Origin of the sequence: Xenorhabdus aichiensis, assembly GCF_028598775.1 — a bacterium.
In the GTDB taxonomy this organism is placed as follows: domain Bacteria; phylum Pseudomonadota; class Gammaproteobacteria; order Enterobacterales; family Enterobacteriaceae; genus Xenorhabdus; species Xenorhabdus bovienii.
Window position 1 is genome coordinate 1 of sequence record NZ_JAQRFO010000006.1, and the last position, 115343, is coordinate 115343.

88 protein-coding genes, 5 tRNA genes and 1 pseudogene (1 of these 94 running past the window's edge) are annotated in these 115343 nt (G+C 45.9%); 30 read left to right on the forward strand and 64 right to left on the reverse strand.

Annotated elements, in window-relative coordinates:
* Positions 1 to 951 precede the first annotated feature (951 nt).
* The 4 genes from PSI22_RS04355 (at position 952) to PSI22_RS04370 (ending at position 6995) form a co-directional block, all read left to right on the forward strand.
* Complete coding sequence (locus tag PSI22_RS04355; RefSeq protein WP_273578744.1) at positions 952 to 3939, forward strand: inverse autotransporter beta domain-containing protein; 2988 nt, start codon at positions 952 to 954, stop codon at positions 3937 to 3939.
* A gap of 175 nt (positions 3940 to 4114) precedes the next feature.
* Positions 4115 to 5812 carry a sensor histidine kinase gene (locus PSI22_RS04360; RefSeq protein WP_273578745.1) on the forward strand — a complete coding sequence of 566 codons (1698 nt, stop codon included), beginning with the start codon at positions 4115 to 4117 and terminating at the stop codon, positions 5810 to 5812.
* A 2-nt stretch (positions 5813 to 5814) separates the two neighbouring features.
* Positions 5815 to 6534 carry a two-component system response regulator BtsR gene (btsR, locus tag PSI22_RS04365; protein ID WP_273578746.1) on the forward strand — a complete coding sequence of 240 codons (720 nt, stop codon included), beginning with the start codon at positions 5815 to 5817 and terminating at the stop codon, positions 6532 to 6534.
* Positions 6535 to 6614: 80 nt separating this feature from the next.
* Positions 6615 to 6995 carry a hypothetical protein gene (locus PSI22_RS04370; protein WP_273578747.1) on the forward strand — a complete coding sequence of 127 codons (381 nt, stop codon included), beginning with the start codon at positions 6615 to 6617 and terminating at the stop codon, positions 6993 to 6995.
* 116 nt (positions 6996 to 7111) lie between these two features.
* On the opposite strand, the gene PSI22_RS04375 is transcribed toward PSI22_RS04370, so the two are convergent.
* The 17 genes from PSI22_RS04375 to rlmE all read right to left on the reverse strand — a co-directional run bounded on the left by PSI22_RS04375 (position 7112) and on the right by rlmE (position 25381).
* Entirely contained in the window at positions 7112 to 9112 is a 2001-nt protein-coding gene (locus PSI22_RS04375; RefSeq protein WP_273578748.1) for a DEAD/DEAH family ATP-dependent RNA helicase, read from the reverse strand.
* Entirely contained in the window at positions 9102 to 9182 is an 81-nt protein-coding gene (locus PSI22_RS21680) for a hypothetical protein (protein WP_489981664.1), read from the reverse strand. Before PSI22_RS21680 ends, PSI22_RS04375 begins: the two co-directional genes overlap by 11 nt.
* A 100-nt stretch (positions 9183 to 9282) precedes the next feature.
* Positions 9283 to 10167 carry a lipoprotein NlpI gene (gene nlpI / locus PSI22_RS04380; RefSeq protein ID WP_273578749.1) on the reverse strand — a complete coding sequence of 295 codons (885 nt, stop codon included), beginning with the start codon at positions 10165 to 10167 and terminating at the stop codon, positions 9283 to 9285.
* Positions 10168 to 10296: 129 nt separating this feature from the next.
* On the reverse strand, positions 10297 to 12441 hold the full coding sequence (gene pnp, locus PSI22_RS04385) for a polyribonucleotide nucleotidyltransferase (RefSeq protein WP_273578750.1): 2145 nt from the start codon (positions 12439 to 12441) through the stop codon (positions 10297 to 10299).
* A 249-nt stretch (positions 12442 to 12690) separates the two neighbouring features.
* Positions 12691 to 12960, reverse strand: coding sequence for a 30S ribosomal protein S15 (rpsO, locus tag PSI22_RS04390; RefSeq protein WP_012986980.1), 270 nt, complete (start codon positions 12958 to 12960; stop codon positions 12691 to 12693).
* A 206-nt stretch (positions 12961 to 13166) separates the two neighbouring features.
* Positions 13167 to 14114: a tRNA pseudouridine(55) synthase TruB gene (gene truB, locus PSI22_RS04395; RefSeq protein WP_273578751.1), complete on the reverse strand. Its 948-nt coding sequence runs from the start codon at positions 14112 to 14114 to the stop codon at positions 13167 to 13169.
* The gene (rbfA, locus tag PSI22_RS04400; protein WP_273578752.1) at positions 14114 to 14524 is read right to left on the reverse strand and encodes a 30S ribosome-binding factor RbfA; all 411 of its coding nucleotides are present in this window, start codon (positions 14522 to 14524) and stop codon (positions 14114 to 14116) included. The genes truB and rbfA overlap by 1 nt, the downstream gene beginning before the upstream one ends.
* A gap of 66 nt (positions 14525 to 14590) precedes the next feature.
* Positions 14591 to 17365, reverse strand: coding sequence for a translation initiation factor IF-2 (infB, locus tag PSI22_RS04405; protein ID WP_273578753.1), 2775 nt, complete (start codon positions 17363 to 17365; stop codon positions 14591 to 14593).
* 25 nt (positions 17366 to 17390) lie between these two features.
* Positions 17391 to 18899 (reverse strand): transcription termination factor NusA, encoded by a 1509-nt coding sequence (gene nusA / locus PSI22_RS04410; protein WP_273578754.1) that lies wholly within the window; start codon positions 18897 to 18899, stop codon positions 17391 to 17393.
* A gap of 21 nt (positions 18900 to 18920) precedes the next feature.
* On the reverse strand, positions 18921 to 19373 hold the full coding sequence (rimP, locus tag PSI22_RS04415) for a ribosome maturation factor RimP (RefSeq protein WP_273578755.1): 453 nt from the start codon (positions 19371 to 19373) through the stop codon (positions 18921 to 18923).
* Positions 19374 to 19596: 223 nt separating this feature from the next.
* Positions 19597 to 19673, reverse strand: a tRNA-Met gene (locus PSI22_RS04420).
* A 57-nt stretch (positions 19674 to 19730) separates the two neighbouring features.
* A tRNA-Leu gene (locus tag PSI22_RS04425) sits at positions 19731 to 19820 on the reverse strand.
* A gap of 100 nt (positions 19821 to 19920) precedes the next feature.
* A complete protein-coding gene (gene secG / locus PSI22_RS04430) occupies positions 19921 to 20259 on the reverse strand; it encodes a preprotein translocase subunit SecG (RefSeq protein WP_273578756.1) in 339 nt (112 codons plus the stop codon).
* A gap of 183 nt (positions 20260 to 20442) precedes the next feature.
* On the reverse strand, positions 20443 to 21774 hold the full coding sequence (gene glmM / locus PSI22_RS04435) for a phosphoglucosamine mutase (RefSeq protein ID WP_273578757.1): 1332 nt from the start codon (positions 21772 to 21774) through the stop codon (positions 20443 to 20445).
* 35 nt (positions 21775 to 21809) lie between these two features.
* Positions 21810 to 22667 (reverse strand): dihydropteroate synthase, encoded by an 858-nt coding sequence (gene folP, locus PSI22_RS04440; protein ID WP_273578758.1) that lies wholly within the window; start codon positions 22665 to 22667, stop codon positions 21810 to 21812.
* 119 nt (positions 22668 to 22786) lie between these two features.
* Positions 22787 to 24703 carry an ATP-dependent zinc metalloprotease FtsH gene (gene ftsH, locus PSI22_RS04445; protein WP_038191666.1) on the reverse strand — a complete coding sequence of 639 codons (1917 nt, stop codon included), beginning with the start codon at positions 24701 to 24703 and terminating at the stop codon, positions 22787 to 22789.
* 48 nt (positions 24704 to 24751) lie between these two features.
* A complete protein-coding gene (gene rlmE / locus PSI22_RS04450) occupies positions 24752 to 25381 on the reverse strand; it encodes a 23S rRNA (uridine(2552)-2'-O)-methyltransferase RlmE (RefSeq protein ID WP_038184648.1) in 630 nt (209 codons plus the stop codon).
* Positions 25382 to 25515: 134 nt separating this feature from the next.
* On the opposite strand from rlmE, the gene yhbY reads away from it, so the two are divergent.
* Positions 25516 to 25809, forward strand: a complete 294-nt coding sequence (gene yhbY / locus PSI22_RS04455) for a ribosome assembly RNA-binding protein YhbY (protein ID WP_012986969.1) — start codon at positions 25516 to 25518, stop codon at positions 25807 to 25809.
* Positions 25810 to 25963: 154 nt separating this feature from the next.
* Here yhbY and greA read toward each other — a convergent pair whose 3' ends face one another.
* Positions 25964 to 26440 (reverse strand): transcription elongation factor GreA, encoded by a 477-nt coding sequence (gene greA, locus PSI22_RS04460; protein WP_038191663.1) that lies wholly within the window; start codon positions 26438 to 26440, stop codon positions 25964 to 25966.
* 274 nt (positions 26441 to 26714) lie between these two features.
* On the opposite strand from greA, the gene dacB reads away from it, so the two are divergent.
* Positions 26715 to 28163: a serine-type D-Ala-D-Ala carboxypeptidase gene (gene dacB / locus PSI22_RS04465; protein ID WP_273578759.1), complete on the forward strand. Its 1449-nt coding sequence runs from the start codon at positions 26715 to 26717 to the stop codon at positions 28161 to 28163.
* 59 nt (positions 28164 to 28222) lie between these two features.
* On the opposite strand, the gene cgtA is transcribed toward dacB, so the two are convergent.
* The 3 genes from cgtA to rplU form a co-directional block, all read right to left on the reverse strand.
* On the reverse strand, positions 28223 to 29401 hold the full coding sequence (gene cgtA, locus PSI22_RS04470) for an Obg family GTPase CgtA (RefSeq protein ID WP_273578760.1): 1179 nt from the start codon (positions 29399 to 29401) through the stop codon (positions 28223 to 28225).
* Between the two features lie 129 nt (positions 29402 to 29530).
* Positions 29531 to 29788 carry a 50S ribosomal protein L27 gene (gene rpmA / locus PSI22_RS04475; RefSeq protein WP_012986965.1) on the reverse strand — a complete coding sequence of 86 codons (258 nt, stop codon included), beginning with the start codon at positions 29786 to 29788 and terminating at the stop codon, positions 29531 to 29533.
* Positions 29789 to 29808: 20 nt separating this feature from the next.
* Positions 29809 to 30117 carry a 50S ribosomal protein L21 gene (gene rplU / locus PSI22_RS04480; RefSeq protein WP_012986964.1) on the reverse strand — a complete coding sequence of 103 codons (309 nt, stop codon included), beginning with the start codon at positions 30115 to 30117 and terminating at the stop codon, positions 29809 to 29811.
* A 252-nt stretch (positions 30118 to 30369) separates the two neighbouring features.
* Between rplU and ispB the strand changes: the two genes are divergently transcribed.
* A complete protein-coding gene (gene ispB / locus PSI22_RS04485) occupies positions 30370 to 31341 on the forward strand; it encodes an octaprenyl diphosphate synthase (protein WP_273578761.1) in 972 nt (323 codons plus the stop codon).
* Between the two features lie 27 nt (positions 31342 to 31368).
* Here the strand turns inward: ispB and PSI22_RS04490 are convergent, their stop codons facing one another.
* On the reverse strand, positions 31369 to 31749 hold the full coding sequence (locus tag PSI22_RS04490; RefSeq protein ID WP_038244647.1) for a DNA-binding protein: 381 nt from the start codon (positions 31747 to 31749) through the stop codon (positions 31369 to 31371).
* Positions 31750 to 31824: 75 nt separating this feature from the next.
* Complete coding sequence (locus PSI22_RS04495; protein WP_038191654.1) at positions 31825 to 32172, reverse strand: DNA-binding protein; 348 nt, start codon at positions 32170 to 32172, stop codon at positions 31825 to 31827.
* 187 nt (positions 32173 to 32359) lie between these two features.
* On the opposite strand from PSI22_RS04495, the gene PSI22_RS04500 reads away from it, so the two are divergent.
* On the forward strand, positions 32360 to 32626 hold the full coding sequence (locus tag PSI22_RS04500) for a helix-turn-helix domain-containing protein (RefSeq protein ID WP_038184631.1): 267 nt from the start codon (positions 32360 to 32362) through the stop codon (positions 32624 to 32626).
* A gap of 112 nt (positions 32627 to 32738) precedes the next feature.
* On the opposite strand, the gene mdh is transcribed toward PSI22_RS04500, so the two are convergent.
* Positions 32739 to 33677, reverse strand: a complete 939-nt coding sequence (gene mdh / locus PSI22_RS04505; protein ID WP_038184628.1) for a malate dehydrogenase — start codon at positions 33675 to 33677, stop codon at positions 32739 to 32741.
* 527 nt (positions 33678 to 34204) lie between these two features.
* On the opposite strand from mdh, the gene argR reads away from it, so the two are divergent.
* Positions 34205 to 34675 (forward strand): transcriptional regulator ArgR, encoded by a 471-nt coding sequence (gene argR / locus PSI22_RS04510; RefSeq protein WP_038191648.1) that lies wholly within the window; start codon positions 34205 to 34207, stop codon positions 34673 to 34675.
* 137 nt (positions 34676 to 34812) lie between these two features.
* On the opposite strand, the gene mpl is transcribed toward argR, so the two are convergent.
* Entirely contained in the window at positions 34813 to 36183 is a 1371-nt protein-coding gene (gene mpl / locus PSI22_RS04515; RefSeq protein WP_273578762.1) for a UDP-N-acetylmuramate:L-alanyl-gamma-D-glutamyl-meso-diaminopimelate ligase, read from the reverse strand.
* A 171-nt stretch (positions 36184 to 36354) separates the two neighbouring features.
* Here mpl and fbp point away from each other — a divergent pair, with 171 nt between their 5' ends.
* On the forward strand, positions 36355 to 37359 hold the full coding sequence (gene fbp, locus PSI22_RS04520) for a class 1 fructose-bisphosphatase (protein WP_273578807.1): 1005 nt from the start codon (positions 36355 to 36357) through the stop codon (positions 37357 to 37359).
* Positions 37360 to 37774: 415 nt separating this feature from the next.
* Entirely contained in the window at positions 37775 to 38305 is a 531-nt protein-coding gene (ppa, locus tag PSI22_RS04525) for an inorganic diphosphatase (RefSeq protein WP_012986954.1), read from the forward strand.
* Positions 38306 to 38374: 69 nt separating this feature from the next.
* Here ppa and PSI22_RS04530 read toward each other — a convergent pair whose 3' ends face one another.
* The 3 genes from PSI22_RS04530 to tamA are packed head-to-tail and all read right to left on the reverse strand — an operon-like array spanning position 38375 to position 44243.
* Positions 38375 to 38722: a gamma-glutamylcyclotransferase family protein gene (locus PSI22_RS04530; RefSeq protein ID WP_038191640.1), complete on the reverse strand. Its 348-nt coding sequence runs from the start codon at positions 38720 to 38722 to the stop codon at positions 38375 to 38377.
* 2 nt (positions 38723 to 38724) lie between these two features.
* Positions 38725 to 42504, reverse strand: a complete 3780-nt coding sequence (tamB, locus tag PSI22_RS04535; protein WP_273578763.1) for an autotransporter assembly complex protein TamB — start codon at positions 42502 to 42504, stop codon at positions 38725 to 38727.
* The gene (gene tamA / locus PSI22_RS04540) at positions 42501 to 44243 is read right to left on the reverse strand and encodes an autotransporter assembly complex protein TamA (RefSeq protein ID WP_273578764.1); all 1743 of its coding nucleotides are present in this window, start codon (positions 44241 to 44243) and stop codon (positions 42501 to 42503) included. The genes tamB and tamA overlap by 4 nt, the downstream gene beginning before the upstream one ends.
* Positions 44244 to 44379: 136 nt before the next feature.
* Between tamA and msrA the strand changes: the two genes are divergently transcribed.
* Together msrA and paeA are read left to right on the forward strand one after the other, a co-directional pair.
* The gene (msrA, locus tag PSI22_RS04545) at positions 44380 to 45027 is read left to right on the forward strand and encodes a peptide-methionine (S)-S-oxide reductase MsrA (protein WP_038205945.1); all 648 of its coding nucleotides are present in this window, start codon (positions 44380 to 44382) and stop codon (positions 45025 to 45027) included.
* Positions 45028 to 45182: 155 nt separating this feature from the next.
* A complete protein-coding gene (gene paeA / locus PSI22_RS04550) occupies positions 45183 to 46514 on the forward strand; it encodes a polyamine export protein PaeA (protein ID WP_273578765.1) in 1332 nt (443 codons plus the stop codon).
* 106 nt (positions 46515 to 46620) lie between these two features.
* Here paeA and PSI22_RS04555 read toward each other — a convergent pair whose 3' ends face one another.
* The gene (locus PSI22_RS04555) at positions 46621 to 46827 is read right to left on the reverse strand and encodes a DUF1107 domain-containing protein (protein ID WP_038191631.1); all 207 of its coding nucleotides are present in this window, start codon (positions 46825 to 46827) and stop codon (positions 46621 to 46623) included.
* A gap of 326 nt (positions 46828 to 47153) precedes the next feature.
* On the opposite strand from PSI22_RS04555, the gene PSI22_RS04560 reads away from it, so the two are divergent.
* The gene (locus PSI22_RS04560; RefSeq protein WP_273578766.1) at positions 47154 to 47711 is read left to right on the forward strand and encodes a YtfJ family protein; all 558 of its coding nucleotides are present in this window, start codon (positions 47154 to 47156) and stop codon (positions 47709 to 47711) included.
* 94 nt (positions 47712 to 47805) lie between these two features.
* Here PSI22_RS04560 and cysQ read toward each other — a convergent pair whose 3' ends face one another.
* The 12 genes from cysQ to hflK form a co-directional block, all read right to left on the reverse strand.
* A complete protein-coding gene (cysQ, locus tag PSI22_RS04565) occupies positions 47806 to 48546 on the reverse strand; it encodes a 3'(2'),5'-bisphosphate nucleotidase CysQ (protein WP_038218754.1) in 741 nt (246 codons plus the stop codon).
* Positions 48547 to 48689: 143 nt separating this feature from the next.
* The gene (gene bamJ / locus PSI22_RS04570; protein ID WP_273578767.1) at positions 48690 to 49310 is read right to left on the reverse strand and encodes a BamJ family beta-barrel-assembly machinery protein; all 621 of its coding nucleotides are present in this window, start codon (positions 49308 to 49310) and stop codon (positions 48690 to 48692) included.
* Between the two features lie 165 nt (positions 49311 to 49475).
* Positions 49476 to 49928, reverse strand: coding sequence for a 50S ribosomal protein L9 (gene rplI / locus PSI22_RS04575; RefSeq protein ID WP_012986942.1), 453 nt, complete (start codon positions 49926 to 49928; stop codon positions 49476 to 49478).
* Positions 49929 to 49966: 38 nt separating this feature from the next.
* Positions 49967 to 50194 (reverse strand): 30S ribosomal protein S18, encoded by a 228-nt coding sequence (rpsR, locus tag PSI22_RS04580; protein WP_012986941.1) that lies wholly within the window; start codon positions 50192 to 50194, stop codon positions 49967 to 49969.
* A 4-nt stretch (positions 50195 to 50198) separates the two neighbouring features.
* Positions 50199 to 50516: a primosomal replication protein N gene (priB, locus tag PSI22_RS04585; protein WP_071824359.1), complete on the reverse strand. Its 318-nt coding sequence runs from the start codon at positions 50514 to 50516 to the stop codon at positions 50199 to 50201.
* A 5-nt stretch (positions 50517 to 50521) separates the two neighbouring features.
* Complete coding sequence (rpsF, locus tag PSI22_RS04590) at positions 50522 to 50920, reverse strand: 30S ribosomal protein S6 (protein ID WP_012986939.1); 399 nt, start codon at positions 50918 to 50920, stop codon at positions 50522 to 50524.
* A 205-nt stretch (positions 50921 to 51125) separates the two neighbouring features.
* The gene (gene rlmB, locus PSI22_RS04595; RefSeq protein WP_038191623.1) at positions 51126 to 51863 is read right to left on the reverse strand and encodes a 23S rRNA (guanosine(2251)-2'-O)-methyltransferase RlmB; all 738 of its coding nucleotides are present in this window, start codon (positions 51861 to 51863) and stop codon (positions 51126 to 51128) included.
* Positions 51864 to 51949: 86 nt separating this feature from the next.
* Positions 51950 to 54388, reverse strand: a complete 2439-nt coding sequence (rnr, locus tag PSI22_RS04600) for a ribonuclease R (RefSeq protein ID WP_273578808.1) — start codon at positions 54386 to 54388, stop codon at positions 51950 to 51952.
* A 55-nt stretch (positions 54389 to 54443) separates the two neighbouring features.
* Entirely contained in the window at positions 54444 to 54863 is a 420-nt protein-coding gene (nsrR, locus tag PSI22_RS04605) for a nitric oxide-sensing transcriptional repressor NsrR (RefSeq protein WP_038184587.1), read from the reverse strand.
* A gap of 219 nt (positions 54864 to 55082) precedes the next feature.
* Positions 55083 to 56381 carry an adenylosuccinate synthase gene (locus PSI22_RS04610; protein WP_273578768.1) on the reverse strand — a complete coding sequence of 433 codons (1299 nt, stop codon included), beginning with the start codon at positions 56379 to 56381 and terminating at the stop codon, positions 55083 to 55085.
* Positions 56382 to 56625: 244 nt separating this feature from the next.
* Positions 56626 to 57636, reverse strand: coding sequence for a protease modulator HflC (gene hflC, locus PSI22_RS04615; protein WP_273578769.1), 1011 nt, complete (start codon positions 57634 to 57636; stop codon positions 56626 to 56628).
* Between the two features lie 2 nt (positions 57637 to 57638).
* Positions 57639 to 58883 carry an FtsH protease activity modulator HflK gene (gene hflK, locus PSI22_RS04620; RefSeq protein WP_273578770.1) on the reverse strand — a complete coding sequence of 415 codons (1245 nt, stop codon included), beginning with the start codon at positions 58881 to 58883 and terminating at the stop codon, positions 57639 to 57641.
* 184 nt (positions 58884 to 59067) lie between these two features.
* Between hflK and PSI22_RS04625 the strand changes: the two genes are divergently transcribed.
* Complete coding sequence (locus PSI22_RS04625; protein WP_256548259.1) at positions 59068 to 59196, forward strand: hypothetical protein; 129 nt, start codon at positions 59068 to 59070, stop codon at positions 59194 to 59196.
* Between the two features lie 9 nt (positions 59197 to 59205).
* Here PSI22_RS04625 and hflX read toward each other — a convergent pair whose 3' ends face one another.
* From hflX to tsaE, 6 genes are all read right to left on the reverse strand, one after another.
* Positions 59206 to 60486: a ribosome rescue GTPase HflX gene (hflX, locus tag PSI22_RS04630; RefSeq protein ID WP_273578771.1), complete on the reverse strand. Its 1281-nt coding sequence runs from the start codon at positions 60484 to 60486 to the stop codon at positions 59206 to 59208.
* A gap of 97 nt (positions 60487 to 60583) precedes the next feature.
* The gene (hfq, locus tag PSI22_RS04635; RefSeq protein WP_038184575.1) at positions 60584 to 60886 is read right to left on the reverse strand and encodes an RNA chaperone Hfq; all 303 of its coding nucleotides are present in this window, start codon (positions 60884 to 60886) and stop codon (positions 60584 to 60586) included.
* A 108-nt stretch (positions 60887 to 60994) separates the two neighbouring features.
* On the reverse strand, positions 60995 to 61936 hold the full coding sequence (miaA, locus tag PSI22_RS04640; protein WP_273578772.1) for a tRNA (adenosine(37)-N6)-dimethylallyltransferase MiaA: 942 nt from the start codon (positions 61934 to 61936) through the stop codon (positions 60995 to 60997).
* On the reverse strand, positions 61929 to 63872 hold the full coding sequence (mutL, locus tag PSI22_RS04645) for a DNA mismatch repair endonuclease MutL (protein ID WP_273578773.1): 1944 nt from the start codon (positions 63870 to 63872) through the stop codon (positions 61929 to 61931). The genes miaA and mutL overlap by 8 nt, the downstream gene beginning before the upstream one ends.
* A 25-nt stretch (positions 63873 to 63897) precedes the next feature.
* Positions 63898 to 65223 (reverse strand): N-acetylmuramoyl-L-alanine amidase AmiB, encoded by a 1326-nt coding sequence (gene amiB / locus PSI22_RS04650; RefSeq protein WP_370689000.1) that lies wholly within the window; start codon positions 65221 to 65223, stop codon positions 63898 to 63900.
* Between the two features lie 14 nt (positions 65224 to 65237).
* Complete coding sequence (gene tsaE, locus PSI22_RS04655; protein ID WP_273578775.1) at positions 65238 to 65702, reverse strand: tRNA (adenosine(37)-N6)-threonylcarbamoyltransferase complex ATPase subunit type 1 TsaE; 465 nt, start codon at positions 65700 to 65702, stop codon at positions 65238 to 65240.
* 205 nt (positions 65703 to 65907) lie between these two features.
* On the opposite strand from tsaE, the gene queG reads away from it, so the two are divergent.
* The gene (gene queG, locus PSI22_RS04660; RefSeq protein WP_273578776.1) at positions 65908 to 67065 is read left to right on the forward strand and encodes a tRNA epoxyqueuosine(34) reductase QueG; all 1158 of its coding nucleotides are present in this window, start codon (positions 65908 to 65910) and stop codon (positions 67063 to 67065) included.
* Between the two features lie 581 nt (positions 67066 to 67646).
* On the opposite strand, the gene PSI22_RS04665 is transcribed toward queG, so the two are convergent.
* The 4 genes from PSI22_RS04665 to PSI22_RS04680 all read right to left on the reverse strand — a co-directional run bounded on the left by PSI22_RS04665 (position 67647) and on the right by PSI22_RS04680 (position 72071).
* On the reverse strand, positions 67647 to 69080 hold the full coding sequence (locus PSI22_RS04665) for a 4-hydroxyphenylacetate 3-hydroxylase family protein (protein ID WP_273578777.1): 1434 nt from the start codon (positions 69078 to 69080) through the stop codon (positions 67647 to 67649).
* Between the two features lie 670 nt (positions 69081 to 69750).
* Positions 69751 to 71172 (reverse strand): amidase family protein, encoded by a 1422-nt coding sequence (locus PSI22_RS04670; protein WP_273578778.1) that lies wholly within the window; start codon positions 71170 to 71172, stop codon positions 69751 to 69753.
* A 62-nt stretch (positions 71173 to 71234) separates the two neighbouring features.
* Entirely contained in the window at positions 71235 to 71744 is a 510-nt protein-coding gene (locus tag PSI22_RS04675; RefSeq protein WP_442316494.1) for an outer membrane protein assembly factor BamB family protein, read from the reverse strand.
* Between the two features lie 251 nt (positions 71745 to 71995).
* A tRNA-Gly gene (locus PSI22_RS04680) sits at positions 71996 to 72071 on the reverse strand.
* Positions 72072 to 72407: 336 nt separating this feature from the next.
* Here PSI22_RS04680 and PSI22_RS04685 point away from each other — a divergent pair.
* On the forward strand, positions 72408 to 75776 hold the full coding sequence (locus PSI22_RS04685) for an indolepyruvate ferredoxin oxidoreductase family protein (protein ID WP_273578780.1): 3369 nt from the start codon (positions 72408 to 72410) through the stop codon (positions 75774 to 75776).
* Positions 75777 to 75990: 214 nt separating this feature from the next.
* Here PSI22_RS04685 and PSI22_RS04690 read toward each other — a convergent pair whose 3' ends face one another.
* Both PSI22_RS04690 and PSI22_RS04695 read right to left on the reverse strand, forming a co-directional pair.
* Positions 75991 to 77166 (reverse strand): FAD-dependent monooxygenase, encoded by a 1176-nt coding sequence (locus tag PSI22_RS04690; protein ID WP_273578781.1) that lies wholly within the window; start codon positions 77164 to 77166, stop codon positions 75991 to 75993.
* Positions 77159 to 84313, reverse strand: a complete 7155-nt coding sequence (locus PSI22_RS04695) for a non-ribosomal peptide synthetase (protein ID WP_273578782.1) — start codon at positions 84311 to 84313, stop codon at positions 77159 to 77161. Before PSI22_RS04695 ends, PSI22_RS04690 begins: the two co-directional genes overlap by 8 nt.
* Before the next feature lie 309 nt (positions 84314 to 84622).
* Here PSI22_RS04695 and PSI22_RS04700 point away from each other — a divergent pair, with 309 nt between their 5' ends.
* Entirely contained in the window at positions 84623 to 85267 is a 645-nt protein-coding gene (locus PSI22_RS04700; RefSeq protein WP_038205898.1) for a TetR family transcriptional regulator, read from the forward strand.
* A gap of 178 nt (positions 85268 to 85445) precedes the next feature.
* Here the strand turns inward: PSI22_RS04700 and PSI22_RS04705 are convergent.
* A tRNA-Gly gene (locus PSI22_RS04705) sits at positions 85446 to 85521 on the reverse strand.
* 376 nt (positions 85522 to 85897) lie between these two features.
* On the opposite strand from PSI22_RS04705, the gene PSI22_RS04710 reads away from it, so the two are divergent.
* Both PSI22_RS04710 and PSI22_RS04715 read left to right on the forward strand, forming a co-directional pair.
* Positions 85898 to 87322, forward strand: coding sequence for an MFS transporter (locus PSI22_RS04710; protein ID WP_273578783.1), 1425 nt, complete (start codon positions 85898 to 85900; stop codon positions 87320 to 87322).
* A complete protein-coding gene (locus PSI22_RS04715) occupies positions 87207 to 88547 on the forward strand; it encodes an MFS transporter (protein WP_273578784.1) in 1341 nt (446 codons plus the stop codon). Before PSI22_RS04710 ends, PSI22_RS04715 begins: the two co-directional genes overlap by 116 nt.
* A gap of 122 nt (positions 88548 to 88669) precedes the next feature.
* On the opposite strand, the gene PSI22_RS04720 is transcribed toward PSI22_RS04715, so the two are convergent.
* Positions 88670 to 89737, reverse strand: coding sequence for a DUF4942 domain-containing protein (locus PSI22_RS04720; protein ID WP_273578785.1), 1068 nt, complete (start codon positions 89735 to 89737; stop codon positions 88670 to 88672).
* A 407-nt stretch (positions 89738 to 90144) separates the two neighbouring features.
* Between PSI22_RS04720 and PSI22_RS04725 the strand changes: the two genes are divergently transcribed.
* Positions 90145 to 91578 (forward strand): NAD(P)/FAD-dependent oxidoreductase, encoded by a 1434-nt coding sequence (locus PSI22_RS04725; RefSeq protein WP_273578786.1) that lies wholly within the window; start codon positions 90145 to 90147, stop codon positions 91576 to 91578.
* Positions 91579 to 91742: 164 nt separating this feature from the next.
* Here PSI22_RS04725 and PSI22_RS04730 read toward each other — a convergent pair.
* Together PSI22_RS04730 and orn are read right to left on the reverse strand one after the other, a co-directional pair.
* Positions 91743 to 91818: transfer RNA gene (locus PSI22_RS04730), tRNA-Gly, on the reverse strand.
* Positions 91819 to 92048: 230 nt separating this feature from the next.
* Complete coding sequence (gene orn, locus PSI22_RS04735) at positions 92049 to 92594, reverse strand: oligoribonuclease (RefSeq protein WP_273578787.1); 546 nt, start codon at positions 92592 to 92594, stop codon at positions 92049 to 92051.
* 110 nt (positions 92595 to 92704) lie between these two features.
* Between orn and rsgA the strand changes: the two genes are divergently transcribed.
* The 5 genes from rsgA to pdxR all read left to right on the forward strand — a co-directional run bounded on the left by rsgA (position 92705) and on the right by pdxR (position 100838).
* Entirely contained in the window at positions 92705 to 93772 is a 1068-nt protein-coding gene (gene rsgA / locus PSI22_RS04740) for a small ribosomal subunit biogenesis GTPase RsgA (RefSeq protein WP_273578788.1), read from the forward strand.
* A gap of 102 nt (positions 93773 to 93874) precedes the next feature.
* Positions 93875 to 94798, forward strand: coding sequence for an archaetidylserine decarboxylase (asd, locus tag PSI22_RS04745; protein WP_273578809.1), 924 nt, complete (start codon positions 93875 to 93877; stop codon positions 94796 to 94798).
* Between the two features lie 26 nt (positions 94799 to 94824).
* A complete protein-coding gene (gene mscM / locus PSI22_RS04750; protein ID WP_273578789.1) occupies positions 94825 to 98169 on the forward strand; it encodes a miniconductance mechanosensitive channel MscM in 3345 nt (1114 codons plus the stop codon).
* A gap of 15 nt (positions 98170 to 98184) precedes the next feature.
* On the forward strand, positions 98185 to 99387 hold the full coding sequence (locus PSI22_RS04755; protein ID WP_273578810.1) for an MFS transporter: 1203 nt from the start codon (positions 98185 to 98187) through the stop codon (positions 99385 to 99387).
* On the forward strand, positions 99384 to 100838 hold the full coding sequence (gene pdxR, locus PSI22_RS04760) for a MocR-like pyridoxine biosynthesis transcription factor PdxR (RefSeq protein ID WP_273578790.1): 1455 nt from the start codon (positions 99384 to 99386) through the stop codon (positions 100836 to 100838). Before PSI22_RS04755 ends, pdxR begins: the two co-directional genes overlap by 4 nt.
* Before the next feature lie 4 nt (positions 100839 to 100842).
* On the opposite strand, the gene PSI22_RS04765 is transcribed toward pdxR, so the two are convergent.
* From PSI22_RS04765 to recQ, 7 genes and pseudogenes are all read right to left on the reverse strand, one after another.
* Positions 100843 to 101274, reverse strand: a complete 432-nt coding sequence (locus tag PSI22_RS04765) for a carboxymuconolactone decarboxylase family protein (protein ID WP_238125856.1) — start codon at positions 101272 to 101274, stop codon at positions 100843 to 100845.
* Positions 101275 to 101550: 276 nt separating this feature from the next.
* Positions 101551 to 101904 (reverse strand): DUF805 domain-containing protein, encoded by a 354-nt coding sequence (locus tag PSI22_RS04770; RefSeq protein WP_273578791.1) that lies wholly within the window; start codon positions 101902 to 101904, stop codon positions 101551 to 101553.
* Positions 101905 to 102433: 529 nt separating this feature from the next.
* On the reverse strand, positions 102434 to 103447 hold the full coding sequence (locus tag PSI22_RS04775; RefSeq protein WP_273578792.1) for a LacI family DNA-binding transcriptional regulator: 1014 nt from the start codon (positions 103445 to 103447) through the stop codon (positions 102434 to 102436).
* A 131-nt stretch (positions 103448 to 103578) separates the two neighbouring features.
* Positions 103579 to 104966: pseudogene (locus PSI22_RS04780) on the reverse strand (MFS transporter).
* Between the two features lie 583 nt (positions 104967 to 105549).
* Entirely contained in the window at positions 105550 to 106350 is an 801-nt protein-coding gene (gene yigL / locus PSI22_RS04785) for a sugar/pyridoxal phosphate phosphatase YigL (protein ID WP_273578793.1), read from the reverse strand.
* Positions 106351 to 106371: 21 nt separating this feature from the next.
* Positions 106372 to 107382, reverse strand: coding sequence for a lysophospholipase L2 (gene pldB, locus PSI22_RS04790; protein ID WP_273578794.1), 1011 nt, complete (start codon positions 107380 to 107382; stop codon positions 106372 to 106374).
* A 27-nt stretch (positions 107383 to 107409) separates the two neighbouring features.
* Positions 107410 to 109236 (reverse strand): ATP-dependent DNA helicase RecQ, encoded by a 1827-nt coding sequence (gene recQ, locus PSI22_RS04795; RefSeq protein ID WP_273578795.1) that lies wholly within the window; start codon positions 109234 to 109236, stop codon positions 107410 to 107412.
* Positions 109237 to 109569: 333 nt separating this feature from the next.
* On the opposite strand from recQ, the gene PSI22_RS04800 reads away from it, so the two are divergent.
* From PSI22_RS04800 to PSI22_RS04815, 4 genes are all read left to right on the forward strand, one after another.
* Positions 109570 to 110055, forward strand: a complete 486-nt coding sequence (locus PSI22_RS04800) for a thioesterase family protein (RefSeq protein WP_273578796.1) — start codon at positions 109570 to 109572, stop codon at positions 110053 to 110055.
* Between the two features lie 357 nt (positions 110056 to 110412).
* Positions 110413 to 112305, forward strand: a complete 1893-nt coding sequence (locus PSI22_RS04805) for a type VI secretion system Vgr family protein (RefSeq protein ID WP_273578797.1) — start codon at positions 110413 to 110415, stop codon at positions 112303 to 112305.
* An 85-nt stretch (positions 112306 to 112390) separates the two neighbouring features.
* Complete coding sequence (locus PSI22_RS04810; protein ID WP_273578798.1) at positions 112391 to 112810, forward strand: DUF1795 domain-containing protein; 420 nt, start codon at positions 112391 to 112393, stop codon at positions 112808 to 112810.
* A gap of 13 nt (positions 112811 to 112823) precedes the next feature.
* Positions 112824 to 115343 carry the 5' portion of an HNH/ENDO VII family nuclease gene (locus PSI22_RS04815; protein WP_273578799.1) on the forward strand. It continues 1830 nt past the right edge of the window, so the window shows 2520 of its 4350 coding nt (coding positions 1-2520); it begins with the start codon at positions 112824 to 112826; its stop codon lies off the right edge, out of view.

Below are 115343 nucleotides of genomic sequence, written 5' to 3' on the forward strand. Positions count from 1 at the left end.
TTTAATACAGAAAAAACACGATTCCATTCGTCTTGTGTGATGTATTTTCTCATGACTATCTCCAATAAAACGAACCCAGCACTACTTTAATTTAATACATTCTGCTCAAGCAGAATGTCGGCACAACAAAAATATTTTTATGTTTTCCGTTTTATGGCAATAAACTTCCCTCTGATCAATGAGCATCAGTAAATAATGGTTTGGAGATCATTTTTTGATCTATTATGTCAAACTTTTTAGCTTTAGTAATTATATGACCTGTGTGAAATTTTGCAGAATATAAATAAAATCTCAATCACAAAAAGCACAATAAATAATTGTAAAGAGTGATGAACAGTGTAGCCATGCTTACATAATAAATTATCAATGTTATTTTTTGTCTATTTTTTGATCTCAAAAATAACGCAATGCTCATTATTTGATCGCGAGAGATAAAAAAAATAATTTTACCTATGCGCCAAATAGAACAACTCATAGACAAAATTGGGCTACTTGTCATTGGTAAATGAAAATAAAAACGAAAATTAGTAGCAATTAATAACACTGATTTAATTGATCATATTTGTTTATATTTAAAGTTGTTTTTATTTTATCCTATCCAAGATACCGATCCAATTGAGCAATTAATATATAACTATATGTTTTTATTTAATTAATTTAAATAACCCATTTCTTTATTATCAAAATATACTCTTGATAAAGCCTCAAATCCTGCTTATTGATTTCCATTATATTTAATATGTTTGCTAATGAAAGTTATATTGATCAAAAAATGATTTTATGTTGGAATAAAAATCTACATATAAGACATATATCAGCCAAATAACCTAATCATTAACTAATTAATAGATTTTGTTAACTGCCTTATGATGTATCAAGTCAGCTAATGTCGTGTGGTTATCATTCTATTCCGTCATTACCTGATGTTTTTTTATTGTTATAGGTATAGCTATGCACAGAAAATTCGATAAGTCGTGGCCGCAGAATCAGCATCCCCTGCTGAAACGAATGGCTTGGGTGAACATTATCGTCCAACTTGCGTTTCCAGTAGCAGGTGCATTTACCCCCATTATCGCCACAGCCAAAACGCATACGACTTCTCACGATCAACAATTGACGGCGCTACCAACAAAGCCTTATATCCTGAAATCCGGGGAAACAATCGATATAGTAGCTAAACGTTATAGCTTAACCGTCGATGATCTTAAAAAAATCAATCAATTGCGTACCTTTAGCAAACCCTTTTCAACATTGGGTATCGGTGATGAAATTGATATACCCCGACCTCGCCTCAATAAGTTTCTACCTTTTAATTATTCTCCGTTAGACGAATCTGATAGCAAAGATGGGACAAATAGCCGTCTATCTAATGCCGCTATTCGCGTTGGCGATGTGCTGAAAAGTAACAACATCAGCAATAGCGCAAAAATCCAGTTGAACGGTTTCGCAGTCAGTGAAGTCAATCAGCAGATTCAGAATTGGCTGGGACACTACGGCACCGCACGGGTACAGGCCAATATAAGTGATCGTGGCCGATTAGATGGCAGTCAGCTTGATATGCTACTCCCTCTGTATGATACAAAGAACCAACTGACGTTCACCCAATTCGGCCTGCGTCGGCTGGATAAACGCAATACGGTCAATCTCGGTGTTGGGCAACGCCGTTTCTTTGACAGCGGCATGCTGGGATATAACGCCTTTTTTGACCATGACTTTACCGGAGAGAATACCCGATTGGGGCTTGGGGCTGAGTATGCCCGAGATTATTTGAAACTGGGTGCTAATGGTTACTTCCGCTTAAGCAATTGGAAAGAATCCTCCCTTCTGACCGACTATGATGAGCGCCCGGCTAATGGCTTTGACCTGCGGGTTCAGGGCTATGTACCTGCTTTGCCACAACTCGGCGGCAAGTTGATGTATGAACATTACTTCGGGGATGAAGTTGGGTTAATCAATCAAAATCATCGCCAGAAAGATCCTTCTGCCTTTACCGTAGGAATTAATTATACGCCGATCCCATTGCTGACTTTCGGCATTGATCGAAAGCAGAGTACTTCCGGTGGTGGCGAAACCCAGTTCAATATGGAGTTGAACTATGAAATAGGGACACCGTGGGAGAAACAAATTGATCCCGATGCCACGGATTTCAAGCGCACCCTGCAAGGCAGTCGCTATGATCTGGTCGATCGCAATAACCAGATTGTGCTGGAATACCGCAAGCGTGAAATTATCCGCCTCACAATGGACAGCCTGATTACCGGACATGCTGGTGATATCAAGCCACTTCACCTTACCGTGGACAGTAAATATGGTTTGAAAAATATTCAGTGGGAAGCCGTAAACCTGTTTGCCGATGGGGGTGAGATCGAGCGCCAAGGCGGCTCTCACTATCTGCTGACTCTGCCGGAATACCACCATCAGGGCAACAATACTTATATTCTCAGTGCCGTGGCCTATGATGAGCACGGCAATGCTTCTCAGCGGGTAGAAACTCAAGTACAGGTGCTGCCAGCCGCAGTACGTGACAATAAGTCCACTTTCACAGCAAAAGATAATGAACTACTGGCTGATGACCGTGCCACCACCATGCTGAAATTAACCTTAGAGGATAAAAATGGTAAGCCAATCCGTGATGTTGCCGGCGATATCAAATGGGTTACTAATCAGTTGAGTGGAGAAGGCAGCGATCCGACGATCGGAAAAATAAAAGAAACTCAATCAGGTGTCTATGAAGCCATACTCACGGCCGGCAAAAAAATAGGGATACTGAAAATTACGCCTGAAGTGGATGGAGTTCATATCAAGCCATTAAAAATCACATTTGTGCATCCTGACGCACCGTTTGTCAAAAATCTAACTATTGTTGGTAAATTGGAAATCGGGCAAAAATTGAGTGCAACTTATACCTTTAACCCCAATGGTGGCGAAAAAGTGGATAAATCCCGCTATGTATGGGGTGACAAAGGTAATATCGATATTACCAACGGTCATACGATCGTCGAATCAGGCAAGCTCCCTAACTATGCATTGGAACTGTCAGATGCAGGCCGGGTAAAAGCCGTTGCAGTGCAGGCACAAAATGGCCTTGGACTCATCGGGAATACTATGATTGTTAATACCAGCATGAGCCAAGAGAGTGGCAACCGTACTCACGGCGGCAGTGAAGGCGGAAAAGTCAGAGGGATTGCGGATGATATCGCTGCCACAGTGAATACTGATAATACTAAAAAAAGCAACGCAATCACTTTGACCGTAAAGACATTCAAACACGGGCAACCCGTCAGAAATGTGGCCGTTGAGGTGCAAGCGACCCAAGCAATAAACCGCCAGAATAAACCTCAGACGATTACCTTGCTGATAGGCGGCAAACCTGCTCTCTATCAAGGCGTGACAGATGAGCAGGGCGTGCTGTCTATTCCTGTCACCGATCCAAACGGGAACGGTGTAAAAACCTCTCTTAAGATAACAGCATATGGTTCTGCAAAACCTAAAACTCAGGATCTCATCTTTACCGTTCCGACCAGCCCCGATACCCCTCTGGCAAACTTTTGGGGACATATGTCCGAATCAGTAGTGGGTGCCAATGGCGCTGTCTTTATGCGCCCCCAGTTGCAAGTTGAACTGAAAGGAAATATGAAAGGGATGGCCACATTTTTTGAAAGCGGTGAAATATGGCCACGTCGGGTTTACGGAGGAGCTAAATGGTACTGCGGAAAAATACATGCCCATTTGCCAACACAAGAGGATTTGCAGAGCCTGTATCGTGCATATTCGGCAAATGAAATGCACGATCTGCACGGCTGGCCACAACACCGCTCCTATCGTTCTTCAACGCCAGCAGAGGGTAACAAAGTGCATATTGCCGTGAATATAGACAATGGAATAGCACATCCCATCGAGGACAACATTGTCAGCGACTATGTCATTTGCCGCCAGTAAAACAATGAATATTTGACATACAAATCCGCCTCTCAAAGGGGCGGATCACCCTCTATCTTCTCAACAGAATGACTTTCTCTTCCCAATGTCCTATTGACGGGCTTAAATTCAACCTTTGATAATGGCGCTCAAAATTTATTTATAAAAATTAATCACGCAATGAAAATAGAAAAATATGCATGAATTTAATCTTGTTTTGTTACTACTTCAGCAAATGTGTGTCTATTTGGTTATCGCCTGGCTGCTGAGTAAAACGCCTCTGTTTATCCCCCTGCTGCAAGTTTCCGTTCGCTTGCCACATAAGCTGATGTGTTATGTCATTTTCTCCATTTTTTGCATTATGGGGACGTATTTTGGATTGAGTGTCAATGATTCCATTGCCAATACCCGCGCCATCGGTGCTGTACTGGGTGGATTTCTCGGCGGGCCGGCGGTCGGTGCTATGGTAGGATTCACTGGGGGATTGCACCGCTATTCCCTCGGTGGAATGACCGCATTTAGTTGTATGGTGTCCACTATTGTAGAAGGCATACTTGGCGGCCTTGTGCACAGTTATCTGCTGAAGCGAGGGCAAATCAATAAACTGCTGAATCCGTGGACTGCCGCCATCGTCACCTTCCTGGCTGAATGTATCCAGATGGGCATTATCCTGCTGCTTGCCAATCCGTTCAGTGATGCTCTTAAGTTGGTGAAAAATATCGCCGCTCCTATGATCATTGCCAATAGCATCGGAGCGGCCATGTTCATTCGGATACTGCTCGACAGGCGCGCCATCTTTGAAAAATATACCAGCGCCTTCTCTGCCCAAGCCTTGAAAATCGCCGTCTGTACAGAAGGGATACTGCGTAAAGGGTTCAATGAGGATAACAGTATGCGCGTAGCAAAGGTTATTTATCGGGAGTTAGAGATCGGGGCGGTTGCAATCACCGACAGGGAAAAATTACTGGCGTTTATCGGTATCGGCTCCGATCACCATTTGTCTGGCACTCACATTGTTTCCAAGCAATCACATCGTGCGATAGAAAATAATGAAGTCGTGTATGCCGATGGTAATGAAACGCCCTATTGCTGCTCTCTCAGCCCAATCTGTAAACTCGGCTCGGTTTTGGTGATCCCTTTACGGGGAGAAAATCAACAGGTGATTGGCACCATCAAACTTTATGAAGCCAAGAATCGCCTATTCAGTTCAATCAATCGTACATTAGGTGAGGGCATCGCCAGCCTGCTTTCTGCCCAAATTCTTGCCGGACAATACGAACGGAACAAGCAATCTTTGCTGCAATCAGAAGTAAAGCTACTTCACGCGCAAGTAAATCCTCACTTTTTATTTAATGCCTTAAATACGTTACAGGCGGTGATCCGGCGGGATAGCCAACAGGCCGGGCAGCTTGTGCAATATCTTTCAACATTTTTCCGCAAGAATCTGAAACGACCAGAGGAAATTGCCACGCTGGAAAATGAGATAGAGCATGTGAATGCTTACTTACAAATAGAGAAAGCCCGTTTCCGTGAGCGTCTCCAAATTGCCATAGCAATACCTGAATCCCTGCGCAGCGCAAAATTGCCCGCTTTTTCCCTGCAACCCATGGTAGAAAACGCCATTAAACATGGCACTTCACAGTTACTGGATACAGGCCGAATTACGATCCGAGCCCATCAGGAAGCTAATTTATTACTGGTTGAGATTGAAGATAATGCAGGACTTTATTGTCTAAAAAAAATGGGAGATGGACTTGGAATGAGTCTGGTAGATAAACGTCTTCAGCTTCGCTATGGTAAGCGCTATGGTGTGCGTGTTGATTGCCAACCAGAAAAATTTACCCGTGTCATTTTATGTTTACCATTGGAAAAAGAAGCTGACAAAGCGGTGTAAGTATGAATGTATTGATTGTTGATGATGAGCCACTGGCTCGTGAGAATCTGCGTTGCCTGCTAGAAGAGGAAACGGATATTCAAATCATCGGTGAGTGTGCCAACGCAGTGGAAGCGATTGGTACTATCCATCGCCTGAAACCGGATGTGGTTTTCCTTGATATTCAGATGCCCCGCATTACTGGGCTTGAAATGGTGGGGCTGCTTGATCCTGAGCATCGCCCCTATATCGTTTTTCTCACTGCCTTTGATGAATATGCAGTGCAAGCCTTTGAAGAACACGCATTTGATTATTTGCTGAAACCGCTGGAAAAGGAGCGTCTGAGCAAGACGTTACAGCGGCTGCGCTCAGGCTATCAGAAGCAAAATCTGGCAGATCTGCAACAGGAAGATGAGCCGCTTAAATATATTCCCTGTACAGGGCACAGCCGGATATGGCTGATGCAGCTGGATGAGGTGCTGTATGTCACCTCACGCCTGAGTGGGGTTTATGTGATGAGCGCCAATGAACAGGAAGGTTTTACCGAGTTAACCCTGCGCACGCTAGAAACCCGGACTTCTTTGACCCGCTGCCATCGTCAATATCTGGTCAATATGACTCATTTGCGGGAAATCATTTTTGGAGAGAATGGACAGGCAGAACTGGTGTTACGAAATAATGAGCGTATTCCAGTCAGCCGCCGGTATTTAAAACCACTAAAAGAAGTTCTGGGGTTAAATTAATCATTTTTCCGGGCATATTTCCGGGCATATTTCCGGGCATAATGTCTTCACCATTAAAAAAATTAAACAAAGGATAAGCTTTGGCTGATTTCTATCTCAAAATTAAAACAAACCAAATGATCCTGAAAAACCTCAATAATCAGCGAGAACTGACCATTGAAGGCAATTTCAGCTCTTCCCGTTTACTGGTCGGCGACTTTTATAATGCGGAATTACAATTGCGCTCATTGCTCAATCAGCATGGTTTTATGAAAGGGATTAATAAATTTTTCGGGCGAAAACATCGGGTACTTATCCACCCGCTGGATCAAAGCGAAGGGGGACTCTGTTCCGTAGAAGAACGAGTGCTGTTAGAAATGACTCATGCTAGTTTCAGGCTCAGAGCGAAGAAAGTCGTTATCCATCAAAGTGAACACTTACTTTCAGATATCGAGGCCAAGAATATGCTGAACATAGGCTGATGAGTATTGATGAAATTTAAATGTTAATGTTACTTCAATATTAAAAAGCCCCTTCTCTATTAGGAAAAGGGGCTTTATCTTCAAGGCATTATTTCAATGCACTGTGTCTTATAAGCTTATGCGTTGCCGCTGTTTTGACGACGACGTGGTGCGCTATTGCTCTCATCACCACTACGACCACGGGAATTAGTAGCGCGATCGCCACGGCGTTCAGTGCTAAAACGACGGCCACCATTACCAAAACCCTCACGATCACGACGTGGAGCATTTCCACCGTTGCTACCGTTACCGCCAGTGCTACCGTTGCTAGCGTTGCTACCGTTACCAGTACGACCACTACCACCGCCACGACGTTCGCGACGTTCAAACGGTTGTGCATCACCCATCAACTGCATATTCAGTGGCTTGTTCAGGATGCGGGTACGTGTGAAGTGAGACAATAAATCCCCCGGCATTCCTTTTGGCAGCTCAATGGTGGAGTGAGTAGCAAACAGCTTGATGTTACCGATATAACGGCTGCTGATATCACCTTCGTTGGCGATTGCACCAACAATGTGACGCACTTCAACACCATCATCACGACCCACTTCAATGCGGTACAGTTCCATGTCTCCCACGTCACGGCGTTCACGGCGCGGACGATCACTTTTGTCACCACGGTCAGCTCTGTCGCCTCTGTCACCACGATCGCCTCTATCACCGCGATCGCCTCTGTCATTTCTTTCACGACTACTGAAACCATCACGGCGACGGTCATCACGATCATTGAATTCACGACGAGGACGACGAACTGGGTCTGGTGGCAGAATCAGTGGGCGCTCACCCTGTGCCATTTTCAGCAGTGACGCTGCCAGCGTTTCTATATCCAGCTCATCGTTAGTGCTCAGTTTAGACAACAGTGCACGATACTGATCCAGATCGCTGCTTTCCAGTTGCTGCTGAACCTTAGCCGCAAATTTCTCCAGACGACGCTGGCTCAGAAGTTCTGCATTCGGCAGTTCAACTTCCGGGATGGTCAGTTTCATGGTACGTTCAACGTTACGCAGCAGACGACGCTCGCGGTTTTCAACAAACAGCAGAGCACGGCCAGCACGACCAGCACGACCAGTACGGCCGATTCGGTGTACATATGATTCCGCATCCATTGGGATATCGTAGTTCACAACCAGACTGATGCGCTCAACATCCAGACCACGAGCCGCTACATCTGTCGCAATCAGGATATCCAAACGGCCATCTTTCAAACGTTCCAGTGTCTGCTCACGCAGCGCCTGATTCATGTCACCATTCAATGCCGCAGAGTTATAACCATGACGTTCCAGGGTTTCTGCTACTTCCAGCGTTGCATTTTTGGTACGCACGAAAATAATCGTAGCGTCAAAATCTTCTGTTTCAAGGAAACGTATCAGTGCTTCGTTTTTACGCACGCCATGTACAGACCAGTAGCTCTGGCTGATATCTGGACGAGTAGTCACACTGCTCTGAATACGAACTTCCTGTGGATCATTCATGAAACGACGAGTAATACGACGAATCGCTTCAGGCATAGTTGCTGAGAACAAGGCAGTCTGGTGCTCAGCAGGGATCTGGCTCATGATGTTCTCAACATCTTCGATAAAGCCCATGCGCAGCATTTCGTCGGCTTCATCCAGTACCAGACCTTTCAGGTTGGACAGATCCAAAGTACCACGCTTCAGGTGATCCAGCAGACGACCCGGCGTGCCTACCACAACCTGTGGCCCTTGACGCAGTGCACGCAATTGCACGTCATAACGCTGTCCACCGTAGAGTGCAACAACGTTTACACTGCGCATTTGCTTGGAAAATTCTGAAAATGCTTCGGCAACCTGTACCGCCAGCTCACGGGTTGGCGCTAACACAAGGATCTGTGGGGCTTTAAGCTCAGCATCAATGTTGTGCAGCAAAGGCAAGCTAAATGCTGCAGTTTTACCACTACCGGTCTGTGCCATACCCAGCACATCACGACCGTTTAACAGGTGAGGAATACATTGTTGTTGGATAGGAGAAGGCTTCTCATAGCCCATGTCTCCCAGTGCAGCAAGAATAGGTGCTGATAAACCTAAATCAGCAAAAGAGATTTCAGTCTCAGTGGTCATGTAATGGTGCCTCATTAATCGTGGCGGCCAGTCTACATAACACAGTGAAAAGAATTTCTGTCATTTTCATTTAAAATGTGAACTGGCTCAAATTATGTTATTAAACGAACAAACAAGCCCCCACCTATCAAGATGTGGACTTTAAAATCTGTCATGAAAATGTTCGTCAGCTATTGTTGGTTCGATTCCGATAGGTCATCTTGTCTCTGGCCTAGAAGCGCTAATTCCAACAATGCATAGCGGTGCTCAACAAAATTATGGACATTGTTAGCTACCGTCAGCTTGAATAACGCAACCGCGTTATCCTCATCCCCCAGACTTAGGTAATGCTTACCTAAATAGAAGTCAGTTTCACTGAGATGCTCAGCGAGCGAAGTGTTATCTGATGAATTCTCCTTCAGGCGATCCATCAGTGTTTTCTCACTGATTTTGCCTAAATAGAACTCAACAATATTCCAGCCCCATAGCCCCCGGTTCGCTTTGTCAAAATGGCGTGACAAATTGGTCATTGCAACCTTGGGATCGATTTTATCTTCCACAAGGTACAACCACAACGAACGGAAGGGATCATTTGGATCGTCTTGATAAAACGCCTGCAGATCATCCTGCGCTAAACGATAGCGGCCACCATAATACAGTGTAATGCCGCGATTCATTCGCGCGTAGTTGTAAGTTGGATCAAGCTCTAAAACAGAATCAAACGCTTCATAGGCAGCATCAAAATTGCCTGCCTGCGTAAAATAAATCCCTAAGTAATTGAAAATTTCAGGAATATCAGGACGGATAGACAAAGCCACTGAAAAATCATTCTGCGCCAGTGCCCTCAGCCCGAGGCTATCATACAGCACACCTCTCTCATATAAAAGCTGTGCATACTCATCTTCCGTAAGCGAGCGACTGGCAAGTATTTGTTCCATACGAGCCAGAATAACCTCTTGTTGCAATGTCGGTTGTAATGGAATAGCAATCATTTCATCTTTACGCCATCCAGTGCTGCTACATCCCACAAGGAGAAAGATAACCGCAACATAACACCAGCGCAGAAAAGAATTCATTTCCTACTCCCGAAGTCAGACATTAATCAGAATGCCCTGTTACTCCACCCACATTGTATATTTCAGGCGTCCTGCCCAAAATTGACTAAACGGCGCCCTTTTTACAGGACGCCGTTCTTTACGTCAAATTTATTCTACTGATGATTCCGGTGATTGTAGTGCTTCATCGGTAGTGGTATTGGTCACAGCTTCTTTCATGCTCAGACGAATACGGCCCTGACGGTCGATTTCCAGTACCTTGACAGGCACTTCCTGAGCGAGTTGCAGATAGTCTGTCACTTTCTCAACACGCTTGTCTGCGATCTGAGAAATATGTACCAGACCTTCTTTGCCACCACCAATAGCAACGAACGCACCGAAGTCAACAATACGGGTCACTTTACCATTATAAATGCGGCCAACTTCAACTTCAGCAGTAATCTCTTCGATACGTCTGATAGCGTGATGGGCCTTATCACTGTCAGTGGCTGCAATCTTCACAGTACCATCATCTTCGATTTCGATGGTTGTGCCAGTTTCTTCTGTCAGCGCACGGATCACTGAACCGCCTTTACCAATCACATCTTTGATTTTGTCTGGATTGATCTTAATGGTGTGGATGCGTGGCGCAAATTCAGAGATATCATTGCGTGGGCTTTGGATAGCCTGTTCCATCACGCCAAGAATGTGCAGACGAGCACCTTTAGCTTGATTCAGAGCAACCTGCATGATTTCGCTGGTGATACCTTCAATTTTGATATCCATCTGCAATGCGCTGATACCATCACGGCTACCCGCGACTTTAAAGTCCATGTCACCCAGATGATCTTCGTCACCCAGAATATCAGACAGAACAACAAAGTTATCCCCTTCTTTCACCAGACCCATAGCGATACCAGCAACCGCAGCCTTAATGGGTACACCAGCATCCATCAGTGCCAGTGAAGCACCACAGACAGAAGCCATAGAAGAAGAACCGTTAGATTCGGTAATTTCAGAAACTACGCGAATAGTATATGGGAATTCGTTGGCGGTTGGCATTACAGCCAGAACACCACGTTTCGCCAGACGACCGTGACCAATTTCACGACGTTTTGGTGAGCCGACCATACCCGTTTCACCAACAGAGTACGGAGGGAAGTTGTAATGGAACAGGAAGCGATCGGCACGCTCGCCCATCAGTTCATCAATAACTTGGGCATCACGCTCAGTCCCCAGTGTCGCTGCAACCAACGCCTGAGTCTCCCCACGGGTGAACAGGGATGAACCGTGAGTACGTGGCAGTACACCAGTACGAACGTCCAGCGCGCGAACCATGTCTTTTTCACGGCCGTCAATGCGAGGCTCACCACGCAGGACACGGCCACGAACGACGTTTTTCTCCAGAACAGACAGCACGTCAAGAACTTCTGATGCTTCCAGTTCAACACCTTTTTCTGCCGCTTCTGCAACGATAATCGCAGAAACTTCTTCTTTGATGGTATTAACCTGAGCGTAACGTTCCTGTTTTTCGGTAATACGGTAAGCATCACCCAGACGGCTTTCTGCCAGTTCAGCAACGCGATCATGCAGTGGCTGGTTGATAGATTCTGGTGCCCAGTCCCACTTCTCTTTACCCGCTTCAGCAACTAATGCATTGATGTGATCAATCACAATCTGCTGCTGTTCGTGACCAAAGACAACGGCACCCAGCATCTGCTCTTCAGTCAACAGTTCCGCTTCAGATTCGACCATCAGTACCGCGCCTGCTGTACCCGCAACCACTAAATCTAAACGGCTGTTTTTCAGTTCATCACTGGTTGGGTTCAACACGTATTGATCGTTGATGTAACCGACGCGTGCAGCACCAATTGGGCCATTGAATGGAATGCCTGACAGTGCCAGTGCAGCGGATGCACCAATCATGGCAACGATATCAGGGTTCACCAGTGGATTAACAGAAACAACTGTCGCGATGATTTGAACTTCGTTCAGAAAACCTTCTGGGAACAGTGGACGCAGAGGACGGTCAATCAAACGGGCAACAAGGGTTTCGCCTTCACCTGGACGGCCTTCACGACGGAAGAAACTTCCTGGAATACGACCAGCAGCGTAAGTACGCTCCTGATAGTTAACGGTCAGTGGGAAGAAATCCTGACCTGCTTTCATTTTTTTCTGGCCAACAACGGTAACAAATACCGCAGTGTCATCCATATTTACCATAACGGCTGCTGTCGCCTGACGAGCCATCATGCCGGTTTCAATGGTCACGGTATGCTGACCATACTGGAATTTACGAACAATCGGATTCAGCAAAATCATATTCCTTGGTTAGTGTTGCCGACTCTAAATATCAGCAACAATAGACATTCTCTTTTTGCTACACCCTCACGACTAATGACAACACTTAATTCCCTTAAGCACTCTCATTAGCCGCGCGAGTCCCTGTAGCGGAAGAGGTTAAAATTTCAGAAACAGAACTTAAGTTTTTAACGTTCCGCTTCCCGCTTCGCTTCCTAGAAGAAAAGGGGCCCTATTAGGCCCCTTTTCACTGAAACTCATCAATTAGCGACGCAGTCCCAGACGCTCGATCAGTGCAGTGTAACGTGCAAGATCTTTACGCTTCAGGTAGTTCAGTAGCTTACGACGCTGTGCAACCATGCGCAGCAGACCACGACGGCTGTGGTGATCTTTTTTGTGCTCTGAAAAGTGGCCTTGCAGGTGGTTGATTTGAGCGGTCAGCAGGGCAACCTGAACTTCGCTAGAACCACTGTCGTTAGTGCCACGGCCAAACTCAGCAACGATTTGCGCTTTTGCTTCAGTACTTAGAGACATAGTATAACTCCAAATATAAATTAAAAATCATGAGTGCCAATCTCTAATTCAGCAACTCATATATAGACGCGCTATTCTACGCTGCAAATAGGGGAAGCGCAAGACAGCCCAGTGATCACCATTTCCATGCTCCAGTACAATTTGTCTGTTTCTTATCTGTGCCAAATTGCCTGTTTTAAACCACACACAATTTATGCGATTGGTTTTTATAGTTGTTCTGTTTCTACCACCAGACGACGCGGAGCTACCAGACCATCATCATCAATCACTGCGATGCCGATGAATTTGTTTTCATCCCCTTCAGTGACTCGCACCCATTCACCGGATGTTAAACTGTGTTTACTGCGAACTGGCTGCCCCTGCTTAAAATAAGCAGCAACGACTGATGCCAACTGAATAACTGGAAAATGTGCGACCGCTGTATCCATTGGCAATAACAATGGATCGAGCAATTCTCCCGCATCAATCTCTTGCTCTTCAGCCTGTTTTTTTAATTCATGCAACTGTTCCAGTGTCACCATTCTATGAGTGGGATAATTGGCAACCTGCAAACGGCGCAGATAAATCACATGCGCACCACAGCCCAATAGCTCGCCTAAATCATCAATGATAGTACGGATATACGTTCCCTTGGAACAGTGTATTTCCAGCTCTAGCTCATCACCTTCCCAGCGAATGAACTGCAATTCGTAAACGGTAATCGGACGCGCTTCCCGCTCAATTTCAATTCCCTGACGGGCATATTCATACAGCGGTTTTCCCTGATGTTTCAGCGCAGAATACATGGAAGGAATCTGCATAGTATCACCACGGAATGTATCCAATGCGGCTGCAAGCTGGGGCTCGGTGATCTGCACTTCACGTTCACAAATGATTTTTCCATGTGAATCCGAAGTGTCTGTGCGCTGTCCCAAACGGGCAATTACCCGATAACGTTTGTCAGAATCCAGCAGGAACTGGGAAAATTTGGTCGCTTCACCAAGGCAAATTGGCAGCATTCCGGTAGCCAGTGGATCTAGCGCGCCCGTATGGCCCGCTTTGCTGGCATTGAAGATCCGCCTTACTTTCTGTAACGCATCATTAGAGGAAATATCCTGCGGCTTATCCAGCAGCAATACGCCGTGTATCGCACGGCCCCTACGACGACGCCCCATCACTTTTCCTCGTTGTGATCCGCAGAAACACGACGCTGCTCATCGTTTCTCACGACTTTAGTGACAAGGTTCGACATGCGCATTCCGTCTACTAGAGAGCTGTCGTAAGAGAACGTGAGTTCGGGGATAACACGCAGACGCATGGCTTTGCCCAGCAAGGAACGAATAAAACCAGAAGCTTCATTCAAGGCCTTAATGCCCCCGTTGACCATCTCCGAATCTTGCCCTTCGACCAGCACATTCAGAAAAGTTACAAATACTTTGGCATAAGCCAGATCACGGGAAACCTCAACACCAGAGACTGTTGCCATACCGATACGGGGATCTTTAACTTCGCGCTGTAAAATGATGGCAATTTCTTTTTGCATTTCCTGTGCAACGCGCTGAGTTCGACTGAATTCTCTTGCCATTGTTTTATCTCCTGACATTTTGGGGGGCATAAAGCCCCCCAAGAATGGAATGAATCTATGATGGTATTAAGCGATGGAGCGTTTGATTTCAATAATTTCAAAGACTTCAATCATGTCACCAACACGGACGTCATTGTAGTTCTTCACACCGATACCACATTCCATACCATTACGGACTTCGTTAACGTCATCCTTAAAGCGACGCAGGGATTCCAGCTCACCTTCGTAGATAACCACGTTGTCACGCAGGACGCGGATAGGATTATTACGCTTGATGGAGCCTTCTGTCACCATACAGCCAGCGATAGCACCAAACTTCGGTGATTTAAAGACATCACGGACTTCTGCAAGACCCATGATCTGCTGTTTGTATTCTGGCGCTAGCATACCGCTCATTGCCTGTTTGATTTCATCAATCAGACTATAGATAACGGAGTAGTAACGCAGATCAACACTTTCGCTTTCAATGATACGACGTGCAGAAGCATCCGCACGGACGTTGAAGCCCAGAATGATTGCGTTAGACGCTGCGGCAAGAGTCGCATCAGTTTCAGTGATTCCGCCGACACCAGAACCGATGATTCTCACTTTCACTTCATCAGTAGACAGTTTCAGCAGTGAGTCGCAGATCGCTTCGCATGTACCCTGAACGTCGGTTTTCAGAACGATGTTCAGTTCAGATACCTTACCTTCTTCCATGTTGGCAAACATGTTTTCCAGTTTAGATTTCTGCTGACGAGCCAGTTTCACTTCGCGGAATTTACCCTGACGGTACAAGGCCACTTCACGCGCTTTCTTCTCGTCACGTACCACAGTCGCTTCATCACCCGCTGACGGTACGCTGGAAAGACCCAGAATTTCAACTGGAATGGACGGGCCAGCAGACATGACTTCAAGACCAAGTTCGTCACGCATCGCACGGATACGGCCATATTCAAAGCCACACAGGACGATGTCGCCCTTATTCAGAGTACCTGATTGAACCAGAATGGTTGCAACTGGGCCACGGCCTTTATCCAAGAAGGATTCAATGACCACACCATTAGCCATACCAGTACGAACAGCGTTCAGTTCAAGCAGTTCAGCCTGTAGCAGAATAGATTCCAGCAATTCATCAATACCGATACCTGCTTTGGCAGACACGTTCATGAACTGGTTTTCACCACCCCATTCCTCAGGAATGATACCGTATTGTGTCAGTTCATTCTTGACGCGATCTGGATCTGCGTCTGGCTTATCGATTTTGTTCACAGCAACAACAACAGGTACGTTAGCTGCCTTGGCGTGCTGGATGGCTTCCACAGTCTGAGGCATCACGCCATCATCCGCTGCGACAACCAGAACTACGATATCCGTCGCCTTGGCACCACGAGCACGCATAGAAGTAAACGCAGCATGTCCTGGGGTATCAAGGAAGGTGATCATACCTTTTTCAGTTTGTACATGGTACGCACCGATATGCTGGGTAATGCCACCTGCTTCGCCAGAAGCTACTTTGGTAGAACGGATGTAGTCCAGCAGTGAGGTTTTACCATGGTCAACGTGACCCATGATGGTAACAACAGGTGCACGAGATTCAGCCAGCGTTTCACCCGTGTCACGATCGCTCATCAGCGCTTCTTCCAGTTCGTTTTCACGACGCAGGATAACTTTGTGCCCCATTTCTTCAGCAACTAGCTGTGCGGTTTCCTGATCAACAACTTGATTAATGGTCGCCATTGCGCCCATCTTCATCATGGTCTTGATAACTTGGGAACCTTTGACCGCCATCTTGTTGGCCAGTTCAGCTACGGTAATGGTTTCACCAATCACAACATCACGGTTAACCGCGGCAACTGGCTTGGTGAAGCTTTGCTGTAAGGTACTCGGTTTGCGCTGTTTGCCTTTGGTACGGCCGACTGCACGTGCTTCTTCGCGATCAGCTTTCGATTCAGAATGTTTGTTATTCTTCTTCTGGCGGGTAGCTTTGCCGCCACGGCTACGGGTACGGCGATCGCCTTCAACTTTAGCGTCATTTTCGTCTTCCGCAGCACGGGCGTGATGGGAAGTGGTTACGTGATAATCATCAGTACTTTCGCTGGGTTCAGCGGTTTCTGACCATTTATCTTTATTTTCTTCTGCCATGCGACGCGCTTCTTCCGCGACACGTTTCGCTTCCGCTTCAACTTTGCGGCGCACCTCTTCTTCAGCTTTGCGTTTTAAATTTGCTGCTTCGGCTTCACGGCGCGCTTTTTCACTTTGCACGGCAGGCTCAGTCTGAACTGATTTTGGTTTGTTTTCGGTATGTTGCTTAGTCACTTTTTCTTTTTCCGCCGCCTCACGCTGAGTCATTTCAACCCCTTCGCGTTTAGCTTTTTCTTCTGCTTCACGTTGAGCGCTCTTTGCTGCTTCACGTTTTGCCTGTTCTTCAGCATCACGTTTAGCTTGCTCTTCCGCGAATTTTTTCGCTTCAGTTTCAAGCCGCGCCTTTTCTTCTACCTCGCGCCGAGCCTGCTCTTCCGCTTCACGCTGCGCCTGTTCTTCCGTTTGAGATTGTTCAATCGCGTCACGGTTCACATATGTGCGTTTTTTGCGGACTTCAATCGCTACCGATTTACTTTTGCCACCGGTGCCAGGAACGTTTAGTGTACTGCGAGTCTTACGCTGTAGTGTCAATTTACCTGGCTGGCCGCCAGAACCACCTTGTTCGCGGTTCAAGTGTGCCAGCAAAGATTCTTTTTCTCTCTGGGAAACAGAGTCAGTTGCGGTTTTCTGAATGCCAGCATCAGCGAATTGCTGGATCAGGCGTTCAACCGATGTCTGGATCTCTTCTGCCAGTAATTTTACGGTTACCTCTGTCATTCTGTTCCTTCCTGCTACAGTTTATTTATGCATCATCGCCAAACCAACAGATATTACGGGCTGCCATAATGAGTTCTCCTGCTTTCTCATCACTCAGTCCTTCGATATCAGATAAGTCGTCGATACCCTGCTCGGCAAGATCTTCCAGAGTACAGATGCCATGGGCAGCCAGGTTAAACGCCAAAGTACGATCCATGCCAGATAAATTCAATAAATCTTCGGCAGGCTGCTGATCACCAAGGCTCTCTTTCTGAGCCAGTTCCAGCGTCGTCAAGGCCGCTTTTGCACGTTCACGAAGAGCTTCAACGGTTTCCTCATCAAGGCCCTCTATTGCCAGAAGTTCATTGATTGGCACATAAGCCAGTTCTTCTAGCGTAGAGAAGCCTTCCTCGACCAATACGGTGGCGAAATCTACATCAATGTCGAGATGCTTGGTAAATGTATCAATAGAAGCATGTGCTTCTGCCTGATGTTTTGCTTGCAGCTCTTCCGCAGTCATGACGTTCAGTTCCCACTTGTCATCACCACGATGTTTTTTCAGCAGTTGTGCCGCCAGGCGGACGTTTTGACCATTACGGCCAATCGCCTGAGCAAGATTGCTGTTTTCCACGGCAACATCCATCGTGCAGTTATCTTCATCAACTACGATAGATGCAACATCCGCCGGAGCCATTGCATTAATGACAAACTGTGCAGGATTATCATCCCACAGCACAATGTCAATTCTTTCACCGCCCAGTTCGCTGGAAACGGCCTGTACCCTCGCACCACGCATACCTACGCAGGCACCAACTGGATCGATACGTTTGTCGTTGGTTTTTACTGCGATTTTCGCACGAGAACCTGGATCACGGGCGGCTGCTTTAATCTCAATGATCTCTTCGCCAATCTCAGGCACCTCAATGCGGAACAGCTCAACCAACATCTCAGGACGAGAGCGGGTGATGAAAAGCTGTGCACCACGAGCTTCTGGGCGAACATCATACAGGACACCACGCACACGGTCACCTGGACGGAAATTTTCCCGTGGCAACATATCTTCACGTAAAATGACCGCTTCAGCGTTATTACCCAAATCAAGGGTAATATTCTCACGGTTCACTTTCTTGACCTGAGCAGTCACTATCTCACCCTGCTGCTCACGGAACTGATCAACCACCATCGCACGTTCAGCTTCACGTACTTTCTGTACGATAACCTGTTTTGCGGTCTGGGTCGTGATACGGTCAAAAGTTACTGATTCAATTTGATCTTCAATATAACCACCCAGTTCCATTTCTGGGTCTTCATATTTTGCAGCTTCCAGCGTGATTTCGCGGGTTGGCAGGGTTACTTCATCAACCGCCACCCAACGACGGAAGGTATCGAAATCACCGGATTTACGATCGATGCAAACACGAACATCGATTTCCTGCTCATACTTTTTCTTGGTGGCTGTCGCCAATGCAATTTCTAATGCTTCGAAGATTTTTTCGCGGGGGAGAGATTTTTCATTAGAAACCGCTTCCACAACAGCCAGAATTTCTTTATTCATCCTAGTTGCCTCATCCGAACTTTAAAAGTGGGGTACCAGGTTCGCTTTCTGGATGTTGCTCAGTGCGAACACTTCGTCTTTTCCATCCACCGTAACCGTAATCATTTCACCATCGACAACTTTGATAATACCTTGCCATCTACGGCGGTTCTGCATTGCCATACGTAAAACCAGACTAACTTCTTCACCCATAAAACGCTGGTAATGTTCAGCATTAAACAGTGGACGTTCAAGTCCTGGTGAAGATATTTCCAGGTTATAAAGCACTGAGATCGGATCTTCGACATCGAGTACTGCACTGACCTGGTGGCTCACATCAGCACAATTATCAACAGTGATACCCTCCTCACTATCGATATAGACCCGCAGTGTTGATACACGTGCACGGATAAACTCCAGGCCCACTAATTCAAACCCCAAAGCTTCAACTGGTGCTGAAATCATCGCTGTTAATTTTTGCTCTAATGTGGACAAGCCCACCCCCAAGACATAAAAAAAGGGCTATATTAGCCCAGTAGTTCTGCTGTCAAATAACAAAAAACCCCGATACTCGGGGCTTTATGCAACTGGACCCTGTTTACTGCCAGTGGTCTCAACCAACTTCTTTTATACCTATCAAAACAACCTTTCAAATCAGGATCGATATCTCTATGGCTGCTGAATTATGACTCTCGAAAAGGTACATGTTATTAAGAAGTGGTTGCGGGAGCCGGATTTGAACCGACGACCTTCGGGTTATGAGCCCGACGAGCTACCATGCTGCTCCATCCCGCGTTCGAAAACGTGGCAAATCTTACGCTGATAATACTAAAAACGCAAGTTTCTAGATTATGGTGCCGAGGACGGGACTTGAACCCGTACGCCCGTTGTTTAGGCACTACCACCTCAAGGTAGCGTGTATACCAATTTCACCACCTCGGCACTGATTATAGAACTGTTATTTCAACCTGTCGCTTATACTTACTGCTTAAACTAACAATCTGGTTAAACTAACAACTCCATTTTAATTCTTTTACTGAACTTACTGTGGGATATCACTATTTGGTTTTGCTGGCGATGCTGGTACTTCTGTTTGTTTTTCAACTTTTACAGGCTCAGCAAGATTTTCCCACTTACTGTCTGAACCAGTTCGGTTGCTAGTCATGTTACCCAGAATCAAACTGATAACAAAAAACAGTGTAGCGAAAACAGCCGTCATACGGGTCATGAAATTACTAGAGCCCGATGAACCAAACAGTGTTGCAGACGCACCCGCACCGAAAGAAGCACCCATATCAGCACCTTTACCCTGCTGTAGCAGAACCAGAGCAATCACTCCAAGACCAGCCAGCAAGAATACACCTAAAAGAGCTTCATACATATGTCGTACCCGTTTTCTCGTGGGGATTTACCACAGTTCTGTAGCAACGTTATACTGCATCACCCGCCCATAATTAGAAAAATTAACTTATTGAGCGGGTGTGAATACTAACCAAAGCGTTTCAGACAAGCAAGGTTAATTTCAAATACTGGCGTTGATCGAAGAAAAAATCAACAAATCATCCTATTTTTTCACGGCATCAGCAATACGGTGTGCCAATGCAGTGACCAATTCTTCATCTTCACCTTCCACCATCACACGGATAAGTGGCTCTGTACCCGATTTACGTAGCAGTACTCGACCACGGCCGTTCAATTCAGCCTCAACCGATTTAACGGCTTCTAGCACAGGTTCTGATTGCAGAGGATCGTTATCACCCGCAAAACGGACATTTACCAGAATTTGTGGCAGAAGTTTCATGCCGCTGCACAGGTCATGCAGGCTCATATTATTCCGTACCATTGCGCTCAGTACCTGCAATCCTGCCACAATGCCATCGCCAGTCGTGGTTTTGTCCAGCAAAATCACATGGCCGGAATTTTCCGCCCCCAGACGCCAACCTTTTTCTTGCAATTTTTCCAGTACGTAGCGATCGCCCACTTTTGCTCGCTCAAATGGGATACCAAGCTGTTTAAGCGCTAATTCCAGCCCCATATTGCTCATCAGAGTACCAACCGCACCACCGCGCAGTTGCCCCTGTCTCAATGCCTCACGCGCGATGATATAGAGGATCTGGTCTCCATCCACTTTCTGTCCCAGATGATCAACCATGATAATGCGATCACCATCACCATCAAATGCCAGACCAACATCAGCCTGCTCTTCCTGTACCCGCTTCTGTAACAGACGAACATCTGTTGCACCACACTCTTCATTAATGTTGATGCCATTCGGCTCACAGCCAATGGTCACAACATTCGCACCCAGTTCTCTGAGAACGTTCGGGGCAATATGGTAGGTTGCACCATTGGCACAATCCAATACAACTTTCAATCCATTCAGGCTTTGTTCACTCGGGAATGTGCCTTTACAAAATTCAATGTAACGACCAGCCGCATCAACAATCCGATTGGCACGCCCCAACTCAGCAGATTCTACGCAGGTCAGTGGTTTTTCCATTTCAGCTTCAATGGCTTCTTCAACATTATCAGGCAATTTGGTTCCATCGATAGAGAAGAATTTAATACCGTTGTCATAGTAAGGATTGTGAGAGGCTGAAATGACAATTCCCGCTTCTGCGCGGAAAGTACGTGTCAAATAGGCCACAGCCGGTGTTGGCATGGGGCCAGTAAAAGATGCCGATAGACCCGCTGCTGCCAACCCTGCTTCCAGAGCAGACTCCAGCATATAGCCGGAAATACGCGTATCTTTACCAATGATAATTTTGCGAGAACCATGACGCGCCAGTACTTTTCCCGCAGCCCAACCGAGTTTCAAAACAAAATCAGGGGTAATTGGGCTATCACCCACTTTGCCACGAATACCATCAGTACCAAAATATTTACGGCTACTCATAAATTTTTTCTTCCTTTGCTGAACGTGTTCTTTGCTCACAGCGTGTTCTTGGCAGCCAGTGTGTTTTTCGCTGACAGTGTTGCCTGAACAATTTGCATTGCCTGTACGGTTTCTTTTACATCATGCACACGAATAATTTGGGCACCTTGCATCGCTGCAATCACAGCGCAGGCGATACTTCCTGTCACACGCTCCTGCGGTGGTACATGAAGCAATTGGCCAATCATCGATTTACGTGACATTCCAGCCAGAATAGGCAAGCCAAGATGATGGAATTCTTCCAAATGAGCCAATAGCTGATAATTATGCGATAAGTTCTTCCCGAAGCCGAAGCCTGGATCAAGGATTAGTTTGTTTTTTGCGATGCCTGCCGCAACACAGCGATCAATTTGCCTCGTCAAAAATGTTTTAGCTTCCAAAACGACATCTTCGTAGTATGGCTCTGTCTGCATCGTGCGGGGCTGTCCCTGCATGTGCATCAGACAAACAGGCAATCCCGTCTTTACCACTGCGTCAAGTGCACCAAACTCCTGCAACGAACGAATGTCATTGATCATATGAGCACCGACTTTCGCAGATTCCTGCATCACTATGGCTTTTGAGGTATCGATGGAGATCCATACATCAAACCGCTGCGCCAATGCTTCAACCACGGGGACAACGCGATCCAGTTCTTCCTGCTCACTCACATCCACGGCATCCGGGCGTGTCGATTCTCCACCCACATCGATAATGGCTGCACCTTCCTCGATCATTGTGGCTGCGTGCCGCAACGCAGCATCAAAGGTATTGTGATTACCTCCATCTGAAAAGGAATCAGGGGTAACGTTCAGAATCCCCATCACTTGTGGACGGGAAAGATCGAGGACACTGCCTCTGGCTGTCAGTTTCATCGCTAGGGTGCCTTAATGTCAAAACCCCAGGAAGACCTGGGGTTTAATAAGTACAGTCTGTCAAATCCAAGGGCAACAATCTGTAATTGCCCTTGATTTGATAAAGGTTGTTAACTGCGTTATGCGGTTGGATTACCATCCGCAGGTTTCACAGTCTGCTGCGGGGATGACGTATTATGACGGTTATTACCGCCATTATTGTTGTCACCTTCCCAACCTGCTGGTGGACGTACTGTTGTTCGATTCATCAAGTCATCAATCTGAGGTGCATCAATGGTTTCATACTTCATCAACGCATCTTTCATCGAATGCAGGATATCCAGATTATCCATCAGAATTTTACGGGCGCGTTGATAATTACGATCGACGATAGCTTTCACTTCATGATCAATTAAACGCGCAGTATCTTCCGACATATGTTTCGCTTTAGCAACCGAACGGCCAAGGAAGATTTCGCCTTCTTCTTCCGCATACAACAGTGGGCCCAGTTTTTCCGAGAAGCCCCACTGTGTCACCATGTTACGGGCAATAGATGTCGCCACCTTAATATCGTTGGATGCGCCAGTAGAAACACTGTCTACACCGTAGATAATTTCTTCTGCCAGACGGCCACCGTATAACGTTGAAAGCTGGCTTTCCAGTTTCTGGCGGCTCGCGCTGATCTGATCACCTTCTGGCAGGAAGAAAGTCACACCCAACGCACGACCGCGAGGAATAATCGTGACTTTATGAACAGGATCATGTTCTGGTACTAGACGGCCAATGATGGCGTGTCCTGCTTCATGATAAGCCGTGGATTCTTTCTGCTCTTCCGTCATGACCATGGAACGGCGTTCTGCACCCATCATGATCTTATCTTTTGCTTTTTCAAACTCCACCATGGAAACAACACGCTTATTGCCACGAGCGGCAAACAAAGCAGCTTCGTTCGCAAGGTTCGCAAGATCCGCACCAGAGAAACCTGGTGTACCACGAGCAATGATGGAAGCGTCAACGTCGGTATCCAGCGGGATACGACGCATATGCACTTTCAGAATCTGCTCACGACCGCGAACATCTGGCAGGCCAACAACGACTTGGCGGTCGAAGCGACCCGGACGCAGCAATGCAGGATCCAGCACATCAGGACGGTTAGTTGCGGCAATAACGATGATGCCTTCGTTACCTTCGAAACCATCCATTTCAACCAGCATCTGGTTCAGTGTCTGTTCACGTTCATCGTGTCCACCACCCAGACCAGCACCACGTTGACGGCCTACAGCATCAATTTCGTCGATGAAGATGATACAAGGCGCGGATTTTTTCGCCTGTTCAAACATATCACGAACACGGGAAGCTCCCACACCAACGAACATTTCAACGAAGTCAGAACCGGAAATAGTAAAGAAAGGCACTTTAGCCTCACCTGCGATGGCTTTTGCCAGCAACGTTTTACCTGTACCAGGAGGACCAACCATTAAGATACCTTTCGGGATCTTACCACCCAGTTTCTGGAAACGGCCAGGTTCACGCAGATATTCTACCAGTTCTCCCACTTCTTCTTTTGCTTCATCGCAGCCAGCAACATCCGCAAACGTGGTTTTAATCTGATCTTCTGTCAACATGCGGGCTTTGCTCTTACCAAAAGACATCGCCCCTTTACCGCCACCACCTTGCATTTGGCGCATAAAGAATATCCAGACGCCAATCAGCAGTAGCATTGGGAACCAGGAAATAAAGAGAGTCGCGAGCAGGCCCTGTTGTTCTGGTGGTTCACCAACAACTTTCACCTGCTTATTCAGTAGAGTATCCAGCAGCTTCTCATCCTGAATTGGCATGTAAGTGCTGTATTTTTTACCGTCGTCTTTCTTACTGTAATCAATATCACGACCCGATATACGTACTTCTCGCACTTGATTCTGAGATAACTCACTGATGAAATTAGAGTAATCTACCCTGCGACCGCTAGAATCGCCAGGACCAAAACTCTGGAACAATACCATCAAGACAACTGCGATGACTAACCAGAGAATCAGGTTTTTCGCCATGTCACTCAAGGGATTAACCTCATATTACAACTGTGTTAACAAATAGTAGTCAGGGTACTACAGTTTCCGCCCTGTCGCTACAATGTATACTTCACGCGATCGTGCCCGCGAAGCTTCTGGTTTACGAACTTTAACCTTCGTAAAAAGGGAGCGTATTTCCCTCAGGTATTCATCAAAGCCTTCTCCCTGAAACACTTTAACGATAAAACTACCGCCAGGGGCCAGCACATCACGACACATACCTAACGCTAACTCAATCAGATACATGGATCGAGGAATATCGACCGCGGGGGTTCCACTCATATTGGGAGCCATATCCGACATGACGACCTGGACTTTATTATCACCCACTCTCTCAAGCAATGCTTTCAATACAAGTTCATCACGAAAATCGCCTTGAAGGAAATCGACTCCAACAATCGGATCCATTGGTAAAAGGTCGCAGGCAATTACCCGCCCACGATCACCAATCTGACTGACTACGTATTGAGACCACCCTCCCGGAGCAGCGCCTAGATCAACAACGGTCATACCCGGTTTAAAGATTTTGTCGCTTTGCTGTATCCCATCAAGTTTAAACCAAGCGCGAGAGCGAAGCCCTTTTTTCTGCGCCTGAAGAACATATTTATCACTAAAATGTTCCTGTAACCAGCGACTGGAGCTTGCTGAGCGTTTTTTATTGGCCATTGTTCTTTCCAACTATACTAATAGAGAGCTATATTTTTGCACTCTCCTATCAAATCACGCCATACTTTTATGGTGATAGATACGAGATGGCGGTAGAATAGGCCGTTTTCAATCCCAACATAAGCAAAAAAACGATGACTCTTAACAAGAAACAAGTGCAATACCTGAAAAGTCTCGCTCATTCATTAAAACCTGTCGTTATGATTGGTAACAACGGGCTGACTGAAGGCGTGTTGGCTGAAATCGAGCAAACTCTTTCGCATCACGAGCTTATCAAAGTCAAAGTTGCAGGCGAAGACCGTGAAATCAAAACTTTGATCGCTGAAGCGATTGTTCGTGAAACTGGTGCATATAATGTGCAAATCATTGGGAAAATGCTAGTTCTCTACCGTCCATCGAAAGAACGCAGGATTAGTTTACCGAAATAATCACAGCATATTTATACAAAAGTGCCATATCTACCATGATAAAAAAGGCCATCTCAGGCCTTTTTTATTTCCATATCAGCATAATGGCCGCTTGCCACGATTTCTCTGTAACAGTTTCTCACCCTAACAGGCAGGATTAAACTGTTTCCCAACATCAGAGATACTCGACATTCAGAACTTCATATTCCACTTTGCCGCCTGGCGTACTGATCACAACAGCATCATCCACTTCTTTACCAATCAGCCCACGAGCAATGGGTGAATTCACCGAAATCAGGTTTTCTTTGATATTCGCTTCATCGTCACCCACGATACGGTAAGTCTGCTCTTCATCAGAACCCACATTCAATACCGTTACCGTTGCCCCAAAGATCACACGACCATTATTAGTCATCTTCGTGATATCAATCACCTGCGCATTGGAAAGTTTAGCTTCGATTTCCTGAATACGGCCTTCGCAGAACCCTTGCTGCTCACGAGCAGCATGATATTCCGCATTTTCTTTCAAATCACCATGCGCACGCGCATCGGCGATTGCGGTAATAATTTTAGGGCGACGTACATTTTTCAGATTTTCTAATTCTTCGCGCAATTTATCCGCGCCACGTACCGTCATCGGAATTTGTTTCATTTATCAAACCTCTAAATCAATCCTAAGCCCAAACAACATCTTCCTGATTTTTGCAATAACAGCATAATGAGCACACCCTATCAGGCGGGCCTCCAGACAATAAAAGGGGAGCAAACTACAGTATACCCTGAAGTTCACATACCTATTTTGCCTGCTAATGTATCATTCTAACGTAGAGTTGATGATGGATCATCGTTTACTTTTCCCTGAATTGCACCTTAGTATTATTGATGTAAATATTATTGGAATTCTTCCACCTTCATATGCGAGATCTATGGCTCTTTTAAAAATTACCAGCAGAATAGCTTGTATGCTCAGTTTGAGTTTGAGCATTTTCAGCGCACATGCTTCCTCAATAGAAGAAGACGCTCAATATTTGCCTGCGGGAACTGACTTCTCATTTATTGCCCAGAAAATCGGCTCAAAAACGCCCTTATTTGATTATAATGGGCAGCAGTTGGCATTGCCTGCCAGTACTCAGAAAATTGTGACGGCATTGGCAGCCCTGTTACAGCTTGGCAAGGATTACCGTTTTATCACCACACTGGAAAGTAATGCTGATATTTCAAATGGTATATTGAAGGGCAATCTGACTGCCCGTTTTGTTGGTGATCCAACGCTGACACGCTCGCAACTGCGCAATATGGTAGAAACGTTGAAACAATCCGGCATAAAACAGATTGATGGCGATCTCATCATAGACAGTTCAATTTTCTCAAGCCATGATAAAGCTCCGGGTTGGGTATGGAATGACATGACCCAATGCTTCAGTGCACCTCCAGCCGCCGCAATTGTAGATAAAAACTGCTTTTCTGTTTCGCTGTATAGTTCAGAACAACCCGGTGAACTGGCGTTTGTCCGTGTTCCTTCTTTTTATCCTGTCAATATATTCAGTGAAGTAAAAACGCTGTCTAAAGGCTCTCCAGAAGCAAAATACTGTGAACTGGATGTTACCTCAGGTGAATTAAACAGATTTACTCTGACAGGCTGTCTGACACAGCGCAGTGAACCACTGCCACTGGCATTCGCCATCCAGAATGGAGCAAGTTATGTGGGTGCTATTTTGAAAAATGAACTGCACATCGCTGACATTGAGCTAAAAGGCCATCTACGGCGCCAATCGAATCCTGAGCAACCAGAGAAGATTCTCGCTTTGAATGAATCTGCTCCATTGCATGATCTGCTTAAAATCATGCTGAAAAAGTCAGATAACATGATTGCCGATACCGTCTTTCGCACCCTCGGTCATCGCTATTTCAACGTGCCCGGAACATGGCGGACTAGTTCTGATGCCGTTCGTCAGATACTGAAACAAAAAGCAGGCATTAATCTAGGCAGTACCGTCATGGTTGATGGTTCCGGCCTTTCACGTCACAATTTAATCACGCCAGCAACCATGATGGAGATCTTGCAATTTATCGCGCAACATAATGATGATCTCGACTTTATCTCCATGCTGCCAAAATCAGGTTATGACGGTACTCTGTCCTATCGTCCGGGACTCCATGAAGCCGGTGTAAATGGTAAAGTCTTTGCAAAAACAGGGTCACTGCAAGGGGTTTATAATCTTGCTGGCTTTATTACCGCTGCCAGCGGACAGCAGATCGCCTTTGTCCAGTTTATCTCTTCTTATTCTGTCTTACCTGACGATCAACGTACCCGCCGTGTTCCTCTGGCTCGTTTCGAAAGTCATTTATATAAATCTCTATACCAAAATCATTGATCGAAAAAGGGCGCTTTTTAAGCGCCCTTTTGTCATTCTTGTACGTCTAGAGTGAAGATCTAGTGTTTATAAATAAACTCAACGCCTTCTTCGTCTCCCTCGTCCCAGTCATCATCCCAATCATCATCAGCATCCGTATCAGATGACTGCTGTAACTGCTCTTTGTGGTAATCATCCCACATGAATTCAACTTTTTCCGGCTGGGCGTTTTCTTCCACTTCCATATGGCGAGGCTGAGTTTTCATGAATTCCATGATATCCCAGCAGAGCTCTTTCACTCCCTGACGATTTACAGCCGAAATCATGTAATAGTCGCCTTCCCAACCAAGCTCATCAGCAATGGCTTTTGCCCGCTGTTTAGCGTCTTCCGGATCGGTCAGATCGACTTTATTGAATACCAGCCAACGCGGTTTTTCTGCCAGTTTTTCGCTGTATTTATGCAGTTCTTTGATGATGATACGGGCATTTTCAACCGGATCAGATTCATCGATCGGGCAGAGATCAATTAAGTGAAGTAAGACACGGCAACGCTCCAAATGTTTCAGGAAACGAATACCCAAGCCTACACCTTCTGACGCACCCTCGATCAAACCAGGAATATCTGCCACGACAAAGCTTTGCTCGTTATCCATCCGCACAACGCCAAGGCTTGGCACCAGTGTCGTAAATGGATAATCCGCTACTTTAGGTTTCGCCGCCGAAACAGAGCGAATGAAGGTGGATTTACCTGCATTTGGCATCCCCAGCATTCCCACGTCTGCCAGCAGCATCAGCTCCAGCATCAGCTCACGGCTTTCACCTGGCGTCCCCATCGTTTTTTGGCGAGGAGCACGGTTAACAGAAGATTTAAAGCGGGCATTACCAAGGCCGTGGAAACCCCCTTTAGCAACCATCTGACGCTGCTCATGACGCACCATATCCGCAAGGACTTCCCCAGTCGCGATATCACGCACACGGGTTCCTACTGGTACTTTGATGGTAATGTCTTGGCCACGTCTACCGGTACAATCACGGCTTTGTCCATTTTGACCACGTTCAGCACGGAAGGATTTTTCAAAACGGTAGTCAATAAGCGTATTGAGATTTTCATCTGCCAGCAGATAGACATCACCGCCGTCACCACCATCACCGCCGTCGGGCCCACCTTTTGGAATATATTTTTCTCGACGGAAGCTGACACAACCATTGCCACCATCTCCCGCTACAACCAGTATGCTGGCTTCATCTACAAATTTCATCACTTTTCTCCGTAGGATAACCACCGTAAAGCTGGATGGCTGCTGTACCCAGAGATGGCGTAATCCAGAATATAAAAAGCCCCGCAACACACATTGCAGGGCTTCCGATTCGATTTAGACTCAAAAAACTTATTCAGCTACGATACTGATAAACTTACGGTTTTTTGAACCTTTAACTTCGAATTTAATTTTTCCGTCAGCTAATGCGAACAGGGTGTGGTCACGGCCGCAACCTACGTTGCTGCCTGCGTGGAATTTAGTACCACGTTGACGAACAATGATGCTGCCTGCCAAAACAGACTCACCACCAAAACGTTTTACACCCAGACGTTTGCTTTCAGAATCGCGACCGTTACGAGTCGAGCCGCCAGCCTTTTTGTGTGCCATTAATCTGCTCTCCTAAAATCTTAAGCGATGCCAGTGATTTTAACATCAGTGAACCACTGACGGTGGCCCTGCTGCTTACGGCTGTGTTTACGACGACGAAACTTAACGATTTTAATTTTCTCGCCACGGCCATGAGCAACAACTTCAGCTTTAACTTTAACGCCTTCAACTACTGGAGCGCCGATCTTGATATCTTCACCATTAGCGACCATCAGAACCTGGTCAAACTCAACAGTTTCACCGGTTGCGATGTCCAGCTTTTCCAAGCGAATTGTCTGACCTTCGCTTACTCGGTGTTGTTTACCACCACTTTGGAAAACTGCGTACATATAAACTCCGCTTTCCGCGCACCCCCTAAAATATCTTTCCAGAGCGCGCTATAAAATATTCACAATAGGGCGCGAATTCTACGCAAAAACCGATTCGAAGACAAGTGCAGAATTAGAACAGATGAGAAAAAAACAGAGTTTTTCGATTGTCATTTATTTGAACGGTTTTTCAAGTACAATCGATACATCGTGATATCTGTTGATATGCTAATTTAATGAGCACAGCTCTGAATCAGAGTCCAAAGCCAAAACATGAATTTAGAATCAATAATTAAACTTACCGCTGATGATATGGCAGCGGTTAATGAAACCATTCTTAATCAATTAAATTCTGATGTTGCGCTGATCAACCAACTTGGCTACTACATTATCAGCGGCGGTGGTAAGCGTATTCGCCCAATGATTGCGGTACTGGCTGGGAAAGCACTTCATTGTGAAGAAGAAAAACATATCAAAGTTGCCGCCTTGATCGAATTTATTCACACGGCAACGCTATTGCATGACGATGTTGTCGATGAATCCGACATGCGCCGAGGCAAGGCGACAGCCAACGCTATGTATGGCAATGCGGCCAGTGTTCTGGTTGGTGATTTCATCTACACTCGATCGTTTCAGATGATGACTGATCTCGATTCCATGCGGGTACTGAAATTGATGTCCGACGCCACGAATGTCATTGCCGAAGGTGAGGTGATGCAGTTGATGAACTGCAATGATCCTGATACCTCAGAAGATGATTATATGCGCGTGATTTACAGTAAAACCGCTCGCCTGTTTGAGGTAGCGGCGCACTCTGCGGCCATTTTATCCGGCGCGACACCAGAGCAGGAAGCTGCACTGCGTGACTATGGCCGTTATCTTGGCACGGCGTTTCAATTGATTGATGACCTGCTGGATTACGATTCAGATGATAACACGCTCGGTAAAAACACCGGGGACGACTTAAACGAAGGCAAACCTACACTGCCCCTTCTGCATGCCATGCATCATGGAGCCCCCGAGCAATCTGCACTGATACGCAGTGCCATTGAGCAAGGCAATGGCCGCCATTTGTTAGATACCGTACTAGCAACAATGAAACAGTGTGGTTCACTTAGGTACACCCGCCAACGGGCGGAAGAAGAAGCAGATAAAGCTATTTCAGCGTTACAAGTACTGGATGAGTCTCCATATAAGGCGGCCCTTGTGGGATTAGCCCATGTCGCGGTACAGCGACTTTCCTGATCTGAGCTAATCAGTATCCCAGATTGCTCAATCTGGGATACTGTCTTTATTTTCAACCTCTTGAATTCCTATGTATTGGACTAGACTAGCCAGCCCTTTCCTCAAAATGAACTTAACCATGCGTTCCCTTTCGGGTTTGGTCAATTGATAATAAGCTTCAATCCAAATCATGAACGGATCCTGTCGCTTATTCCGATAATACTCAACCGAATTTTCACTGACGGCCAGTACATTCAGAACTTCTTCGGGCAAGCTGTTGACATGATATTCGAGAGCTTTCCCCTGTACTCCGCGCTTACGGCGTTGTTCCCAACCCTCGCGCCTTGCCATCAAGTTGACGCCTTGGGGAGACGATGGCAGACCTGCGAGGCCAATGAGTTCCTTTGCAGAATACCAATCTTTTTTCATCTCTTTATCCTCGCTTTACATCGGAGCAGTGAAGAGGAAGCCAAATTTTGAACATTTGGCTTTTCAAAAGCTGCCTCAAGTAGCTATGATTTTTTCCAAAAAACTTCTTATGCCATCTCGTAATATCACTTCTGTAATTGCCTCCTTTTCTTCATCGGCGAGTAAATTAAATGCACTCACCCAAATGGATAGAGGATCTTGTTTCTGAACCTGATATTCAGGTGATATTTCATGAAGCTCCAGAGCCGACAATGTTGATTCAGGAAAACACGAATAGTGATATTCAATCGCCCTGCCTTGAACACCTGCTCGTTTCTGCCTCAACCATTCTTCACGTTTTGCTCTGGCATTAACTCCTTGTGGTGATCTAGGTAACTCACCTACACCGGTCAACTCCATTGCCGTATACCACTCTTTTTTCATAATGTTTCTCTATTTTTGTAACCAAGTTCAAAAAAGAAGTTATTAAGAAAAAATTAGAAATATTTTTAGAAAAAATAATGTTATTTTATTTTCTTAATAACAGATTCGTGTTCGTTATTAATTTCACACTAACGCTTTAGTTATACCACTAATGTGGCTTCAAATTTAATAGGAAAGGATTAAAAAAATGATTTCTATGAAATCGGATTGGCATCCTGCTGATATTATTGCTGCTTTACGTAAACGCGGAACGACACTGGCTGCCGTTTCACGCGAAGCAGGGTTAAGCTCATCAACTTTGGCGAATACACTTTCTCGCCCATGGCCTAAGGGAGAATGGATAATAGCGAATTACTTAGGATTACATCCGTCTGAAATATGGCCTAGTCGTTATTTCGATCCACATACAGGAGAACTATTAGAAAGGAAAGTTAGAGAAAAAAAGAATAATTAGCTATCAATATAATTATTGAAAGAAAAACCGCTAGTTATTTCTGAGCTAGCGGTTTCAGTTATCTAATATATTTAACTTAATTCGTATATTAATAAATTACGAATTAAATGAATTAACCGTTAATAAATTTCTCGCCTAATTCGATATCTTTTTTGAGAACGTCCAACATGCTATCCAGTGACTTCTGTTCAAAATCGCTAAGCTTGCCGATATCTAAACGTTCTTCGATACCATTTTTACCTAAGCGAACAGGCTGAGCGAAGAAGCGGGCATATTTGCCATCACCTTCTACATAGCTGCACTCGATGACATTGCTTTCACCCTGCAAGCCACGGATCAAAGAAAGACCCAGACGTGCCGCTGCCTGCCCCATAGACAGAGTGGCAGATCCGCCACCTGCTTTCGCTTCAACCACTTCAGTACCTGCGTTCTGAATACGTTTGGTTAACGCTTCAACTTCTTCATCAGTGAAGCTGACGCCCTGAATTTGTGACAGCAATGGCAGGATAGTCACACCAGAGTGCCCACCAATAACAGGCACTTCCAACTCCTCAGAGTTCTTACCTTTCAGTTCTGCAACAAAAGTATTGGAACGGATGATATCCAGCGTCGTAACACCGAACAGACGGTTTCTGTCGTAAACGCCTTCTTTTTTCAGAACCTCAGCCGCGATCGCCACAGTCGTATTCACAGGGTTCGTAATAATACCGATTAATGCTTTTGGACAAGCCTTAGCTGCCTGCTGAACCAGATTACGAATGATCCCCGCATTAATATTGAACAGATCTGAACGATCCATGCCTGGTTTACGCGCCACACCCGCAGAGATTAATACAACATCTGCGCCTACCAATGCAGGGGTTGCATCTTCACCAGCAAAACCAGTGACTTTGACTTCCGTTGGGATATGACTAAGATCGGCTGCCACACCTGGAGTCACCGGAGCAATGTCATACAAGGAAAGTTCTGAACCTGAAGGAAGTTGGGTCTTGAGTAGAAGGGCAAGTGCCTGACCAATACCACCGGCTGCACCGAGAACTGCAACTTTCATCCTGATACTCCTTAAATAAATGCTGTAAAAAACTTAAACCTGTCTGGTTAAGAGCCTGAATCTATTTCCCCACATTCAATGCATGTATGGGATAGACTCTCAGCCCCACTGATCACTACGTATTAAGAACAATCTGTTAACAGACAGATTATCTACCTAATGGCTTGATGATGAAACACCAAAGTTATTTTATTCTAGACAAAAGGCTTATCTGTTAATGAGATAACGGACACTTTTTTGAGAATTAATCCTGTTATATTATTAATAACTTAGTTGATTACCTTACTCTTATCTCCAAAACCAAACAACACCATTTAATTAACAATATATTTACCATACTCAATATGTGGGAAAGGAAACGCGGAAAAAATAAACGCATGAATATCCTGATGATTAATAAGGATATATTGGGGAAATGAAAATAATGTAATTATGCTTATTATTTTAGTTTTTTCTTCTCTTCCTTGAATAAAAATTCACTCTTTCGCATAATAATAGCTTCATAACGGATTCAACGATGGTGAAATATGCGTGCTCCTTCGAAACAGGAAGATTTGGTCAAGGCTTTCAAAGCCTTATTGAAAGAAGAAAAATTCAGCTCTCAAGGTGAAATTGTCGCAGCACTTCAGGAAGAGGGCTTTGAAAACATTAACCAATCTAAAGTTTCCAGAATGCTGACTAAATTTGGCGCAGTCCGAACCCGTAATGCAAAAATGGAGATGGTCTACTGCTTACCCGCAGAATTAGGTGTTCCCACAGCCACAAGCCCATTGAAAAATCTGGTCTTGGATGTCGATTATAATCATTGTGTTGTGGTTATTCGCACCAGTCCGGGCGCTGCACAGTTGATTGCACGCCTGCTGGATTCCCTGGGTAAAGCAGAAGGAATACTTGGCAGTATTGCGGGAGATGACACTATTTTTACGACACCAGCACAGGACTTTACAACAAAGCAGCTCTACGAGGCTATTCTCGATCTCTTTGATCAAGAACTTTAACCCTGTCGTATAGCCAAACTACATATACCCAATAGATTTCAAGTTGCAGCACGGCAGCAGACAAACGGAACCCTGGGAATATAGATAAAGAGGATCGCACGACTCATGCGATCCCCTCACTCTGACGATTTTGACAATCAAGCCTCGTGCACTTTCTTACCCAGCTCAGTCAGCAACTTCTCGTGAATGCCACCGAATCCACCATTACTCATGATAAGAATGTAATCACCCGGTTGTGCCGCCTCAACAATCACACGTACCAAAGCATCAATATCCGCACTCCAGCGAGCAGGTTGGATGCAGTGTTCCGCAATTTCTGCAACCTGCCACGGAATATTGGCAGGCTGATACAAGAAGACTTCATCAGCACGCCCCAGAGAAGGCGCAATATCATTTTTGCTCATGCCCATTTTCATGGTATTTGAACGCGGTTCTAGCACAGCTAGGATACGAGCGACACCGCCAACTTTACTTCTCAACGCTGCCAGTGTCGCCAAAATTGCAGTGGGATGATGAGCAAAATCATCATAAACAGAGATACCATTCACTTCACCACGCAATTCAAGACGGCGGCGCGCATTGATAAAATCGCCCAGTACCTGACAAGCATCCGCAGGCTGAACACCAACATGATGGGCAGCCGCAATTGCGATCAAACCATTGTGCATGTTGTGTTCACCCACCAATGACCAGTTCACTTCGCCAACCTGTTCACCTTGATGGAACACTTGGTAGATGCTGCTATCCTGACTGACTTTCTTCGCTTGCCAGTTGCCCGTTTCCCCGATATGTTCCAGCTCACTCCAGCATCCCATTCCGAGCACATGTTTCAGGTTAATGTCATTATCGGGTACCAGAATCTTACCACTGCCCGGCACAACCCTGACGAGATGGTGGAACTGTTTTTGAACGGCCGCTAGATTTTCAAAAATATCAGCATGATCAAATTCAAGGTTATTCATGATTAGCGTGCGGGGGCTGTAATGCACGAATTTTGAACGCTTATCAAAAAACGCGCAGTCATACTCATCCGCTTCAATCACGAAAAATGGACTTTCACCGATTTGTGCTGAAACGTCAAAATTGCCCGGCACACCGCCGATCAGGAACCCCGGCTTATAACCGCAGGCTTCTAAGATCCATGCTAGCATTCCTGCGGTTGTCGTTTTACCATGCGTTCCAGCGACGGCTAACACCCAGCGTTCTGGCAAAACATGATCATGTAGCCACTGTGGGCCAGATGTATAAGGAATGCCACGATCCAGCACCGCTTCCACACAGGGATTACCACGTGTCATGGCATTGCCAATGATTACCATGTCTGGCTCAGGATCGAGCTGTGAAGGATCATATCCTTGAATCAGCTCAATGCCCTGTTTTTCCAGAAGGGTACTCATTGGAGGATACACATTGGCATCAGAGCCGGTAACTTCATGACCCAATGAACGAGCGAGGATCGCCAGCCCTCCCATGAAAGTACCGCAGATGCCAAGAATATGAATACGCATTTATTTCTATCCAATATCATGAAGTGTGTCACTATTCTAACCATCAATGCTGAGATTAGAAATGCAATAGCCTATCAATCAACCCATTCTTTAGCTAAACTGCCGCGCATGAGTGCGACACGCAAGTGCAGCACGCTCTCTAAAACCACAATAAAATTCAGGGCTTTCGTCATGAAAACATTAGGCGAATTCATCGTCGAGAAACAGCACGACTTTCCTCATGCTACGGGTGAACTGACCGCACTGCTTTCTGCCATCAAACTGGGTGCCAAGATCATTCATCGGGACATCAATAAGGCTGGTCTGGTGGATATTTTAGGCACCAGCGGCGTATCGAATGTTCAGGGCGAAGTTCAGATGAAGCTGGATTTGTATGCCAATGAAAAACTGAAGGCTGCATTGAAAGCGCGCGGTGAAGTAGCAGGTATTGCTTCCGAAGAAGAAGATGAGATCGTTGTCTTTGATGGCGACCGTGCAGAAAATGCGAAGTATGTTGTTTTGATGGACCCACTGGATGGTTCTTCGAATATTGATGTAAACGTTTCCGTCGGGACTATTTTCTCAATTTACCATCGAATTACACCTATTGGGCAGCCGGTTACCGAAGAAGATTTCCTGCAACCGGGGAATCGTCAGGTTGCGGCGGGTTATGTGGTCTATGGTTCTTCCACTATGTTGGTTTACACCACGGGTTGCGGAGTTCATACATTCACTTACGATCCCTCACTCGGCGTATTCTGCCTGACTCATGAGAAAGTTCAATTCCCTGCCAAAGGCAATATGTACTCCATCAACGAAGGGAACTACATCAAATTCCCGATGGGCGTGAAGAAGTACATCAAATATTGCCAAGAACAAGACGAAACCACCCAGCGCCCTTACACCACCCGTTATATTGGCTCGCTGGTTGCAGATTTCCACCGCAACCTGCTGAAAGGCGGCATCTATATTTATCCAAGCACCGCAAGCCACCCAACAGGAAAATTGCGTCTGCTGTATGAATGCAACCCAATTGCTTTTTTGGCTGAGCAGGCGGGCGGCAAGGCCAGTGATGGCAAAAACCGAATTCTAGATATCACACCAACCCAACTGCACCAGCGCGTTCCTTTCTTCGTGGGAACAGAATCAATGGTGGAAAAAGCTGAAAGCTTTATGGCTGAATTTCCAGGTGAGTAAGTCGGTTTGTTGATTGAATAATTAATTTAATGAAGGGGCGAAGTGTCGCCTCTTTATTAATGACACGACTTATCCTTTAATTTGTTGAGCAACACGCTTAACGCAACGACTTGTTCTCAACATTAACCTCATTTTTTCCCTGCCGATTATCTATCTTGTTCCCTTAAGTTCTATACATACTCTTTCTCTATTTATATTTGTTCACGAAATCATTCTGTTCATGACTCATGAACAAGGCAGAAGTGTGAACAATAAAAAAGTAAATAATCACTTTTTATCCAATACAACAGATTTTATAACACCCAATTCCTGAGCTGTATGGCGTTCAGCGACTGGAAAAATGCGGGGACTTTAAGTCTGTTTTGGCTATAATAGCCCGCACTCCATTTTGGTCTGAAATTAAAGGAAACCTTTTATGAGCCTGAACAATGTACCGGCCGGTAAAGAACTGCCTGAAGATATCTATGTCATCATTGAGATCCCTGCGAACGCAGATCCGATCAAATATGAAGTAGATAAAGAATCTGGCGCACTGTTTGTAGACCGTTTCATGTCTACTGCAATGTTCTATCCTTGCAACTACGGTTACATCAACAATACTCTGTCCCTTGATGGCGACCCTGTTGACGTGCTGGTTCCTACCCCATACCCATTACAGCCAGGTTCCGTTATTCGCTGCCGTCCCGTTGGTGTTCTGAAAATGTCCGACGAATCTGGTGAAGATGCGAAATTGGTCGCTGTTCCTCACACCAAACTGAGCAAAGAATACGATCACATCAAAGATGTGAACGATCTGCCAGAACTGCTGCGTGCCCAAATCACCCATTTCTTTGAACATTATAAAGATCTGGAAAAAGGCAAATGGGTGAAAGTTGACGGTTGGGACAATGTCGAAGCCGCTAAAGCTGAAATCCTGTCTTCTTTCGAACGCGCTGCTAAAAAATAATCCTGAGGGATAACAGCGAGTTTCGATCATAAAAAACCTCTGCCACCACATAGAGGCAGAGGTTTTTATTTATTCTTCTTCGTGGCGCTTGATCCAGTCACCACATGTTATCCGATGCAGTCCATCGACAGGCAGTCTATATAAATAGATCCATGCACTGCCGTAAGGTGTTTTAATCAGTTCCCTTTCGTATTCCTGAGAATTCTTTTTCAAAGCATCCAGTTCTGTCAGGATGGATGGCGTAATGCGATATACTTCGCATTCAATTGTCCCTTCGCCACGGATCACCGCTGGATAATGCCCCAAGTCATAAATTTCATAACCTTCTAACCTATGTTCTCCTAGAAGTTGGGCATAGGTCATCCAGTGGTGGTTACCTTGTTTGCGCCTCAGGCTGCCATAAACAATTACTCGCATTTTTAAAACTCAAACTCATAGAGCAGATCTAAAGCCTGATCAATACCAGATACCGCATCGAGATACAATCTTGGCATTACACGATAGCGTAATGTCAAGGTCGCCAGAGAATCAAAAATACCAACACCGTATTTCACCTGCAAGTTGTTGGTTATCTTGCCACTGACGACAACCTGAGATTTGTCACCCACACCCTGAGTATCTAAAGCTAAATCAGAAACACCAAAAGTTTCACCAATCTTGCCAACCAATTGACCACTTTGGGAAACGCCCAAACCAATCAGCATGGAAGTCATTTGGTTATTGTCAGAACCACTCTTCTCCAAACCTTCACCACGCAGAAGATAAGACAGTGCTTCCTGCTGTGATTTTGCTGGCTCAGAGAAAATTTCAACTTTGGGTTTATCCGCCAATCCCGTAACTTTCACACCAGCGACAACCTTATTCGCCGTCGAGTCGGGATTGCGGATTGCTTCAATGTTCAACATTGGCTGTTCCGGCGGGCCGGAAAATATGATTGTGCCCTTGCGTACCAGCAAATCCTGCCCGTAGGCATGGAAACGACCATCTGGAATATCAATCTGGCCATTCAGCCCCAGCCCCTGTTTATCCTGAATGACTTTCAAGGCCCCCTTAAGTTGAGCTTTCAGACCAAATGCATTCAAACGGACATCATCACCAATGCGAATATTTAAGTTACTTTTAACCAGAATGGACGATTTTTTCTTCTCTATCGGCTGGAGATTTTTATCCAGCATGACTTCGTCAGAAGAAATCCCCACAGCAGACTCTGGTAGTTCCTGCACCGTAATGCGTGCCCACGGAATATCCACATTCCCATCAAGTTGCAGTAGATCAGGCGTGGCTTCAAGTACCAGATTAGGGCTAACATCAATTTTCACCATTGGCGGCACTGTCACACGCAATTTTTCACCATTCGCGGCAATCTTGGCATACCATGCGTTCAAATTACGCCAGTCAGCATTGCCGTTAAGGTTTAGCTGCCCTTTAGGCGTTTTGATAACGCCCTCCAAGCCAGAGCGGACACCATCAAAATAGATAGCTAGCTGGCCTTGGGTGACATCAAAAGGCAGCCAATGACTGACGATTTGGAGATCATCCGTCTTAAGCTGACCAAACAACAGCGGGTTTTTTACATTACCACCGAGACGGAGGTTAGCGTTCAAACCCCCTTCTGCTTTCTCGTCTTTACCCAAGATCGGTTTAATCAGCTTCAAAGAAAGAGCTTGAATATCCATATTCCCAGACAGCTTGCGGCGGCCTTCCAGATCAGCCACCTGAACATTGCCATTTAATTGCCCATTGCCTGCCAGCTTAAATAGCCATGCCACATTTGCCTTACCATTTGTCAGACCTGCGTTCACTGTCAACGTTTCAAAATCAACAGGTAATGTAGTACCCTCAACCATTTGGTGAATCTGAATCCCATTTCCTTGCAAGACGACTTTAGCTTGTGGCAAAACCTGCCCCGCAGTCCATTTGACATTGGCATTCCCACTGAACACGCCTTTAAGTTGGGTCGCTTTATCGAGGAATGGCTGAATCATGGCCAAATCAAAACGCTCAAACGCCACTTCAGCATGACCGCTGGCTCCCGCCTCAATCGGTTTGGGGACACAAATCTGTGCATTCGGGTTAAGCCAGCAATGTGTTCCTACTGTCACTTTCTGCTGTAGATTCAGGTAATCAATAGCAATCGCCTTACTTAAGCGCCACTCACCGACAGGAGTATCAAAGTAGGTATTGTTGATAGTCCCTTGCCAACGCTCCTGCCCGCGGTCAAAGCGGCCATTGAGTGCCAATTGACCTGATACGGGGTTACCCTCAATTTTCAAATGTAAATCATGCTGCTTTTCCGTGCCTTTAGCATTTAGCATCAAGTTATTGATGATTAAATCCGCCTGTTTCAATTGATGAACAGCAACTGAGAGCTGTCCTTCAATCTGTTCAGCCGAGCGCACATCTCCCTTAATCGTGGCGCTATCCACTTTCAGCTCATTCTGCCACCGCACATTACGTGCATTTAAATCTGCCACTATTTGTGGCGCTTTCATGTTACCGCGCAGTTTCACATTACCGATAACCACACCAGCCAATCCCGGCAGTAATCCATTTAACTGTGGTGCATTAATTTCACCGTCCAACTTCCACTTTTCATCTGTAAGCTGCCCTTGAACATTCAGCCTATTGCGGCCAAAAGTGAGGTCAAACTGCGGAATATTCCACTGTCCCGCCGCATTACCTGACGCCTTGCCATGCGCCTTGACGGTATTTTTTTTCACATCACCGTCAAGAGCAATTTCAGGGATCTGGAGTTGCCAACTGCCACCATACAAACTACCGCGCACAGCCATTTTGCCATTCATTTTGGCTGGCCACTCTGGCCACTGTTTGGCGGTATTGATGCCATCCAGAATCAGGTTCGCATTCCAGCTAATCGCTTTGCTCCAGTCAACAACACCAGTGATCTCCGCCTTTCCCTGCAAGGCAGACAGACGTAGACGGATTAGCCTGAGCAGTTCTTCATTACCCTTAGCATCCAGCATCAGTAATGCAGGAGGAATATCACGACCTTTAATATCTGAACGGAGGGAGAGATCGTAGCCACTGGCTTTGCCATTCAGTCGAAGCTTAACACCATCAAGTCGATATTCCGGTTCACCCGTCAATGGCCACTGAAGGTGTTTGCTTTCCAATGTCAGGCGTACAGGCAAACCCACCTTCGCCAACTCAGTCTGAGCACTCAGATTGGCAACAACAGGCCCTGAAAGATGCAATGCCAGATTAAGCTGCTGCAACAGAGCACCATTCAAGGTTAAATCAACCTTTTGCCCTTTTAGTTCATTCAGATTTGTATTGCCCTTAATCGCCAGTTTGACTGGCCACTGTTCAGATAGTCCTGCCGTGCCCTGTAGCGAAAGTGAGCCTTCCGGTGCACTTACACTGAAGGTTTTCACATCAACCTGCTGCCCCTGATTACTGGCTTGCAGCCGTAGATCATTAATCGTGATACCTGTATCACCTGTCAGGCGAAGCTGACTGCCATGAATGTTTTCTGCCGTAATATCGAGAGGAATAGGAACATTGGGCAATTCAGCTAAGAAAGGTTTGGCAAATAGCGCCTTCAAGGTTTCACCCAATGATTTTTCAGGTTCAGGCTTTTGTTTGCCCTTTTGCGCTGTATTTTCCACTGTACCGCTTTGTTCAGGCGGCGTTTTAGGCAAAGCAACCAACAGATTGCTGATTTCCGTTGGTTTCAATGTCAGCTGTTTTTCCCGCCACTGCGCTCCTGTTTTAAATTCATCCAACGCAATCACTATATCGTCAACCTTGACGTGGATATTCTTCAAAGAAAGCAAATCCAGTGAAATAGGATACGGTGTTTTCAATTCAGTCAATGGTTCTGATGCAGGTGACTCTTCTGATGGGGGAAGCTCAGCCGTATTCACCGAAACTGCCACACCTTCTGTGGTCAACGCATTGACACACAAATGACTGTGTTTCAGGCAGGATAAGCGTAACGAAAAGTGTAAATTGTCAGCACTGACATTTACTCCCGGCATCTGATATTTAACACCTTTTAAGGTTAAATCGCGCCAGCCCCCGCTGACATTGGCGATATCCAGTCCGGGAACCCAACGTGCTGCGCTGTTAATCATAAAATGCAGGCCGGTTTGTGTGCCAACCAATCCCACAACGGTTATCAGCAACAGGCCAACAAGCAGCAGAAAAGCCATACTGAGCCTTTTGACCCACCTCATAGTTCAGCCCCTAAACCGATGTAAAACTCAATACCATGATTGCTTGCGTCTCCTACTGGCGTCGCAAGATCAAATTTAATTGGTCCGACGGGTGAAGCCCAACGCACACCAACCCCTGCGCCGGTTTTAAAATCACTTTTTCTAATATCATCCACCGCTTCACCCACATCTACAAACAACGCACTCCACCAATTCCCATAGATATTGTATTGATACTCCAATGAACCAACGGCTAGCTTTGATGCCCCAATCAGTTTACCTTTACTATTTTTCGGTGAAATTTTCTGGTATTTATAGCCACGAATGCTGCGATCGCCCCCTGCGAAGAAGCGTAAATCCGGTGGAACCTTGTTGAATTCATTGGTTTCAATCCAGCCTAGATCCCCCCGTAACACAAAGCGGTGCTTATCCTTATAAGTCCTGATCCAGACGTGATGAGCCTGTAACACCAAGAAATCCACATTCGAATCCCAGGTTTTGTCGGAAAAATCTATCGAATAACGCTGGCTATCTCCCCAATAAGGCATGGTGCCACCACGCTGGCGAATTCGGCTGACATTCGCTCCCGGATAGAGCAGCATCGTCGTATTTGTCACATTGGCCTGCGTAAAGTGACTAAGACTCCAGCGTAAATTGACACCATATTGCCATCCGGTGGAGAGATCCCAATTGCGGGAAAGGTTCAATGTTGCAGTATCAGAAATGGTATCGTTAATATCTTTACGTTTATAACCTGTCTGCAACTCATAATATTGTTCAAGCGGATTAGATTTGAGTGGCATTTTGTAGGATGCATCAATAACTTGTTCAGGTGCCGACAGGTTAATATTGGTACTCAGGCTATGCCCACGAGAGTTAAGCCATGGCTTTTTCCATTTTGCTTTAACGCGGGGGCCGACATCCGTTGCATAACCCCCCCCTAGTTCAACATAATTGGCAGAGCTGGGAACCAAGGAAGCATCCAGTGGCAATAACTTATCCTGGCTCATGTGGCCTACCTTAAAATCAGGCACGACAACCACAGAATTGAACCATCCCGTATTCGCCAGACGACTGTTGAACTCCGCAAGTTGATCCGAGGTGTAATACTCACCTTGTTTAAACGGCAAAAGATTGTTCAGGTAATTTTCACGAATTTGCGAGCCGTGGTATCTCACGGGGCCAAAGCGGTAACGATCTCCGCTGTCGAAATCGAAGTTCCAATAGGATTTATGCTGTTCCCGTGATACTTCTAATTCACTTTTTTTCATCACAGCATCAAAGTAACCCTTTCTAACTGCCAGACTATTCAATGCGCCCTTGAAATGTTCGTATTCACCATGATTAAGGATCGCCCCTTCCTTTGGCATATTTTTTTTGATGAGTGCCGCATAATCTTTATCGGTTTTTGCACTACCTTCCAAATCAACATTGACTTCGGCTACCTGTACTGGTTCACCCGGTGTCACATTCGCTATTAAAACAGGGCGGGAAGGGGGTGTTTTCTCCTGATAAGTGAATTCAACAGTGGGATCGTAATATCCCAATGGCCTTAACCCTTGCTGTATGGCTTTCTCGACACGGGCCCGGAAGCGTCCATCGGGAGCGACTTCATCAGTACTTATGTTTGAGAGCTGTACTCTGGCATTTTTTTCCAGTTCGCCAGAAAGTCCTTCCACTTTCAATCGTAAATTTGCACTATAGGCCGATGGAGTTGCGACAGACACGCAAAGCACAAATATGAAGGGGTATCGTGACACGCAAACTCCTAATATTTATCTATCTGGGGATAAAATCCAACGATATAAAAATGCTGCAATAAATTAATTCTGGTAAAGTTTGAAAGATATACAAGCAACTAATAACCATAAAATTTATGAATAACGGGAGAGAATCTTGCCAAATTCAGCCAACGAAAGCCAACATGTTTCCACACAGGATGCATTACTGGGTAGGGCAATCCCATTAACTGTATCACCCTACCACGTCGTCACACAGCATTCGATAAACGACATTCCTGAAAACATGGAGATAGCTTATATAGGAATGGGGTGTTTCTGGGGAGTTGAACGCCTGTTCTGGCAACAGGAAGGTATTTACACGACCTCTGTGGGTTACAGTGGCGGTACTACGCCAAATCCAACTTATGAAGAAGTCTGCACAGGATTAACCGGACATGCCGAAGTGGTCAGGATCGTATTTGATCCAACCAAAATCACTTATGGGCAGTTATTGACGCTTTTCTGGGAAAATCACGATCCCGCCCAAGGTATGCGTCAGCATGGTGATGTCGGTACACAATATCGCTCTGCCATTTACACTATTTCATCTCAGCAATACGAGCAGGCACTCGCTACCCGCGAACAATTCCAGCAAGCGATGGATGAAAATGGCGACCAGCGCACAATCACCACGGAGATCCGCGCAGCGGAGCCATTCTATTTTGCGGAAGATTATCACCAGCAGTATCTCTTCAAAAATCCTGAAGGGTATTGTGGACTCGGTGGTATTGGGGTATGCCTCCTTCCTACGCACAAAAACTAGCCGATTTAGTTAGCTCAGTGTTATAATCATTGGGCTAAATTTATATATCTTACGGTAAAATGCCGTAAGATTTTATTTGTATAATTTTTCATCTCCCCTCCGGTGTTATTCAAATAAAAACTACCCTACCGCTGGAGATAAAACACGGGTACCTTATGTTAAATAGTTTATTAATAATACTTTTGCTATGTGCAATCAGCGCATTTTTTTCGCTATCTGAAATTTCTCTGGCCGCCTCAAGAAGGATCAAATTAAAACTCATGGCCGATGAAGGGAACCTCAATGCTGCCCATGTGCTTAAGTTACAAGAAACGCCAGGCATGTTCTTTACTATTGTTCAAATTGGTCTGAATGCAGTAGCGATCCTTGCGGGCGTCGTGGGAGAATCCGCATTTTCACCCGCCCTGAAAACACTATTCTCAAACTTTATGCGTCAGGAATGGGCCGATCAACTTGGTTTTATCTGTTCTTTCATTATCGTCACCAGTCTCTTTATTCTGCTTGCTGATTTGATCCCTAAACGCATTGGCATGATTAAGCCCGAAGCCGTTGCAGTGAGAATTGTCAATCCAATGCGTTTTTGTCTGGCAACTTTTCGCCCGTTGGTATGGCTGTTCAATGGCCTTGCTGACTGTTTCTTCAAAATCTTTAAAATCCCTATGGCACGTAATGAAGACATCACTTCCGATGATATTTATGCCGTTGTTGCAGCCGGAGCGTTAGCGGGTGTATTACGTAAACAGGAGCATGAGCTGATTGAAAATGTTTTCGAACTGGAATCCCGTACCGTGCCTTCTGCCATGACTTCCCGTGAAAGCGTCATTTATTTTGACAAGAATGAAGACGAAAACAGTATCAAGGAAAAGATCTCCACCCATCCGCATTCAAAATTTCTCGTTTGTGATGGCGGTATTGACCATGTTACTGGCTATGTGGATTCCAAAGACTTACTCAACCGTGTTCTGAACGGGCAAAGCCTCAGCTTGAAAGATGGCGTCCAAACCCGTAATGCCCTGATGATCCCTGATACGCTCTCACTCTCTGATACGCTGGAAAGTTTCAAAGCGGCTGGTGAAGATTTTGCGATCATCCTCAACGAGTACGCATTGGTGATGGGAGTCATTACCTTGAATGACGTAATGACCACCTTAATGGGCGATTTAGTTGATCAGGGGCAGGAAGAGCAGATTGTTGTCCGTGATGAAAATTCATGGCTTGTTGAAGGTGGCACACCGATCGAAGATGTGTTGCGAGTACTGGATATCGATGATTTCCCTGACTCCAGCAATTATGAAACCATAGCAGGATTTATGATGTTTCGCCTGCGGAAAATTCCAAAGCGTACAGATTTTGTGAAATTCAGCGGCTACAAGTTTGAAGTGGTGGATATCGATAATTACAAAATCGACCAATTGCTGGTGACGAAAATTGTGGACACGCCAGCCCAATCCAACCTATCTCCCAGCGGTCAAGCACAAACCCAGTAAAAAATCCGATCAAAAACGGCCGCGAGGCCGTTAATTATACTCATCATACGCTATGTGCTATCAACTCTGACACATACCGTTCGGTGAGTCAGTCGTTACAGAAAAACTACCCTATTTCAGCCTGTAGGCGCAACACTTGCTGATTAATTTCACTCATTACATGCAAGTGACGTTTATCTTTTATCTTGGGTGGTAAGATCTTCCCGTAGTTAAATTCAAAAGCGCCCATGTCCTTAATATACAAACGCCCACGAAATAGAGTTTTTACGTAAAGAGCAACTTTCAGTGGGTTATAATGGTGAAAGATTTTCATTTATTTTTTTCTCCTCCCATTCTGCTTACGGTACTGTTTCTACTGCATTACACCATCAGTGAATCAAAAGACACATCACTGCTGTGTAAGATGTATAGACTATGCATATAGAAATTTGTTCCCTGATTTTAAAGATTCAATCACTAATTTTACGTAACGTAATGAAACTATAGAGCATTATGTTGCTTTAACATGGGATTACCTTATATTTTGTTTCAAATGTTATCAATTTGTTTATTTTTATGAGGACAGACCAGTTAACAAGCGCTATGCTGAATGTGACGTTCCCTGATAACATGCTTCACCATGCTAACTAAGGAATAAATATGATAAAAAACATTGTGTTATCTGCAATGCTGAGTTTAACTTCAGTATTTGCATTCGCCCATAACATCACAGTGGGACAGTCAGTCCCTTCGGTCAGCGTGACAGATAAAGGCGAGTTACTACTCATCAATGACAAGTTCAGCTACCAAAATTGGAACAGCACAGAACTTCCTGGAAAAGTAAGAACCATCCAGCATATTGCTGGCCGTAGTTCTGCAAAAGAGATGAATGATCCTCTCATTCAAGCGTTGAAACAAGCCGACCTTCCAAAGGAAAAATATCAAACAACCAGCATCGTAAATACTGATGATGCTATTTTTGGTACCAGCGTCTTCGTTCGTAATAGTCTCGAAGACAGTAAAAAAGAGTTTCCGTGGTCACAGTTTATTGTCGATAGCGAAGGTTTAGCCAAGAAAGCCTGGGGTCTGGAACCCAAAAGTTCGGCAATCATCGTGTTGGATAAAAACGGTAACGTGAAATTTGTTAAAGATGGTAAATTGAGCAACGAAGATATCACCCATGTCCTCAATCTGATCAAAGAAGAATTGAACAACTAACCTGTAGTTTCATTAACACTTCAGTAATCACAATTTAGTCATAATGGTTCCAAAACAGGAACCATTATCACCTTAATAATTAAGAAACTAATAATTAAAAAATAGTGACTCTGAATCCCGGATTCAGAAAAGATTCACGCGGCGCGTAATTTAGCTTCTTACCTTCCCAATCCGTGACATGTGCACCTGCGGCAATCGCAACAGCGTGGCCTGCGGCGGTATCCCAAATATTAGTTGGCCCAAAGCGCGGGTAAAGTTGAGCTTTTCCTTCTGCAACCATACAAAATTTAAGTGAAGATCCGACCGAAAGTGTCTGATGAGTTCCTAATTGAGTAAGATAATCCTTCAATTCCTCGTCCATGTGAGAACGGCTGATCACCACAGTCGGCAGCATTGCAGCAGCAACCTTAATAGGAATTGTCTGCCCATTGGTTTCCTTCCAAGCCTGATGTCCCTGCCCTGCGTACAAAACATTCAGCACAGGAACATAAACGACGCCCATCACCGGGACACCATCCTCAATCAGTGCAATATTGACGGTAAATTCGCCGTTTCGCTGGATAAACTCTTTCGTACCATCCAACGGATCAACCAACCAGTAACGCTGCCAGTTTTTGCGCTCCTCCCATACAGGAGGATCTTCTTCTGACAGCAACGGGATATCCGGTGCAATACGCATCAATCCCGCTTTAATAATCTTGTGGGCGGCAATATCCGCAGCAGTAACAGGTGAATCATCCATTTTATGCTCTACTTTCAACGGCTGCTCATCCTGATAAACCGCCATAATTGCAGCTCCAGCTTCCCGCGCCAATTGGCAGATCTGTTGTAGCATCATACACCTCTGCATTAATTGTTCAGCTATAACTTTAGATTACATTTTTAGCGTATTTTGTACTGGAATAGCGAATACTTTATCTCAAAAAACGCGCAAAAAAATAGCCGGATAACCGACTATTTCATTGATGAAAGATAAAATTACAGGATTTCCAGTAATTCTACTTCAAAGATCAGTGCGCTGTAAGGAGGAATTGACGCGCCTGCGCCACGCTCACCATAAGCCAGATTATGAGGGATATAGAGTTCCCACTTGGAACCAACAGGCATCAGGGTCAGCGCTTCAATCCAACCAGGGATAACGCCACTCACTGGGAATTCTGCTGGTGTGCCACGCTGCACGGAGCTATCAAACACAGAGCCATCAATCAGGCGACCAGTATAATGCACACGAACACGGTCACTACGAGCAGGTATCGCACCATCACCTTGTGTCAGAACGGAGAACTGTAAGCCAGACTCTGTACTGCTAACGCCTTCACGCTCTGCATTTTCTGCCAGAAACTTTTTGCCTTCTTCTGCCATCGTCTGCTGACTTTCACGACGAACACTGTCAGCACGTTCGTGAATTTCGCGCAGCGCACGATGCAGTTCTTCTACAGGAATAGCCGGAGAACGATTTTCCAGAGCATCACACAGGCCTGCCAGCAATGCTTCTGGTTCCAATCCCTGTAAACCAGATTCCTGCAATTGTTGCCCAACCTGTAAACCAATACCGTAACTCGCCCGCGCTTCAATAGACTCAAAAGAAGGTGTTGTCATGAAAATACCTGTTATTAAATGAATGAAGACTCAAGCATAACAGCCCTGCCAGGATGGGTAAACGCGCGAAAGGTTTTAATCGAGATAGGTAATAAAAAAATACAAACAAAAAACGCTGGCAATGCCAGCGTTTTTTGTCACATGTTCGCTTTAGCTAATCAGAGATTAAGCTTCAGGAACGATGTTAACGTTCAACTGTGCGAATACATCGCTGTGTACCTGGAAGTGAACTTCGTGCTCACCAGTGGTACGCAGAACGCCGTTAGACAGGCGAACTTCGCTCTTAGATACCGCAACGCCAGCAGCAGAAACTGCGTCAGCGATGTCACGAGTACCAATAGAACCGAACAGTTTACCTTCGTCACCCGCTTTAGAAGCGATGGTGACAGAGCCCAGTGCGTTAATTTGCGCTGCACGAGCTTCTGCTGCTGTCAGAACGTCAGCCAATTTGGCTTCCAGTTCAACACGGCGAGCTTCGAAGAATTCGATGTTTTTCTTAGTCGCAGGAACAGCTTTGCCCTGTGGAACTAAGAAGTTACGGGCATAACCCGCTTTAACGTTAACTTGATCACCCAGGCTACCCAGGTTCGCTACTTTATCAAGCAGAATAACTTGCATTACCTTATCCTCTCAAAGTCGTTAATGGACTGAGCCTATTACTGATGACGATCAGTGTAAGGCAACAAAGACAGGTAGCGCGCACGCTTGATAGCACGAGCGAGCTGACGCTGGTATTTTGCACGAGTGCCGGTAATGCGGCTTGGTACAATTTTACCGCTTTCGGTAATGTAGTTTTTCAGCGTAACGATGTCTTTATAATCAATCTCTTGAACGCCTTCCGCTGTAAAACGGCAGAATTTGCGACGACGGAAATAACGTGCCATTTGGCTAGTCTCCAGAATCTATCAATTCAATCTGCTCGGCATGAAGAACCAGTTTACTAAGACCATTGCGCCCTTGATGGCTATTAATGAATCCTGAAACGGTTATTCGGCTACCGACCGTTATACTGTGAGTGAACTCTTGTAATAACTGTCCGCTGGCAATAACGGGCATTTTGCACCATGATTGCCTGCTACATCCGGCTTCCTGCTGTTGTGAACGATGTTCGAGCACAAACTGGCAATGAGGAATACCGGATGGGCTGACTTTTCGTATCGGCACTTTGCACACTGTGCCAGAAAGCACCAAACGATTAGCTGCCACAGGAATTACTCTTCAGAGTCCCCAGCTTCATCAGCATCATCAGCCATGTCTTCTTCTAAGACCAGGTCACGGCTACGACGTTCGTCTTTAGCTTTAACCATTGGTGATGGTTCAGTTACTGCGTGCTTAACGCGCATAACCATGCTGCGGATAACGGCATCGTTGAAGCGGAAGTTAGTTTCCAGCTCATCAATCGCTTCCTGTGGCGCTTCAACGTTCAGCAGAACGTAGTGAGCCTTGTGCAGTTTGTTGATTGGGTAAGCCAGTTGACGGCGGCCCCAGTCTTCCAGACGGTGAATCTGACCTTGCGCGTTAGTGATAGTCGCACTGTAACGCTCGATCATGCCCGGAACCTGTTCGCTTTGGTCAGGATGGACCATAAAAACGATTTCGTAATGACGCATTAGCATTGCTCCTTACGGATTATTAGCCTCCTGTCAGGGTCAGCCGTGGCCCATGGAGGCAAGGAACGTGTTGAATACGGCTGAAAAATCGACGCGTAACTATACCTGCACAATAAAAAAAACTCAAGGTACGGGTAAAAGAAAAAACGCGTTTATTCTTATTTCCAATGATGCCCCAATGAAATGCATCATGCAGGACAATAAATTACTGGGCGCTTCTCTGACGCATAATTTCAAACAAGCAAACCCCAGTCGCAACCGACACGTTCAGAGAAGAAACAGAACCCGCCATTGGGATACTGATCAATTCATCACAATGTTCGCGTGTCAGGCGGCGCATTCCTTCCCCTTCTGCACCCATCACCAAGGCCATCGGGCCAGTAAGCTTGCTCTGATACAGCGAATGGGTAGCTTCACCCGCAGTTCCCACAATCCAGATATTGCTTTCTTGCAGCAAACGCAAGGTACGGGCAAGATTGGTCACCCGAATGAGCGGTACGTTTTCTGCTGCACCACAGGCGACTTTTTTGGCGGTTGCATTCAGTTGTGCGGAGCGGTCACGAGGAATAATGACTGCATCAACGCCAGCGGCATCCGCAGTACGCAGACAAGCCCCAAGATTATGGGGATCAGTAACGCCATCCAGTACCAGCAAAAAAGGACGATCCAACTGCGATAGAAAATCCGGTAAATCGCTTTCCTGATACTGGCGCCCGGGTTTAACTTTGGCAATGATCCCCTGGTGTACCGCGCTTTCTGTCTGAGTATCCAGCCATTGACGATTGGCCAGTTGAACCGCAATACCAATATCTTCCAATTCCCGTAACAATGGGGTTAAGCGACGATCTTCACGTCCCTTCAATACATAAACTTCCATGAATCGCTGTGGATCGCGATCCAGCAAGGCTTTAACGGCATGAATACCGTAGATAATTTCACTCATGACTGGTTGATACCTAACTCACTGATATCTTAAATGATACCTGAAAAATGGAGGGCAGCAGAAGCCGCCCTGATTATCTGTGTTTGTCAGCTATTTTCCTGCGTTTTTTTCACGCGTTTCGCTTTCAATTTTGCAGTAATCTTTTTGGTTTTGTCTGACGTTTTCTTCTTGCTCGCTTTAGGCTTTTCCGCTTTTTTCTTTTTACGGGAGGCGTTGTCTGGCTCAAAATTGGCTGATTTTTTATCATCGCGCCCTTTCTTGCTACTGTTACGCTCTGGTGTGCCTCTTTTCGCCTTATCTCGCGCAGTCTTACCTTGATTACGCGCCTTTCGGGTCGAAGAAAGCAAGGCGAAATCAATATTGCGTTCATCCATGTGAACCGCTTCGACACGGATTTCTACTTCATCACCAAGCCTATAAGTCTGGCCAGAAGATTCACCAATCAGACGCTGGCCGACATTATCATATCTGTAGTAATCATTATCCAGTGTTGAAACATGCACCAAGCCGTCAATAAACAGCTCATTCAACCTGACAAAGAAACCGAAACCCGTCACACTAGTAATCAAGCCGGTGAAAACATTGCCCACTTGATCCTGCATAAAATCGCATTTCAGCCAGTCTGCCACGTCTCTTGTTGCTTCATCCGCACGGCGCTCAGTCATAGAGCAATGGTCGCCCAATTGCAGCATGTGATCCATATCGTTATGCCAGCCACCGGTTGGTGTCCAGTGCTGTTCAACGGCACCATTCTCTTGCTCTTGCGCCAATAAATATTTGATCGCTCGGTGTAATGCCAAGTCTGGATAACGGCGGATTGGCGACGTAAAGTGCGCATAAGAACTCAGAGCCAGGCCAAAGTGGCCACGGTTTTCCGGATCATAAATCGCCTGTTTCATGGAACGCAGCAACATGGTTTGCAGTAATTCATGATCCGGCCGTTCAGCCACATCCTTCATCAATTGAGCGTAGTCTTTCGGTTCAGGTTTCATTCCACCCAATAAGCTCAAACCCAGTTCGTTGAAGACTGAACGCAGATTTAAAATACTTTCCTCTCTGGGCCGATCATGGACACGGTATAATGCTGGCTCATTATTTTTCTCAACAAAGCGTGCCGCCGCAATATTGGCCAGAATCATGCATTCTTCGATCAATTTATGGGCATCGTTGCGCGTAACGGGTTCAATACGCTCAATGCGACGTTCTGCGTTAAAGATAAATTTCGCTTCTTCAGATTCAAACGAAATGGCTCCACGCTGCTCCCGCGCTTGCTCCAGTGCCTGATAAAGCTCATGCAGATACTCAATATTCGTCACCAACGGCTGGTAATGTTCACGCAGCTCTTGATCGCCCTGCAATATTTTCCATACCTTGGTGTAAGTCAAACGGGCATGAGAGTTCATCACAGCTTCATAGAACTTATAGGAAGACAGCTTGCCTTGGGCGGAAATGGTCATTTCACACACCATGCACAAGCGATCGACTTCCGGGTTCAGAGAACACAGTCCATTCGACAGAATTTCCGGCAACATCGGTACGACTTGAGATGGGAAATAGACTGAGTTACCACGGCTACGCGCTTCTGTATCCAGAGGTGTTTGCGGACGAACATAATAGCTGACATCCGCAATCGCTACCCATAAACGCCAACCGCCGCCACGTTTTCTTTCACAATAAACTGCATCATCAAAGTCACGGGCGTCTTCACCATCAATCGTAACCAGTGGCAGTTCACGCAGGTCAACACGGCCTTTTTTCGCCGATTCCGGTACATTTTCATCGAGATCGACCACCTGTTTTTCTACCATTGGTGGCCAGCTATGTGGAATTTCATGGGTACGAAGCGCAATTTCAACCGCCATGTTCGTTCCCATCGTTTCACCGAGCACTTCAACGATCTTGCCGATAGCTTTAATTCGGCGGGCCGGACGACTCGTCAATTCAACGACGACGACATTGCCCATTCTTGCACCGCAAATTTCTTCTTTTGGGATCAAGATATCGAAACTTAGCCGACTGTCATCAGGGACAACGAATCCCATACCTGCATCGACAAAATATCGCCCGACAATCTGACTGTTCTTTGGCTCCAATACTCGAACGATACGCACTTCAACGCGACCTTTGCGGTCTGGTTTCAAAGGCTGTGCCAATATGACATCGCCATGAATTGCCATTTTCATTTGTTCTGCTGGCAGATAAAAATCTTCTTTGTGGCCTTCCGCACGCAGGAAACCGTAACCATCACGGTGTCCAATCACCGTACCTTTCAACAAATCCAGTCTTTCCGGCAACGCATAACATTGACGACGAGTGAAAATCAACTGTCCATCACGCTCCATTGCCCGCAGGCGACGTCGAAACGCTTCCTGTGCATCTGCACTGGTTAACTGAAGTTCTTTTGCTAATTCCTGACGGCTTACCGGAGTGGTGTGTTTAGAAAGGATATCCAAGATGTATTCACGGCTTGGGATAGGAGATTCGTATTTTTCAGCTTCTCGTTCCTGAAAAGGATCTTTTGACATCGTAATTCCTCTGTTGTCATCAGCAAGCTGTTGTTCCCCGTGCTTCATTCTCGCTTCACTTAGCCAGAAGCAACTGATAAAGGGGACGATTGTCTTTGACCATATCGGCCAAAGTATGTTTATCCAACTCTTGCAAAAAATTTTCTACCGCTTGATTCAACACTAATTTTAAGCGACATGCAGGCGTGATATAGCAAGCACTACAGTTAACCAATGAAAGCGGCTCCAGTGAACGGACTACATCGCCAATTTTGATCTCGCTGGCAGGCTTACCCAGACTAATGCCGCCATTTTTTCCCCTGACAGCATTAACTAGACCTAAATTACTGAGCTGGTTAATTATCTTCACCATATGATTACGTGAAACACCATAAACTTCAGTCACTTCGGTAATGCTAGTCATCTGACCTTCAGGCAGAGAAGCCATATAAATCAGGGCGCGCAAGCCATAATCGGTAAAACTGGTTAACTGCACACTCACCTCTGGGCGACTGGATATAACAGCGGTTATTTAGAACCAAGAAATAAAATATATGTTTATTGGTTTATCATTATCTGTTCACATTATGTGGTCATTTTAAAAATTAAGCAAAACGAGCTGCGTTTTATAACCTCTCGCCCAAAAGCCTATCCCCAAAAAGTAAAAACCGGGCATAAAGCCCGGTTATACATGCTTAAAAGATTAAACTATCAATCAAGCATCAAATGGATCACGCAGGATCATGGTTTCAGCACGATCTGGGCCAGTAGAAATAATATCAACAGGAACGCCAGTCAGTTCTTCAACACGCTTGATGTAGCTCAGTGCTGCTTCTGGCAGCAGGCTGTGATCTTTCACGCCGAAAGTGCTTTCATCCCAACCAGGCAGAGTTTCATACACTGCTTCAAGACCTTCCCAGTTTTCTGCTGCCAATGGCGTAGTGTCAATCACGCTGCCATCAGGCATACGATAACCAATACAGATTTTCACTTCTTTCAGGCCATCAAGCACATCCAGTTTGGTCATGCAAAAACCAGACAGGGAGTTGATTTGGATCGCACGACGAATGGCAACGATATCCAGCCAGCCGGTACGACGGCTACGGCCAGTTGTGGCACCAAATTCTTGCCCTTTCTGACGCAGGTACTCGCCGGTTTCATCAAACAGTTCAGTTGGGAATGGACCTGCACCAACACGGGTAGAGTAGGCTTTGATAATACCCAGAACATAGTCAACGTAGCGTGGACCCAGACCAGAACCTGTTGCAACGCCACCTGCGGTGGTATTAGAAGAAGTCACATAAGGATAGGTACCGTGGTCGATATCCAACAGCGTACCCTGTGCACCTTCGAACATCACCAGTTCACCTTTCTGAGTTGCCTTATAGAGCAGGTCAGAAACGTCAACTACCATGTTTGTCAGGATATCCGCAACCGCCAGAATATCATCCAGTGTTTTCTGATAATCAACAGCAGGCTCGTTGTAGTAGTTAACCAGTTGGAAGTTGTGATACTCGATGATTTCTTTCAGTTTGACCGCGAAAGTTTCTTTATCAAACAAATCACCTACTCGCAGGCCACGGCGTGCTACTTTATCTTCGTATGCAGGCCCGATACCACGGCCAGTTGTACCAATCGCCTTGGCGCCACGCGCTTTCTCGCGGGCATTGTCCAGCGCAACATGATAAGGCAGGATCAACGGACAGGCTTCAGAAATAAGCAGGCGTTCACGTACAGGAACCCCACGTGATTCAAGCGCTTTCATTTCTTTCATCAAAGCATCTGGTGCTAAAACGACCCCATTTGCGATAATGCTAATGACATTTTCACGCAAGATCCCGGATGGGATTAAGTGGAGAACGGTTTTTTCACCGTTGATGACTAGTGTATGGCCCGCATTGTGGCCCCCCTGATAACGAACCACGTACTTAGCTCGTTCAGTCAGCAAGTCGACGATTTTACCCTTGCCCTCGTCACCCCATTGGGTGCCCAATACGACAACGTTCTTACCCATTTCAAAAGTTCACTCGGTTGCTTAAAAATGGATTCTACCATCTCATTTAGCACCTTTCAGTATTTTTTCTCACTTCTGTTATTTCGTTTCGTCATATTAACGGGCTGTTAAGTAAGCATTCGTAATGATGGTAGTAACAAAAAAGCCACTGCAAGTTTTCTTACAGTGGCTTAGGCAGCGGTCACTCATTCCGCCGCGTTAGATTTCCTTTTGTTCATTAAGGCAATTCGCCTATCTGAACGACTCAGTCATTGGTATTACTGTGCTGCTTAACTGGCGCTTTCATATAACGGAAGAAATCGCTATCTGGACTGAGTACCATGATGTCATTGCCATCCTTCTTGAAGCTCTTCTCATAAGCACGCAGGCTACGGATGAACGCATAGAATTCAGGATCTTTGTTGAACGCATCGGCAAACAGCTTGGCCGCTTCCGCATCACCTTCTCCACGCAGGATAAGTGCCTCGCTATTCGACTTAGCTTTAATTTCAGTTGCTGTTTTATCTGCTACTGCACGGATCTTTTCAGCTTCTTCCAAACCTTGTGAGCGCAGGAGACGTGCTTCAGCTTCACGATCTGCACGCATACGCTGATAAATTGCTTCTGAAATTTCCTGTGGCAGGTTGATCTGTTTGATACGCACATCCACAACCTCAATGCCCAGCTCGGCCATACTGTTCTGGTTCAGAACGGGCTGTTTGCTTTTCGTTTCCTGCCCTACACTAGCCGCAGCCGAAGCAACCGGATTGTCCGCTGTTTCTGCCGTATCACCATCACTTGTCCCCAGGTTCAAAGAATTACGCACATCGGTAGTTAAACGACCACGGGAATCCGTCACAATACCACGCACATCCAAACGACCGATTTCAGAACGCAGACGGTCACTGAATTTACGCTTTAGCAACAGTTCAGCCTGAGCAATTTCTCCATTACCTGTCGCCAGATAATAGCGGCTGAAATCTTTAATGCGCCATTTCAGGTAAGAATCAACAATCAAGTCTTTATTTTCACGCGTCAGGAAACGGTCAGCTTTGATATCCATAGTCTGGATACGGGCATCAAGCGTTTTGACTGTCTCGATAAATGGAATTTTAAAATGCAGACCAGGCTGATAAACCAGTGGTTTATTTTCCGCATCACGCGCAACCTTACCAAAACGCAGTACAATACCGCGCTGACCTTCGTACACGATGAATATCGACGTATACAGCACAATCAATATAACGGCAATAGCAAAGACGAATGACTTACGCATGATTATGGTCTCCCTTGTCTTGGCGTCTCACCACGCAGGCTACTGGGATTGCCATAGCTAGAATGATTATAACTGGAGTTGCTATAACCTGTTTGTCCTTGTTCAGGTGTAAAATTTGTAGAACCGCTCTTCTCTGGCGCTACTTTTGCATCTGATGACTGCGTTTTCGGTACTTCAGTTTGTTTACGCAAAACCTGATCCAATGGCAGTACCAGCATGTTATTGCTCTTTTCGTTTGCAATGACCTTACGGGTATTGCTCAGAACATACTCCATCGTTTCAATGTAAAGACGCTCACGGGTAATTTCCGGTGCAGCTTTATACTCAGGCAGAATTTTGGCAAAACTTGCCACTTCACCCTGAGCATTCAATACCACACTGACTTTATAGGCTCTGGCATCTTCAATCATGCGTTGAGCATCACCCTTAGCCATAGGCAAAACAGCATTTTTGTAGGATTCAGCTTCACGAATGGTTTTTTGCTCTTCCTCACGTGCGGCGATAACATCATCAAATGCCACTTGCACCTCTTCTGGTGGACGGGCAGTCTGGAAGTTAACATCAAGCAGCGTGATCCCCATGTTGTATGGACGAATGGTTTCTTCCAGTACTTTCTGGGTATCGTTACGCACGATGGTACGATCTGCCGTCAGGATTTTTTCCATGGTGTATTTGCCTACAACACCACGCACTGCGCTGTCAGTCGCTTGGCTCAGGCTGTTGTCCGGGCTGGTGACATTGAAAAGATAAGCCGCAGGGTCGGTCACACGATACTGTACGTTCATTTCAGCACGTACTACGTTTTCATCCGATGTCAGCATGACACCCGCTGTCGCCAATTCGCGAACAGATTCAACGTTAACGGCTCGGACTCGATCGATAAACGTCATTTTCCAGTTCAAGCCAGGCTGCACAACATGGCTGAATTTACCCAATCGGATAACAACGCCACGCTCTGTTTCTTTGATAGTATAGAACCCACTTACAACCCAGACAGCAACGGCAACAGCAACGGCAAGACCAATAATACGGCCACCAAATTTAGGGCCCTGCTCAGAACCATTTCCACCTTTTTTTCCACCGAAACCACCGAGTTTTTCACTCAGCTTACGGAATAGATCGTCGAGATCAGTTGCCCCACGGTTTCGACCACCTTTATTGTTGCCGCCGGAGTTGCCGCCATTATTATTGCTGCTTCCCCACGGGTCGCGGTCCTGTCCGTTATTACCGGGCTGATTCCACGCCATGTTTTAGCTCCACTTTTTAGTTTTTCACTGGTTTTTCAGAGGTGACTGCTCTCCACCCTAACGGATGAGGCTTCCCACTTCACAGGCCATTGCCTGTCCCTGACAGGTCTGACAGCGGCCTCTGTGGTCAGAAACGACAGATTTCGTCGTTTTAGTAAGCAACCAATATTTTTGGGTGATGTTTTTGACAGTACTGATTCTGTCACTGCAATTCTGGCACAGTCATTCCATCACCGCCATCCCATTACAGCTACTACATGACTATAAGCGCCTTGAAATGGCTGACAAAATGATACCTTGTTTGTCTTCCTGAGCCAATCAATCAGACAACATAGTCAAGTAAATTCAATTCTTGTTTACATAGTCGGCGCCAATCAACCATCGGCATCCTGACTTCAATACCAATTTGGCCACTGTCTTCTATCCATTCACGTTCAATGGCCTGAAGCTGGTAAAAACGACTGCGCAAACGCCCCGCCTCAGGCGGCAAATGCAATTCATAGTGTGCAATTTCACCTGAAAGATATTCGGTCAACACCTGAAATAACAGCGGGATACCTTCTCCAGTCTGTGCGGATAACCAGACTCTTATTGGGCGGTTTTCCTCATCGCGATCAATGCGTGGAACAAAATCTTCCAACATATCGATTTTATTCATCACCAACAAGGAAGGGATCTCATTGGCTTCAATTTCTTCCAGAACACTGTCCACTGCAACAATGTTTTCGTCCAGACGGCTGTCTGCCGCATCCACAACATGCAGCAGCAATCTTGCCTGCCGGGTTTCCTGCAAAGTAGCTTTAAACGCCGCAACCAAATCATGGGGTAAGTGGCGAATAAAACCCACGGTATCCGCCAAAACAACTGTACCGACGTCATTCACGTCTATCCGGCGCAAAGTGGGATCGAGGGTAGCAAAAAGTTGATCGGCAGTATACACCTCAGCCGAAGTTATCCGGTTGAATAAACTTGATTTTCCCGCATTGGTATAACCAACAAGAGAAACAGTGGGAATATCAGCTTTATTACGTGCCTGACGCCCCTGATCGCGCTGTTTTTCAACTTTGCCGAGACGCCCCAAAATCTGCTTGATTTTGTCACGCAGCAGGCGGCGGTCAGTTTCTAGCTGAGTTTCCCCTGGGCCACGCAGACCGATTCCCCCTTTCTGACGTTCAAGGTGAGTCCAGCCCCGAACCAGACGGGTAGATAAATGACGTAATTGTGCCAACTCGACTTGCAACTTACCTTCGTGCGTTCTTGCCCGTTGGGCAAAAATATCCAAGATCACACCCGTGCGATCAACGACACGACATTGGCAAAGACGTTCAAGATTGCGTTCCTGGGCAGGGCTTAGTGTATGGTTGAACAAGACCACATCTGCACCGCTGTTCTTGACAGCCTCAGCAATTTCCTCTGCCTTGCCTTCTCCGACAAAATATTTCGGATTGGGCGCCTTTCTGCTTCCCGTCACAATCTGCACAGGAGAAACACCTGCGGAAGTCACCAATGATTCAAATTCATTGAGATTTTCCGTATCTTTTTCCTGTGAGAAAAAAACATGCACCAGAACGGCTAATTCTCCGCCTTCATAACGATCAAACAACGGTGCAACCCCTCAGGCTAAGTAGAAATCCATAGGAAAAAACATAGGTAAAGTCTCCCTACCTATGTTTTTATTTACGTCAGGCACGGACACTGATTTATTCAGCGCCATCACTTTCCTGTGGTGCTGCTGGGTTAGCGCCAGCATGATAATTTCCAACGCCAGTCGTCACGTTCGGATTATTGCCGTGGTGAGACACAGGACGGGAAGGCACAACAGTTGAAATGGCATGTTTATAAACCATCTGACTGACCGTGTTTTTCAGTAAAATGACAAATTGGTCAAAAGATTCAATCTGACCCTGTAACTTGATGCCGTTGACCAAATAAATAGAAACCGGGACCCTTTCACGCCGTAACGCGTTCAGGAATGGATCTTGCAAAGATTGCCCCTTAGCCATTCTATATTTTCCTTATTTTGTTGTTCTTAACTAAGAACCTGTTGGTTCGAAAAAGTAACTACTCAAAAATAACGCTTTGTACTGATCAATTGTACACAATCAATGAATTTATGTACTAATAACCTGCATCACTGTATTCAGTGCCTGTTCAGGTTGGTCACTGTCCAACCAAGTCACATTGTCCCAACTTCTGAGCCACGTGATCTGGCGCTTCGCTAGCTGGCGTGTCGCACAGATGCCACGATAAACCATCTCATCATGAGAGATTTCGCCTGAAAGGTAAGACCACATTTGACGATAACCAACACAACGAATGGAAGGTAAATCTGTATGCAAATCACTACGAGCATAAAGCGCTTTTACTTCATCTTCAAACCCTGATTTGATCATTTGTTCAAAACGGGCGGCGATGCGCTGATGCAAAATTTCACGGCTTGCAGGTGCGATCGCAAATTGATGAACACAATAAGGCAATATTTCTCCAGACGTTTCAGTCAATGCAGTTAGAGTTTTACCCGAAATTCGAAAAACTTCCAGTGCACGAGTGAGACGTTGTGGATCATTTGGGTGAATTCTTGCTGCTGCAACGGGGTCAATTTCCTGCAATTGCCGATGCAAGGCTTCCCACCCATGTTCGGCCGCCTGTTGCTCGATCTGCGCCCGGATCTCAGGATTAGAAGAGGGTAAGGGCGATAATCCTTCCAGCAATGCTTTGAAATATAGCATGGTTCCGCCAACTAGGAGGGGAATTCTCCCAGCAGCCGTGATATCAGCCATTTCTTTCAGAGCATCACGGCGGAAATCAGCAGCGGAATAAATTTCAGCGGGATCGAGAATGTCAATCAGACGATGAGGTGCCTGTGCCTGCTCTGCTGCGGTAGGTTTCGCAGTGCCAATATTCATTCCACGATAAATCAACGCAGAATCAACGCTGATTAATTCAACAGGAAGATGCTGACGCAAGGCGATCGATAACGCCGTTTTTCCTGAAGCTGTCGGCCCCATGATGAAAATGGCTGTCGGCAGGTGTTGAGTTTTTAAATCACTCATGATTGAGAAGTGCCACCACTGCTTGTAAATCAATTAACTGTAATAAGCCCCCTGGCGGGGATTCCACCAATTGAGGGCAAAGACGCTCGACGTCAGCTAAAAGCTGGACAGCTTGCGCAACGTTCCACGTTTCATGTTCGCTCCCAACGTGACGGGAGAGCCAAATCGCTACCTGTTCAGCACAGGCCGAGGGTTGTTCCACTAGATAGTTCAACAGCTCCGGCAGGAGTTTCGGCAGGTTCTGTTGACGCAGTGGCAACGATACCGCATGAATAGTTACTTTTCCATGTGCGACTGTAGATTCAATACCGAAAGTCTTCAATAGCTCACTATTCTGCTTTAAAGCGTCGATTTCTGCCTGACTGAGAGAAAGTTTCAGCGGGATCAGTAGCGGCTGCGATTTAAGCCCTAGCTCCCCTGGCGTCAACTGCACCTGTTTCAGCCAGCGCTCAGCAACTGGCAAAGATAGTAGCCCAATCCCCAACGGAGACTCAATCAAGGCATAACTGGCAGCATGGATGCTCAAGACTTTGCCAAAACTGTAACTATTGTTTTTTCCCTGCACAAGTGCTGCATAAACAGGAACTGGCGCGGCTTTTTCCCTCACAGAGACAGCTCGTTCAGGAAACAGCGGTCGTTTCTCCTCTGGTGCAAATTGCATCATTTTTTGGTACAACTCGCCCTGTTTCTTCTGGTAATTTTCCCCATGATGAAGTTGCCGCGTGTCATTGCCAGAATGCGGGCGATCAAGCTGAGGCTGTTCTTTGTCATGCCCCCCAGACGAAACCAAGGGAGAAGTCGCGACGCGAGAAGGCTGTGATGCCTTCGGTGACGCCGTATTTTGCTGGAGAAAATGGTTCTCTCCCGCAGAAGGACGGTTTTCCGGCACCCAACTGGCAGCCGGCTCCTCACAGCCAAGCGCCAGTTCAGCTCCCTTCCCCCGCTGTTTCAATACCGCTGCCACACCCTGATAAATAAAATCATGCACCAGACGTGCCTGATGGAAGCGTACCTCATGCTTCGCTGGATGCACATTGACATCAACCTGATGCGGATCGATCTCCAGATACAATACATAAGCAGGCTGCTTCTCTCCCTGAAGCAAATCTTGATAAGCCTGGCGGATAGCATGATTAATCAGCCGATCCCGCATCATACGTCCATTGACATAACAATACTGAATATCGCCCCCAGCAGTATCATTCATGGGATCAGCAACCCATCCTTTAATGGACAAGGAGTCATGCTGCCACGACAGCGCAAGAGCCTGCTGCACAAACGCCATTCCGCAAATGGCCGCCAAACGCCGCTCATGCTGAGATTCTTCTTTCGCTGGACGATACTGACGAACCAATTTGCCGTTGTGATGCAGGTTGATCGCCACATCCAACCGTGCCAGAGCTATCCTGCGCACCACTTCATCAAGATGCCCGAACTCGGTTTTTTCTGTTCTCAGGAATTTGCGACGTGCTGGCGTGTTATAAAACAGGTCCAATACTTCAACCGTCGTACCGACGGGATGGGCTGCGGGTTTTACGGTGACTTCCATATCACGGCCTTCGGCGTAAGCCTGCCACGCTTCTGTCTGGCTTTCAGTACGGGAAGTCAGAGTCAATCGTGAAACCGAGCTGATACTGGCCAGTGCTTCCCCACGGAATCCCATACTGACAATCGCCTCCAAATCATCAAGCGAAGCGATTTTACTGGTGGCATGACGTGCCAATGCCAATGTCAGATCTTGCTGGTCGATCCCACAGCCGTTATCACGAATGCGGATTAATTTCGCACCACCGCGCTCAATCTCAATATCAATGCGGGTAGCGCCGGCATCAAGGCTATTTTCCACCAATTCTTTCACCACCGATGCAGGGCGCTCAACCACTTCACCAGCAGCAATCTGATTTGCTAATTGTGGGGGTAAGATCCTGATAGCCATATTCAACCTTATTTACGGTTTAGTATTACATTGGAGAAGTCTGCAACGGATGAGCCTGAAAATAGTAGCGCAGCCCAAGATGAATGGCTTGTGCCAATTTCTCCTGATAATCATTAGACCCCAGCAGCTTCTCTTCGGATAAATGACTGATAAAACCCGTTTCCACTAAGATGGAAGGAATATCCGGTGAACGTAACACACCAAGGCTTGCATGTTCTGGCGTGCGCTTATGCAAAGATCCAATGCTAGTTAACTGACTCAATACTTGAACAGCAACGTCATAGCCCACTCTCTGGGAATGACCAAACTGCAAATCTAACACAGCCTGACTCAATAGAGGATTAACACCATTGGATAGAACATCTCCCGCACCGCCCAACAATTCCGATTGTTTCTCGTGCTGCTCCAGCCAATTCCCCAATTCACTGTTTGCGCGACGGTTGGATAGTACCCAAACAGAAGCCCCTCTGGCGCTGCGATTAGGTGCTGCATCCGCATGAATAGACACCAGCATATTGGCTTTGTGCTTACGGGCGACCTCAGAACGTCCGGCAACTGAGATAAAATAATCGCCATCCCTCGTCAAAACAGGCTTGAACATGGGATCATTGCGTAAAAGTACTTCCAGCTTGCGTGCAACGCTGATGGTCACGTTTTTTTCCTTCAATCCCCCTTGCCCGATGGCGCCTGGGTCTGTCCCACCATGCCCTGCGTCAATGGCAATCACAATCGGATATTTTCCCTGTGCTGCCTTAGCTACCTGCTTTTTCACTCCCTGCCCATGATGAGCCGGAGTAGGCTTTGTTTCCTGCTTCGGTGACTGAGCATTATTAGCTAGTAATTGCTTACTTTCATGTAATGAAGTATTTCCCTTAAGCATTGAGGTGCTATTCGCTGTACTCTTAGCTGCTGCACTATTAGCTTGCAACGTAAAAACCACCTGATATTCACTGGCGGCTCCTTTCACTGAAGAAGTCGCGGTAGCCTGATGTGCCAATTCCAATACAAACCGCTTATGCTGTGCATCAGGGGACTGACTGGTTCGAATCACTTTCACCAGATCCTGGCCTGATAAACGCATTGGCAGTCCCATGACATGACCAGACTGACGAATATCCACCACCAACCGCTCAGGAGCATGCAGGGGGAAAAACCGATAATCAGGATGCCCGCCTGTGAATCCCAACGTTACGGTAGCTTCAGATGGGCTATTATTCACATGAATATTCGACAACGTAGCCGCTGTCGCCGTCATCATGATCAGTTGACTCAACATGACAAACAATGCACAGGACATCACCCAATGGGCTTGCCATCTTTTTATCACTTTCACAAAGAAAGCATTCATCATGGTCGGGTATTCCTTCATAAGGACTTCAGATTATCCAGCAGATTTTCACCATATTCAGATAACGCCACAAAACGCGCGTGCCGCCCTTCACTGTCATAGCTCAAATGCAGCTCAATATCGGCATCAGGTAAAAACCCTGCGCCCTGTTGAGGCCATTCCACCAGACAAATAGCATCCTGATGGAAATAATCACGAATGCCCATAAATTCCAGTTCTTCAGGATCAGCCAGACGGTAAAGATCAAAGTGATAAACAGGCCGCGGTTGCAAAGCATAAGGTTCAACCAGTGTATAAGTCGGGCTCTTCACATGTCCCTGATGGCCGAGCGCCTGTAGGAAGCCACGACTAAATGTCGTTTTTCCGGCACCTAAATCGCCATATAAATAAATAACATAGCCGCGATCGCCGGTTGCCGCCACTGCATTGCCCAATGCAACCGTGGCATTTTCATTTGGAAGTAATAAAACGAGTTCTTTCATCGAAAAGTATCTATTTTATTTATTGAATTAGAGCCTAATGAGATTTAGGTTTATCAGTTAAATAGTTTAACCAATAACCATAACATAACTCAGCCATTATCATTTAACATCTTCTGCTCCGTAGTACTGCCACGTACCGCACTTTTTGTATTCAATCCGCTGTGTGCTAAACTACGCCCCCTTTGCAGCAGTAATTTGATATTCAATGGCAATCCCTCTCGATCTGAATCTTCTGACAGCAAACATCAAACAATGGGGCCTTTCCCTTGGCTTTCAACAAGTCGGTATCTGTGACACCGATTTATCCACAGAAGAACCCAAACTACAGGAATGGCTTGATAAGCAATACCACGGCGAAATGGATTGGATGGCGCGTCACGGCATGATGCGCGCCCGTCCCCATGAACTACTACCTGACACCTTGCGGGTCATCAGTGTGCGCATGAATTACCTGCCAGCCAAAGCCGCTTTTGCCAGTACACTGAATAATCCTGAGTTGGGTTATGTCAGCCGCTATTCACTGGGCAGAGACTACCACAAGCTATTGCGTCAACGACTCAAAAAACTCGGTGAGCAGATTCAAGACTATTGTAGTGCTCATGAATATCAGGGAACTCTGAATTTTCGGCCTTTTGTCGATTCTGCCCCGATCATGGAGCGCCCCTTGGCGGCCAAGGCTGGTCTCGGCTGGGTTGGTAAACACTCACTTATATTGAATCGGGAATCGGGTTCGTGGTTTTTCCTCGGCGAATTGTTGATTAACCTTCCCCTTCCCATAGATGCCCCGCAAGAGGAGCAATGCGGGCGTTGCGTTGCCTGTATGACGACCTGCCCAACAGGTGCCATTGTTGAACCTTATACCATTGATGCACGGCGCTGTATTTCTTATCTGACCATTGAATTGGATGGCGTTATCCCTGAAGAGTTGCGCCCGTTAATGGGCAACCGGATTTATGGTTGTGACGATTGTCAGCTTATTTGCCCATGGAATCGTTTTTCACAATTAACGGATGAAGTCGATTTCAGCCCTCGTGCAGCCCTGCACACACCAAAATTACTTGATTTATTCAGTTGGAGCGAAGAAAAGTTTCTACGCATTACAGAAGGATCGGCAATCCGCCGTATTGGTTATTTACGCTGGCTGCGCAATATTTCCGTTGCTTTGGGTAATGCCCTTTATCAGGATAATATCGTGCTGGCACTGGAAAAAAGAATCGGTTTAAGTGAGGTACTGGATGAACATATCCACTGGGCCATCGATCAGCAAATAACTCGCCGCAATGCCAATACGATTGAAGTTCAAACATCACAGCAGAAGCGATTAATTCGGGCAATTACCAAAGGGCTACCCAGAGATGCTTAATAATCAACCAGCCGAATTTACTGTCAAAAAACCCGTCTATTTTCTTGTGAATAAAATAAAAATGCCTTGTTGATCAACAGACAAAGAGAGTTTAAATATTAATCAATATCTTTTTAAATGGAGCTAATTACGTTAACTTATCAATAAGTTAAATATGATTTATTATTTTAAATGATGGGTCAAAAAACACAGATACGGAAATACCGACTGTGGATAACTCTGTGTAGCAAATAGAGCGTCATCAGACAAGTCAATATGGCAGTAAGGTTAAATACTGTGGATAAAAAACAGTAATTGTATTTCAGTGGAAAATATCAGAAATAAGCAGTAAAACCAGAATCCACTCTCACATTCTAGACGCTGGTGGAGAAATTTTCCTCTGCCTATTCAAAAATGAGGCGGCATTATGGACTTGTTAAATCTGGATAGCAAGTGCTTTATCAACAATTTATTTATGGTGGTGATAGATAGTACGGAGCAGGCAGTTAAGGGCAAATAACGCTAACCTCCAGCAAAAAGTGCCAACATCTCCCCGCTGGCACTCTCCCCTTACCTACTGCGACAATAGGATAAAAATCAGACTAGAGCGCTTTTATCTTTTCAACCAATTCCTTCGATGATTTCCAATCATATTTTGTATAAAGACGCTCTAGCGCAAAGTAAGAAGCACCGGTATAAAACATCTCATATTGCAAATGCCTTGAAGCAAATTCTGACCCCACTGCATCCCATACCAGTTTCATCAGCCTGACTCTTTCAACAGGGGAAGCAACAGATGAATATTGTGTTTTCTCAATAATGCGTAAAATTTCATCATTCTCCAAATCTGCTTCACTTGATGGCAGCATCAAAACACCGCCACCCGCGAGTTTCCTTATCGTTTCCAATACCTTTGGATATATTTCCTGAGCAATAATTTGACACGCATAAAGCTGTGTTCGATCAGGAATATAAAACCCGTTATCGACTCTCGGATTATGGATCAAACTATTAAACAACCCTTCAATATTCATCGCATAACACGCAAGTTTAGCAAGAGATTCTCTTACCGTAGGATATTCGCAAACACCGTTTGTTTCTGCCATTGCCATCGCTAGCCCCGCCAGAAAATGCAATTTCACCGCATAACGGGCCTGACTTTGAGTATCCATCAGTACTTCCGCAGCAGTTTCCTTAAATTGCCGACGGCACATCTCTATATCCTCAAAAATAAATACCCGTTCCCAAGGCACTAAGACATCATCAAAATAGATAATTGAGTCATTTTCATCGAACCGATACGACAGCGGATAATCTTTGGGATTTACGCCTAATTCATATGAACGCCTTGAAATAATCTTGATGCCTTTCGCATTAAGTGGCATGGCAAAAGAAACCGCATACCGCTCATCAATCCCAGGTTTAAGTGGATTATGCACACCAATCAGAATTTCATCAGCCAGCGGTGCTCCCGTAGCAAGCATTTTTGCACCTCTGACAATAATTCCCTTGGCATTCTTTTCCACCACACCCAGAGTGTGATAAATATTCTTGGTATGTTCACCAGGAGCCTTTGAGCGATCTCCCTGAGGGTTAACCAGTGCATAAGTCAAATAGAGGTTTTTCTCACTCACATAGGTAAAATAATTCCGTAGAGCATCAGCCCGCTCTTGCGAATAATCTTCAAATACCTCGATATGAGTCATCATCCCAGTAAGCACCGACGACACGTTATCGGGGCTTCTTCCGAGCCAGCCAACACTCTGTGTGGCCAGTTCATATTCAGCCCGACCACGTGCAATCAATTTTTCAGGTGTAGAAGGCAGTTGCCAATATAGGCTAATTTGATTACCCGCCTCTGTCATAAACATCATTCTGTCGGCATGTTCGATTTGATAATCATACAGATTCGCAACCGACCTGATCGTATTTCTGAATGCAGGATGATCCACATGATTCGTGACCACCTCTCCATTAATAAAAATAGCTCGTCCATCACGTAAATCATCGATATATCTTTCTCCGGTTCTCATCATCTTTTTTACTCTCCTATCACTGATCACGACTTTTAAAAGTCAAGAAAAAAAATCTTTCTATTCAGTAAAGAGCGGTTAATATACAAAGATAATTATTCCTCCATTATCATGAAGTGAATCACCGTTCTTAATATGTGAGAGAAATCTATTTCATTAGCATTGCCAAATTTTCATATTTCCGATACCATTCTATATTTCGATAAATACTGAGATATATTCCTGTGAATTAGCTATAAAAGCGATATCAAATTCCAACATTATCATAATAACTAATAACAGGAAGATTAATTTAATTAACAAAAGTTAGAATTTCGCATGGGGCTTATTAAATATAATGAATTAAAATATCAATTTTTATTTATTTCCCAGACTTTATTTTTTATCTTAATTTATATATCCCAGTATATTTATTTCATTAATATAAAATTATAATAACTTCTCCTGAGAAATATTTCACCGTTACGATAGAATTCGCCTGAATATTTTGCCACTCAACAACCAGAAAGACCGACATCTCTGGATTCGGACGCCATGTGAGGCCTCGTGTAAAGCCGATGATCGTTTCTTTTATCGGTCTATAAGCATTTCCCATATGCCTTACACGGGCCACATTGATCCAGAAATATCCTACATCCAGCAACATAGGGCTAAGGTAGCACCGCTATAACGCTCACGGGGTGACAACTTCGACAGGTTCTCCCCTTTTTTCAATATCCTCTGCTGCTTTCAGGCATAGATCTTCTCGAAAGCGCGCACTTACTATCTGAATACCCACGGGTATCGTTTCCCCGGAAGGAGTGGAAATCAAATTTGTCCGGAGATTGACACAAGGGAGCCCTGTAACAGGGAGCGTAAGCATTGGCATTTGACTATTCCAGACCCGCATAAATGAAGTTTCACATTCAAGATCCAGATTATTAGAGAATGGCAATTCTGCTGAACTCGGTAAAAGGATCACCGCAAACTTTTCAGAGAGAAATTGTTGCCATTCACATGCAATCGTATGAAGTTGACTCAATGCCGAAGAGTAATTGACCAGAGACACGGAATGCGCAAATTCACGATACATGTTCAAGAAGTTCAGCGCACCGGAATCTCCGTCTTCCTGTACCGCTAAGAGTTGACCCTCATAATCTTCACCCAACCATAGGGTCAGTTGAATATCCGAAGCTGAACGGAGAGAGGGAATATCCTCCAACTCGACGACTGTCCAGCCTGCATCACGCAGTTTTCCTGCGGCATCATAAAGTGCGTCCGCGACGTCTGGCTGGGTATCCAATCCATTTGGCCGCACGCAGAACGCTGCACATTTCGGGGCATCGTAACCCACCATGGGCGCTGGTACCCACCAAGGATCGCGGATATCCTCTCTAGCAATGACATCCATCGCTAGACGCAAATCATTGACAGTCCTGGCAACAGGCCCAGTGACAGCCATTAACTGCACCCCTATCGGCACTTTTTCAGGATCAGTCGGATTGAATCTCGCCACTCGCCCGAAAGAAGGACGCAAACCATGAACCCCGCAGGCATACGCTGGATACCGGATAGAACCTGCCAAATCGGTCCCTATCGCAATTGCACCAAGACCTGCCGCAACTGCTGCTGCGGCACCACCAGAGGATCCTCCAGGTGTTAAAGAAGGATTATGCGGATTTCTCGTTGATCCATATAGACGATTTTCGGTGAACCAACGATAGCTAAAAGCAGCGGTATTCGTACGCCCTATAAGTAATGCCCCGGATTTCAGCAAGTGATCGACAACCGCACTGTTGGAGGGAGGGAACTCATGTTCTCTGGCCCGGACTCCGTCTGTCGTTGCAAACCCAATTTGATCTATGCTCGCTTTTATGGTTACAGGGACACCTGCGAGAGTTCCCACACTCTCACCTTTTGCAAGTGCAATATCGAGCTCTTCAGCACGTCTCATAATCTCTTCCGGCCGATATTCAACAACCGCATTAATATGAGGGTTGACACCGTCAAGTCTTGCAATCACTGCAGTAGCAACTTCTCTGACAGAAACATCCTTTTGATGCACAAGCTTGGAAATTTCAGTCGCTGATAGAATGGAAAGATCGTCTTTAGACATCACCATACCCTATATTGATATTGGAGATAAGCCAGTATCCTTGTAGAACGAGGTTACATGTTTCACGGCAACGTATAGGCGATGACATAATCACCCCGATCCTTGTCTGTACGCTGCGCGCCACCTGCGGTCACAACAACGAACTGCTTTCTCGTTTTTTTTCCAATGTATGTGATCGGAGCTGCCTGACTCCCGACTGGCAATCGGCTGCGCCAAAGTTCGCTACCGCTACGGCTGTCGATAGCTCGAAGATAATAGTCCATCGATCCTGAGAAAAACGTGACCCCTCTCTTAGTCACAAGCGGCCCTCCCATGGTTGGCAATCCAATCGGTACATGCAACCCGGCGATGGCTCGGAAGATGGGCGTATCCTCTGTGCTACCCATAGGCACTTGCCATAAAATTTTTCCAGAAACAAGATCAACAGCGTTTAATGTGCCGTACGGAGGCTTGGTGCAAGGAAGTCCAAGCGGAGATGTGAACATGCCATGAATGACACCGTAAGGAGTTCCACGTTGCTGCGCATAATTACCTGCTGCCCCCGTGGGAGTGAAACCTCTTGTCAAAGACAATTAGCTGAAATACCAGGATTTCATGAAAACTAGAGAGGTGATTAGCCCCAGACCGTCAGCGCCGGGATAGTTGGCGCTTTTCCGACAGGCTTGGTTTGCCAGATAATCAGAAGGTATCATCACATAGCTGCTAATCTTAAAAGGATTAATCGTTATTAGATTTCGATGAACTTTGTTGAGATAGGAAATATGGGTCAGGCCATTATTTCAGAGAAATGCAAGAAGTCAGTAGAAGTTTATAGATAAGATATTGGAGCGGGAAACGAGACTCGAACTCGCGACCCCAACCTTGGCAAGGTTGTGCTCTACCAACTGAGCTATTCCCGCGTCGCTAATGGCTGTTATTTAGCCTGAAGTGCCTGAATGCTTATGATTAATAATACTATTTTTTAATCTGCATATCAGGGATAGGCGCTATTATGGACTCGCTCAGAGAAGATGACAAGCCCTTTGCATGCACTCTTATGCCAAACGCTCAAAAAACATTCGTCAAAGAGAGTATACATCTATTTTAGAAACATTTGTGATTCTAAAAATTAACACTAAATATACAACTAACCTCTAATAAGATTTGTGCTTGTCGGAATAATTCTGGGGCAATAGATTAAAGCTAAGTTTTGGTCGTATCTTAGACAATAATGCTCCTCAAAAAGGGCCAAGTGTATGACTCGACATTATCCATCTAAATTTGTCACAGGTACTGATGCCCTTGCTGAGCTTTTACTCGCTCAGGCTGAACTGGATAAAAGCCATAATCTCAACACTGCGGGGTTTGTTTCTGGATATCGAGGCTCCCCCTTAGCCCGTTTAGATCAGGCATTATGGCAGCATGGTAAAGAGCTTGCTCAAGCCAATATTCGCTTTCAACCTGCCATCAATGAAGATCTCGCCGCCACTGCACTGATCGGTACTCAAAAAGTCGAATCCGACCCTGATCGGAATGTTATCGGTGTCTTTGGCATGTGGTATGGCAAAGGGCCTGGAGTGGATCGCTCTGGCGATGCGCTCAGGCATGGCAACGCCTATGGCTCCTCACCACACGGCGGGGTACTTGTACTCCTCGGTGATGACCACGGTTGTGTCTCCTCCTCCATGTCCCATCAATCTGATCTCGCTTTAATGGCTTGGAGTATGCCGATTTTGCATCCAGCATCTGTTTCTGACTATCACGATGTAGGATTATGGGGCTGGGCGGCATCACGCGCGAGTGGGGCTTGGGTCGGGTTTAAAGCAATCAGTGAAGTTGTGGAAAGTAGTGCTATCAGAGAAAGCAAACCCTTTCCTGAGTATGAAACACCTGAAATCGATTCTGGGCCAGATGGGCTGCATTGGCGCTGGCCTGATCTTCCCGGCCCACAGATTGAGAAACGCTTGGCCTATAAACTTCAAGCCGTTGAAGCCTTCGCCAGAGCTAATCCGATCGATCAACTCCTTGCCCCGTGCGCCCATCCGCGTGCCCTGCTGGTCACCGTTGGCAAAGCTCATCGAGATGTGCTGGAAGCCTTACGTGCCGGAGGCTTAACGCCTTCCCAACTCGCCAAACAAGGGGTGGCTTTTGTCCATGTCCGCTTAGTCTATCCTCTGTCGCCGCTTCTCAGCGATCTTGCTTCACAGGTCACTGATATTTTTGTTATTGAGGAGAAAAGCGCTGTTGTCGAGATACTGCTGGCACGCCATCTGGTTAATTCACAGAAAAATATTAAGCTGATAGGCAAACACAACCATCTTGGCCAGCAACTTTTGCCCGCAGACATTGAGTTACGCCCTTCATTGATTACTCCTCTGCTTTCTGGATGGCTACACAAACTCGATTTGTTTCTCTCAGTTCCTCTGGAATGGGCAACCAAAACAACACCACACGATCTCACGCTTCCCAAACGCACACCTTATTTCTGCGCAGGGTGTCCCCATAGCACTTCAACCCGTTTACCTGACGGCAGCCAAGCCCATATTGGTATTGGGTGTCATGTCATGGCGGCTTGGATGGATCGCAATACGGGATTTGGTTTTGTCCAAATGGGAGGGGAAGGTGCCGACTGGGTCGGTCATTCACCTTTTATCAACCGTCCCCATGTCTTTCAGAATTTAGGCGATGGGACCTATTTCCATTCCGGCCATTTATCCATTCGCCAATCGGTAGCCGCAGGCAATCGAATTACTTATAAATTGCTATTTAATCAGGCTGTGGCAATGACCGGAGGACAGCCACTGGATGGCAATCTTACCATATCGCAGATTGCGGCCTTAATGCTGGCTGAAGGGGTCAAAGAAGTCGCTATCGTTACAGATAATATTGATAAATATCAGGATAAAAACCTGCTACCCGCTAAGGTGACGCTTTATCAACGTGATTACCTCGAAGAGGTGCAGAAACGCTTTCGAGAAATCGCGGGTGTAACCGTAATTATCTACGATCAGGCCTGTGCCACAGAGCTGCGCCGCAAGAGAAAGCGAGGTCTGGAGCCGAAAGCGGCACGACGCGCCGTGATTAACGAGTCAGTCTGTGAGGGGTGTGGTGATTGTCAGGTACAATCAAATTGCCTCGCAGTGATCCCGGTCAAAACCCCGTTGGGGACTAAACGCAAGATCGATCAGCACGTCTGCAACTCCGATCTATCCTGTCTGAAAGGGTTTTGCCCCAGCTTTGTCACCGTCGAAAATGCCAATCCACGCCATGATCTCAGTAAAATAATCCCGCAAGGCGATCTAGACAAATTACTCCATGAATTACCCCAGCCAACACCGATCATTAGCGATAACCCTTATGAAATCCTGCTTGTCGGCGTAGGTGGCACAGGTATCGTCACCGCAGGGAATTTACTGGCGATTGCGGCCGAAGCGGATAATTATTCCGTCAGTCTGCTCAATTTTACGGGCTTTGCACAAAAAGGCGGTGAAGCAATCACCCATGTCCGATTATGCCATGATATGAATAAGCTACATCAAGTCAGAATTGACCGTGGGCGCGCTAATCTCGTCATCGCGGCTGATTTAGTAGCCGCAACGGGACAAAATTCACTGACAGTGATGTCAAAAAATGCAACGAAATGCGTCCTCAATACCCATGAAACGCAAATCGGCACCATGCTTCGGGCTCCCACCCTGAATCTGGATCATTCCAAGATAACGACGACTCTTCACCAACACTGCCAAACATTAAATTCCATTGATGCCGAAATAATGGCGGCTGATCTGGTCGGTGACAGAAACCAAACAAATATCGTATTAATCGGTTATGCATGGCAGCTTGGTAAGGTTCCAATCACACTTTCTGCTATCGACCATACCATTCAGGCACTGGGCAATGCCGCAGACAATGCACGACGCGCTTTCCATATCGGTCGCATTGCTGCTGTGCAGCCAGATATCCTGAATGAGCGCCTGCACATCAAGCCACAAAAAAGCATTAAGACGCTGGATGATCTCATTATGCATCGATATCAATTTTTGGTTGATTACCAGAATGAAAGATATGCACAGCGTTATCTCAGTCGCGTTGCTCAGATTCAACTGGTCACGCAACAAATTGATGCAGAAGAAATTGCCAAAGCGGTCGCTGAAAACTTATTTAAACTAATGGCTTATAAGGATGAATATGAAGTCGCGCGCCTCTACGCCAAAAGCGACTTTTTCGAGAATCTCCGCTCACAGTTTGATAATACGGATAACATTCGCTTTCACCTCAGCCTGCCCCTTTTCAATCGCAAAGACCCACGTACAGGCGAGCGAGGAAAAAAAGAATATGGCACATGGATCATCCCTATCCTCCGCGTTCTTGCCGCATGTAAGCCACTTCGTGGAACCATGTTCGATATTTTCGGCTATCAGGAAGAACGCAAACAGGAAAGAAATTTACTGCTCGAATATGAGCGATTACTTGATTTTCTGATAGAAAAACTGAACCGCGATAATTTAGCGATCTGTCAGCAACTCGCGGAGCTGCCCGATCAAGTCCGTGGCTTCGGTCATGTTAAGCAAAAAGCGATAAAAAACATGATGGAGCGTAAGGAGGCATTACTGGAAGAGCTATAAAAAACAGAGTGATAGCACAGATAAAAAATATTTCGGGTACGATGAGGTTAAGCGGCTCCCATATTATTAATGAATGAACGGCTGCGAAAACATAGAAGCCACTGTTGGCAAGTTTTCATGCAGCCGTTTAGCTTAATCCAGATGATGCGTCATTATCAGTATGCTTTTTTTGACATGACATCACCCTGTTAATTGAAGGATATTTCTACCACATTCATTGCGCTTGAATAGCGAGATCGTCAAATAGCAGCGAATCCTGAAGCCGTTTACGCATGGACTTTTTGGATGTAAGCAACATGCCAACGTCTCGCTCCAAACAAGGGAAAAAGCGGTCATGCTGTTCAATATCACTCAAAGATCGCGAGGTGTTGACGATTGCGCGAGCACGAGGTTGCCGAATAGCTTCATATCGGCGTAGCGCAGCACTATAGTCCTCAGTATTTTTAAGCACATACCCCAGAACCGCAGCATCTTCTATAGATATTCCAGCACCTTGACCGAGACTGGTTAGCATCGGATGAGCGGCATCACCGAGAAGAGTCACTCGTCCCTTTGTCCAATTTTCAGGGAAAGTTCTATCTTTGGCATCAACCGTTATGATGGATTCACTGTCAGTTGAGTTAATGATGTCTTGAACAAGATCCGGCCAACCCGCATAAAACTTTGCCACATCCCTATTCGTGCCTTTCCATTTTTTGGCGTCATCATTCGACATATTCGCGGTTCCCCACCAATACACCCAGCCATCACCGATATCTACAATCCCCATACGCTTCCCTCTCCCCCAATAATGGGCAACGTAGCCGGGTGTAATTTTGGGATGAGAGTATTTAACTAAGGCGAGCCAGCAAATATAACCGGCTTCCTGGATAATAGATTCTGTTCCGATCGCGTCACGAATTGCAGAATAAAACCCATCAGCCCCGACAATAATGTCTCCCGATGAAACGGTGCCATCCTCAAAATTGATATGGACGGCATCATTAGTTTCGTTATAGCCAGTGACGCGCTTACCAAAACTAATATCAGCATCGCCAAGCTGATCCAACAACGCCCTCTGGAGGTTTTCCCTTGATATGCAAATACTCGGTGCGCCTTGCTCATCAGAGATTTTTTGAACAGGGAGACGCTTCAAGAGCAATCCTGAGCTATGTCGAATCTCAAAGTTTCGAACTTCAGCACCATAATTCTTCAACCCGAGGTCGATATCAAGCAGCTTCTTCATCGCCGAACTGGCGTTTGACATTACCGACAGACCCGATCCGGTCGCTCGTAAACTGTCCGTCTTCTCAAAGAGACGCACAGACCAACCAATTTTTTTCAATGCGATCGCGCATGACAACCCACCGATACCAGTACCGACGATGAGTGCAGAAGGTTTTCTAGACATTAGCATCCACCCCTTTCACTTTATTAATCTCAGTAATAATTGCCGACACCATTGGCCCAACGAAAGGCTCTTCCATGATAGTCAGATGATCACCATCCACTTCAATCAAGTTGACTCGACCAGACGTCTTGCCACCCCAGCCATTCAGAGGATCATGATATTCACTACGTATGGTATTGTGCATCTCTTGCAATATCTGAGGAAGAGGCTGCTTTGCGCGAATAAGCGTCACATCGAGATTCGGGCATTGTGCGTTGTATTCAGCCGCGGCTTGCCAATTAGCATTATATACCTCGAAAAGGCGCTGCATGACTGCTTTTGTGCTGCCTTCCGGGATCGCTCCTATCTGGGTTGCATGATCAGTTATATATTCGAATTTCTCTTGCAAACTTTCGATATAGGAAGGAACAACATGAACAGGTAACGAAGATCCCTTCGATGTCCACAGCAATTCCCAGAAGAACCAACTGAGCAAAGCATCATCGCTAGCCTGACCTTTTGCCTGTGAGCTCAAAGCCATCGTATCAAGAATCAGAACATTAGAGACCGTTTCTCCTGAGCGGATTAACTGATTCGCCATTTCGAAGGCGATAAATCCACCATAGGACCAGCCACCAATCACATAAGGACCCGTCGGCTGAATTCTCTTGATCGCATCGATGTAAAAAGCAGCCTGCTCTTCAATAGTCGTTATTGGTGACGAACCCGCGTCAACACCCGATGCTTGAAGAGCATAAAGTGGCTGATCAGATGGCAGGTGCGGAAGCATTCGCAGATATGACAGGATATTTCCTCCCATAGGATGTACGAGGAAGAGTGGCCTGCGGTTACCTGCTTCGCGCAGTGGGACAAGTGGATCAAACTTGAACTGACCACCACCATCTTGAATAAGCATGGCAAGCTTCGCAATGGTTGGCGCGCTAACAAATGCCGAAAGCGGTACGTTAATGCCATACAGTTTTTCGACAAGAACCACTATGCGCATTGCAGTCAAAGAAGTCGCACCGCAATCAAAAATACTCTGCTCAGGGGCTATTTCGGGGATCTTCAGTAACTCCGCGGTCAGCTCGCAAAGCCGACTTTCATACTCGCCTTCTGGACCACGATAATTTTTTTCTGATACAAGCTGTATATCCAGTTTCCGGAGCATCGCATCATCACGCTTGCCACTCGGTGTCTTGGGAAGCTCATTTATCCATGTGATGTGTGTCGGCACCATATATGCGGGTAATTCAGCTCCGATAAACTGCCGGAGTTCCTCCAACGCAATACGATCTTCCTTACCCACCAAGTAGGCGATCAAGTATGAATCCAGATCGTCACGAGGCCGAGCGACAACCGCGACTTCAACATTTTCCTGGCGGTTTTCAAAGAATTCGAGGATTTTTAACTCGATTTCAGAGAGTTCTACTCTATAACCACGAACTTTGACCAGTGTATCCTTACGACCAAGGCTGATAATCTCGCCGCATGCTGAACGGATGCCAATGTCTCCCGTCTGGTAAAACATTCCACCTGGCACGCCAGTGTGTGCAATAAATTTTTTCTTGCTTTCCTCTGGCGAGCGGTAATATCCCGATGCTAAAGCCTCTCCGAACACACAGATTTCACCAGGAACCCCATCAGGAACGACATTTGCATTCTCGTCAAGGATCATAATACCTACACCCGTGATCGGGATACCAATCGGCGGAAGTGCTGGAAACTGGCTGGGATCACTGCTCATAGTGTAACTTGTCACCACATGAGTCTCGGTTGGACCATACTGGTTTTCCAATATACCGCCAGGTAGATTATCAACAAGCGTCCGTATCTCTTTGGTAACACGCAACTGCTCTCCAGACGAGACAATCACCCGCAGTTTCTTCGGAAAGAATCCTAGCATAACTGCCGTCTCAGCGAGTTGCTGCAAAGCGATGTACGGAAGGAATATCCGCTCAACGCCTTTATTATCGAGATGCCTGACCAAAGCTACCGGATCTCGACGCTCCATCTCGCTAATCAGATGCAATGTGGCACCTGATGAGAGGGTGGAGAGTATTTCCTGGAAAGAAACATCGAAACTCAAAGGCGAAAACTGGAGTGTAGAGGTAACCTTGGCACCACTACTTATTTTATTTTGCCAGCCAACAAGATTGGTTAATCCCCTATGCAACATAGTCACGCCTTTAGGCGTACCCGTTGAGCCGGAAGTAAATAGAATGTAGGCCGCATCAGTCGAATCTATCGCAGCATCGTCTCTTTCAGCGACCGCCTCAATTGAGTCATACTCAAGGAAAAGTACTCGCTCACTTGCGGGTAGCTCTGTAACAGAACGATCGGTTACAACCACTGCCGGATTCGCTATTTTCAATATCAGCTCGATTCGGCTGGCCGGGTATGATAAGTCGATCGGAAGACAAATAGCGCCTATCCTCAGAATAGCCACGACAGTTGCAATTTGTTCAAACGACCGTGGTAGTGCAATTCCAACCACATCCTGCTTATTGACACCACGTTCACTCAGCAAAAAGGCAATCCTTGTCGCCGCATCCCATAACTGCTGATAGCTCCACTCGATGTCACCATACGTGATGGCAACTGCATCCGGATCACGTTGAACGCTATTTCGAATCGTGGCTGGAAGTGAAATAAATGCCTTATCCGAAGTTCTTTCCACAAGGCACCCAACTTCAGTAATCGGGCGACTGAGGGATACGGGCATTTCTGGTTGATAGGCTATTCGCTCTAACGCACGATTAAAGAGCCTGGAAAAAACTGCCCCTTGTTCTCTGGCATAAACGCTTCCATTGATATCCATGCGAACACTCGTACGTTCGCCATCAACATCGCGCATTACGTTTACCAGAATATCGAAATTTGTTTCCTCCTTCGGATCAAAGGCTACGATTTCAATATCTGTCTTCTCAGAAATATCCTGCAATATATGAAAGTGTACATAGTTAAATGCGGTCTGGAGAGAAAACAATTCATTGTCAGCTTGGATTTGGCTTAAAGGAAAACACCGATGTTTATGACTTCTTTTTTCATTTCGATACAGCCCTTCGACAACCTGAAGCCAATTCAAACTCTTTATATCAACCCTCAAAGGAAGTGTGTTCAAAAATAGCCCCAGGATACGCTCCGAGTGCTTAATTTCCGGCCGTGTATGTGTCACTACACCCGTGACGATGTCCTCTTGACCACTCATCAACGCAATGGTGGTGCAATGAGCGGCAAGATAAAGATGCTTTATAGGGACTCGAATAGTTCTTGCCAGCTGATTAAGTGCGGCATCAAGTACAGGATCTATGAGGAAACGATAAGAAAAAATACGCTTCACTGGAGCAGTTGAATATCCAGCCAAGCCTATTGGCAATGTATTCGTCGCGCCAGAGAGGTATTCTTTCCAGTAACTCCTGGGCTCACTCGCTTCAAGGACTTCTATTTCGTTTTGGACAAAAATTGACGGATTCGGGAGTTCGTCTTCAGGGTAACCGAGATTGGCGCCATCATTCCCCTGAGAATAGGACAAAAGAAGCTCACGTATCAGGTTTGCAACGCTTCCTCCATCAAGAATCGCATGGTGGAAGCTGAAAACTAAGTCGATGTAGTTTGATTCACTATTAGCAAATATCGCTACGTGGAAAAGGGGTCCCGATGCGAACGAATAATTATACCGTGACCACTTATCCATATGAGCAAGAACTGTATGCTCATACTCAACCACATCAGGCGTTTCAATTGATAAAACATCATCAATTAGAATCTCCGGTCTGATTAGCTGAAGGGGTAAATGATAGTCACTAAGGTTAAAAACTGTGCGTAATGCGGGGTGCCTACGAGCCAATCCTTGCAAAGCAGACCTGAACGCGACTTCATTCCACGCCAACTTCAGGGTATATCGGAATACATCTTTGTAAGTTCTCGCGTCCTCCATTTCCCGACTATGGAAAAGCAAGCCAAGTTGCAGCTGAGATACAGGATAAGCATCATCGTATGCTGAACTCAGCCTCTTTTGATCGGTTTCACTTATGAGAGCAAAAGGAGGAAGTGCTTCTTTCGGGCTACTGAGAACACCTGACACACTTTCGAGGACATTTCCCAAGCTACGCACTGTCGTATACTGCGCCAGATCGGATAAGCCAACGCCATACCCGTGACTTTCCAGTTCTGATCTCACTTTCAACATCAAGATGGAATCGCCACCAAGCGCATAGAAGTCGTCATCTGCACTAATGTTTGACCGACCGAGTACTTTCTCCCATATCTTGGCAACAATCGTTTCGGATTCATCAAGTTTTACTGTCTGCGGAGATGCTTTATTTCCACTGACCTCTCTGAGAGCACTGGCGCGATCAAATTTTCCATTAGGTGTAAGAGGAATGCACCCCAGTCGGACAAATCTTGCGGGAACCATAAAGGAAGGAAGCTGCTTCCCAAGTTTTGCGCGAATATCACGCTCATTCAAGTCTCGTCGGCCTACATAGACTGCAATCAGGTGTTTTCCCCGAGCATCATCTTCAACGATAACCTCCGCGTTCAGAACCTCTGGCAGGTTAAGCAAGGCGTTCTTGATTTCACCAAGCTCTATGCGATTGCCGCGTATCTTCACTTGGCCATCCATCCTTCCGAGGTAAAGGATGGATCCATCTTCAGCCCAAGCCGCGAGATCACCCGTTCGGTACCAGCGACTGCAACTGTCATTTTGATCGATAATAAAACGTTCTGCCGTCAGCTCGGGGCGATTCAAATAACCTCGCGCTAATTGCACACCGCCAATCTGTAGTTCTCCAGATATACCTATAGGCTGCCTAACCCCATGCAATGAGGCTATTCTCACTGAGGTATTGTTGATCGGAAAACCGATTGGTACTGCGTTGATATCCGAATCCTGTTCCAGATTTAATTCATAGTAGGTTACGTCAACCGTTGCCTCCGTCGGGCCATATAAATTAATTAGCCTTGGTGGACGGGTATCGCGACCGAAAAGCTTCCTATATTTATTCACGACAGCGGGTGTTAACGCTTCACCACTTGTAAATAGGCATTTCAGACTGCTAACCGATAAAAGAGACTGTCTATCATCAGTCAAAGTTTGCACATATGGTTCAAACATTGACGGCACAAAATGCGCTACCGTTACCCCGAGTGTAGAAATTGTCTGGATCAATTCCCTGGGATCCCGTTGTGCGCCTTGTTTTAGGAGTGCGACAGAAGCTCCTGTCATCGCCCACCAAAAAAGCTCCCACACAGAAACGTCAAATGATATCGACGTTTTCTGGAGGATCACATCGTCACTGGTTAACGGATGTATTTCCTGCATCCACTCTAAACGATTAACCACTGAGTGATGCTCGACGATTACCCCTTTGGGACGACCAGTAGAACCTGACGTATAGATCACATACGCGGGTTCATGAGGCTGGGCCTTGCTTCTGTATGGATGATGAGAAGGTAGCTCAGTTGGCAGAGCGTCCAGATCAAACCAACGAGGATCATCAGATTTCATAACGTGAGGCAGATTAGAAATGACTAACTTGGCGTTGCTGTCGTTGAGCATATATTGAATACGATCTTCGGGATAGTCGCTATCAATGGGTAAATAGGCTGCCCCAGTTTTGAGGACGCCAAATATTGCGGCCAACATCTCTGGCGATCGCTCGACTGACACCGCCACGATATCCCCCTGGCCGATTCCCCGTTCTTCTAAAGCAGCGGCAATGGTGGATGACCATGCATTTAATTGAGAATAAGAAAGCGATGTGCCAGTTTGATCTCGAAGAGCGATATTTTCAGGAAATTGTTCAGCTTTAGCCTCAAAGAGCGAAACAACAGTTTCATTCACGCTGTATTGCTTAGTTGGCCCATTCTCATACTGTCGTAACTGCTCCATTTGCTTAAATGTCAGCAAGTTTACTTCCGACACACGCTTATCAACATTATTACCAAAATTATCGATAAGATGAATGAATGAATCTAAGAATGCATTCGCTGATTCCTCAGTATCAAATACTGAGCGATTCAAGCACACATCTCCCCAAACATCTGCATTATTGCCATAAGTGTACAGATGAATTGCTATCGCATCCTGGGTATGTATGTGCGCGATATTCTGGGTTTTTTCTTCAAATCCAGCCATTGCCCCCCATTCTGGGTAACGCAGATAGGACATTGTTACATCAAAAAGTTGACGAGAGGAACTTGCCAGAGCAGAAATAATACCCCCTAACGGAACCGATTCTTTGTCTTTCAGAAAGACGATAAAATCTTTGATCTGCGAGTAAATTGCTCTGAGTGTATTTTGAGGTAATACCTCAACTTTTACGGGAAGAATATTAGCTCGGTGACTGACTGACGTAATTTCTGCATCGGTTCTGTTAAGAAACGGCACTCCAATGAAAAATTTCTCGCTTCCGTATGCATTTGACAGCAGAACTGCCAGAGCCGTTGAAACAGCCAAAAAAGGGGTAAAACCATTTTCAATACCATGAGCGACTTCGTGCGCTGATATCTTGAATGGTCTGATATAGCTGGGGGATGTCGAAAGAGCCGCTCCAGATTTTGGGAATAATACGGGATCGGTATCAGCGATTTTCACGACGACGTCATCGATTGCCTCATCAAGTTTACTGCCTTGCAGGGTTGGGTATTTTGTCGCGTAACGTTTCACCCCTTTGAGCTGTTCATTTAGACCTAAATGATTATCCGCATAAGCACCTAGTATTTTCTTGGACAGCAGATTCAGACCCCAACCGTCAGCAACGATGTGGTGGGCACGTATCATCAATATAGTTGCCTGATCTGTTTGGCCTATCGCAATATCGATCAAGGGTGGAACAGAAAGATCCCAAATCTTACGAGGCCACTCCTTGAAGAATGAGGCAAAGTCGTCTTCATTCTTGAATTCATATAACTCGGCACAAACCACAACGGGAGCCTTCCTCAGAACTAGATGCCCTTCTTGCTCATGAAAAGACTTGTGGGAAGCTTGCTCCGACTCCAGAACTTGTTCAGCAACCCTCTTGAGATTTACGAGATCGATAGACCTGGGTAACAATTCACTAAGGGCCACTGTGAACTGATGGCAGTGCGGATCATGTAGCTCCTCAACCCATAAATCCCTTTCATACGAAGTCGGTTCTGCAACACCGGTAGCAATACTCATAGCTTGAACTCCATTTAGACTAATTACATTAGCTCTACGAATAACGACACAAACCGAGTATTTCTGGGCTGAAGCTGTCCCCTTGATTCAACCAAGCCAAACCGCTCCATCTCGGCTCTTAATATTCGAAAAAATTATTTCAGATGACATAATATGTTATCGAACTCACAATATGTCACTCGATGACATATTGTGTCAAATGACATTTCACTAATAGTATCATTAGTCAACTATTACATAAGTGTCCTTTTATGCCATAATGGAAGCCCAAACACAGATCACTTATTCCAGACAGGAGGAAACAGGCGCGTGACAGATAGAGAAAAAGTTGGCCGCCGTGAGCGGAAGAAGCTTATGCTGAGGGATGCCCTAATTAAGACATCTTACGAACTTTTTGCTATTAAGGGATTTGATGAAACTCGAGTAGAAGATATCACCGAAAAAGTTGACGTTTCTACCCGCACCTTTTTTCGATATTTTTCCTCAAAGGAAGATGTTGTCCTTGACTACCAAGAGGCAGAACACAAAGACTTTATTGCCGCACTCATCCGCCGTCCGCCTCATGAACCCGCATTATCAGCGTTACGGCATACAGCAGTCGAAATTATGAAAAGATGCGAAGGAGGTTCTTATGGCTTTAATACGAACTGTTTCATGACCCTTCAAGACTTGATAAGGAACCATCCTTTAATTCGGGCAAAAAATCTTCAGCGCGGAGAGGATCGGAAACCCCCTATCATTTCGTTAATCGCCCAACGTATGGGAACCGACCCTAAAATAGATATTAGACCAGGCGTCTTAGCCGGCGTTTTAGATTATGCGCATTGGGCTACATATGACGTTTGGAAGCGGAAAAAACACTCTTCTATGCTTTACTCTGATGTTCTTGATGAAGTATTTCTAATTATCGAGAATGGTCTCAACTTTCCAGCAAACAATCAGCCAGATATCTAGTGACCTTACCCTAGATAATCGAAAAGTTCGGGTAAACGCAGGCAGGGGTTATTAACGACCGGCTAAAAAGCGCTGGATACGAGTGGATTTTGATCATTATCACTGGAACGAAAAAAGGACCTTTCGGTCCTTTTTTCTGTGACTTGCAGACTTTCATAAAAATCTACAGTCCTGAATTTGGAGCGGGAAACGAGACTCGAACTCGCGACCCCAACCTTGGCAAGGTTGTGCTCTACCAACTGAGCTATTCCCGCATTGCTGATGACGACTATCAGCCTTAATTTCTAGATACGAACATCCTATAACCATTTGATTTAAAGGAATTTTTATATATTTACGTACCAAGATGGGCGCCATTATGGACTTGTTTGGAGAAGATGGCAAGCCCTTTGCACACAACCCAATACCAAACGTTCAAAATACATTCTAACTGACGTAACATGGACATTTTACACCCGTTGTTGCCCTCATTTTTCTGCCGCATAGCAGGGTCAAGATGTCACTCGCTGCTAACCATTGACGAAAGATTAAAGTCATATTAACCTATCATTCAATCATTAAATTGAATATGCTATTTTAATGAAACCGTCGTGTTATATACAGCGTTTTTATCGATCAGGAGTTCTCATAATGCCGTCTAACAACAACGATAAATTCCAGCAAAAACTGCCCGAAAATACCCAGCGTCTGGCATTCACGATCCTCGCAATCGTCCAGTGCACGTTGATTTTCACGATTGCCCTGATCACCGTTCCACTCCCCAAAATCGCGATAGAATTCAACCTTACATCTGCCGACCTACTTCTTGTTCTCGCTGCCTACGGGCTCCCCTTTAGTGGTCTGCTGCTCTTTGGCGGGCGGCTGGCAGACCGGTTTCGGGGACGACAGATGTTTGCTATTGGCTTGCTAATCTTCGGTGTAGCTTCCGTTATCGCAGGCTTCGCCCCCTCTTTCGAAATCCTTGTCGCCATGCGTTTTGCTCAGGGGGTGGGCGGAGCTCTGACAGCTCCGGCAGCAATGGCAGTTCTGCGTTCACTGTTCCCGGATCACATCGCTTTTGCCCGCGCAATGGCCACATGGGGCGGTGTTTCAGTGCTGGGTGCAGTCTTGGGATTCATCATCTCAGGAGTAGCAACAACGTGGATTTCCTGGCGGTGGATGTTTGCTGTTCCCGTCCTTGTTTCTGTGATGGGTTTGCTGAGTACTCGCAACCTGCTACCCGCCGGAATTGACGAATCCTTGCATCGTCGACCAAAACTGGATCTCATTGGTGCGACACTCGCCACCTTTGGCATTTCCTTGAGCAGCTATGGATTGATATTGACAGGCGATCATCCGTGGTCATCATCAGTTGTGCTAATTCCACTGCTTACTGGCCTTGGATTGTTAGCCATCTTCGCTGTAGTTGAACGTATCGTTCGTGACCCACTTCTTCCCCCCGGGTTTATTTTCAAGCGACATCGAATCATCGGGTTGTTTGGGATGCTGCTTGCAGCCGTGGGATCCGGGGTCGTCAATTTTGTTCTATCACTCTATCTTCAGCAAGATTTGGGATGGACACCACTCATGACAGCAACCGCATTCCTACCGTTTGCAATCGCTCTCATCGCAACAGGACGAATGGCAACGCCTCTCGTGAGCCGAATCGGTGCAGCACGGGTAACGAGTGCGGGCCTGCTTATCGCTGCACTCGGGCTTGGACTGTTGATCGGTATTGACAGGAATACGACTTATATTACGGGTCTGCTACCGAGTCTAGTTCTGGTAGCAGTAGGCATTTCATTCGCTTTCTCTGGATCTGCGGTGCTTTCCACAACAAATGTGCCACAGCATCAAGCAGGCCTAGCCGGTGGTGTTATGAACACCGCCATGGAACTCGGCCCAACCGTTGGTCTCTCGGCATTAATGGCGGTGGCTGCAACACGAACAGATATCGTTGATGGCTACACATGGGCATTCGGAACGGCCGCAGTTGCTTATGTCGTTGCAGCGCTGCTGGCAATTCTGTTCACAAACCGAAATGCTGTTACATCGGGCAAACCTCGGTATGAGTAAAATTCAATCAGAGGGAGCAAGCCCGAAAGCCTCATCGGGCACTAAAACACCAGCATCGACGCAACGCGATATACCTGTCGCGATTTATCTGCTCGGGCTGACTATCTTCACGCTCACTACCTCCGAATTTATGGTTGTGGGCATGATGCCATCATTGACCGGTGTTTTTGGAGTCACTGTTGCGGATATTGGTTATCTTATTTCACTCTACGCCGTTGGAATGGTTGTCGGTGGGCCGATACTGACAGCGTTATTTGTTGCACTACAAGTCCCCAACAAACAGGCACTGCTTTGGCTACTAGCACTCTACAGTGTAGGTGGAATCATCGCCGCAACTGCCGGGAGCTATCAGGTGATGGCCATCGCACGAGTTGTCACTGGCGTTGCTGGTTCAGCCTGTATCGGGATATCTTTAGCGATCTGCGGTGAAGTTGTGAGGACCGAACTACGAGGCAGAGCCTCATCCATTGTGCTCAGTGGCATGATGTTGGCAACCGTTTTAGGCGTACCCGCTGCAACAGTGATCGACCAGAACCTTGGCTGGCGTTCGAGTTTTTGGTTGGTCGTTGTGCTCACCATTACCTGTTCCTTGATCGTATTAACACTGATACCTGCTTCGCGTAACACATCAAACACCCGTCTTAGTGATCAACTTGCATCGTTTCGCAACGGAAAACTGTGGGCAGCTTATGCCACAAGTGCCTTAATCATCGGAGCCGCTTACGCCGCTTTCAGCTACATCTCTGCGATCTTGACCGAAGTCACCGGGTTCATACCTGCTATCGTGCCTATTTTACTCGGCCTCTATGGAGCAGCGAATGTCATTGGCAACACAATTACTGGCCGTTTTTCTGATCGGTATACCTTCACGGTTCTGACCGTCGGGCTGAGTGTGCTGGCTGCGGCGCTCCTGATATTCGCCCTTTTTCCGGAGAGCCGTTCCATTAGCGTCATCGCCTTCATGATAATCGGTATCGTTGGCGTTCCAATGAGCCCAGCAATGATTACTCGTGTTATGCGTGTGGCAAATGCTGGCCCATTGGTCAATAGCGTCCATGTATCGGTCATCAACAGCGGCCTGGCATTCATCGCCTGGGCGGGTGGATTAACCATTAATGCAGGGTATGGACTTATATCACCACTATGGATTGGTTTCATTCTGGCGATCATCGCCCTGTTTTCACTCGCGCCACGTAGTGTAAGGACTTCAATGGAATCGACTTGAAGAAGACTAGCAAAAAAAGTCTCGCAATTTCCACTACTAGCGCTGGCACTTATCAGTGTCGCGCTAGCAGCTCAACAATATTTGATTTTTATCTCACAGGTTTAAAAATTGTGACAACATAACTACCTTCCATCTTTCCAAACTTTCAGAAGAATGGTATTGCTATGCGATCCAACGCTGGCGAATGCATCATCGGGAAGATCACTCCATTGAGCATTCAAGCTCTTCATCAGATCCCTAAACTCTTCTGACTTCCTTCTTTGACGAAATTCCGTCCCGGGCGACATAATAGAAACAAGCAAACCATCACTCTTTAAGAATTTCAAAGCGTGTACAACATGGTCGATATCTCGCTCATCTTCAAATGGAGGATTCATTATTATTCGATCGTATAGAGTCTCCAGATTAGGCTCAATAGAAATAAAATCTGTATTCATAATGCGCCGGAAGAGACGGGTGTTCTCCAACTCGACACATCTTTCCGCATGTACCTCAATGCAATCGACAATACCACCTGCCTCGACAACGAGCTTTGCAAGGTTTCCTAAACCCGCACTTGGCTCAAGCACCGATAAGCGATGAGATCCTGATAGATGAGATATTTCAGCTTCTGCAATAACCCGCTGCCCAACCTCGATTGGAGTTGGGAAAAAGCCGTAATCTCTCGCAAGCGATAATGTTGGTTCATACAGCCCACAGCTTTCACCTATGCCTGCGTTTACCAAGTCGGGTACCCCATAATAATCCCCAATGAGATGAGTAATTTCCTCAACCAAATCGTCGCGTTTGAACCAGAGATTGCACTCTCGTTTCTCATTGATTTGCATAACAATGTACTTTGAATCAACCCATTTCTCCGCCCTTCCCTGAAAATTGTTCCCCGCATCAATCAGGGCATCGGTAATACTCAACATGTTATTCTCGGGTGGATCTTTGCCATCCAAAAGTGAAAAGATCGTCTCAATATCCGTTAGATCCTGTCGGTAAATTGGGTCGAGATCCCACTCATCTCTAACTCCTAAGAGGTTCGGCATGTAAATACTGCCTCCTGAAACCCAGCCATCATGTGCTCTGAACCGCCGATCTAGATGCGAAAAACTGCGAGCTACCGCTTGCTTGAAGAGCATTCCATGTTCAGAAGTTGGGTGCTTAATTGACTTAATACTTTCGTCAGAAAAAAATTTACTCATAAATTTGCCCCTGTCTAAACGTACTAGCAAGAGAGTGACTCCTTGTGTCACCAATACATTATTAAATTAATTAATTGAATAATGTATTGGTATAATATCTGTGATCTTCTCAGCGAACAAGCGACATGTTTAGATGTAAAATCATGCATAAAAAGGCGATATACCTTAATGTTAAGGTAAGGTATAGATAAGGCCAGTGCAATCTCCATGTGATAACAATATCAAGTTGACAGACACGAACGCACGCACATATTATTCAATTTATAAATTGAATAATATTTCATTGAAGTAAGAGCGATCCCAGAAGATCGTACCTGATGAAGCCTTGTTGCCATTGCTATGCAGAACGTGTGTACAACTGGCTTTTCCAAAACCCCTTTGGGTTAATTTTCAAAAGGAGCAATACCATGAAATACGATGTAATCGTTGTAGGCTCGGGTGCAATCTCCTGTTCAATTGCCTATGAATTAGCTAGCAGAAAGTATTCAGTTTGTCGCGTTGGCAGCCTTGACAGAAGCAATGCCGCCTCCAATGCAGCAGGAGCCATGAATGGCTGCTTCGGTGAAGTAACAACAGGTTTAGTTTCAAGTAAATATGGAAAGTTGAAGATTAATATGGATTTCAACGCTAAAAAACGGTGGCCGCAATGGGCAGAAAGATTAGCGGCTTCATCTGGAAACCATGAGTCACTTTTTACTGCACAAGGAACGCATATCATCCTTAACACGGCTGGAACATACGAAATAGATAACAATAATTACGATGCAATCGTAGAGGTACTTACATCCTATAACGAACCCTACGAAGCGATTGCGCCCAAGCAGATTACTTGGTTAAAACCTAACGATCTCGTCCGGCCGTTAACAAGTCTTTACATACCTGATGAACACGCCGTAAATTCCCACCAACTACTCAAAATGTTAGATTCTGCATTTCTGTCCGAAGGGGGAACTATCATCCCAGAAAATGCCAAGCGCATTCTGTCAAAAAATGAAGCGGCTACTGGCGTTGAACTTCAGAATGGCGAGGCTATTTCAGCCGACAGAGTCATTATAGCGGCCGGCGTCCATTCTCTGGATATCATTTCCGACATGCCAAGCATTACAAAGCGAATTCCTCCGCTGTTCGCAGGAAATGGCGTATCCATGTTACTAAAACTTCCAGAGGGCATGGATTTGCCACAGTCGGTAATTCGAACACCTAATCGTGCTTTCGCATGTGGCTTGCACTGTGTGCCAAGAGGTGACGGCACCTTATATATCGGCGCAACCAATATCTTAAAAAACTTCCCCCGTACTCAGGCATCAGTATCAGATGTTCAATTTCTGCTGGATTGCGCAGTGGAACAACTCAATACGGATTTGTACTTTTCCGAAATTATCTCAGTCCAAGTGGGTAATAGACCGATATCTGCCGACGGATTCCCGCTAATTGGGGAGTGTGGAATAAAAGGGCTTTGGCTGGTCACTGGTACTTATCGTGATGGCCTGCATCAATCTCCATTATTGGCTGACTACGTTGCTAACGCCATATATGGGAAAATCAATGCTGATCTCGATCTCAGCGACTTTACTCCTATACGTGCCCCCTTAACAGGCCTTACCCGCAATGTAGCCGCCAGAGAAACTGTGCAGCAAATGCTGGGTGTGGGCTATGAATGTCTCTGGAAAATCAAGCCAAATTGGAATCCCATAATTGAAGAAGGGCTGTTACATAGTTACGAGAATCTAATCCATTCTCTCCATCCCCATTTTACACCGCCACCAGAGCTTATCGCATTTTCCCATCGCGATGACAGGATCCAAAAACGCTTGCAAGCATACTATGAAGCTTGGTCATAAGCAGTGCGGCAATGAGTAATACCTGCTGATATACATTGGATTGAGTAACTGGAGATAGTGTGCATGATTTATTGTGTATGCTATCTTTTTTTCGGATTAACAAACACAGGACGAATGCTTTTCAACGGAAAGGAGACTTACGTGGAGGTTTACATAATAAGAATTGGAGCGGGAAACGAGACTCGAACTCGCGACCCCGACCTTGGCAAGGTCGTGCTCTACCAACTGAGCTATTCCCGCTTACATATCGATGCGTGGTACTTTTGGCGTAGTACTTTCGGTATGCCGTACTGTTGAAATTCTTCATCGGTACGGGGAGCGCATTATACGAAAAATCATTGTCCTGACAAGCCCCCCAAACACAAAAAATCGCGTTCTTTTCTCTGATTGATGATTAAATCAGCAAAAAATCCGTTTCATCACCAATTCAGAGATTAATTATCGTACACCCCTTACACCAAACACCCTTTTTATTTCTGGATAAAGTGCTCGCGGTAGTACACCAACTCAGCAATTGATTCCCGAATATCGTCCAATGCCTGATGGGTATTTTTCTTGCTTAACCCCGACAACATTTCCGGCTTCCAGCGGCGAGCCAATTCTTTGAGCGTACTGACATCCAGATAGCGGTAATGAAAATATTTCTCCAACTCTGGCATATAACGGAACAGAAAACGGCGATCTTGGCCCACGCTGTTCCCGCAAATAGGAGATTTTCCCGCAGGAACCCACTGCTCCAGAAAAGCAATCGTCGCTTTTTCTGCTTCCGCATCACCAAACTGACTTTGTTTCACGCGCTCAACCAGCCCACTTGCAGTATGCGTCCGCACGTTCCAGTCATCCATCAATGCCAGTTGTTCATCAGGCTGATACACCGCAATAACTGGCCCTTCCGCAAGGATGTTCAGTTCCGAATCGGTGACAATAGTCGCGATTTCGATTATGCGATCGCGCTCTGGATCCAAACCGGTCATCTCTAAATCTATCCAGATAAGATTGTTCTCATTTTTTGACATGATATATCCTAGTTTCCTTCAAAACAGATAGTCTGTATCAGTGGTGTATCATAACGTTTTTGATCACTCACAGCGATAATCAGCAAAATAGATGAAATAAGTGAGGTTCGGTGGCTAAGAATAAACTCTCCAAAGGGCAGCAACGCCGTGTTCAGGCCAATCACCAGCGCAGGCTGAAGCAGCCGCTCGACAGGGCTGCCAATAAACCAGAAATGGATGACAGCCTGTTTGGTGAGCCACAGGAAGGGCTGGTTATCAGCCGATTCGGGCAGCATGCAGATATTGAAGCCGCAGATGCTTCCATACAGCGCTGCAATATTCGCAGGACAATTCGTTCGCTGGTCACGGGTGATCACGTCGTATGGCGACCCGCATTACAACTTCAAACTGATGTCAAGGTCAATGGGATCGTAGAAGCTGTGCATGAACGCACCTCCGTCCTTACTCGCCCTGATTACTACGATGGCATTAAACCCATTGCAGCAAATATCAACCAAATTATGATCGTTTCCGCTATCTTGCCTGAACTTTCGCTGAATATTATCGATCGTTATCTGGTTGCGTGTGAAACACTTAATATTGAGCCTCTGATCGTGCTCAATAAGATCGATCTGCTGGATGCTGAAAGCCGTACATGGGTCAACAGTGTCATGGATATCTACCGCCACATTGGCTATCGCGTGCTGGAAGTTTCCAGCCATACCGGAGAAGGCATATCCGAGCTAGTCTCCCTGCTGGCTGATAAAATCAGCATCTTTGCGGGGCAATCCGGGGTTGGAAAATCCAGCTTGCTGAATACCCTGCTGCCAGACGATGAAAAAGATATTCTGGTCAATGAAGTATCGGATAACTCCGGCCTTGGTCAGCATACAACCACAACCGCACGCCTGTACCACTTCCCGCAGGGAGGCGATGTGATCGACTCCCCGGGCGTCCGTGAATTTGGATTATGGCATTTAACGCCAGAACAAGTAACACAAGGTTTCATTGAATTCCGTGAATACATTGGCGAATGCAAATTCCGTGATTGCAAGCATCAGACCGACCCCGGATGTGCCTTGAACGCAGCACTGGAGCAAGGAGCAATTGCAGAAGAGCGTTTCGAAAATTACCATCGAATTCTAGAAAGCATGGCGCAGGTTAAACCACGAAGAAATTTCACGGATGTCCAAAAATAAGACAATAATTAACGATACGTTACCCTGACATTCAAAATAATGGCGGGTACAATAGTAGACTTTTGCCCAATTTGCCTATCAAAAATCCAAGAGGTTGATGTGCTGGATAATATTAAAATTAAATTGCAATATTTACTGCCAAAACAATGTATTACTAATTTGGCAGGCTGGTTCGCCAATAAAAAGGCGGGCTGGTTGACACAGTTTGCAATTCAATCTTTCGCCAAAGTCTATAAAGTAGATATGAATGAAGCCAAAAATTCTTCATTCACAGCTTACTCAACATTCAATGAATTTTTTGTCCGCCCATTAAAAGAAGGCATTCGTCCCATCGTCAATGAAGCTCACCAGTTGGCGCTACCAGCAGACGGAACCATCAGCCAGCTCGGGATGATCCGTGACGATCAAATTATTCAGGCCAAAGGTCACTACTATACCGTAGAAGCTCTGCTGGCCGGCCAGCATCAACTTGCTGAACAATTCCGCAATGGCCATTTCGTCACAACTTACTTATCACCCAAAGATTATCACCGTGTCCATATGCCGTGTGACAGCGTACTGAAAGAGATGATCTATGTTCCAGGCGAACTGTTCTCAGTCAATCCATTGACCGCAGCAAATGTCCCTAATCTGTTTGCACGTAATGAGCGGGTCATCTGCCTGTTTGATACAGCTTTCGGGCCAATGGTACAGATTCTGGTTGGTGCAACTATTGTCGGCAGTATCGAAACCGTCTGGACCGGCTGTGTCACACCCCCGCGTGAAGGCATCATCAAGCGTTGGGCTTACCCAGCAGCAGGTCAGGAAGGCGCGATTTCTCTCAAGAAAGGAGAAGAAATGGGGCGTTTCAAACTGGGTTCAACGGTGATCAACCTGTTTGCGCCCAATCAGATTCAATTTGCCAATAATTTATACAGCGGCTCACAAACCCTGATGGGTGACCTACTGGCACAGTCTGTTACGGCAAATGAAGAGCAGGCAGCAAATGCAGATGATGAATCTATGAACAAAGATATCATCAGCTAATTTTTATCACCAAGGAGCCCCTTATTGTGCGCCTGATTATCAGTTTACTTTTCAGCCTGTTTCTTGCGAATCCGGCTTTCGCTTCGATAGCACAGTTGGATGAAACCCAACTGAAACAAGAGCTAAAACAGGTTGGAGGCAGTAAAAATCCACAGGATGCTGAAATCGCACAGGCACTTCAAGGGGCAATAAACTGGCTTAACGATGCTAAGTCCACCGATGAACGCAGCCAGACATACCAACAGACTATTGATGATTTTCCCAAGATCATCAAAGAATTGCGTCAGAAAACTCTTACTGAAAGTGATATTGTCCCCTCAATTCCGGCCAATCAGTCTATCGGCGAGTTAGAGCAGCAGACTCTCCAGACCAGTAGCCAGTTGTTGGAGCAAGAGCGTCAGCTACAGCAGGAACAGGATAAGATCCGGGAAATCAGTGATTCAATGAACCTGTTGCCCCAACAGCAGGTTGAAGCGAGACGTCTGCTGGCGGTGGCAACTTCCCGCCTCCAATCCTTGGGTACGCCTCCGACACCGCTGACCGAAGCGCAGCTGAAACTTGCTCAGGCCGAAGTCAGTGCCCGCAAAGCGGTCACTAATGAACTGGAGATGTCACAACTTTCTGCTAATAATCGGCAGGAAATCGCCCGCATGCGGGCAGATTTATTTAAAAAACGCTATCAACGTCTGGATCTCAAACTCCAGCAATTACGCAACCAATTAAACATTCAACGCCAGCAGAAAGCAGAATCGGCCCTTGAACATACCGAAATGCTGGCGGAGCAGGCGGGCGGAAAACTACCGCAGTTTTTGCTGGATGAACTCCATCAAAACCGCCAGCTGTCACAACTGCTCAGTCAACAAACCCAACGCATGGAGGCTATTGGCTCACAGCAACGCAAAGCCGCTAACGATATTCTGCAAGTACGCCGAACACTCAATACCATCCGTGAACAAGCGGAATGGCTGAGTGATTCAACCGCACTCGGTGAAGCATTAAGAGCTCAATTAACCCGCATCCCTGATGTGCCGAAATCCCAGCAACTTGACCGAAATATTGTGGAATTGCGGGTCGAAAGACTGAAATATGAGGAAATGCAGGAGCGCTCCCAACAGGAAAATGATCAGGCATTGCCTTCGCCTCAAAACCTGACATCAGGGCAAAAGCAGGTCTATGAATCTCTTATCCGTACCAGAAAAGAGTTATTGAACTCCCTGCTTTCAGGTTATGACAATGAAATATTGGAACTCACGAAACTCAAAGTCGCAACCAACCAGTTAAATGAAGCTTTAAAAGAGATAAAGGATGCCACCCATCGATACCTGTTCTGGGTCACGGATGTCAATCCTATTTCACTAGACTATCCGTTGCTTGTCGTTCAGGATCTGACACGGCTGCTCTCTCTGGATACGTTATCTCAGTTAGGGGTCGCAATTCACGTTATGCTGACCACCAAAGATACCCTGCTCTATTTACTGGGTACGCTATTACTGGTGATTTTCAGTATCAGCTCACATCGTCAATATCATGCGTTCCTTGAGCGCTCCAGCAACCGTATTGGCAAAGTCACACAAGATCATTTCTCGCTTACCCTGCGTACCGTTTTCTGGTCTATTGTCGCTGCATTGCCCCTGCCGATACTTTGGTCAGCCATTGGTTATGGGCTGCAAAATGCATGGCAGTACCCGATGGCCACCGCGATTGGGCTCGGTGTCAGTGAGACAACGCCAGTCCTGTGGGTTTTCATGCTCAGTGCGTCATTTGCCAATCCAAATGGTCTGTTCATCTCCCACTTCCGCTGGCCTGAAGAACGCATAAAACGGGCAATGCGGTTTTATCGTCTGTCTATTTTCTTGGTTGTGCCTCTCATGATGGCGTTGATCACGTTCAATAATTACAGTGATCGCGAATTTGCCGCAACACTAGGCAGGCTGTGCTTCCTGATGCTGTGCGTTTCCCTGAGCCTGGTGACCAGCAGCTTAAAACGCGCCGGAGTACCGCTGTACATGGACAAACACGGCGCGGGCGAAAACATCATCAATTCTGTTCTGTGGTGGATACTGCTCTCTGCCCCAATCTTGGCCGCGCTCGCGTCTATACTCGGCTATCTGCAAACTTCACAGGCGCTGCTGGGGCGTTTAGAAACTTCTGTCGCCATCTGGTTCTCCCTGCTGGTTATCTACCATATTATTCGCCGTTGGATGCTGATCCAGCGGCGAAAACTCGCCTTTGAGCGAGCAAAACAACGCCGAGCGGAGATCCTGGCTCAACGCGCTAAAAGCGAAGAAGAGACGGCCAATACTAATAGCAGCGTGGAAGGCTCCATTGAAGTTGAAGAACCGGTGATCGATCTGGATGCAATCAGCGCCCGGTCTTTGGGACTGGTACGCTCGATCCTGACGATGATTGCGTTGGTTTCACTGATTCTGCTGTGGTCAGAATTACATTCTGCCTTCTCTTTCCTGGAGAATATCCGGTTGTGGGACGTCAGTACGACGGTCAACGGGGTCAATACCATCCAGCCAGTTACCATGGGGTCAGTTCTGATTGCGATCTTAGTTATCGTCATCACCACGCAGCTTGTCCGCAACTTACCCGCGTTGCTGGAACTTGCCCTGTTGCAGCATCTGGAACTCACACCGGGCACAGGTTACGCCATCACGACACTAACCAAATATAGTCTTACGTTGATTGGTGGGATTGTGGGTTTCTCGCTGATGGGTATTGAATGGTCGAAGCTTCAATGGCTGATTGCTGCAATGGGTGTGGGTCTGGGTTTTGGGTTACAGGAAATTTTTACCAATATTATCTCTGGCCTGATTATTTTGTTCGAAAAACCCATCCGGATTGGCGATACCGTGACTATCCGTAATTTGACTGGCAGCATCACGAAGATCAATACGCGGGCAACAACGCTGTCAGACTGGGACAGAAAAGAAATTATTGTTCCCAACAAGGCATTTATTACCGAGCAATTCATCAACTGGTCACTGTCTGACACGATCACCCGTATCGTCTTGACGATTCCAGTGCCGGCTGAAACTGATTCCGCAGAAGCGACTGACATATTAATGACCGCATCCAGACGGTCACCATTAATTCTTGATAACCCGATGCCAGAAGTGTATCTGGTTGATTTACAAAACGGTATTCAAATTTACGAACTGCGCGCTTACGCAGCGGAGATGGGGCATCGTATGCCCGCCCGCCATGAAGTGCATCAATATATTTTGCAGGAGTTCCACAAACACGGCATTACCCTACCATTCCCGCCATTTCAGGCACGTGTTGATATCTTTGGACAAGAAATCCGCAGTGCCACAACCAATATTTCGGGCCGCAATCCACCGCGTAAACCGGGAGAACTATAAGCTCAATTCGAGATGATGAGGCGTATACCTTTTCAGATAAGTGGATTATTGGCTTTAAATGGCGTTTCGATCTTGGGAAACGCCATTACAGACATTGCCATCCCTTGGCTAATTCTAGAAATATCAGGCAGCCCACTGCTGGTCGCAGCCGTGATGTCTGCCAAAATAGCGCCGTTGATATTATCCATTTTCTTTAGCGCACAACTGGTAGATAAATACGGAGCCTTCCGTATTTCAGTCTTATCTGATTTGGTGAACTTCCTGAGCGTCTTGCTGATCCCCGTATTTTATACAATGGATATCATGCACTTTTACCTGTTGGCCATTCTGCTTATATTCTCGACAATTTTGGATTCTCCGGGACGTTTAGCAAAAGACGTAATACTGGCGAAAGAGATTAAACAGAATAAAAGTGAACATGAGTTGATCAATGGAATCAACAGTACCATTGAAAATATTTGTGACCTTACTGGGCCTGTATTGGGTTCATTGATTATTGCCCTGTTCGGTACAATCAACGCCCTATACTTCGATACGGTCAGTTTTTTAGTGGTTGCGCTGGGGCTGATTATTCTGAAGAAACATTTTGTCACCAATATTAATGAAGTTACTGAGGTTCCTTCCCTGCCACACCACTATTTCCTTGAAGCACTCAAATACGTTAAGTCAGAAAAGGAACTGTTTTCTATTCTTATCCTGAGTTCGGTGGTGAATTTTGTCATCGCTCCATTCCTGATCGTTTATTTACCTTATGTGAATAAAGTCGAGTTTAATTCCGTCGTCAGCCTTGGTGTTTCCATGACCTGCTTTGGCTTAGGCACAACGCTTTCTTCCTTGTTGTATGGTATTTATGGCAAGCATTTTTCCAGCAACCACATCATCCTTTCTGGCTACAGCCTGCTGGTACTGTGTTTGACGTCCCTAAGCCTGCTCAGTGGGCAATATATCCTGTTTGCCCAACTGCTCGCCATCGGCTGTTGCATTGGTTTTACCGCACCTGTTGAAATCACTTTGATCCAGCGCCAAGTGCCAGAGAATCTGTTTAGCCGGATAATGACGCTGTTTTCTTCTACGCGCTTTCTTGCCGTGCCTGTTGGGTACGTCTGTTTTGGTACTCTGCTGGGATCCAGCCTTGCTAAACAAACACCGCTACTCATGGCAGCAATGGTATTGGGTGGTTTATGGGTTTATCTGGTTATGCGTGGGAGAGCGAAATGAAGACAACTCTTTTTCAAATTGACAAACTATTACAACACCATGTGTCTTTGCCCTTATACCGCCAAATATACCAGCGTTTTATTCAAGCGATTAATCAGGGCATATTGCGACCTGAACAACGTGTTCCGTCTATTCGTACGTTATCCAGTGAACTGCAAGTTTCACGCAGTACAGTGGAATCTGCCTATGCGCTATTACTGAACGAAGGCTATCTAGAGGCCAGAGGGCAAGCCGGTACGATTGTGTCCCCAAGGCTTGCAGACAGGGTATTACAGCCTCCTGAAACACTTATATCATCGTCTATCGATGTGACTAGTATATCTTTATTCGATTCTGCTTCATCCATTCATCCCTCACCTTATCAACTAGGGCTACCAGCGTTGGATCTCTTTCCCCGCAAATTATGGAACACCCTCACCGTCAAACAACTGCGTTTGCAAAGCCGGTATATGTCTTACCCGCAACCTGCGGGCTATTTGCCGTTACGAGAAGCCATTGCGGCTTATCTTCAATTATCACGTGGGGTGAGCTGCTCCCCACAGCAGATTTTTATCACCGCTGGCTATCGCGGCGCTCTCAACCTAATTGCTCACACCCTGATACAACCACGGGATCAAGTTTGGCTCGAAGATCCCTGTTTTCCTCCCAATCAACATTTTCTATCTCAAATAGGCGCTGAAATTATTCCCGTGCCAGTCGATCAAGAGGGCATGAATATTTCGGTGGCTCAAGAACTCGCCCCAAATGCACGATTTGCTCTGGTTACACCAGCACATCAAAGCCCATTAGGCGTTACACTGTCAATGGCACGAAGGCAGATGCTTTTAGCGTGGGCAGAACAGAATAATGCCTTTGTCATCGAAGATGATTATGACAGTGAATATCAATATGATGGACGCCCTTACCCTGCACTGGCCAGTTTGGGATCTAACAATGTTTTGTATATCGGCACATTCAGTAAAGTTCTGACGCCAACACTCCGGCTTGCCTATCTCGTCGTTCCTCCCCACCTGTTAACGAGATTTAATGCTGTATGCCACACTCGGCAAGATGGCTGTCCTTTATTACAACAGGCCGTCGTCACGGATTTCATGCAGGGAGGTCATTTCGCCCGTCATTTACGTAAAATGCGCACTGCCTATGCACAGCGACGCCAGATAGTCATTGAGAGTTTGAATCAAGTTTTTGATAGCCGCCTGAGGTTCGATATTCCCGCAGGTGGCCTGCATTTGCTGGCAAGACTTGCGCATTATGAAGATGATGTAGCACTGGCTCAACTCGCCAGAGAGCATGGGCTTGGCATTACCGCCTTGTCCGCACGAAGATTGAGCTCAGATTGTGGCAAGGGATTACTGTTTAGTTTTGCCAATGAAACCACCCCTGAAAATGCTTTGAAACATGCTCAATTACTGCAAAAATGTCTGCCTACTACATCAAGAACCAGTAATTAAACGATCACTGACGCATACCGATTGCAAGGCGATTCATTCCATTCATTAATGCAATCGCGAAGGTCAAATCAGCGATTTCTTTATCCGTAAAATGGTCTTTCAGTGGTAAATAGGCATAGTCATCCGCATGTGTTGTAACAACATGGGTGAGGGATTCAGCCCATTCCAGAGCCACCTTTTCACGCAGGGTAAACTGACCGCTGACACGCCACCCTGCCAGTTCAGACAAACGGCGTTCAGTTTCATGATTTTCCCGCAAGGATTGACTGTGTTTGTTCAAACAGAAAGCACAGCCATTGATTTGGGAAATACGCAAATAGACCAATTCAATCAGTGCTAGCCCCAATGGACTTTCTTCCAGCTCTTGCTTTATTGTACGGAAACCCTGTAACAGCTCTGGTGATAAATCATAATAGGCAAGGCGCAAACTACTCATGAATAAAACTCCTTATCTCATATCTTTGTGAATGTGGTAAACGATATAACAATCCATCAATTCGGATAAGGGACAAGATGAGTGTTTTTAGCCATGACAAGTTATTTGGCTTAGATAAAAAGCAGATAAACAGTCACTCATATTCAGAGAAATAATATGTCGAATTCGTAGGATAGTGATTATTTATAAAGATAAAAACCGCCGATCATAATTTTTGATCGGCGGTTTTATGAGTATGCAAAACCAACTTCTCAATTAGTGATGCACTTTTATATATTAAAGCATTCCTTTAGGATCTGCTCCAAAATCGTTATCTCCTTTGGATCCTTCCAAGCAGAAGAATACCAATAACACGATGTTTAAAATCGGAACAAAAGTCAGTAAAAACCACCAACCGGAGCGATTGGTATCATGGAGACGCCGGATCATCACTGCAAGTGAAGGAATAAAAATCACTATTGCATAAATCCCCAATAACCCAGCACCTAAAGTTTCACTGATTGCAGACCCTAAAACACAAAGAACTATAATGGCAATGTAGTTAAACAGAGTAAACATCCAATACTCTTTACGACGTGCACGCCCTGAGAAATTAGCGTAATTCTTTAAAACATTAAGATACCAGTTCATAATATCACTTATTTGAATTATATAAAAAAAGCAGACAAACTATAAAGGATGACGGATTTTATACCAAATTATATTTAAAAGTCTATAATCTACTAATCAAAATAAGAGTATTTGGTTGTTTATGACAGTATCATAAGGAAATAAATTCAGAAACTCTCCCAAATACCAAATCAGGAACACCATATACATAGATACCTCTGACACATATCAAAGTTATACATTAAGTTATCAGAGGAATAAGCCAGAATAATTCATTATTAATATCCATTTGGCAACAATTCATTTAACATACTTATTATTAATTTGGTTATTTTTGTAAAAAACAAAATCATTACAAGCAAAGATAATCCTCAATATTTACAGCTAAAACTCCCACTTTCATTTTAAAAAAAACTGATTTTTCTGTATGTCCATGGGAGTAATTCCTTTCATCCGTATTATGACAGTCAATGTCATACAACTTCCCTTTCATGAGTAATGCTCTCCACGTTCCCATCAGTACTTATGCCACTCACTTTATTAGTCAATTTTATGATTGTTCAAGCCCGCAACCACAGGATTCTCCTATCTGCAATTCAAACTCAAATTCGCGCTCCTGCGCTTTTCCATTCCATGTCCTCAAGATTTCGATAGCAGTCTGTGCCATTTTATCTATTGGCTGACGTACTGCTGTCAAAGAAGGAACATTAAACAGTGATTGCTGTGTAGCATTGAAACAAACCAAAGCGATGTCATCAGGAACAGTAAGCCCATGTTCAGCCAATGCACGCAGGCAGCCGAATGCCTGTAATTCATTGGAAGCAAACAGCGCGCGAGGACGCTTTCCCTTTAACATGCGCAGTGTCGCTTCATAACCCCCCTGACGGGTATACTCGGTAGAAAAAATCCACTCTTCGCGCACGGTTAAATTTGCCTGTTCCAAGGCATCACACCAGCCGGAAAGCCGATCCTGTGTATTGAGCATAATCCGAGGCCCACAAATAATGGCGATATCACGGTAACCATGCTGAATCAGATGTTGCGTAACCTTGAAAGCGGCAAGCCGTTCATTGACACGAATTGCACTGACATTCAGATCTGCATTAACCCAGTCCAACATGACGCATGGAGTTCCACTGGCCTGAATCAAGTCAATATAAGGATGACGATCAACACTGGTATATAACAGACCATCAATTTGACGATTCAATAAGTTATTGATCAATTCTTTTTCACGCGTCCGATTGTCCCCTGAATCGCCCGGCAGCAATACTTGTCCATGTTTGAACGCCTCCTGTTGCAACGCATAAGCAACTGAAGACAGAAAAGGGTTGGAGATGTCTGGCAGAATAAGCCCGTATGACTGTGTCGAACCAGAAACCAATGCCTTGGCAATATTGTTTGGTCGATATCCTATTTTTTTAATGGCCGCCAATACACGCTGACGCGTCGCTTCAGCAACAGGCCGTGGCCCACCATTAATCACATAACTGACAACCGCTACTGAGGTTCCGGCCTCTTTGGCGACATCACTGCGAGTCACTCGTTTCAGATGTGAATTCATGATTCTTATTTTAGTCCGCAGAGAAAATAGAGATAGGGGTAATCAAAAGAAATAAAATATCATGTCTTGGCATATAAAAAAGCGTTTGCACACTTCAATTCATGTTAATCCATATCAAAAACATGGGTGGATTAAATAGCATCTTCAAGCAAATTTAGATCCCTGCCACGCGTTTCCGGTGCAAAGAAAGTGGTGAGAAACCCAATCCCCGCCATCAATATAAAATAACATGCAATAGGCCACCAATGACCCGCAAAGGATAACAGCGCTGATGCCATCAGTGGCGCAATACCTCCCGATAAAATGGCACCCAGTTCTTTTGCAAATGCCATTTTGGTATAGCGGTTAGCCACACCAAAGAGTTCGACACCCCATGCAGCCTGAACACCAAATATTCCCAGAGAGGCCAATCCCATTCCCACAACAATAGTTGGAATGATAATGATAGGTTCTCGGCTATCCAGCAGCATAAAAGCAGGGAAGGCATACAGCATTAATAGCAGGCAGAACCAGCGATAGGTAATGCGACGGCCAAAGCGATCAGATAAGTACCCCGCCAGCGGAATGATCAGGAAACCTAGAACCGAAGCAATGAAGACGGCTATCGTGGGGACTGATTTATCCACCATCAGCACTTTTGCCACATAACCGATGATAAAACCCTGAGCCAGATAGGAAGGACCATTTTCGCCAACCCGCAAACCCACCATGATCCAGAATGCTTTTGTCCGCTTCCAGAAACGACAACGTTCACGGTCAGCTTGATACGCTTTTCCTTCAGACAGGGTCTGTAAGCGCTGTGCTTTCAATTCCGCTTGATGGCGTTCAAATACAGGAGTTTCATTCATGTGACGGCGGATAAATAGCGCAACTATCGCAATCAAGAAACTGAACAGAAATGGTATGCGCCATCCCCAGTCGAGTAAACGCTCTTTATCCATTGTCAATACCAGCAGCCAAACCAGCGATGCCAGCAATGTTCCGCTATTGGAGCCGAGGGCAATGATGGAAGAAATCAAACCACGTTTTGCCGGAGGGGCAAACTCCCCCAAAATGACAGCACCACCAGATAGCGCCGCACCTGCCCCCAAACCCTGCATAAACCGTAAAATAACTAAACAGGCAGGAGCCAAAACACCAATTTGAGCATAACTTGGAATTAGCCCAATCAGAGTTGTTGAAATTCCCATCAACATAACCGTCGTCATCATGACGATTTTGCGTCCTTTGCGATCCCCCAACCATCCAAACACAAGAGCGCCAATAGGACGGGCAACAAATCCCACTGAATAAGCCGCAAAACTGGCAAGTAAAGCGGCTGTTGGTGTCGGAAGACATCACCAAAAATAATGCCAGCCGCTAAACCATAAAGTGCGAAATCGGCATATTCCATTGTTGTACCTAGCCAGCAGGAAAAAATGGCACGCCTAAAATCTTTTCGCCCTTCTTTTGTTGTCAGGCATACCTCTGATGCATGCTGCACATACGTTCCCGCAATAATTGCATTTTCAGACGGCATACCAATATATTCCCTGAGTGTTGGAACAGTAAATGAATGATTCCAACATGATAAGTCGAAAAACTTTATCGTTATTAATTAACGTTTTTTATATCAAAATTATCTACTCGCGTAGAATACTCAAAAAAGAAAGCTAGATAATTTAATTTGCTTCATCAATATTAGTGAGAAATTAGCTTTTGTAATTAATAAAATTTAAATATGTCATAATAAAAATTATTTAATATCGATATTTAATGTCATTCACACCAAATATTTATTAAGATATGAAACTATAAATACTCAAAATAATAGTCTTATTTGTGATAAAAATCATTAAGATACATATATATTTGGATTTAAGCGCATCAAGAAATAAGAAAAAATTCAAATCATTATATTTAAAATAATAATAACATTTAAAAATAATATCTGAACAAATACTTGTCATTTATAAAAAATAAAACAAAATACTTATATAATAATAAAATAAATAATGTAATTAATCATTGTATGTAATAAAAATATCATTCCCCAAAATGGTCAGAAAAAAAACAGCACCTCATCAGGTGCTGCTCTCAATCAACATTCCAAACCATTACCATCAGACTTGATACATATTCCGCAAATAATATGAAACGGCATCATCAGCATTAGCGCCAATCACTTCCATTTCCGGCAAGATGTCTTTCAGGCGTTGGTGTGCGCCCTGCATAATGCAGCCTTTACCCGCCACAGACAACATTTCCTGATCATTCATGCCATCACCAAAGACAATGCAGTCACTCAATTGATATCCGATGGCCTGACAGACTTGTTCCAGCGCATGGCCTTTAGATACACCACCCGCCATCACTTCCAGACAATTTCTCAGTGAAAAGCTGACATTAACGCTATCTCCCCAACGCGCTTTAATCGTTTCTTCCAACTGTTCCAAATAGTCATGATCTTCACTGACGTAATAGACCTTGCACACGCCATCCGTGGGGAAGTTATCACGCGGAAAAATCTGATACTGAAAAACAGATTCCTGAAAAAACTCATTCTGTTCAGGGCTTTCACGGTTAATGAACCAATCATCATTACGGTAATAATTGGTGAGGGTATTAGGGTTATCGAACTCCATTAAGCACAAATCAAGAGCAATCTCAGGCGCCAGGTTATGGCTGAATACCAATTTTCCCTGAGTATTATGCACCCTCGCCCCGTTAGAGGTAATCATATAAGCATCAATGCCCAAACCATCGCGGATCTGCCCTACATCAATATGATGACGGCCTGTCGCAAAAATAAAGTGAATCCCTTTATTCGTCAGTAAATTCAGCGTTTCTTTGGTATACGGCGTTAATTTGTGGTCAGGAGACAATAATGTGCCATCCAAGTCTGAAGCAACAACATGATACATGGTTATAGTTCCTAAGCTAAATCAGTGCTGGTCAAAAAAATCACAAATTGCATTGAGAGCCTGCGCCCGTAATGCATCTTTTTCGAACAGGATTTCGTGATGTGCCCCTTGGATGACCAGAGGTTTTTTTTCTGCTTTTCCTGTTCTGGCTTTTTGTCGAGATTCACAAAATGCCAGTAACTCCCGATTATTAACGACCTTATCTTCACTTGCTTTTAAAACAATGAGCGGAGTCTGAATTACCCCTGCATTTTCAATCAGTTCGTCTCCCATTTGCATACTTTCACGCATCCAATGGTAAGTCGGCCCTCCGAGGCGCAATTCAGGATAATCGGCATAATAGCGTAAATAGCGCTGATAACGGGCATAACTGTGAGTTAACAGGTTGATAAGATAGGGCAACGGACGCCACTGCCCCGTTGATACCGCGTAACTGTTACGCCTTTTAGGATAAGGTTCAGCCTGATTGACCAGAAAATTTGCCAACCAGCGCGGCATCGGTAAGTTGATGCCAAACATCGGCGCACACAGAGCTACCGCACGAAAAGCAGGTTCTTGGCATACGAGTTCTTGCCGTAATAGAAAACGGCTGAGGATCGCGGCTCCCATTGAGTGAGCCAACGCATAACAACCGTGGGACTGACGCGGGGTAATTTCCAATTCAACAAATTTGGCCAAATCATCCACATAGTGATCAAATTTTTCAACGTGGCCTTTTTGGGGATCATCAAGCATTCGCCCTGAACGCCCCTGCCCACGGTGATCAATAATAAAAATGTCGTAGCCCAAGTGGTAAAAATCGTAGGCTATTTCAGGATATTTCACATAACTTTCACTGCGGCCCGGCAGGATCAACAGCGTTTTATCGTGATGGGGAGAACGGAAGGAGACATAACGAATGGGGATATCATCAACGCCCATAAATTCCCGTTCGTCTCTGGTTTTCCAGAAATCCAACAATAGTCCATTCGTAAACGCAGAGAACTGAGGTTCGCGGTTTAACCAGCTTGCTTTCAATATCTCAGGCGCCATTCATCATCCTCGGTTAATATCCTTTGGTTATTCGAACCCTTCGAAATGATCACGGATGAGCGCCATGAAAACATCGCCAAAACGCTCCAGCTTACGCTGCCCAACACCATTAATCAGCAGAAGTTCACCAGGTGTTATCGGACATTGTTCTGCCATTTCAATCAGCGTAACGTCATTGAAAACCACAAAAGGCGGAATGTTATTTTCATCCGCAATGGATTTACGCAATTTGCGCAATTTGGCAAATAATTTGCGATCATAATTGCCACTGTATGATTTGTTTTGCTGATTCCGGCTTTTCAGGCTTTGAATGCGTGGCACAGCAAGTTGTAAAGACATTTCTCCCCGTAAAACAGGCCGCGCTGCCTCTGTGAGTTGCAACGCAGAATAATTGGCAATATTTTGGCTAATCAATCCCAGATGAATGAGCTGACGCAGGATGCTCATCCAATGTTCCTGACTCTGTTCTTTACCAATACCATAAATGGGCAACCTGTCATGGCCAAAATCACGAATGCGCTGGTTATTTGCGCCACGCAATACTTCTACAATATAGCCAATACCAAAACGTTGTCCAACGCGGTAGATACAGGAAAGCGCTTTTTGCGCATCCATCAGACCATCGTAACGTTTTGGTGGATCAAGGCAAATATCGCAGTTGCCGCATGATGTCTGCTGGCTTTCACCAAAATAGTTGAGTAGTACCAGCCGACGGCAAGTCTGGGCTTCCGCAAATGCGCCCATGGCATTCAATTTGTGCCGTTCAATGTCCTGTTGCTCACCTGTCGGTTTTTCTTCCAGACAACGACGCAGCCATGCCATATCCGCCGGATCGTAAAACAGTATCGCTTCAGCCGGTAGGCCGTCTCTCCCCGCCCTGCCAGTTTCCTGATAATAGGATTCGATATTGCGCGGAATATCGAAATGCACCACAAAACGCACGTTAGGTTTGTTGATCCCCATACCAAAAGCGACGGTTGCCACAACGACCTGCAAATCGTCACGCTGGAAAGCGTCCTGCACCCACGCCCGTTGATTGTTATCCAGCCCAGCATGGTAAGGTGCGACACTCAGCCCCCGCTTTTGCAGGCGTTCGGCAGTTTCTTCCACTTTGGTTCGACTGTTGCAGTAAATGATCCCACTTTTTCCCTGCTGACCACGCACAAATGACCATAGTTGATCGAGAGGTTTATATTTCTCAACCAATGTGTAACGGATGTTGGGGCGATCAAAACTGCTAAGGTGGATAAGCGGATCGTGCAGTTCCAGCAGGCGAGTAATGTCCTGACGGGTCGTGTTGTCCGCCGTTGCCGTCAGTGCAATAAATGGAAGTTCAGGAAAGCGTCGGCGAAGTTGCCCCAGCGCGCGATATTCTGGCCGGAAGTCATGCCCCCATTGAGAAATACAGTGTGCTTCATCAACAGCCAACAGCACAGGGTGCCAATCATGCAGTTGATCGAGAAAATTATCCGTCACCAGCCGCTCAGGTGCGATATAGAGAAGCTTGATGCTTCCTTGACGGCAGCGTTGAATGATATCAATCTGCTGCTCACGGTTTTGGGTTGAGTTCAAACATTCCGCTTCTACGCCGTTTGCCCTCAGTTGATCAACCTGATCTTTCATCAGCGAGATCAATGGCGAAACCACTAACGTCAGCCCATGGTTGATCAAGGCAGGAATCTGGTAACACAGTGACTTACCGCCACCGGTTGGCATGACTACCAGACAATCACGCCCATCGAGAACAGCATCAATAACCTGCTGCTGTCCGGGACGAAATTGCTGATACCCGAATGTTTTTCGTAATACTTGTTCAGCCAGCGATGCCGTGCTGATGGCTTCTACGGTAGACACGCCTTCCCTCAATCATTTAAAAAACAGGCAGTAAAAAAATACAGACGCGATTCAGGCGCCTGTACATATTATGCTATCTCACTGTTGAAACAATGACAGCATATCATTCAGCATGGCGCCGATGCCAAAACTGTTCCAGAACAAAAAAGTCACCTGTTTATTCTACACACTGAATAGTGATTTTCTGTAGTAAGTTTTCCTTCAATAAATTGTTTTTCGAGGTGCTTCGCAAACTGGTAAGATGAGTTATAAAAGCATAAACTTAACAACTTATTAACCATAAAGTTCTGTTCAATATCAGCTTATTGACTTTTTAACATCAGGAAATCCGACATGGAAACAATACAGCGATCAACTCAACCATTAACACAGGAAGAAGCCCGTAAGATTATTGGTGATTTATTTGTTTATCACATGCCATTCAACCAATTGCTGGGGTTCGAATTACTCCGCTTTGATCACGACTATGCAGAAATTCAATTTCGCAATCAAGATAAGCTGGTCGGCAATATGGCCCAGAAAATCCTGCACGGTGGTGTGATTGCCTCAATATTGGATGTAGCCGGTGGCCTGATTTGCGCAGGTAACGCTCTGACTGCAATGGAAACCATCACGATTGCAGAGATGGAAAAACGCCTTCCGACCATCGGTACTATTGATTTGCGTATTGATTACCTGCGTCCGGGACGCGGTGAAGTGTTCATCGCCAGCAGCAATATCGTCCGTAGTGGCAACAAAGTGTCCGTTGCCAGAATTGAGCTGCACAATGAGCGGCAGGTGCATATCGCCAGCGCAATGGCAACGTATTTGGTTGGGTGATACTTTATTGATTTCCAAGTGCCGTAATAGGGGAATGTGCCATAAAACACATTCCTTTTTTTACAGGATAAGTACGCCAATCATTGAATGCCCCCTATTTTCAAACCCACCTTTTGTTTTTAATTAGTTGATTTATATTAATTATTAAGTGATTCCAATCACACCTTTCTGATCACTTTTCATACGATCAAGGGAGTTGCGATATCCTTCTGTTCATTATTCGAACGATAAAGACCTCTTATCGCTTTTGATGTTCTCGCATTAAACATTTCCTGCCCCCCACGGCCTGAAAGTAGATCAGGACAGCAATTATCGAAATATCGTACCGAGCACAGCGTTAAGTAAGGAAGAAAAATCATGTCACTGAAAAAGAACATCATCGCCCCAAAAAAGAACCGTATCAGCCAGCAAACCGGCAGCAAGCCCTCCAGCGGTCTTCTGTTCACCCTGACAGCGGGTAGCCTGCCGCCACAAACTTTTGTTGTCGCTGATTTCGCACTAACGGAAGGTTTTTCACAGCCCTTCCAGCTAGACATTGGGCTGGCAAGCGCTAATCCCGCTATTAATTTTTCCGCCGTACTCGACCACACCGCTACGCTAACCATTTTGCAGGAGGGAATCGAGCAACGCAGCATCAGTGGCATGGTGTCCAGCTTTGAACAGGGTAACACCGGATTGCATCAGACCACCTACCAGATGAGCATTCGCCCTGATCTGTGGCGCGCAACACTACGCCAAAACTCACGCATCTTCCAACAGCTGGATATCGTCACCATTATCACCACCATTTTAAAAGAACATGGCATTCGTGATGTGGTATTTAGCCTGCGTCAACCACATCCAGCACGTGAGTTCTGTGTGCAATATCAGGAAAGCGACTTTACTTTCCTCCAGCGTTTGACCGCAGAGGAAGGTATTTTCTACTTTTTTGAGTGTAGCAATGGGCGTAACACTCTGGTGTTTGCTGATGATGCAGGTTCAGTGCCGCCAGGTATCGAACTTCCTTACCAGCCCAGTGAAAACAGCCCTACAGGAGAGATTTCCGTCAGCAGCCTGACAAACCGTGCGCAAGTTAAGCCAGCGCAGGTACAACTTAAGGATTACACCTTCAAGAATCCGGCTTGGGCGGCAGAATTCAGCCAGCAAATGAAAGAAGACAATATCCAGAAGCTCTATTACGAGCATTACGACTATCCCGGACGCTTCAAAGATGAACAGCATGGTGCCGCTTTTACCCGTTACCGCCTCGAAGCACTACGCAATGATGCACTGACAGGTCAAGGTAACGGCTATGCCATCGCCATACAACCGGGACGTCTGTTTACCTTGACCAATCACCCACGTGCAGAATGGAATCAACCGTGGCAGGTTATTTCCGCCAGCCATACCGGCTATCAGCCACAAGCTTTAAAGCAGGAAACAGGGAGTAGCGGCACCACACTGCACAGTCAATTTAGTTTTATCCGCCAGACCCAGACTTGGCGACCTTCTCCACTGCCTAAACCGGTAGTGGACGGGCCACAAATCGCGAAGGTCGTCGGCCCGGCTGGGGAAGAAATTTTCTGTGACCAGTACGGTCGTGTCCGCCTCCAGTTTCCATGGGATCGCTATGGCCGCAGTGATGATCAAAGCTCTTGTTGGATACGCGTCGCACATCCGTGGGCGGGACAAGGCTGGGGAATGCTCGCCATTCCCCGTGTCGGCCAAGAGGTTGTGGTTGATTTCTTACATGGTGATCCAGACCAGCCTATCGTCATTGGCAGAACCTACCACGCCAGCAATATCCCACCGGGGAGGCTGCCCGGCAGCAAGACTCAGATGGCCTTCCGTTCCAAGACTCATAAGGGAGAGGGCTATAACGAAATGCTGTTTGAGGATGCGAAAGGAAGTGAGCAGCTTTCCCTCCACGCCCAAAAAGATATGAATACCACCGTACTGAATGACCGTACCACACGGGTAAAGCACGACCACACCGAAAGCATCGGCAACAATCAGGTGATATCCGTGCGTAAAGATCGCACTAAGGAAGTTACCGGCGAGGAAATCAGCACCATCCACGGCAACCGACAGGTTACGGTGGAGAAAGATAGCCAACTCAGTGCTAAAAACAACATTTCTATCACGTCCGTCAACGGTGGTATCAAAATTAGCACAGCAGGTGCCAGCATCACACTGGATAAAGAAGGCAACATCCAAATTGCAGGCAAAAATGTGGTCATCAATGGACAAGAGATGGTCAAGGTGAACTAAGCCATGATGAAACAAAACAGACCTTCACAACCCATAAATATACAGGCAACACACGATACAAACCGAGTGATAAAAGAAGACACCCATGAATAAACAAGCCTACCAGATGAACGAAGGAACCCTGGCTATTCCCGCTAACTGGCGTGATGAATCGATGCACGTGTTTGTCCTGCCAGATGACAGTGGCGTCAATTTGGTGATTAACCGGACACCAGTGCCTATGGGTTCTGACCACACCGCCTACTACGCTCAAACATTGACTCAGTTTGAGACCCACCTGCCCGGCTATAAGGAACACCAGAGGCTGGAAATAGCCCTCAGCGGTACACCAGCTTGGCGGTTGGATTACCAATGGCAAAGCCCAGAGGGCGAAATGCACCAGACCGCAGTATTACAAATACGCGGGAATTTGCTACTGGCTTTTAACCTGACTTCTCCACAGCCGTTTGAAGAAGGGCAACGCAACGCTCTGCTGGCGGTGGTCAGCAGTTTCCAAGCGACCTGACTGGAGGCCAGCTATGGGACTGATGGATGAAATTATCACTCGCACTGCACGGGTAGGTGCCACCCATGCCAGCAAGCATCTTCTACCTATAGAGCGAGAGAAAGGCCCTGCGGCGGCACGTCAGGGAGATCCTATCCAACACAGCAGTTTTTTAGGTGCACTGGCGGGTGCGATTGTAGGTGCTTTGATCGGCGCTGCGATATTTGGTGCAGTAGCATTACTGATAGGAGGAACAGGTGGGCTGGCAGGGGTAGCTGTGATGGCGGCCGGCTCCCTGTTGACAATTGCGCTTGGTGATCTTATCAGCAAGGCCAGCTCGGCAGTAACAGAGGCGGTCAACAGCTGTAGCCCACCAGACGGAGTCATAGCCAGCGGTTCACCCAATGTATTAATTGAGGGCAAGCCAGCGGCACGAGTAGAGTTGGATAAAGCGGATTGTAAAAAACATCCGGCATCACGTATCGCTCAAGGCAGTGAAAGCGTGTTTATCAACGACAAACCCGCCGCGCGGATCAAAGACAAGCTCGAGTGTGGCGCAACCATCAAAGGCGGGGCAAGCAAAGTATTTATTGGCTCAGGTCAGGGGACGTATCTTGATATACAAGAGGAATTTTCACTTTTAGAGCGGGCGGTGTTAATTGCGGTGGAATTTATCATTCCTCCGTCACGAGGGATGGCAAAAGGCCTCGGAAAACTATTTACCAAAAGCGGTCGGAAAGCCATTCTCAACGGAGCCAGAAAGGGCGCCCAAAAAGCCGGAAATGTCATAACGGGTAAAACCATAAAATGCGCCAAAATCGCCTTCAAAGAGACTAAAGGTGCGAAGCGTTATTGGAAAAGTACCAAAAAATTCTTCACGGGCGACCCAATAGACGTCACTACCGGCTCTCTATTTGATCAACCCACCGATATAGAGCTAGGGCAGACGGTGCCGCTGCAATTTATACGCAGTTGGTCACCCGGACATCGCGGGCTGCTAGGGGAAAACTGGCTGGATAACTTCTCCGAATGTGCTCTTGTCACAGGGGATCGGGTAGAAATTCTCACAACAGAAGGTGCGTCACTCCACTTTGCCCTGCCAGACAGTTATGACCACAGCTTCAACCCCGAACACCCTGATTTCAAACTGAGCCGACATAAACAGGGTTTTATCCTGAGTGATCGCAACAGCTTAATTCGCAAATATTTTACCTTATCCACTTCCACAGAGAAGGATAGCCCCCAGCGCTGGCAACTGACCGAACACCGCGACCACAACGATAACACAATTCGTTTTCATTACAGTGAACAACACCAACTGAGAAAAATAACCCATAGCGACGGCCCCGAATTAGTGTTGCTGTACCGTGGGAATGGCTTGCTGGAAGAAATTCGTCGCACCGACAACGGCCTTAATGAGGTGATGACTCGCTACCGCTATCACGATAACGGCTGGCTGGCCGATGCAGACAGTACACAAGTATTTCACCTGTTTTATGAATACAACGAACAAGGATTAATGAGTCGCTGGTCAGACGGCGATCAGACTGCGGCAGATTACACCTACGATAAACAAGGGCGCTGCACTTATAGCGTGGGTTCTGGTGGTTTTTATCCTATCCATCTGACCTATGAACCAGGCATCACCCGTTCAACCACGCCACAAGGCCACACGACGACCTGGCATTACAATGACCAGCAACAAGTGACACAAGTGGAAACTCCGTGCGGCAGTGTCACTCACTACGAATACGATGCATGGGGCAACCTGCGCCGACAGATTTTACCGGAAGGTGAAATTGTTACCCTCGACTATCTCGCAGATACCGGATTGGTGGCAGCCTTTACCAATGCTATCGGCGCAACTTGGAATTATCACTATGATGATGCCGATCGCCTTATCAGCATGACTGACCCGCTCGGACGAGTTTGGTGGCAACAGTACGATGATAAAGGTAATCCTGAATGCTTTATTGCACCAGATGGTCACAAAACCACCCTGACCCGTAATGAATTTGGGCTGGTGATCGCCGTAGAAGACAGTGACGGGCGTAAGCGGAGTTGGGAATATGACCCTCACCAACGTCTCACTAAATTGTTTGATGAAGAGAACCGCAGCCTGCAACTGGGCTATGACAGTCAAGATCGCCTGCAACGGATGACCACTGGCGGCGGAGCACTTTGGCGCTGGGATTATGATCGCCATCACCGAATTTCCTTAAGTGATCGCCCCAATAACAGCATTGAACGCTTCCACCATGATCGCCACGGCAACCTGACTGAATGGACTGATGCGCACGGAGTTGCGTGGCTGATTGAGTACGGGCCGTTTGATTTGCCCATAGCGCGTGTGGATGGAGAAGGGAACCGCTGGCAGTACCATTATGACCTCGATAACCTGCAATTGCTGGAAGTCATCAATCCACAGAGAGAAAGCTACCGTTATACACTGGATGCAGATGGGCGAATCATTACCGAAACCGACTATGCTGGCACTCAATGGCATTATGCTTATGACCTCAACGGCAACTGCATTGAAAAACGCGATGCTTTA

What these genes read in the sequence shown, in the direction of transcription:
- PSI22_RS04355 (WP_273578744.1), top strand. Translation starts at nt 952, where the DNA reads ATGCACAGAAAATTCGATAAGTCGTGGCCGCAGAATCAGCATCCCCTG.
- PSI22_RS04360 (WP_273578745.1), top strand. Translation starts at nt 4,115, where the DNA reads ATGCATGAATTTAATCTTGTTTTGTTACTACTTCAGCAAATGTGTGTC.
- btsR (WP_273578746.1), top strand. Translation starts at nt 5,815, where the DNA reads ATGAATGTATTGATTGTTGATGATGAGCCACTGGCTCGTGAGAATCTG.
- PSI22_RS04375 (WP_273578748.1), bottom strand. Translation starts at nt 9,112, where the DNA reads ATGACCACTGAGACTGAAATCTCTTTTGCTGATTTAGGTTTATCAGCA.
- PSI22_RS21680 (WP_489981664.1), bottom strand. Translation starts at nt 9,182, where the DNA reads ATGAAAATGACAGAAATTCTTTTCACTGTGTTATGTAGACTGGCCGCC.
- nlpI (WP_273578749.1), bottom strand. Translation starts at nt 10,167, where the DNA reads ATGAATTCTTTTCTGCGCTGGTGTTATGTTGCGGTTATCTTTCTCCTT.
- rpsO (WP_012986980.1), bottom strand. Translation starts at nt 12,960, where the DNA reads ATGTCTCTAAGTACTGAAGCAAAAGCGCAAATCGTTGCTGAGTTTGGC.
- truB (WP_273578751.1), bottom strand. Translation starts at nt 14,114, where the DNA reads ATGGGGCGTCGTCGTAGGGGCCGTGCGATACACGGCGTATTGCTGCTG.
- rbfA (WP_273578752.1), bottom strand. Translation starts at nt 14,524, where the DNA reads ATGGCAAGAGAATTCAGTCGAACTCAGCGCGTTGCACAGGAAATGCAA.
- infB (WP_273578753.1), bottom strand. Translation starts at nt 17,365, where the DNA reads ATGACAGAGGTAACCGTAAAATTACTGGCAGAAGAGATCCAGACATCG.
- nusA (WP_273578754.1), bottom strand. Translation starts at nt 18,899, where the DNA reads ATGAATAAAGAAATTCTGGCTGTTGTGGAAGCGGTTTCTAATGAAAAA.
- secG (WP_273578756.1), bottom strand. Translation starts at nt 20,259, where the DNA reads ATGTATGAAGCTCTTTTAGGTGTATTCTTGCTGGCTGGTCTTGGAGTG.
- glmM (WP_273578757.1), bottom strand. Translation starts at nt 21,774, where the DNA reads ATGAGTAGCCGTAAATATTTTGGTACTGATGGTATTCGTGGCAAAGTG.
- folP (WP_273578758.1), bottom strand. Translation starts at nt 22,667, where the DNA reads ATGAAACTGACAGCCAGAGGCAGTGTCCTCGATCTTTCCCGTCCACAA.
- rlmE (WP_038184648.1), bottom strand. Translation starts at nt 25,381, where the DNA reads ATGGCCAATAAAAAACGCTCAGCAAGCTCCAGTCGCTGGTTACAGGAA.
- yhbY (WP_012986969.1), top strand. Translation starts at nt 25,516, where the DNA reads ATGACTCTTAACAAGAAACAAGTGCAATACCTGAAAAGTCTCGCTCAT.
- greA (WP_038191663.1), bottom strand. Translation starts at nt 26,440, where the DNA reads ATGAAACAAATTCCGATGACGGTACGTGGCGCGGATAAATTGCGCGAA.
- dacB (WP_273578759.1), top strand. Translation starts at nt 26,715, where the DNA reads ATGGCTCTTTTAAAAATTACCAGCAGAATAGCTTGTATGCTCAGTTTG.
- cgtA (WP_273578760.1), bottom strand. Translation starts at nt 29,401, where the DNA reads ATGAAATTTGTAGATGAAGCCAGCATACTGGTTGTAGCGGGAGATGGT.
- rpmA (WP_012986965.1), bottom strand. Translation starts at nt 29,788, where the DNA reads ATGGCACACAAAAAGGCTGGCGGCTCGACTCGTAACGGTCGCGATTCT.
- rplU (WP_012986964.1), bottom strand. Translation starts at nt 30,117, where the DNA reads ATGTACGCAGTTTTCCAAAGTGGTGGTAAACAACACCGAGTAAGCGAA.
- ispB (WP_273578761.1), top strand. Translation starts at nt 30,370, where the DNA reads ATGAATTTAGAATCAATAATTAAACTTACCGCTGATGATATGGCAGCG.
- PSI22_RS04490 (WP_038244647.1), bottom strand. Translation starts at nt 31,749, where the DNA reads ATGAAAAAAGATTGGTATTCTGCAAAGGAACTCATTGGCCTCGCAGGT.
- PSI22_RS04495 (WP_038191654.1), bottom strand. Translation starts at nt 32,172, where the DNA reads ATGAAAAAAGAGTGGTATACGGCAATGGAGTTGACCGGTGTAGGTGAG.
- PSI22_RS04500 (WP_038184631.1), top strand. Translation starts at nt 32,360, where the DNA reads ATGATTTCTATGAAATCGGATTGGCATCCTGCTGATATTATTGCTGCT.
- mdh (WP_038184628.1), bottom strand. Translation starts at nt 33,677, where the DNA reads ATGAAAGTTGCAGTTCTCGGTGCAGCCGGTGGTATTGGTCAGGCACTT.
- argR (WP_038191648.1), top strand. Translation starts at nt 34,205, where the DNA reads ATGCGTGCTCCTTCGAAACAGGAAGATTTGGTCAAGGCTTTCAAAGCC.
- mpl (WP_273578762.1), bottom strand. Translation starts at nt 36,183, where the DNA reads ATGCGTATTCATATTCTTGGCATCTGCGGTACTTTCATGGGAGGGCTG.
- fbp (WP_273578807.1), top strand. Translation starts at nt 36,355, where the DNA reads ATGAAAACATTAGGCGAATTCATCGTCGAGAAACAGCACGACTTTCCT.
- ppa (WP_012986954.1), top strand. Translation starts at nt 37,775, where the DNA reads ATGAGCCTGAACAATGTACCGGCCGGTAAAGAACTGCCTGAAGATATC.
- PSI22_RS04530 (WP_038191640.1), bottom strand. Translation starts at nt 38,722, where the DNA reads ATGCGAGTAATTGTTTATGGCAGCCTGAGGCGCAAACAAGGTAACCAC.
- tamB (WP_273578763.1), bottom strand. Translation starts at nt 42,504, where the DNA reads ATGAGGTGGGTCAAAAGGCTCAGTATGGCTTTTCTGCTGCTTGTTGGC.
- paeA (WP_273578765.1), top strand. Translation starts at nt 45,183, where the DNA reads ATGTTAAATAGTTTATTAATAATACTTTTGCTATGTGCAATCAGCGCA.
- PSI22_RS04555 (WP_038191631.1), bottom strand. Translation starts at nt 46,827, where the DNA reads ATGAAAATCTTTCACCATTATAACCCACTGAAAGTTGCTCTTTACGTA.
- PSI22_RS04560 (WP_273578766.1), top strand. Translation starts at nt 47,154, where the DNA reads ATGATAAAAAACATTGTGTTATCTGCAATGCTGAGTTTAACTTCAGTA.
- cysQ (WP_038218754.1), bottom strand. Translation starts at nt 48,546, where the DNA reads ATGCTACAACAGATCTGCCAATTGGCGCGGGAAGCTGGAGCTGCAATT.
- bamJ (WP_273578767.1), bottom strand. Translation starts at nt 49,310, where the DNA reads ATGACAACACCTTCTTTTGAGTCTATTGAAGCGCGGGCGAGTTACGGT.
- rplI (WP_012986942.1), bottom strand. Translation starts at nt 49,928, where the DNA reads ATGCAAGTTATTCTGCTTGATAAAGTAGCGAACCTGGGTAGCCTGGGT.
- rpsR (WP_012986941.1), bottom strand. Translation starts at nt 50,194, where the DNA reads ATGGCACGTTATTTCCGTCGTCGCAAATTCTGCCGTTTTACAGCGGAA.
- rpsF (WP_012986939.1), bottom strand. Translation starts at nt 50,920, where the DNA reads ATGCGTCATTACGAAATCGTTTTTATGGTCCATCCTGACCAAAGCGAA.
- rlmB (WP_038191623.1), bottom strand. Translation starts at nt 51,863, where the DNA reads ATGAGTGAAATTATCTACGGTATTCATGCCGTTAAAGCCTTGCTGGAT.
- rnr (WP_273578808.1), bottom strand. Translation starts at nt 54,388, where the DNA reads ATGTCAAAAGATCCTTTTCAGGAACGAGAAGCTGAAAAATACGAATCT.
- PSI22_RS04610 (WP_273578768.1), bottom strand. Translation starts at nt 56,381, where the DNA reads ATGGGTAAGAACGTTGTCGTATTGGGCACCCAATGGGGTGACGAGGGC.
- hflC (WP_273578769.1), bottom strand. Translation starts at nt 57,636, where the DNA reads ATGCGTAAGTCATTCGTCTTTGCTATTGCCGTTATATTGATTGTGCTG.
- hflK (WP_273578770.1), bottom strand. Translation starts at nt 58,883, where the DNA reads ATGGCGTGGAATCAGCCCGGTAATAACGGACAGGACCGCGACCCGTGG.
- hfq (WP_038184575.1), bottom strand. Translation starts at nt 60,886, where the DNA reads ATGGCTAAGGGGCAATCTTTGCAAGATCCATTCCTGAACGCGTTACGG.
- miaA (WP_273578772.1), bottom strand. Translation starts at nt 61,936, where the DNA reads ATGAGTGATTTAAAAACTCAACACCTGCCGACAGCCATTTTCATCATG.
- mutL (WP_273578773.1), bottom strand. Translation starts at nt 63,872, where the DNA reads ATGGCTATCAGGATCTTACCCCCACAATTAGCAAATCAGATTGCTGCT.
- amiB (WP_370689000.1), bottom strand. Translation starts at nt 65,223, where the DNA reads ATGATGAATGCTTTCTTTGTGAAAGTGATAAAAAGATGGCAAGCCCAT.
- tsaE (WP_273578775.1), bottom strand. Translation starts at nt 65,702, where the DNA reads ATGAAAGAACTCGTTTTATTACTTCCAAATGAAAATGCCACGGTTGCA.
- queG (WP_273578776.1), top strand. Translation starts at nt 65,908, where the DNA reads ATGGCAATCCCTCTCGATCTGAATCTTCTGACAGCAAACATCAAACAA.
- PSI22_RS04665 (WP_273578777.1), bottom strand. Translation starts at nt 69,080, where the DNA reads ATGATGAGAACCGGAGAAAGATATATCGATGATTTACGTGATGGACGA.
- PSI22_RS04670 (WP_273578778.1), bottom strand. Translation starts at nt 71,172, where the DNA reads ATGTCTAAAGACGATCTTTCCATTCTATCAGCGACTGAAATTTCCAAG.
- PSI22_RS04685 (WP_273578780.1), top strand. Translation starts at nt 72,408, where the DNA reads ATGACTCGACATTATCCATCTAAATTTGTCACAGGTACTGATGCCCTT.
- PSI22_RS04690 (WP_273578781.1), bottom strand. Translation starts at nt 77,166, where the DNA reads ATGTCTAGAAAACCTTCTGCACTCATCGTCGGTACTGGTATCGGTGGG.
- PSI22_RS04695 (WP_273578782.1), bottom strand. Translation starts at nt 84,313, where the DNA reads ATGAGTATTGCTACCGGTGTTGCAGAACCGACTTCGTATGAAAGGGAT.
- PSI22_RS04710 (WP_273578783.1), top strand. Translation starts at nt 85,898, where the DNA reads ATGCCGTCTAACAACAACGATAAATTCCAGCAAAAACTGCCCGAAAAT.
- PSI22_RS04715 (WP_273578784.1), top strand. Translation starts at nt 87,207, where the DNA reads ATGGCTACACATGGGCATTCGGAACGGCCGCAGTTGCTTATGTCGTTG.
- PSI22_RS04720 (WP_273578785.1), bottom strand. Translation starts at nt 89,737, where the DNA reads ATGAGTAAATTTTTTTCTGACGAAAGTATTAAGTCAATTAAGCACCCA.
- PSI22_RS04725 (WP_273578786.1), top strand. Translation starts at nt 90,145, where the DNA reads ATGAAATACGATGTAATCGTTGTAGGCTCGGGTGCAATCTCCTGTTCA.
- orn (WP_273578787.1), bottom strand. Translation starts at nt 92,594, where the DNA reads ATGTCAAAAAATGAGAACAATCTTATCTGGATAGATTTAGAGATGACC.
- PSI22_RS04755 (WP_273578810.1), top strand. Translation starts at nt 98,185, where the DNA reads ATGAGGCGTATACCTTTTCAGATAAGTGGATTATTGGCTTTAAATGGC.
- pdxR (WP_273578790.1), top strand. Translation starts at nt 99,384, where the DNA reads ATGAAGACAACTCTTTTTCAAATTGACAAACTATTACAACACCATGTG.
- PSI22_RS04765 (WP_238125856.1), bottom strand. Translation starts at nt 101,274, where the DNA reads ATGAGTAGTTTGCGCCTTGCCTATTATGATTTATCACCAGAGCTGTTA.
- PSI22_RS04770 (WP_273578791.1), bottom strand. Translation starts at nt 101,904, where the DNA reads ATGAACTGGTATCTTAATGTTTTAAAGAATTACGCTAATTTCTCAGGG.
- PSI22_RS04775 (WP_273578792.1), bottom strand. Translation starts at nt 103,447, where the DNA reads ATGAATTCACATCTGAAACGAGTGACTCGCAGTGATGTCGCCAAAGAG.
- yigL (WP_273578793.1), bottom strand. Translation starts at nt 106,350, where the DNA reads ATGTATCATGTTGTTGCTTCAGACTTGGATGGCACATTATTGTCTCCT.
- pldB (WP_273578794.1), bottom strand. Translation starts at nt 107,382, where the DNA reads ATGGCGCCTGAGATATTGAAAGCAAGCTGGTTAAACCGCGAACCTCAG.
- PSI22_RS04800 (WP_273578796.1), top strand. Translation starts at nt 109,570, where the DNA reads ATGGAAACAATACAGCGATCAACTCAACCATTAACACAGGAAGAAGCC.
- PSI22_RS04805 (WP_273578797.1), top strand. Translation starts at nt 110,413, where the DNA reads ATGTCACTGAAAAAGAACATCATCGCCCCAAAAAAGAACCGTATCAGC.
- PSI22_RS04810 (WP_273578798.1), top strand. Translation starts at nt 112,391, where the DNA reads ATGAATAAACAAGCCTACCAGATGAACGAAGGAACCCTGGCTATTCCC.